78 protein-coding genes and 1 other RNA gene are annotated in these 88,179 nt (G+C 40.9%); 14 read left to right on the top strand and 65 right to left on the bottom strand.

The window, feature by feature from the left end; translation table 11 throughout:
* Window positions 1-179: 179 nt before the first annotated feature.
* The 11 genes from greA to HMPREF2607_RS01725 form a co-directional block, all read right to left on the bottom strand.
* A complete protein-coding gene (gene greA / locus HMPREF2607_RS01775; protein ID WP_002883697.1) occupies window positions 180-662 on the bottom strand; it encodes a transcription elongation factor GreA in 483 nt (160 codons plus the stop codon).
* Between the two features lie 84 nt (window positions 663-746).
* A complete protein-coding gene (gene mltG / locus HMPREF2607_RS01770; protein WP_002883612.1) occupies window positions 747-2,723 on the bottom strand; it encodes an endolytic transglycosylase MltG in 1,977 nt (658 codons plus the stop codon).
* A 96-nt stretch (window positions 2,724-2,819) separates the two neighbouring features.
* Window positions 2,820-3,314, bottom strand: a complete 495-nt coding sequence (locus tag HMPREF2607_RS01765) for a GNAT family N-acetyltransferase (protein ID WP_002883611.1) — start codon at window positions 3,312-3,314, stop codon at window positions 2,820-2,822.
* A 59-nt stretch (window positions 3,315-3,373) separates the two neighbouring features.
* The gene (gene murC, locus HMPREF2607_RS01760; protein ID WP_070475516.1) at window positions 3,374-4,702 is read right to left on the bottom strand and encodes a UDP-N-acetylmuramate--L-alanine ligase; all 1,329 of its coding nucleotides are present in this window, start codon (window positions 4,700-4,702) and stop codon (window positions 3,374-3,376) included.
* Between the two features lie 26 nt (window positions 4,703-4,728).
* Complete coding sequence (locus HMPREF2607_RS01755) at window positions 4,729-5,445, bottom strand: divisome accessory protein ZapJ (protein WP_014633860.1); 717 nt, start codon at window positions 5,443-5,445, stop codon at window positions 4,729-4,731.
* Window positions 5,446-5,600: 155 nt separating this feature from the next.
* The gene (locus HMPREF2607_RS01750) at window positions 5,601-8,696 is read right to left on the bottom strand and encodes a pilus expression-regulating Snf2 family helicase (RefSeq protein WP_064521157.1); all 3,096 of its coding nucleotides are present in this window, start codon (window positions 8,694-8,696) and stop codon (window positions 5,601-5,603) included.
* A 108-nt stretch (window positions 8,697-8,804) separates the two neighbouring features.
* A complete protein-coding gene (locus HMPREF2607_RS01745) occupies window positions 8,805-10,808 on the bottom strand; it encodes a cell division site-positioning protein MapZ family protein (protein ID WP_070475513.1) in 2,004 nt (667 codons plus the stop codon).
* Between the two features lie 2 nt (window positions 10,809-10,810).
* Window positions 10,811-11,977 carry a THUMP domain-containing class I SAM-dependent RNA methyltransferase gene (locus HMPREF2607_RS01740; protein ID WP_070475528.1) on the bottom strand — a complete coding sequence of 389 codons (1,167 nt, stop codon included), beginning with the start codon at window positions 11,975-11,977 and terminating at the stop codon, window positions 10,811-10,813.
* 149 nt (window positions 11,978-12,126) lie between these two features.
* Window positions 12,127-12,494: RNase P RNA component class B (rnpB, locus tag HMPREF2607_RS01735), an RNA gene on the bottom strand.
* 14 nt (window positions 12,495-12,508) lie between these two features.
* Entirely contained in the window at window positions 12,509-12,841 is a 333-nt protein-coding gene (gene gpsB, locus HMPREF2607_RS01730) for a cell division regulator GpsB (protein ID WP_002883687.1), read from the bottom strand.
* 108 nt (window positions 12,842-12,949) lie between these two features.
* The gene (locus tag HMPREF2607_RS01725) at window positions 12,950-13,465 is read right to left on the bottom strand and encodes an SLOG family protein (RefSeq protein WP_021143524.1); all 516 of its coding nucleotides are present in this window, start codon (window positions 13,463-13,465) and stop codon (window positions 12,950-12,952) included.
* A gap of 76 nt (window positions 13,466-13,541) precedes the next feature.
* Here HMPREF2607_RS01725 and recU point away from each other — a divergent pair, with 76 nt between their 5' ends.
* The gene (recU, locus tag HMPREF2607_RS01720; RefSeq protein WP_002886506.1) at window positions 13,542-14,138 is read left to right on the top strand and encodes a Holliday junction resolvase RecU; all 597 of its coding nucleotides are present in this window, start codon (window positions 13,542-13,544) and stop codon (window positions 14,136-14,138) included.
* Window positions 14,138-16,429, top strand: a complete 2,292-nt coding sequence (pbp1a, locus tag HMPREF2607_RS01715; RefSeq protein ID WP_070475511.1) for a penicillin-binding protein PBP1A — start codon at window positions 14,138-14,140, stop codon at window positions 16,427-16,429. Before recU ends, pbp1a begins: the two co-directional genes overlap by 1 nt.
* A gap of 104 nt (window positions 16,430-16,533) precedes the next feature.
* Here pbp1a and pepC read toward each other — a convergent pair whose 3' ends face one another.
* From pepC to leuS, 14 genes are all read right to left on the bottom strand, one after another.
* Window positions 16,534-17,871: an aminopeptidase C gene (pepC, locus tag HMPREF2607_RS01710; RefSeq protein WP_070475508.1), complete on the bottom strand. Its 1,338-nt coding sequence runs from the start codon at window positions 17,869-17,871 to the stop codon at window positions 16,534-16,536.
* Window positions 17,872-17,972: 101 nt separating this feature from the next.
* The gene (locus tag HMPREF2607_RS01705; RefSeq protein WP_060973143.1) at window positions 17,973-18,416 is read right to left on the bottom strand and encodes a DUF805 domain-containing protein; all 444 of its coding nucleotides are present in this window, start codon (window positions 18,414-18,416) and stop codon (window positions 17,973-17,975) included.
* Window positions 18,417-18,431: 15 nt separating this feature from the next.
* Complete coding sequence (nadE, locus tag HMPREF2607_RS01700; protein WP_070475506.1) at window positions 18,432-19,253, bottom strand: ammonia-dependent NAD(+) synthetase; 822 nt, start codon at window positions 19,251-19,253, stop codon at window positions 18,432-18,434.
* Between the two features lie 11 nt (window positions 19,254-19,264).
* The gene (locus HMPREF2607_RS01695) at window positions 19,265-20,719 is read right to left on the bottom strand and encodes a nicotinate phosphoribosyltransferase (RefSeq protein WP_070475504.1); all 1,455 of its coding nucleotides are present in this window, start codon (window positions 20,717-20,719) and stop codon (window positions 19,265-19,267) included.
* 184 nt (window positions 20,720-20,903) lie between these two features.
* A complete protein-coding gene (locus HMPREF2607_RS01690; protein ID WP_083278649.1) occupies window positions 20,904-22,205 on the bottom strand; it encodes an ABC transporter permease in 1,302 nt (433 codons plus the stop codon).
* Window positions 22,174-22,857, bottom strand: a complete 684-nt coding sequence (locus HMPREF2607_RS01685; RefSeq protein WP_021143517.1) for an ABC transporter ATP-binding protein — start codon at window positions 22,855-22,857, stop codon at window positions 22,174-22,176. Before HMPREF2607_RS01685 ends, HMPREF2607_RS01690 begins: the two co-directional genes overlap by 32 nt.
* A 211-nt stretch (window positions 22,858-23,068) precedes the next feature.
* The gene (locus HMPREF2607_RS01680) at window positions 23,069-23,779 is read right to left on the bottom strand and encodes a MerR family transcriptional regulator (RefSeq protein ID WP_021143516.1); all 711 of its coding nucleotides are present in this window, start codon (window positions 23,777-23,779) and stop codon (window positions 23,069-23,071) included.
* A gap of 81 nt (window positions 23,780-23,860) precedes the next feature.
* A complete protein-coding gene (locus tag HMPREF2607_RS01675; protein ID WP_037610676.1) occupies window positions 23,861-24,292 on the bottom strand; it encodes a DUF3021 family protein in 432 nt (143 codons plus the stop codon).
* A gap of 9 nt (window positions 24,293-24,301) precedes the next feature.
* Window positions 24,302-24,757, bottom strand: coding sequence for a LytTR family DNA-binding domain-containing protein (locus HMPREF2607_RS01670; protein WP_037610678.1), 456 nt, complete (start codon window positions 24,755-24,757; stop codon window positions 24,302-24,304).
* An 18-nt stretch (window positions 24,758-24,775) separates the two neighbouring features.
* Window positions 24,776-25,618, bottom strand: a complete 843-nt coding sequence (locus HMPREF2607_RS01665) for an ABC transporter permease (protein ID WP_037610680.1) — start codon at window positions 25,616-25,618, stop codon at window positions 24,776-24,778.
* Window positions 25,618-26,484, bottom strand: coding sequence for an ABC transporter ATP-binding protein (locus HMPREF2607_RS01660; RefSeq protein ID WP_037610682.1), 867 nt, complete (start codon window positions 26,482-26,484; stop codon window positions 25,618-25,620). Before HMPREF2607_RS01660 ends, HMPREF2607_RS01665 begins: the two co-directional genes overlap by 1 nt.
* A gap of 231 nt (window positions 26,485-26,715) precedes the next feature.
* A complete protein-coding gene (locus HMPREF2607_RS10440) occupies window positions 26,716-27,981 on the bottom strand; it encodes an acyl-CoA thioesterase/bile acid-CoA:amino acid N-acyltransferase family protein (RefSeq protein WP_070475502.1) in 1,266 nt (421 codons plus the stop codon).
* 56 nt (window positions 27,982-28,037) lie between these two features.
* On the bottom strand, window positions 28,038-28,493 hold the full coding sequence (locus tag HMPREF2607_RS01650; protein ID WP_070475500.1) for a MarR family winged helix-turn-helix transcriptional regulator: 456 nt from the start codon (window positions 28,491-28,493) through the stop codon (window positions 28,038-28,040).
* Window positions 28,494-28,592: 99 nt separating this feature from the next.
* The gene (gene leuS, locus HMPREF2607_RS01645; protein WP_070475499.1) at window positions 28,593-31,094 is read right to left on the bottom strand and encodes a leucine--tRNA ligase; all 2,502 of its coding nucleotides are present in this window, start codon (window positions 31,092-31,094) and stop codon (window positions 28,593-28,595) included.
* Between the two features lie 193 nt (window positions 31,095-31,287).
* On the opposite strand from leuS, the gene HMPREF2607_RS01640 reads away from it, so the two are divergent.
* Both HMPREF2607_RS01640 and HMPREF2607_RS01635 read left to right on the top strand, forming a co-directional pair.
* On the top strand, window positions 31,288-32,055 hold the full coding sequence (locus HMPREF2607_RS01640; RefSeq protein WP_070475497.1) for a DeoR/GlpR family DNA-binding transcription regulator: 768 nt from the start codon (window positions 31,288-31,290) through the stop codon (window positions 32,053-32,055).
* Window positions 32,048-32,857 (top strand): Cof-type HAD-IIB family hydrolase, encoded by an 810-nt coding sequence (locus HMPREF2607_RS01635; protein WP_070475495.1) that lies wholly within the window; start codon window positions 32,048-32,050, stop codon window positions 32,855-32,857. Before HMPREF2607_RS01640 ends, HMPREF2607_RS01635 begins: the two co-directional genes overlap by 8 nt.
* Before the next feature lie 131 nt (window positions 32,858-32,988).
* Here HMPREF2607_RS01635 and HMPREF2607_RS01630 read toward each other — a convergent pair whose 3' ends face one another.
* From HMPREF2607_RS01630 to pbp2a, 5 genes are all read right to left on the bottom strand, one after another.
* Entirely contained in the window at window positions 32,989-33,477 is a 489-nt protein-coding gene (locus HMPREF2607_RS01630) for a phosphatase PAP2 family protein (RefSeq protein ID WP_037620117.1), read from the bottom strand.
* Window positions 33,478-33,601: 124 nt separating this feature from the next.
* Window positions 33,602-34,141: a transcription termination/antitermination protein NusG gene (gene nusG / locus HMPREF2607_RS01625; RefSeq protein ID WP_002883644.1), complete on the bottom strand. Its 540-nt coding sequence runs from the start codon at window positions 34,139-34,141 to the stop codon at window positions 33,602-33,604.
* Window positions 34,142-34,341: 200 nt separating this feature from the next.
* Window positions 34,342-34,518: a preprotein translocase subunit SecE gene (gene secE, locus HMPREF2607_RS01620; protein ID WP_002883656.1), complete on the bottom strand. Its 177-nt coding sequence runs from the start codon at window positions 34,516-34,518 to the stop codon at window positions 34,342-34,344.
* Between the two features lie 8 nt (window positions 34,519-34,526).
* Window positions 34,527-34,679, bottom strand: a complete 153-nt coding sequence (rpmG, locus tag HMPREF2607_RS10060; protein ID WP_081051369.1) for a 50S ribosomal protein L33 — start codon at window positions 34,677-34,679, stop codon at window positions 34,527-34,529.
* Between the two features lie 48 nt (window positions 34,680-34,727).
* Window positions 34,728-37,055 (bottom strand): penicillin-binding protein PBP2A, encoded by a 2,328-nt coding sequence (gene pbp2a / locus HMPREF2607_RS01615; protein ID WP_070475493.1) that lies wholly within the window; start codon window positions 37,053-37,055, stop codon window positions 34,728-34,730.
* A 65-nt stretch (window positions 37,056-37,120) separates the two neighbouring features.
* Here pbp2a and HMPREF2607_RS01610 point away from each other — a divergent pair, with 65 nt between their 5' ends.
* The 4 genes from HMPREF2607_RS01610 to HMPREF2607_RS01600 all read left to right on the top strand — a co-directional run bounded on the left by HMPREF2607_RS01610 (window position 37,121) and on the right by HMPREF2607_RS01600 (window position 39,606).
* On the top strand, window positions 37,121-37,990 hold the full coding sequence (locus HMPREF2607_RS01610; RefSeq protein ID WP_070475491.1) for an RluA family pseudouridine synthase: 870 nt from the start codon (window positions 37,121-37,123) through the stop codon (window positions 37,988-37,990).
* Between the two features lie 184 nt (window positions 37,991-38,174).
* A complete protein-coding gene (locus tag HMPREF2607_RS01605) occupies window positions 38,175-38,507 on the top strand; it encodes a TM2 domain-containing protein (protein ID WP_013989998.1) in 333 nt (110 codons plus the stop codon).
* Window positions 38,507-38,812 carry a DUF2752 domain-containing protein gene (locus HMPREF2607_RS10055; RefSeq protein WP_013989997.1) on the top strand — a complete coding sequence of 102 codons (306 nt, stop codon included), beginning with the start codon at window positions 38,507-38,509 and terminating at the stop codon, window positions 38,810-38,812. Before HMPREF2607_RS01605 ends, HMPREF2607_RS10055 begins: the two co-directional genes overlap by 1 nt.
* 89 nt (window positions 38,813-38,901) lie before the next feature.
* Window positions 38,902-39,606 (top strand): superinfection immunity protein, encoded by a 705-nt coding sequence (locus tag HMPREF2607_RS01600; protein WP_070475489.1) that lies wholly within the window; start codon window positions 38,902-38,904, stop codon window positions 39,604-39,606.
* A gap of 79 nt (window positions 39,607-39,685) precedes the next feature.
* Here the strand turns inward: HMPREF2607_RS01600 and groL are convergent, their stop codons facing one another.
* From groL to mecA, 29 genes are all read right to left on the bottom strand, one after another.
* A complete protein-coding gene (gene groL / locus HMPREF2607_RS01595; RefSeq protein ID WP_014633644.1) occupies window positions 39,686-41,305 on the bottom strand; it encodes a chaperonin GroEL in 1,620 nt (539 codons plus the stop codon).
* 44 nt (window positions 41,306-41,349) lie between these two features.
* Window positions 41,350-41,637 carry a co-chaperone GroES gene (groES, locus tag HMPREF2607_RS01590; protein ID WP_060775843.1) on the bottom strand — a complete coding sequence of 96 codons (288 nt, stop codon included), beginning with the start codon at window positions 41,635-41,637 and terminating at the stop codon, window positions 41,350-41,352.
* Between the two features lie 167 nt (window positions 41,638-41,804).
* Window positions 41,805-42,608: an ABC transporter ATP-binding protein gene (locus HMPREF2607_RS01585; protein WP_002883592.1), complete on the bottom strand. Its 804-nt coding sequence runs from the start codon at window positions 42,606-42,608 to the stop codon at window positions 41,805-41,807.
* Window positions 42,608-44,548, bottom strand: coding sequence for an ABC transporter substrate binding protein (locus HMPREF2607_RS01580; protein ID WP_038675218.1), 1,941 nt, complete (start codon window positions 44,546-44,548; stop codon window positions 42,608-42,610). The genes HMPREF2607_RS01585 and HMPREF2607_RS01580 overlap by 1 nt, the downstream gene beginning before the upstream one ends.
* A 481-nt stretch (window positions 44,549-45,029) precedes the next feature.
* Window positions 45,030-46,892 (bottom strand): proline--tRNA ligase, encoded by a 1,863-nt coding sequence (locus HMPREF2607_RS01575; protein WP_148130141.1) that lies wholly within the window; start codon window positions 46,890-46,892, stop codon window positions 45,030-45,032.
* A gap of 70 nt (window positions 46,893-46,962) precedes the next feature.
* Window positions 46,963-48,225, bottom strand: a complete 1,263-nt coding sequence (locus HMPREF2607_RS01570) for a M50 family metallopeptidase (protein ID WP_014633828.1) — start codon at window positions 48,223-48,225, stop codon at window positions 46,963-46,965.
* Window positions 48,226-48,241: 16 nt separating this feature from the next.
* Window positions 48,242-49,036, bottom strand: coding sequence for a phosphatidate cytidylyltransferase (locus tag HMPREF2607_RS01565; protein WP_037610707.1), 795 nt, complete (start codon window positions 49,034-49,036; stop codon window positions 48,242-48,244).
* A gap of 12 nt (window positions 49,037-49,048) precedes the next feature.
* A complete protein-coding gene (locus HMPREF2607_RS01560) occupies window positions 49,049-49,798 on the bottom strand; it encodes an isoprenyl transferase (protein ID WP_002886457.1) in 750 nt (249 codons plus the stop codon).
* Window positions 49,799-49,926: 128 nt separating this feature from the next.
* Window positions 49,927-50,265 (bottom strand): preprotein translocase subunit YajC, encoded by a 339-nt coding sequence (locus HMPREF2607_RS01555; RefSeq protein ID WP_038675213.1) that lies wholly within the window; start codon window positions 50,263-50,265, stop codon window positions 49,927-49,929.
* Between the two features lie 125 nt (window positions 50,266-50,390).
* Window positions 50,391-51,107 carry a YebC/PmpR family DNA-binding transcriptional regulator gene (locus HMPREF2607_RS01550; protein WP_002883635.1) on the bottom strand — a complete coding sequence of 239 codons (717 nt, stop codon included), beginning with the start codon at window positions 51,105-51,107 and terminating at the stop codon, window positions 50,391-50,393.
* Window positions 51,108-51,262: 155 nt separating this feature from the next.
* Window positions 51,263-52,840 (bottom strand): ATP-binding cassette domain-containing protein, encoded by a 1,578-nt coding sequence (locus HMPREF2607_RS01545; RefSeq protein ID WP_070475487.1) that lies wholly within the window; start codon window positions 52,838-52,840, stop codon window positions 51,263-51,265.
* 153 nt (window positions 52,841-52,993) lie between these two features.
* Window positions 52,994-53,866 carry a helix-turn-helix domain-containing protein gene (locus HMPREF2607_RS01540; RefSeq protein WP_070475486.1) on the bottom strand — a complete coding sequence of 291 codons (873 nt, stop codon included), beginning with the start codon at window positions 53,864-53,866 and terminating at the stop codon, window positions 52,994-52,996.
* Between the two features lie 196 nt (window positions 53,867-54,062).
* Window positions 54,063-55,412, bottom strand: coding sequence for a glucose-6-phosphate isomerase (locus tag HMPREF2607_RS01535; RefSeq protein ID WP_002883580.1), 1,350 nt, complete (start codon window positions 55,410-55,412; stop codon window positions 54,063-54,065).
* A gap of 103 nt (window positions 55,413-55,515) precedes the next feature.
* Window positions 55,516-56,331, bottom strand: a complete 816-nt coding sequence (locus tag HMPREF2607_RS01530; RefSeq protein ID WP_070475519.1) for an endonuclease/exonuclease/phosphatase family protein — start codon at window positions 56,329-56,331, stop codon at window positions 55,516-55,518.
* Window positions 56,332-56,428: 97 nt separating this feature from the next.
* Complete coding sequence (locus HMPREF2607_RS01525; protein ID WP_070475484.1) at window positions 56,429-58,615, bottom strand: PTS transporter subunit IIBC; 2,187 nt, start codon at window positions 58,613-58,615, stop codon at window positions 56,429-56,431.
* Window positions 58,616-58,769: 154 nt separating this feature from the next.
* On the bottom strand, window positions 58,770-59,708 hold the full coding sequence (locus HMPREF2607_RS01520) for an AEC family transporter (protein ID WP_070475482.1): 939 nt from the start codon (window positions 59,706-59,708) through the stop codon (window positions 58,770-58,772).
* A gap of 162 nt (window positions 59,709-59,870) precedes the next feature.
* Window positions 59,871-60,683 (bottom strand): metal ABC transporter permease, encoded by an 813-nt coding sequence (locus tag HMPREF2607_RS01515; protein WP_037600154.1) that lies wholly within the window; start codon window positions 60,681-60,683, stop codon window positions 59,871-59,873.
* Entirely contained in the window at window positions 60,676-61,383 is a 708-nt protein-coding gene (locus HMPREF2607_RS01510; protein ID WP_013989981.1) for a metal ABC transporter ATP-binding protein, read from the bottom strand. Before HMPREF2607_RS01510 ends, HMPREF2607_RS01515 begins: the two co-directional genes overlap by 8 nt.
* Window position 61,384: 1 nt before the next feature.
* Window positions 61,385-61,828, bottom strand: coding sequence for a zinc-dependent MarR family transcriptional regulator (locus tag HMPREF2607_RS01505; protein ID WP_013989980.1), 444 nt, complete (start codon window positions 61,826-61,828; stop codon window positions 61,385-61,387).
* A gap of 162 nt (window positions 61,829-61,990) precedes the next feature.
* Complete coding sequence (dusB, locus tag HMPREF2607_RS01500; RefSeq protein ID WP_002883588.1) at window positions 61,991-62,968, bottom strand: tRNA dihydrouridine synthase DusB; 978 nt, start codon at window positions 62,966-62,968, stop codon at window positions 61,991-61,993.
* Window positions 62,961-63,827, bottom strand: a complete 867-nt coding sequence (gene hslO, locus HMPREF2607_RS01495) for an Hsp33 family molecular chaperone HslO (RefSeq protein ID WP_002883609.1) — start codon at window positions 63,825-63,827, stop codon at window positions 62,961-62,963. Before hslO ends, dusB begins: the two co-directional genes overlap by 8 nt.
* A 79-nt stretch (window positions 63,828-63,906) precedes the next feature.
* The gene (locus HMPREF2607_RS01490) at window positions 63,907-64,266 is read right to left on the bottom strand and encodes a hypothetical protein (RefSeq protein WP_070475480.1); all 360 of its coding nucleotides are present in this window, start codon (window positions 64,264-64,266) and stop codon (window positions 63,907-63,909) included.
* 174 nt (window positions 64,267-64,440) lie between these two features.
* Window positions 64,441-65,859, bottom strand: a complete 1,419-nt coding sequence (gene sufB, locus HMPREF2607_RS01485) for a Fe-S cluster assembly protein SufB (RefSeq protein ID WP_002883666.1) — start codon at window positions 65,857-65,859, stop codon at window positions 64,441-64,443.
* 76 nt (window positions 65,860-65,935) lie between these two features.
* Window positions 65,936-66,367: a Fe-S cluster assembly sulfur transfer protein SufU gene (gene sufU / locus HMPREF2607_RS01480; RefSeq protein WP_002883658.1), complete on the bottom strand. Its 432-nt coding sequence runs from the start codon at window positions 66,365-66,367 to the stop codon at window positions 65,936-65,938.
* Entirely contained in the window at window positions 66,354-67,586 is a 1,233-nt protein-coding gene (locus HMPREF2607_RS01475; protein ID WP_021143487.1) for a cysteine desulfurase, read from the bottom strand. Before HMPREF2607_RS01475 ends, sufU begins: the two co-directional genes overlap by 14 nt.
* A 53-nt stretch (window positions 67,587-67,639) precedes the next feature.
* Complete coding sequence (gene sufD / locus HMPREF2607_RS01470; protein WP_070475478.1) at window positions 67,640-68,902, bottom strand: Fe-S cluster assembly protein SufD; 1,263 nt, start codon at window positions 68,900-68,902, stop codon at window positions 67,640-67,642.
* Window positions 68,903-68,938: 36 nt separating this feature from the next.
* Window positions 68,939-69,709, bottom strand: coding sequence for a Fe-S cluster assembly ATPase SufC (sufC, locus tag HMPREF2607_RS01465; RefSeq protein WP_002883600.1), 771 nt, complete (start codon window positions 69,707-69,709; stop codon window positions 68,939-68,941).
* Between the two features lie 162 nt (window positions 69,710-69,871).
* Window positions 69,872-71,029, bottom strand: coding sequence for a glycosyltransferase family 4 protein (locus HMPREF2607_RS01460; protein WP_048673974.1), 1,158 nt, complete (start codon window positions 71,027-71,029; stop codon window positions 69,872-69,874).
* 3 nt (window positions 71,030-71,032) lie between these two features.
* Complete coding sequence (gene mecA, locus HMPREF2607_RS01455; protein WP_070475476.1) at window positions 71,033-71,782, bottom strand: adaptor protein MecA; 750 nt, start codon at window positions 71,780-71,782, stop codon at window positions 71,033-71,035.
* Window positions 71,783-71,988: 206 nt separating this feature from the next.
* Between mecA and HMPREF2607_RS01450 the strand changes: the two genes are divergently transcribed.
* Window positions 71,989-72,360 carry a DUF3021 family protein gene (locus HMPREF2607_RS01450; RefSeq protein WP_037620112.1) on the top strand — a complete coding sequence of 124 codons (372 nt, stop codon included), beginning with the start codon at window positions 71,989-71,991 and terminating at the stop codon, window positions 72,358-72,360.
* Window positions 72,361-72,419: 59 nt separating this feature from the next.
* Here HMPREF2607_RS01450 and HMPREF2607_RS01445 read toward each other — a convergent pair whose 3' ends face one another.
* Window positions 72,420-73,274: an undecaprenyl-diphosphate phosphatase gene (locus HMPREF2607_RS01445; protein ID WP_002883622.1), complete on the bottom strand. Its 855-nt coding sequence runs from the start codon at window positions 73,272-73,274 to the stop codon at window positions 72,420-72,422.
* Between the two features lie 205 nt (window positions 73,275-73,479).
* Between HMPREF2607_RS01445 and HMPREF2607_RS01440 the strand changes: the two genes are divergently transcribed.
* Together HMPREF2607_RS01440 and HMPREF2607_RS01435 are read left to right on the top strand one after the other, a co-directional pair.
* Window positions 73,480-75,027: an ABC transporter substrate-binding protein/permease gene (locus HMPREF2607_RS01440; protein ID WP_070475473.1), complete on the top strand. Its 1,548-nt coding sequence runs from the start codon at window positions 73,480-73,482 to the stop codon at window positions 75,025-75,027.
* Entirely contained in the window at window positions 75,027-75,767 is a 741-nt protein-coding gene (locus tag HMPREF2607_RS01435) for an amino acid ABC transporter ATP-binding protein (protein WP_002949253.1), read from the top strand. Before HMPREF2607_RS01440 ends, HMPREF2607_RS01435 begins: the two co-directional genes overlap by 1 nt.
* A gap of 90 nt (window positions 75,768-75,857) precedes the next feature.
* Here the strand turns inward: HMPREF2607_RS01435 and HMPREF2607_RS01430 are convergent, their stop codons facing one another.
* A complete protein-coding gene (locus HMPREF2607_RS01430; protein ID WP_070475471.1) occupies window positions 75,858-78,425 on the bottom strand; it encodes an SEC10/PgrA surface exclusion domain-containing protein in 2,568 nt (855 codons plus the stop codon).
* 298 nt (window positions 78,426-78,723) lie between these two features.
* Between HMPREF2607_RS01430 and HMPREF2607_RS01425 the strand changes: the two genes are divergently transcribed.
* A complete protein-coding gene (locus tag HMPREF2607_RS01425) occupies window positions 78,724-79,314 on the top strand; it encodes a VanZ family protein (RefSeq protein ID WP_021143480.1) in 591 nt (196 codons plus the stop codon).
* A 216-nt stretch (window positions 79,315-79,530) separates the two neighbouring features.
* On the opposite strand, the gene rpsO is transcribed toward HMPREF2607_RS01425, so the two are convergent.
* Together rpsO and HMPREF2607_RS01415 are read right to left on the bottom strand one after the other, a co-directional pair.
* Complete coding sequence (gene rpsO, locus HMPREF2607_RS01420; RefSeq protein ID WP_002883618.1) at window positions 79,531-79,800, bottom strand: 30S ribosomal protein S15; 270 nt, start codon at window positions 79,798-79,800, stop codon at window positions 79,531-79,533.
* Window positions 79,801-79,949: 149 nt separating this feature from the next.
* The gene (locus tag HMPREF2607_RS01415) at window positions 79,950-81,107 is read right to left on the bottom strand and encodes an MFS transporter (protein WP_070475469.1); all 1,158 of its coding nucleotides are present in this window, start codon (window positions 81,105-81,107) and stop codon (window positions 79,950-79,952) included.
* A 107-nt stretch (window positions 81,108-81,214) separates the two neighbouring features.
* On the opposite strand from HMPREF2607_RS01415, the gene HMPREF2607_RS01410 reads away from it, so the two are divergent.
* Together HMPREF2607_RS01410 and def are read left to right on the top strand one after the other, a co-directional pair.
* The gene (locus HMPREF2607_RS01410; RefSeq protein WP_002883647.1) at window positions 81,215-81,853 is read left to right on the top strand and encodes a Crp/Fnr family transcriptional regulator; all 639 of its coding nucleotides are present in this window, start codon (window positions 81,215-81,217) and stop codon (window positions 81,851-81,853) included.
* 93 nt (window positions 81,854-81,946) lie between these two features.
* Window positions 81,947-82,561, top strand: a complete 615-nt coding sequence (gene def / locus HMPREF2607_RS01405; protein WP_002883663.1) for a peptide deformylase — start codon at window positions 81,947-81,949, stop codon at window positions 82,559-82,561.
* Between the two features lie 125 nt (window positions 82,562-82,686).
* On the opposite strand, the gene ilvA is transcribed toward def, so the two are convergent.
* Entirely contained in the window at window positions 82,687-83,937 is a 1,251-nt protein-coding gene (gene ilvA, locus HMPREF2607_RS01400; protein ID WP_002883616.1) for a threonine ammonia-lyase IlvA, read from the bottom strand.
* A 110-nt stretch (window positions 83,938-84,047) separates the two neighbouring features.
* Entirely contained in the window at window positions 84,048-87,794 is a 3,747-nt protein-coding gene (locus HMPREF2607_RS01395) for a glycoside hydrolase family 66 protein (protein WP_070475467.1), read from the bottom strand.
* Window positions 87,795-88,179: the final 385 nt, after the last annotated feature.

The following is an 88,179-nucleotide window of genomic DNA, read 5'->3' as shown; positions in this document are numbered from 1 at the left end:
TTTACCTTGTCTACTTAAGAGGTATCATATCATTTGCCAAGAGTGCTTTTCTTATAGATTAATTCAGACTAGCCTAACTCCTACTAGCGCCGGCAACCAAAAAGGGAGTGAGACAGAACAACTTCTTTGTCTCACTCCCACTAGTTTCAAATATTAGACACTTTAACGCCAACAGTCACTTAGGCTGTTTTTTCTACACTAAGGATTTCTACAGAGTAGCTACCTGCTGGTGATTCGATAGCGACTTTGTCGCCAACTTTCTTACCAATCAAAGCTTGAGCAATTGGGCTTTCATTTGAAATCTTACCTGAGAAGATGTCAGCACCGGCTGCCCCAACGATATGATAAGTATCTTTGTCGTTTGTACCAACTTCTTGAACAACAACAGTTTTACCAATTGCAACCTCGTCATTAGCAACAGCATCACTATCAACGATTTCTGCATAACGAATTTTTGTTTCAAGAATCTGAATTTGTCCTTCAACAAAGGCTTGCTCGTCTTTGGCTGCTTCATACTCAGAGTTTTCTGAAAGGTCACCATAAGAACGTGCAATCTTAATACGTTCTACAACTTCTGGACGACGGACGAGTTTGTACTCCTCCAATTCCGCTTCAAGTTGTTCTTTCTCTGCTTGTGTCATTACATATGTTTTTTCTGCCATTTTTTTCTCTTTTCTATTTTTTGAGCCGTTGGCTGCATCATCAAAATCACTATTCGTTTGCTTGGTTTTAATGAGCCAATCAGACTATTTATCTTTTAGTTTGCTGTTAATGTAAGTTTCAACGTTATGCTGATGCTCTTCATAGCTTTCAGCAAAATAGACATTACCAGTGGTTACATCTGCCACAAAGTACATGTACTTGGTAGATGATGGATTGATAACCGCTTCAATCGCAGACAGACTAGGACTATCCACAGGACCTGGCATCAACCCCTTATGAACATAATCATTATAAGGGGAGTCAATGTTTGTGTCAATAGTTGCATCTTCTTTCAAGGTCGTTTCCTGACCAAGTTTTCCAAGAGCATAAAGAACTGCGATATTACTTTGTAGAGCCATGTCTGAGTTTAGACGATTATAGAAGACGCTAGCAATATTTTTACGGTCGTCATCTGTAGCTCCTTCTTTTTCAACAAGAGAAGCTAGGGTCAAAATCTCATTAACATTGTGTCCACTAGATGAAATCGTCGCATAGTAAGGTGATAGGTAGGTGTCCATCGTTGACAACATTTCCTCTGCCAAAGACTCCACCGTCGTATCATCATGAATGTTATAAGTCGCTGGGAACAGATAACCCTCTAGGACATACTTAGCATCCGTAGAATTCGGAAGGTTTGCCAACAAGGTTGGATACTTCGCTTTCATCTTAGTAATGAAAGCATCATCCTTCATCAATTTCAAGAAATCTTTCGCCTTAAGTCCAGTTGATGATTTTTTGCCTTTTTTAGCTGAAGAATTAACTTCAACTGCCTTGGAAATTTGATCAATGGTATATCCTTCTTTGACTAAGACCGTACCAAGAGATGGCTCCTGAGGTTTATCACTTCCTTTTTTCTGAAGTGCCTCAATAATTTCATCCATGGTCATGCTAGCCTGAAGGTTGTAATAACCACTTTTCAGATTTGAGATGTTCTTAAACTTGGTATAGTAATTAAAGACCTTACCAGACTTAATAACACCAGCTGATTCCAAGAGTTGGCCAATATAACTGCTACCTGAATTTTCGGGAATTTCAACACTAACAAACTTAGTTGAATTAACATCTTTTGCGCCAACAGCATCACTAACATAACGATAACCAAAGAATGTCGCTACTGACAAGATAAGAAGCAAGAAGATAATAATATTTCTTGCAATTTTCCCAGCACGGCGGTTATTTTTATTGCGTTTGTGATTTCGGTTAGAACGTGAAATCGGCTCTTCGTCGACAATGTCAGCCTGTTTACCATCTTTTGGTGAAGACTTTTTCTTCTTCACTTTCTTGCCTTTCTTTTTCTTAGGCTTTCCAGAGGGTTCTAGAGCAATACTCTCATCATCCTCATTACCATCAGCTACTAGCTCTGATTGAACCTTTTCTTGCGACGCTTGGTCACTTGTTTCATGATGTTCCTGCAAGAATGCTTCTTTTTGACGTTCTGAGGTCAATTTGGCCTCCAATTCTTTAGGGTCTGTATAAATAGCTTCGTTAGACTTAGCTTCAATGAGCTCCTTAGCCACATCTGCAGGAATATACTCCTCTTCAGATGCTTCGTTAAGACTAGTCTCCCAAACTGGACGTTTAAAACGGCGTTTCGACGTTTCAGTCTCCTGAGGAATATTTACCTTTGTCTCCTCCTCAATTGGCTCTTTAGGAATAGACGCTAGGTTTGAATGAGCATCAGATACTAAAGACTCCGCTTGGGAATCTGAAAACAAGCCAAGACTATCTTGTTGAGAATCTTGGGCTGTCTCAGAAGTCATAGATTTAGCAAAGGCACTGTGTGAAACAGAATGTGAACTAAAATCTTGGTTACTTACTTTATTAGACGCTGAATCACTACGAGTTGTAGCGCTCTCAGCTGACGTTGAAAGTGGTGTCTCGGGCATAGTTGCACTTTTATTATGCTCCTCCTCACGAAGAGAACGGAGCCGTGTCGCTTCTTGTAAGTCTCGGAGAATCTGATTTTTGAAGCTTAGGCTATCTTCAGAAGCTTCCGAGTGTTCATTAAACTTGTCCGTCAAGGCATACCTCCTCTATAGTAACAAACGCCATTATATCTTAAAAAGTCAGTTAATGCAAATCAATTGGTCCTTTGTCACAGTAACGTAACACTGAAATCAATGGGTTTCTGGGTTCTCCCAGACCATATTATACCAAGAGCTTCCACCATGATTTGATTCTGATTCTCCCTCATCAGTAAAACCATTCATCTCATAGTAGGCAATCAAGTAATCATGACAAGTCAAGCTAATACCTTGGCGTTTTTGAGCAATAGCCAGATCTTTAAGCGCTGCAATCAAGGCTGTTCCAATACCTTGCCCTTTAAAATCTTTGGAGATAGACAAACTAGTAACTGCAATAAAACCTCCTTGACTAGCATTAGGAGCCACCTTATGGAACAGGTCATCTGTGAGGTAACGTTCCGCAATCACAGGTCCTTCGATGTAGCCAGCTACAACGCCATCAATTTCAGCAATTAGAAAGGTATCACAAATCGTCTCTAAACGCTCCGCAATGGCCTCTGGAGTTGCAGCCTCTTCAGGCGAAAAATTTTCTTGTTCGATACGAACAACATCATCCCAATCATCCTCTCGGGCATGTCGAATAAGCATATCAAATTCCTTTCTATTAAGAGAAAGAGCTGAGCGAAATCGCTACAGCCCTTAATCTATTACATATGTGTTTGCAAGCTTGCTAGGAGCTCTTCAAACGAGCGTTCGTAAAGTTGGATGTCTCCAGCTCCCATAAAGACATAAACAGCATTGTCATGGTCAAGGAGAGGTGAGACATTTTCAACTGTAACCACTTTGGCAGATTTATTGATCTTAGCGGCAAGATCTTCAACCTTAACATCACCATGGTCAACCTCACGCGCTGAACCGTAAATTTGTGCCAAATAAACAGCATCTGCTTCGTTCAAAGCTTCAGCAAATTCATCAAGAAGGGCGATGGTACGTGTGAAGGTATGTGGTTGGAAAATAGCAACAATCTCTTTAGATGGGTACTTTTGACGTGCTGCATCAAGCGTTGCAATAATTTCAGTTGGATGGTGGGCAAAGTCATCGATGACAACAGTACCACTGATAATTTTCTCTGTGAAACGGCGTTTAACACCTGAGAAAGTTTTAAGGTGTTCCGCAACCAAGTCCATGTCAAAACCGGCTACATAGAGGTTCCCAATAACCGCAGTTGCATTCAAAATATTGTGACGACCATAGGCTGGCACATGGAATTCTCCAAGGATTTGTCCATCATGTTTCACCTTAAAATTAGACCCTGTCGTTGTACGCACAATATCTGTTGCCATAAAGTCATCATTTTCTTCAAAACCGTAGTAATAGATTGGCGCATTGGCTGTAATCTTACGAAGGTGTGGATCCTCACCGTAAACAAAGAGTCCTTTTTGCACTTGCTTAGCATAGTCATCAAAGGCAGAGAACACATCATCGATACTTGTAAAGTAATCAGGATGGTCAAAGTCAATGTTAGTGATGATTGAGTATGCTGGGTGGTATGGCATGAAATGACGTTCATATTCATCAGACTCAAAGACAAAGTATTGTGCATTAGCAGAACCTCGTCCAGTTCCGTCACCGATAAGGTATGACGTGTCGGTGATATTTTTCATAACATGTGACAAGAGACCTGTTGTAGAAGTCTTACCATGTGCACCTGCCACACCAAAGCTAGTGAATTGATCCATGAAGTGACCCAAGAACTCGTGGTAACGCTTAAAGCTGTAGCCATTTTTAATTGCATAAGCAACTTCAACGTTGTTATCTTCACGAAAGGCATTTCCAGCAATCAATTCAACATCTTCTGTGATGTTTTTTTCATCGAAAGGAAGGATAGGAATACCTGCTTGCTCAAGACCACGTTGAGTGAAGTAATATTTTTCCACATCTGAACCTTGAACCTTGTGTCCCATTTGGTGGAGCATCAAAGCCAAAGCTGACATACCAGATCCTTTAATTCCAATAAAATGATAAGTTTTTGACATAGTTTCTCCTTACAATCGCACTGCGATTAGTTTGCGTCTTCTAAATGCGTCAAATTTAATTCTTGAGCAACTCGGTGTTCACGGTAAGTTTGACGTTCTGGGTAATTATAAACCTGGCTACGTTTCAAGAAGTCATAGCTATTTTTCTTGACGTTCTTACGAGATGGGTTACTAGGCTGTTGATAGGTTGGAGCCACTTCTGCCAAGATGTAAGAATCTTGTTGCAGACGATTTGCCAAGTGATGGATCTTTGAGTGCTTCCCATTAGGCGCTAAAGTTCGCTTGATAGCACTTACAGGAGCTCCCAAGATAGAGGCTGTCACTGGTCCTTTATCCGTTGTTACAGCAGCTGGCTCAACAGTGGCCTCAAAGCTTGGTTTAGCTTCTACCTTAGGCTTAGCAGTCAGTTGGCGGCTATTAGTATGTTTGGTTTGTTGAACTTCTTGGCGGAGGAATTTTTGTCGTTTCTCACGTACATCACGCTTAGCCTTTTCACGGGCTTCCTCAGCATAAGTCATGCCAGCCTCTTGTGTCTCCACTCGTTTTGGAGCCTGCTTACGATTGCTAGGCTTAGCTGACAAGAAATCATAGTTCGGCAACAAATCATTGTAGTCCTTATCTTGGTAAGGGCCACGGATATTTGTGATTAAATCTTCATTTTCGTATAGGCGCATAGAGACCGGTTCTTGCAAGCAAGGTTCCCCGTCTGGGATCAGCGGAAATTGTCGTCTTTGGCGATGCATAAAAGACTTCCTTTCATTTTCGAGATGATGCGTATCTTAATATAAACAATCGGGAATGGGAAGATACGTCTTGCAATATTCTATTATAGCCTAATTCAAAAGATTTGCCTAGTAGCATTTTTACCTCTTAGTATTTCAATATCAAATATAACAAATTAAGATATTGCAATACCAAGAATTTCTTTAATATCCTCAACGGTCATGCTGGCACGGCTTTCATTGCCATCCAAGACGGTTGTTACCAGGTTTTTCTTGCCTTCTTGAAGCTCAAGAATTTTCTCTTCGATAGTCCCTCTTGTAATCAAACGGTAAACTTCGACATTTTGTTCCTGACCAATACGGTGAGCACGACTAATAGCCTGCATTTCTACCGCTGGATTCCACCAAAGGTCAATCAGAATAACCGTATCAGCACCAGTTAGATTCAGTCCCACTCCTCCTGCTTTCAGAGAAATCAAAAAGGCATCTCGACTTCCTTGATTGAAGGCTCTGGTCATCTCCTGACGACTATCAGATGGCGTTGACCCTGTTAGCTTATATGAGGAAATTCCTAATTCTTGTAAGAGACTCTCTGTAATATCTAACATCCCACGAAATTGTGAAAAGATAAGGACACGATGGTCTGATTCCTTAATTTGGCTAAGCAACTCTCTAAGGCTATCTAATTTTCCGCTATCTCCCGCATAGTCCATAAAGAGAGCTGGGGTATCACAGATTTGTCGTAAGCGGGTAATTCCTGACAAGATTTCCACCTTACGACGGTTGATTTCCTGATCACTTGCCGAAATTAATCCTTGTTGCATCTGTTGCAATTGTGCTAAATAGATAGCCTTTTGAGCATCTGACAATTCACTTTGGTGAGTGATTTCAATCAAATCTGGTAGATCAGGAAGGACCTCTTCTTTTTTACGTCTTAGAATAAAGGGAGAAATATACCTAGCCACTTCCTTAGGTGTTAACTTAAGGAAAGTTTTTTTAGCTGGTAAAAGTCCTGGTAGAATAATCTGGAAAATAGACCAAATCTCCAACAAATGATTTTCAATAGGCGTTCCAGATAGTGCTAAGCAATGTGGAACAGAAAAATCACGTAGATATTGGGCAATCTTTGTCTGTGTATTCTTCATGACCTGAGCCTCATCGAGAATGAGATAGTCATATTGGCCAGCCTTGTAAGCATCAAAATCCTGACGGAAGGAAGCGTAGCTTGTAATAATAATCTGGTGGTCTTCAGCAATGATGTCATCACGTTTTGGCTTGAGTCCATAAGAAACCGCTACATCTAACTGAGGGGCAAACTTTTTAAACTCATCCTGCCAATTGTAAATCAGGCTTGATGGTGACAAAACCAAAACTCGTTGTCCTTCTTCTAAATGTGCAGAGAGATAGGCAATAGTTTGCAAAGTTTTCCCCAACCCCATATCATCGGCCAAGATACCGCCAAAACCATAGTGATGCAACATCGATAGCCACTGAACACCTCTTTCCTGGTAGGGACGAAGGCCAGCTTCTACCTTATAGGTTGGCAAATCAAAGGTCTCTGGCTTACTCAAATGTTGCGTTAAGAGTTGGAAATCTTTTGAAAAACGAACAGAATCACTTTCTGAAAGAGCATCCATCAATTGATAGGCAGTTAATTGATTGAGCTCTAGGTGACCTTTTCCTGAGTAACGAGCTCTCAGAGTTTTGAGACTCTCACTAATACGATGCGTCGCTTCGTCAAAAACAATCAACTGACCACTACGATTGATAAAATAGGGCGAGCTTTCCATTAAGGCTGCTAAAGCATGATCCACATCTTCGTCGTCAAGACTCGAAAAATCAAAGGAAATATCTAATAAATTTCCCTGACGCTCTACCTGAACCTGTGGACTCTGTTCAACCCGTAAGTCACGCAACTCCTGTCCAATCAGAACCGTTCCTGCATTTTCAAAATCTGGTAGAGTATTTGTAAAGAAATCATAGAGCTCTTGACTGCTACCTAATCGTTTAGATGACTGAAAATCAGGGGTGAATCCATGTTTAGACATCAAACGAAAAACAGCCTGCTCATGACGATAGTTACTAGTAAATCCTAAATGACTCAACTCTTGGCGATCATGTACCAAGAAACCATCAAAATCAAAGGCTAATGTAAGAATAACCTCACTGTCACCTTTCAGATCAAAGCGAAATCTCGGTGTAAAATCCTTGATATTAAAAGCTTTTGGTGCCTTAACCGGTCCCATAGTCCTAAAATCAAAAAGACTAGCAGCCAAGATGACTTGTTCATCGAGATTAAAGCTGATGTGCTTATTCAAATCGCTTCCGATTGGAAGAGAGCGTAAGCCAACCAAAAGTTTTTGTTGTTTTCGATTCAGACGATAAAAAACACCTTGATAAAAGAGAATACGATTATTAAAAAAGGCCTGACTATTCTTCTCAGCGACAGTCAATTCAATCATCTTGGGCTCGACACAAATATCAAACGAGAAGAGCTGAGCATCAGCAGTCAAATCCTCGACCAAAAGTTGGCGATATTCGGCTCCTTCCCATTCAAACCTAAAGCCATCCAAATCTTGCATCCGTCTCAAACCTTCTTCAAAAAAACCGTAAGGGAGACAAAGGTGACGTGCATTATTCGGTAAAATAAAATCTAAATTAGTCTTGGCTTCATCTGGAATCATCCGTCCTAGAAAGTCTAAAAATTCTTGTGAAGCCTGGTCAAATTGAATAAGTGATAGGGGTTCATAGTAGTTCTTACCTATCTGATAATAACCCTCAGCCTCTACAAGTTTGAGAAAGGCAGGAATATCTCGAATAACATAAGAACGTTCATCTGGTAAGCGACGTAAACGTATACTCCACCAAATCTCTGAACCAAAGGTAGATTCCTCTCCCTCTACCATCAAGCTATATCTAACGGTATCATCTTCATTCAGGGAAAGACCTTCTAAAAATAAACCACCAAAAGAGTGACCTCGCTCTTGGCCTTGAGAGGACTCTTGTTCCTCTTCCAGTTCTGCCAAGAGGCGCTGGCCTTCTTTATCATTTTTTAGATAATACTCAACCGCTGCCAAATGGGGACAATAGCCTTTTTGAGCGAAATAATCACAGTCACACGTGATTTCAGAATCATTGAGTGCATAAATTAAATGATGTTGGTCAACTGTTGTATCCAACTGAGTTTCTGAGACCTGATGAATGGTAATGAGATCCTTTTCAAAAAGTTCAATACCCTCATTACGGACTCTACCCGGCATCAATTTTGCCATAGTATTCACCCCTATCTTATCCCTCTATTATAGCACAAAATCCTTATAAACTAGGCCTTCACCAAGATAAAACAAAAAACACTCCCTAGGGAGTGTCGCAGATTATTATTAATAATCAAGTTTATCTGAGTGACCTGAACCATTACCAACATAGTAACCTGTCTTACAGTTGATACTGAAGAGGTAAGTTCCATCTGGAAGGTACAAGTTGTAGTAACCATTACCATTGATGATGTTAACTGGCTCAAGGATGAAGTTATCTCCTGAGAAGTAACCACGTGAGTGTGATTCATTTATGATCTTATCAAGAACACCATCAGCCCAAGTCCAAGCTGGGTTACTTGTATCTGCTACTACATTTGCATTATAAGGCACACGTGAGCGGTCACGTTGAAGGATTGATGGGTTATAATTTGTGATTCCGCGTGTTACAACTGTTGAAGCTGCAGCTGAGCCACCAGTAGTTCCTCCAGTCGCACCAGCTGAACCTGTTGAACCTGCTGAGTTAGCTGCTCCATTTTGCGCTCCAGATGTATTTGATGCAGCCGCACCACCACCAGTAGAAGCTGCTCCAGACGTGTTATCACCTGAAGGTGCAGCAGGACTAGCAGTATTGGCGCTATCAGCAGCTGTCGCTGCAGATGTTGCGCTCGCAGCCTTAGCTTTTTCTTCAAGCTGAGTCTTACCACCCTTAATCGCTTCTTGGATAGTGCTATCAAGACTCGCATTCCCAGTTGTTGTTACGCTTTCTGGAAGATTATTAAAGTTAGCATCTGATTTAACAGCGATAGAGGCATTATAGCTACCATCTACAAGAGCATCTGACTCAAACTGACTGTTAATCTTTTGTACAGCTTCAATTTGTTTCTTCAAGTTATCATATTTTTTCTTAGCTGCATCATAATACTTGGTTTTCTCCAATTTCTTGAGCAGTTTTTCCAAATCTGATAGCTTACCAAATTGATCATTAGCGAGTTTTGTTTGCTCGTCATCTGTGAAGAAATTCTTATACATTTCTTCGAAGGCCTTATTATCAGCAGCTGCCGTGTCCTTGCTTGATGATGACGTCACTGCTGAAGAAGCTGTGCTTGTTGTTTTTGCCGATTGGCTATGTGTTCCTTTATAAAGAGCATAGCTACCACCAATAATAGCTAAAGCAAGAACTGCTAGAGCACCGATAACAACACCTTTACGACGGTAAACTGGAATGTCACCATCAAAGGCACTCTTATGCGATGGTGAAATAGACTCTGAAGAGATTCTGTCTTCTGCAGATGGGCGATTAACTGTCATAGACACTGTTGGTGTTGTCTCTTCTTCGTCAGCTTTTGCTCCAGTTACGCCTGCCACTGTTGATGCAATAGCCGCCAAATCGATAGTGTCTGAGATAGCAGCATCATCCAACAATGGTTTTGAAGCTTGCGGCTCAGTATCGTCAACATTGGCAACAACAGGATTTTGTGGTTCTGGATCATCGATGTTAGCAATCAAAGGATTGTTATCATCAATATTATCTATCAATGCATCGTTATAGGCTGGCGTTGGCTGATTAGTTGAAGTAGCTGAATCTGCAAGTGCATCACCAAGGTCAAATTTTTCTGTTTCTGACGTGATGAAACGATCAGCATTCGTTGATGTAATGATAACTTCAGAACTTTGACTTTCTGGTTCTGCAATAACCTCAGGTTCAACAGGAGCATTTGGCAACTGCTTGTCAATATGAGATTGAGTTTCATCAGCCTTGTTATCTGTAGCACCAAAACCAAATGTGACTGGTGTTACTTCTTCAGTAGCTGCTGTTGAGTTGATTGACTCATTAGCCATTGATTGACCAATCAAACCTGAATCTGCAAACTCCTGACGTTGCTTTTGAATAAAAGCATCCAAAGGTGATGTGTCGCCATCAGCTTCAATTTTCTTTGAAAATTTTTGTGAGGCAACTTCTTCGCGGTGTTGCTTGATATACTTATCCAAAATGCTATCTGTTTCTGTTACACCAGCATTAATCTCAGCTTCTTTGCGGACAGCCTCACCGACTGTCATTTCCTTGGCATCTTGGAAATCTAGCTCTTGGCTACCTTCATAGCCATTTTGTGTTTTATCTTCTGACACGTTTAATTTACCTTTCTAGCCTCAGAACGGCGAACACGCTCACCAAAATATTGATACAAATCAACACGGAGGGTCCCGTTATAAAGCTTACGTTTTTTATCGGCTTTCATACCGTATTTGCTTTCAAATTGTTCATCGCTGGTCAAGATAAACTTGCTCCAAGTTTTAAGTGGCGCAAAAGTTTGACCCATTTCATTATACAAGATATCCACAGCCTTGTCATCCAACAAACGCTCACCATAAGGAGGGTTTGAAATAATGACACCATTGATTTTATCTGTTTTCAGGTCCTGTAAACGCATTTGTTTCAATTTAATAACATCTTCAAGACCTGCCTCACGAGCATTGGCTTTTGCAATCTCAACCATACGGCCATCAATATCACAACCCATAATGTCTAATTCAACATCATAGTTTGCCTTGCTATCTGCTTCATCACGTACCGACTGTACTAAATCTTTATCTACCCAATTCCATGCTTCAAAGGCAAAATCACGATTAAATCCTGGTGCAATGTTCATACCAATCATTGCAGCCTCAATACAGAAGGTCCCTGAACCACAAGTCGGGTCAATCAACGGTTTATCTGGATACCAGTTACTAAGTTCAAGGATAGCAGCCGCCATATTTTCCTTAATAGGTGCCCCACCTTTATCAGTACGGTAGCCACGCTTAAAGAGACTAGCACCTGTGGTATCAATCAAAACCGTAGCCTTATCCTTTAAAATAGAAACTTCAATCTTAAATTCCGCTCCTGTTTCTTGAAGAGGCACTCCTTCTGGACGGTGGAAATACCTCTGCAATTTCTTAACGACAGCTTTTTTGGAAATCGCCTGAACAGATGGCTCATTATGAAGCTTTGATTTAACACATTTAGCTTTAGAAATCGGGAACTTTGCACCTAGCGGAAGATAATTTTCCCAGTCTAAGGCAAAAACTCCCTGAAAGAGTTCCTCAAAAGTACGTGCTGGAAATTCACCTACTACAATCTTGATACGGTCTGCTGCTCTCAACCAAAGGTTGGTTTCAGCAATTGCACGAACACCGCCTCGGAAACGCACCTTACCATTTTCAACCTGAGTGTCATAACCTAACTCACGCAATTCACGTCCAACCACAGCTTCAAGACCTGCTGCTGCAGTTGCTACTAATGTAAATGTTTCTTTCATTGTCATCCTTTTATCTCATTGTTACAAGTACAAACTTTCTTAACTGATGGCTTATTTTTCCACTCTTTTCTTTAGATATAGTTGTAAAAGAGAGAATTCTTGCTAAAAGAAGGCTGAGACATGTGTCCCAGCCTCACCTATATGCAATTTTCTATAAGCCATGTTTTGTTCCAGAAGTGACTAGGTACCACTTCCTTCGATAATCATCTGTCTACTGCAAAGCAGTCAGGATGGTCCGTTCGTTTCCAGCCATCCCATGCCCCTACCAAAGTTTGGGTTGCTAGCTTGAGGGGTTTACCGCGTTCCACTTTTTAGGTTTCCCTAAAAACTCCGTCACTGTGGCACTTTCAGAGCTACTAAAACCTATCCGAAGACTTAGCCAGTTCACTCGCCGTAACTTGAAAATCAAGTCCCTAGGCTTATTAATTCACCTAGCACAAACACTACTGGCATCACAGCCAGTGCTAGCATGGACTTTCCTCATGGAAGACTAGCAACCATGCGATTATCCAAAAATTGCACAAACCAGTTTTATTCGACGATTTGTTTTCCAAAGACCTCTTTTTCCAAACGACTGATACGTTTTAAGATATCATAGTTTGAAGCCGAAGCAACATTGGCATTCGCACGTGATGGCTCACTTGTCGCGCTTGCGTATGCTGGGCGACTTGCAGGAGCTGAAGAAGTTTTAGCCTTAAGTTTTGCATTTTCTTCTTGCAATTCCTTAACTAGAGCAATATAGACACCGTAATCTTTGATTACATCATCTAAAAACTCATCAACTTCTTTTTTATCGTATCCACGCATGCTTGTTTTAAATTCTTGTTCGTAGATTTTCTTGGGCGTTAAATTAATCTTAGCCATTTTTATTCTCCAATACTTGTCTTTTCTAACTTACTAATACTTTACTGTCTAATGTTTTTATGATACAGAAAAAATGATAAAAATGCAAGTTTAAAATTCAACTAAATCCTATTCTGACATAACCTCATTGAGGTCATCAAAAGTCAAACGTGATACAGGATAATCACTTGCTTCTATCATCATATCGTAAAAATATTTCAGATTTGTTTCATTTTCAGGTTCATAAAATAAATAAGCTTGATCCGTATTATCAATGAGAAACTGATTAAATTGTTTAAACTGAGCTGGAGATTGGTAAGCGGGAAAGCTATACTTGACAAAATCAACCTGCTTAAAAGCTGCTAGTTTCGTTTGATTCGCTTCATTCCAATTCTGACCGTGCGTTTCAAAAGGGAAGAGTGTCGCTAACTTCAAAGGATAGTCTTGCTGAAGTTCTTTGGCCACTTCTAGTGCCCAAAATTCAAAACCGAGGTTGCCGGTAAAAATCATCCAATCCACACCATCATCCAAGAAACGCTTAAAATCACGTTTAATTGCTTTCTTGATAATAGTTACTTTAGGGTCCTTGTCTTTAAAAATACCGAGTTCAAAGCTCTTATAACCAGTTACCAGTAGTGATGTCATTTATTGTTTTCCTCGTTCATTTTATGGTATAATAAAATAGTCTTTATGCATATCTTATAAAGAAGAAGGGAAAGAAATGGTAAACTATCCCCATCAGATATCTCGTAAGATAGCACAAGTACGTCCTAAAAAATCAAATAGAGTTGACTTTGCCAATCGGGGGATGAGCTTTGAATCTGCTATTAACGCGACTAATGATTACTATTTGTCGCGTGGTTTAGCCGTTATTCATAAAAAACCTACCCCTGTTCAAATTGTCAAAGTCGATTATCCCAAACGCTCACGGGCAAAGATTGTAGAAGCTTACTTTAGACAAGCTTCTACTACCGACTACTCCGGCGTTTACAAAGGATACTACATTGATTTTGAAGCCAAAGAGACACGACAAAAGACATCCATGCCTATGAAAAACTTTCATGCGCATCAAATTGAGCACATGTCTCAGGTCATCAGTCAAGATGGGATCTGCTTCGTGCTACTTCACTTCTCGACGCTTAAGGAAACCTACCTTCTGCCTGCCAAAGACTTAATCGCTTTTTATCAGATTGATAAAGGGACGAAATCAATGCCTCTTGATTATATCAAAAAAAGAGGCTATGCAATTGCAGAAGCAGCTTATCCTCAAGTTCCTTACTTAGAAATCATTGAAAAATTATTAGGTGGTAACACATAATGGCTAAATTTAATTTCAGCAACTTTAAAGAATCACTTAACGGTTTGACTAAACGTGCTAAAAACATCAAGGTCAAGCGTTCAGATTCTTCTCGCTATGGCAAAGGAAAACGCTCTGCCGCTTCAGACCAAAGTTTGGGCTGGCGTATTGCAAAATACGGATTTATTGGACTGCTTACTTTCTTTGTAGTCTGTGTCATCGCTGGTGGTAGCCTCTTTGCCTACTATGTTAGCAGTGTTCCTAAACTTACCGAGAACAAACTGCAATCAACAAACTCAAGTAAGATTTACGACGCTAATGGTAGTCTTGTTGCCGACTTGGGAGCTGAGAAACGTGAGAGTGCATCAACAGATGAAATTCCAACAACTCTAGTTAATGCCATCACCTCTATCGAGGATAAACGTTTCTTCACTCACCGTGGGATTGACGTCTACCGTATCATGGGGGCAGCTATCAACAACCTTCGTCGTAGCAGCACCCAAGGGGGGTCTACGCTCGACCAACAGTTGATTAAGTTGGCTTACTTCTCAACTAACACTTCTGACCAAACCCTTAAACGTAAGTCACAAGAAATCTGGTTGTCACTCCAAATGGAGCGTCAATTCACAAAACAAGAAATCTTGACCTTCTATATTAATAAGGTTTATATGGGTAATGGTTACTACGGTATGAAGACTGCAGCTAAATCTTACTTTGGTAAGGACTTGAGTGACCTCTCTGTTGCCCAAGCGGCTCTTCTTGCTGGTATTCCACAAGCACCAACACAATATGACCCTTATGCTAATCCAGATGCTGCCAAAGAACGTCGTAACACTGTTCTTGACGAAATGTATGAAGACAAGAATATTTCTAAAGAAGAGTACGAGCAAGCTAAAGCAACTGATGTATCAGATGGCCTTCTTCCACTTACGAAGAAAGCTAGCTATGAGCCATACTTAGATAACTACATCAAACAAGTTATTGAACAGGTATCTACCGATGCCAACACTGATATTTACTCAGCAGGTCTCGACGTCTACACTAACCTTAATCCAGATATTCAAAAATATATCTGGAACGTCTATAATACTAACGACTACGTATACTATCCAAACGATAGTCTCCAAGTTGCTTCTACTATTATTGATGTTACTAATGGTCGTGTCGTTGCCCAATTGGGTTCACGTCACCAAGACGAAAACGTTGCACTTGGTACCAACCAAGCTGTTCAAACAGACCGTGACTGGGGTTCTGCAATGAAACCAATCACTGACTATGCTCCTGCTATTGAAAAAGGTGTTTATACAAACACTGGTACGACTGTTTACGATAATCCTTACAATTTCCCAGGTTCTTCAACACCAGTTTACAACTGGGACCGTAAGTATTACGGAAGCATTTCATTGACTTATGCGCTTCAACAGTCACGTAACGTTACAGCCGTTAAAGCTCTCCAAGCTGCTGGTTTGGAATATGCACAATCCTTCTTGAAAGATTTGGGTATCGAGTATCCAGAAATGTACTACTCAAATGCCATCTCATCTTCAACATCATCATCAGATTCTAAGTATGGTGCATCAAGTGAGAAGATGGCCGCAGCTTATGCAGCCTTTGCAAATGGTGGTACTTACTATAAACCATCTTACATTAAATCAATCAAGTTTGAAGACGGTTCAACTAAATCATTTGATTCTAAAGGTGTCGAGGCCATGTCGCCACAAACAGCCTACATGATGTCAAGCATGTTGAAACAAGTAATGACAGGTGGTACAGCAACTGAAGCTTATGTCCCTGGTACATTCAATGCTGGTAAGACTGGTACATCTAACTATGATGACGATGAATACTACAAGGTACAAAAAGAAAGTGGCGTCTATGCTTATCTTATGGTTCCAGATGAAACTTTCGTTGGTTACAATACTAAGTATTCAATGGCGATTTGGACAGGTTACAAAAACCGTAAAACACCACTTCATGATTCAGACCTTGACATTGCTAAACAAATCTACGGTGTAACAAGTGGCTACCTTAACCAGATGTATGGTGCGGGTTCTGAAGATTTCGATATGCCTAGCGGTGTTTATAATAATGGTAGCTATGTCTTCCTTACTGGTTCTTCAACATCAAATGTTTACACAGGATCACTTGGAACATCTAGCTCATCATCAAGTTTAGACTCAAGCCAAAGCAGTGACTCATCAAGTTCACAAGATAGTCAACAGTACGGCCCTGATGCTTCAACAAATCCATCGACATCGGCCTCTAACGGTTCTGAACATTCAAATTCAAACACTGCTACAGCAGAAGAATAAGAAATAAAAGGGTTATCCGAATGGATAACTCTTTTTTTACCGATAAAATTTAAAGAAGCTATATAAAACCACTAGCATCATTTCCAGTGGTTTTATATATTGTCTTATTTTGAAGCAAGGGCTCCCATTGGGTCCCAAGGAGCAAGTACTTGTGGCTCTGCTTCATAGGCTGCTAATTCTTCAGCTGTAAGGAAGTCTTTGCGAACAACGATTTGATAAGTGTATTCATCCATCCAGGCATCGGAAGCGACAAAGTAACCTTTTTGTCCGACCTTGTCTCCCCAAGAGTTTTCAACCTTCCATTTAATAGGTTTACCATCAGCATCCAAATCAACCCCAGTCAATACCATGGCATGAGTCATGAGAGATTCATTGTAGTCTAAACGTCCTGCCTTGTCTTGAGTCAAGTTAATATCCATGCTAGCTGTAAAGTCATAAACATTAGTTGCAAGAATACCTTTTTGACGGTCTGAAACTTGACCAACATCTGAACCAAACCAAACAGTCTCTCCAGCCTTCATCTGTGCAATGGCAAGCTCTTTGAAACGATCCATTGGGAGGTTAATATAACGAACACTTGGTGCACCCACAACATTACCCAACATCTCAACAGTATAAGATTTCCCGAAAGGTTTATCAGCTGTTGGAGCGTTGATGACTGACACATAGTCGCTGAGTTTTAGACCCACATATTTTTCAAAGAAAGCTTGTGGTGTGATATTTTTCTCAGATTGATAGTTGTCATCTTTATCTCGGTAGGCAAAATCAAACTGACGTGGTGGTAAACCAAGAGTCATGGCAAGATAATTGAAAATTTCTTGAAGAAGCTCTTCCTTCTTAGCTTGAACAGCAGCTTGATCAGCACCACCAGCAATCAAATCACGCAAGATTTGAGCATCTTGACGAAGAAGCTTATTGAGGTATTGATTAAGCTCACGACTATTGCTTGAAGCTACAGATTCTGGATAAACTGATTTTGGCACAACACCATATTTTTCAAAAAGTGATACGACCATATCCCATTGTCCACCATCTTGTTGTGGGGTATCCAAAAGGAATTTAACCTTACGACTGCCAATCTCTTGATCTGCTGTAGCAATGATTTGTTCCAAGAACCAGTTCGATTTTTCATACTTGTCCCAGAAGAAGGTGTGGGCTTGAGAAAGTTCGAAACTTTCCAATTTAAAGTCTGAGATTAATTTGTGACGGAAAGTATTTAGTGCCGCAAACATCCAGCAACGTCCTGAAGCTTTCTGGTTAGACACCTCATCTTTAGTCAAATCGATTGAGAAAACATGGTCGTTTTCAACTTCTGATTGACGTGTTTCGATGGATTTGAGCAAGCCATTATGAGTTACAGCATTCTCAATAGCACTGTACTTGGCATTGGCCTCATATTCTGCAAATAGTTTATCTGTGAAATCTGTTGATAGTGAAGTCATAAGATTCCTCCTTTTAAGCCTTATTCTTCTCTATTTTATCACTAATTTCTGAAAATTCAATTTAAAAATACCCCTAGGTTAAACCTAGGGGTAGGACAATCTTATTCAACTTTATCAAACTGCGTTTCAGGTGCTGGTTTCGTTGGTTGACAAGACATGATAAGGAGGACAATGCTTCCAATCAATGAGAAGATAACCAAGATTGGTACAAGCCCTATATAACTTAGAAGTACCCAAGCCGGATGAAAGCCTGCATCTCTTAAACGACGGATTTGTAGAGACAATTGAGGGATAAGTTCAATTAAGCTAAAAAGCATTAGTGGCCAAGCATAGGTAATAATTATTTTTTGCAGTTCAGTCTGATTATTCAACAGAGCTGGGTCACTAAGGTCAACATTACTGAAGAAAGGAATAAGAACACAAAAAACAGTAAGAATAGTAATAATAATGACATTAACCAAGTAAGCCCACCAGTAGTCTGGACGAGTCGAACGTCCGCTAAAATCAAAGGCACGTTTCCAAAAATCAATATAAGCTTTGATCATAATTCATTTCTCCTCTTATTTCCAAAACTCATCAAAAATAGTGATTGGCAAGTGACGTTTGTGTTGACCTTTACGCCACCAAGACTCAATAGTTTCCTGAGCTTTGGCTGAGACTTCCTTGCCTTCAAGGTAATCATCAATTTCACGGTAGGTCACACCAAGTGCCACTTCATCAGCGATTCCTGGTTTGTCCTCTTCCAAGTCAGCTGTTGGCACTTTTTCATAAAGGGCCTTGTCCGCACCAAGTTCTGCAAGAAGGGCGGCACCTTGACGCTTGTTTAGACGAAAGAGCGGCAAAATATCCGCACCACCATCGCCAAATTTTGTGAAGAAGCCAGTAAGGTTTTCAGCGGCGTGGTCTGTCCCGATAACTGCCCCACTATTTTCTCCCGCAACCGCGTATTGGGTAATCATACGTTGACGGGCCTTGATATTCCCCTTGTTAAAGTCAGAAACGGTTACGCCTGCCTTGGCAAGTTCAGAAACCTGACCATCAACAGCTTCTTTGATGTTAACTGCAAGACTCACATCTGGCTTGATAAAAGCAAGAGCACGTTGGGCATCATCTTCATCTGCTTGGACACCGTATGGTAAACGAATGGCGATAAACTGATAGTCTTTTCCTGTCTCTGCACGGAGCTCTTCAATCGCAAGTTGTGCCAGACGACCAGCCAATGTAGAATCTTGACCTCCTGAAATTCCCAAAACATAGGTTTTTAGGAAAGGATGCTTTAGCATGTAGGCCTTCAAAAAATCAACAGATTTTCGAATCTCTTCTTTTGGATCAATGCTAGGTTTAACGCCTAGTTGAGCAATAATAGTTTCTTGCAAAGTCATAATTTCTCCTTTTACTCTGACAAGTCATGGGCTTTCTTACGGACATTATCAATCAAGGTCATCTTGTTTTCCCAGACATCTTTAGCCAAGTCAACTGGATAATCTTGAGGGTTAAGCACGCGCTTGTACTCATTCCAAAGCTCATCCAATTCCTTAGTCGCATAAGCCTTGATTTCATTAAGACTAGGCAAGTCATAGATGAGTTGCCCCTTGTCGTAGATTGGGACCAAGAGTGGCACTGCATCAAAATCACGAACAGTCTTATTAATGTAGGTGTATGTTGGGTGGAACATATTAATTTCTTCTAGAGCATTAACATCCGTGTCTGCGAAAGTGATATAGTCACCTTCTGATTTGCCCTTAGCACGACTCGTAATACGCCACACTTGCTTCTTACCTGGTGTCGAAACCTTCTCAGCATTGTTGGACAACTTGATAGTATCATGCATGACTCCTTGATCATCTTCCATTGAGACAATCTTGTAGACAGCACCCAAGGCTGGTTGATCATAGGCAGTGATAAGCTTAGTACCCACTCCCCAGACATCAATCTTGGCCTTTTGCATCTTCAAGTTGAGGATGGTATTTTCATCAAGGTCATTTGAAGCATAAATTTTGGCATCAGGGAAACCAGCTGCATCCAGTTGCTTACGGACCTGCTTCGATAGATAAGCCAAGTCACCTGAATCAAGACGAACACCCAAGAAATTAATCTTATCACCTAGCTCTTTAGCGACACGGATAGCATTCGGAACACCAATCTTAAGGGTGTCATAGGTATCTACAAGGAATACACAGTCCTTATGAGTAGATGCGTAGGCTTTAAAGGCGTCATAATCGTTGCCATAGGCTTGAACAAGAGCATGGGCATGTGTACCAGAAACTGGGATGCCAAAAATCTTGCCGGCACGTACATTTGACGTTGCATCAGCACCACCAATCACGGCTGCACGTGTTCCCCAGATTGCTGCATCCATCTCTTGTGCACGACGTGTCCCAAATTCCAACAAAGGAGCATCCTCAATGACAGAACGAATACGAGCTGCCTTGGTAGCAATAAGAATCTGGTAATTGAGGATATTTAGCAAGGCAGTCTCTACTAGCTGACACTGAGCCAAGGGACCTTCCACTTGGAAAATCGGTTCATTAGCAAATACCAAATCACCCTCAAGTGCTGAATTGATAGTCAACTCGAGTTTTAGGTTGGCTAGATAGTCCAGAAAATCCTCAGGATAACCTAAATCTTTTAGATAAGCAATATCAGTTTCTGAGAAGGTCAGATTTTCAAGATAGTTGACAATACGCTCCAGACCTGCGAATACAGCAAAGCCATTTTTAAACGGAAGTTGACGGAAATAAACTTCGAAAACGGCCTTTTTATTGTGAATACCTTGGTTAAAGTAAACCTGCATCATATTGATTTGATACAAGTCAGTGTGCAAGGTTAAACTGTCATCTTTATACATGGAATTCCTCCTATCGAATAGGTACTTCTTTTTTTGTTATTAATAGCCTGTATATGCTGACTATTATAGCATTTTTGAGCAATTGTCTCCACTTTTCAGAAAGTTAATTATTGTTTGGATTTTCCGAATTTTCTAATGCTTGTTTTGACAAAAAAGAGTAGCCCGAGGAGACTACTCTTTATTTCTATTCATATCTTAGGGACTCGACAGGGTCCATTTTACTGATTTTACGGGCTGGAAGGTAGGCTGACACATAGCCCATCAAGAGTGAGAAGCCAAACATGATGAGAATTGAGGTCAGATTTAGGTCAAACACCTTGCTGACACTTGGGTAGAGATGTGAAACAATCATGTTGGCTAAGCTTCCAATACCCTGCGATACAAGGAGGGCAAGAGCTAGTGAGGTACCCGTAATCCATAGGGCCTCATAAACAAAGATAGCTTTCACGTCACGATTAAGATAACCGACAGCCTTCATAACACCAATCTCTTTTGAGCGTTGCATAATATTAATATAGATGATAATTCCAATCATAACAGCTGAAACTAGGATAGCTTGTGACGAAAGGATAATCAAGAGGGCCTGGATCACACGGATGAATTTAATAATGACATCTAGGATGGCCTGCTGTGAAAGAACCAGATACTTCTTGTTTTTCTGCAATTTTTTAGTGACTTCCTTAGTCTTGGCTGGATCTTTGAGCTCCAAAAGCATGTAAGAGACTGTTTTGGTAAAGCCATTTTCTTTGAGCAATTCTTCCAATTGTTTAGCTGGCATATAGCTATTGCTCTCTTCAGCATCCTCGCTGTCATCAACAATACGGACAATCTTAGTCTTGATATCCGCTACTTTAGTTCCCTCAGCAGTATTTTCAACAATCTGAGCTGAAATTTCTTTACCGATAAAGTCTTTAGCCTTGAGCTTCTTCCCTGTTTCTTGGTTGTAGCGTTTGACAAAACTCATCGGAAGGGTTAAGCCATTTTCATCTTCAGATTTAAAAGGTTTCCCAGCTGAAATTTTATCCTTATCATTGCGAGATGTAGAGATTTTTGTGTTCTTGTAAAGACTGATAACCTGAGAATAGTTAGGAAGGTCCTTACTGAAATCCATGGTCTTGCCATCAAGGGTAAGACTTGCCATATTCATTCCAAAGGGACTCTCCAAATACTTAATGTCATCACTCTTAATCTGATTACGAATAAACTTCTCATCATCCGCATTTAGAACCCCTCTGGCTGCTGATTTAGCACTAAGACTGATCTGAATTTGGGATGGAATGTTGCCACCATCGGTACTGTCATTAATCATACCAACAATAGCATTTCCCAAACCAAAGGAAATTAGGACACCGATAAAACCAATGGAAGTTGCCGTCGCAATCAAAAGATTACGCCACTTACGTTCCATAAAGTTGTTCAATGACAATTTGAGCTTGTTCTTGAGGGTCAACCCCTTATTTTTCGATTGTTTCAACGACTTCACCATCCTTCATTTTAATGACAACATCCGCATAATCCGCCACTTCAGGGTTATGGGTTACGATAATCACAGTTTTACCTGCCTCGGCTAGCTCTTTAAAAATGTCGAGAACATTTTCCTGAGACTGAGAATCAAGAGAACCTGTCGGTTCATCAGCCACAATCATTTCTGGATTATTGACTAGGGCACGGGCAATGGCCACACGTTGTTTTTGCCCACCAGAAAGCTGCTTAACATTTTTCTTGATAAAGTCTCCGATTCCAAGACGGCTAAGCTCCCTTTCCGCAATCTCGGCCATCTCTTTATCAGTCATATTTTTAACGTAAAGAGGCATCTTGACATTTTCAAGGACTGATTGATGAGAGATAAGATTGAAATTTTGAAAGACAAAGCCAATGTGAGCCTTTCTAAAATAGGTCAAGTCACGCTCTGAAAAATCTCGCATGTTTTGATTTTTGAAATAAAGATTTCCTTGATACTGACTATCCAGACCACTAATAATACTAAGCAGACTGGTCTTACCACAGCCAGATGGACCGTAGATAGCAGTGATCTTTCCTGGTGCAATCTCAAGTGTAACATCGTTCAAAGCGCGCTCTTGGTTCGTACCGTCGAGATTATAGTACTTTGAGATGTGGTCGATGGTTAAAATGGACATGAGTTCCTCCGTAAATTTGGTTTAGATTAGAATTTGATTAGTTTCTATCTGATTACCTGCAAGAAATTTTCAAGCAAAATAACAAAAACCGTTAACTAATCGCCTTCTAAAACGATACATTAATTATAATCATTAAATGATTATAAAAATAGTGACATAAATGTCACTATGGCATGAAAAAAGCCAAAGTCCCTAAGACTTTGGCTTTAGTTTATTGACAATAAATACGAATAGCTTCTGCGAGAAAAGTGGCAGTCCCTGCTCCTCCAACTTTATCAATAAAACTAGAAAAGCGATTATCTGTTTGATACATCTGACCGAGACCAGCTAATACCGTTTGGTCACATGGATAAAAATGCTGACTAATATAGTCTTGTAACACCTTTACTTGCTCCTGAACACTATCATCCCCAGGATTATACTCCTTGAGCTGTCCAAAGGTAGACATGATTGCAGTCATCTCTTTTGTAACTTCAGGGAAGGATTCCTCTCCCTTAGCCGCAAAAGCTTGATAAGCTTCTGTCTGACCCCATCTAGCCTGAGCTTCTTCCTGAAAGGCTTCTACAGCTTTTTGATCAAATGCTTCAAATGACATTTCTTCTTCCTCCATTTGTAAGGCCTTGGCATGAGCTATGACGGCTTCTAAACGGGACCTTTTCAGCTCTAAGAGCTTAATCTGATCCCTAAGCGCTTGAACTTTGTCATAACCTGGTTGACCTACGATTTCCTTAATTTTTTTGAGAGGAAAGTCTAACTCACGGTAAAGCAATATTTCTTGCAAACGGACAACCGCATCGCGATTATAGTAACGGTAACCATTTTCAGCCACAACTGACGGTTTCAGCAAATCAATTTCGTCATAATAATGAAGGGTGCGTACACTGACACCTGATAGTTGGCTCACTTCTTTTACAGATTTCATTAGAACTCCTCTCTGATTAAGAGTATAGGCTATGACGTGGCGTGAGGGTCAAGAGGAAAAAGAGTATTTTTTTGAAGTTTACTATAATTTATTACTTTTCTTTTTCTGGCTTCGACGATGCAGTAAAGCTTGATTAATACGCTGTGTTCTCATATGCATTTGCCAAATGAGATAAAGCCAGATAATAATATAAACAAAAATGAAAACAATCCAGATAGCAGGGTTCGTTAAAGCCTCATACCAGCCTGATATCAGACAAGTCACTGTAAGTACAATCGCCGTCAACAAGAAATGCAAGACTACTCTTAATCTGTACGACATGCGGTCAAGCTCTTCCAAAATCCACGAGAGCATTCCCATTAAACCACTCATCATAAAGAGGGCTAAAATATTTCCTACACTAACTTTGGGATAGATAATCTGGGGAAATAATTGACCAAGTAAAAGGAGTGCAAGGTAAAAGAACGATCCCGTTCTCACGCCGGATACAAAATAAGCAATTAAACGTTTCATTGGTTCCTCCTACACCCCTAAATAATCCATCAAAGATTTGACATATTTTCGGCTGACACTAGACTTAACTCCACCTGTCATTTTAGCCATCATATTGCCAGAAAAACTATCCGATAGTGATTCCAAATGATCTATATTCATAACAGCATGACGTGATATCTGTAAAAAACTTCGACGATTGATGCGATGCTGAAAGTTTGTCAGTGTCTCTCTCATCGTATAGGTATTGTTTACGGTATAAATCGTTAACACATTCTTCTCAATCTCAGCTAGAATAATGTCATCAATTTTTACCATAACCAAATGATCATCCGTTTTAATAGGAATCACCACTTGATTTACAACTGAAAATTGTTCGAGATAATCCATTACCTCTCGTGCTTGATCAGACAATCGCTCTGCTTGGATGACCACACAGGGATCCTTTACCGAAATATCTGATTTTTCTTCAAAACGAAGTTTCATTCCTATTCCAACTCTCACTTATTTTTTCTGGCTAGTTCTTTTCACTAAAACAATCCAAAGAATACTTGCTAGAAGAATACCTCCTAACACTATAAGGTAAGTATTTTCCTTTGTCAACAAACCTTGCCACTTGAGCTGAACGCCCATTTTTTCTTGGAACTCTCGAAGAAGGTTATCTTGACCTTTAAAGGTCTCACTTAATGTTTCTTTCATGAGTACTTGCCGATAAAGTGATGCAATATAAGTTGCTGGAGTACATTTCATTAGTAGTTGTGCAAAATCAGGTAAAACGCCCAAAGGTACATAAGTTCCTACCAAAAAACCAGAAGCTGTCCCCACTATGGTCGCAAACTTCCCCAAACTGTCTACAGATTGGAAAAAATAAACAAAAATGGCATTCACTAAACTAGAAAGCAGGCTACTAAGCAGCATGATGAGGAGCACCTCAGGTAATAGAGAAAGGGTTGGAACTTCTCTAAAATAGCCACACATCAGTACATACATTAGGACTTGCATGGCAAAAGAAATGATGATTGCACTCGCTAGATACGAAAATGGTAACCGCCATTTCCCATGATTCGATAAATAAAGATCCTGATCTACTTGATGTTCACGGTCCTTTACCAACTGAGTCAGGGCAGCCAGACTCGTCGTTGTCCCTGTCACAGCCAGCGCCCCACTCATTAACCAATTATTTAACAAAGGACCACTATTGGGTAGCTGATTCCAAGCATCTGTTAGATTTTTTTGAAGAAAAATAATATAGAGAATAAAGGAAATCAAGGCTCCCAACAAGGAGAAGAAAACTCCTGAACGATTCCTGAAGTACAATAAAAAATTTCGCTTTAGTAAAGCTAGCATTAGCGAACCTCCCTTCCTGTAAGTGCAATAAAGGCGTCATCCATGGTCCCTGGACGAAACTCAAAATGGGCTATTCTATCTCTAACTTGTGCCAGGTAATCAATAGCTTCCCTTTCACTCTCGGGTTGAAAAACATACTCCATTTGACTTTGTTGCTCTACTGACATTCCCGAAGTTTTAAGACTTTCTATCTGCTCTATCTCCTTGAAACGAATCTTCAAGATGTTTTTTGCATACTGGCTCTTAATATCTAATGCCGATCCCTGAGCAATCACTTTCCCATGGTCCACAATATAAATCTGATCAGCTTCATCTGCTTCGTCAAGATAATGCGTGGTCAGTACAACGGTCATTCCCTCTTCTCTCTGCAATTGATAGAGCAAATCCCAAATAGACTTCCGAGTTTGGATATCTAAACCTGTCGTTGGCTCATCTAAGAACAGAATATCTGGTTGTGAGAGTAGAGCACGCGCAATGTCAACCCGACGCTTTTGGCCACCTGAAAGCGTCCCGTATCTCTGCTTTTGGAAAGCTGATAGACCTAGCCGACCAATGAGATCAGACACACGATTGGGTTTCAGTTCTTTATACTGTCTGGCACGAATGGCCAGATTTTCCCTAACAGTCAGCATCTCATCCAAAACACTAGTCTGGAAGACCACACCAATTTTAGTACCGGGTTCATAGATGATTTCACCTTGCGTTGGTTGTTTCAAACCAATCACCATGGAAATTGTCGTTGATTTCCCCGCCCCATTTGGTCCTAGAATCGCATTGAAAGTCCCTCTTTTAAATTGTAATTGAATATTATCAACAACAAGGTGGTTCCCATACCGTTTGCTTATGTTTTTAGCTTGTAATATCATGTTCTCTCTCCTTTTGATAGAACCAGTCTAGCAAAAAAGCCGTTTTTTAAACGGCTTTTGGGGATAAGTGGTCAAAATGAAGAGATGAGTGGCGAGATGGAAGAGATTAACAGTATTTTTCATAAAAATCAATTCCCCCAATAAAAAAAGACAAACTGACTTTCAATTTTAATTGCCGGTAAAACAGAACAAAATCTCTCACTATAAGAACCCATCAAAAGGGGGAATGAATTACTTTTTTATATCCTTTCCATAGGATTTGTAGCATCGCTTCTTCAAATGCCTATCAAAAAAATGAATCGTAGCCAACCAAGAATCCTTGCTCTCTTTCAGCAGTAAACGCCAATCTTTTCGATAGCGATGATTGGGTTGATAAGCCACTGTCAACATGTGACCTGTTTCATGGTATTTTTTAAATGTAATGTGGTGTCCTTTATAATGTGAAACAATATCATCAATTGCTGACGAGGCATCCCATATTTCATCAACAGTACTTCCGAGCAATAAAATTGGCGAATGTAATTGACTAATGTCTATCCTAGCAGAGCAATCTTTAGGGATAGGTTTTCTAAAAAGTTTACTGAACAGATAATCTCTAAGTCGAAACTTTTGATAGGGAAGTTCTTTTTGCAAATGCGTCCAAGAAGAAGTATGAGAGTTCCATTTCCCTTCTATCCCTTCATACACCACATCAGAGGGTGAATTTAGTACCAAACATTGAATGTCATTAAAAAGGCTCTCCTCAGCTAAAACCAACTCTGCCCCCTTAGACCGTCCATAGATTCCAATTTTTTCACTATCTACTTGAGGGTGCTTACGTAGATAATCCTTCGCTTCCACAAGGCACTCTAAAGGAATACGTTCCAAATGTTTTGGTAACCCCTCTAAACCAAAGTAGGCAATTGCTAGGCAAATATAACCTCTAGAAGATAAAAGTTGAGCTATATTCTGTGCCTTTTCAATCCGTCCTTCACTACCGCTCACAATAATCAATGCTGGTGTTTTTATTGCCTTTTTATCATAAAAGAGTCTCCCTTGAAAATATCTCCCGTAAATATCTTTATGACTAATTTGCGAACTCATGTAATGTCTTGTGAAAGTTCTCTCTGCAATGATAGTATTTTCTTGCATAATTTTGATATCCACAAAAAAATGATCTAATAAGGGAATTTTAGAAAGAGAGTTTGGAAGTTTCTTTTTCCTATTGGTCAAAGGTTTGGCATTAAAGAATAACCCCATTGTTGCAATATCTTCATAAGAGCCAGAACAAGATGGAGTTTGTGAAATATCAATAATACCATTCTTATCTGATACAAAAGTCGCTGCTGATTTCCATAAAACATCATGAGCTAAAAGCATGGGAGCATTGATACAATAATAATCGGATAAATACATTTCGACTCGATATATTTCTCTTGGTTTTAAGCCATCGATGACAATATTAAAAGATTCGTCTGCTAAATCAGACTCTGAGATCAGTTCAATTTTTATATTCATATCTTCCTCTTTTTGTTAATGTGATTAACAATATAGTTTTTAAATTACCGTGATTTTTACCACGGTAATTCTTGCCATACCTTTTCAACATCATCCATCAATTTCATAACCATTTGAAGGTCCTCATCACTATAGTTTTTTAAAACTGAAAAAATGGCTGTCTCAATATGTTCTTGCTGCTCTTTATGAATGTTAAAAACGTCAACCCCTTTTTGGGATAATATCAGATATTTATTTTTTTCATTATCCGGTGCAAATTCAAAAGAAACGAGGTCTTTCTTGATTAAACGTCTAACACTCTGAGTAATGGCACTCCTAGAGACTTCAAGTAACTCAGATAATTTCACTAGATTCACAGGCTGATTGCGACCTATTAGGTCAATCAAATGGACTTCATTAATAGTGATTGATTTATCAATACTGTTCCTATGCTGAGCCTTTTTCAACTGTTCAAAAGCTAAAGCAAAGCTGTTAAAACGATTATTAAACTTATGCAGTTCTTTCTTATTCATAGTGTCCCTCTTTTTGTTAATAACATTAACAAAACTACTATTTCTTGTCAAGCTGAGCCTAAAAAAATCCTCCAGAGCTAAGCTCCAAAGGATTTATTTTTATTTTACAACAATATTAACGAGTTTATTAGGTACCGCAATCACTTTCACGATTTCCTTGCCATCAATCTCTGCTTTGACTTTTTCATTAGCAAGAGCGACTTCTTGCAACTCTTCGCGTGAAAGGTCTTTCGCAACCATGAGTTTGGCACGGACTTTACCTTTGATTTGAACGACGATTTCGATTTCGTCTTCAACCAATTTGCTTTCATCCCATGTTGGCCAAGCTACATAAGAGATAGACTCACCTGTTTCTGCGACTGTTTGCCAGAGTTCTTCTGCCAAGTGAGGCGCAAATGGGGCGATCAATTGGATAAAGCCTTTGGCGTAATCCACATAGAGTTTGTCTTCCTTGTTGGCAGCATTGACAAAGACCATGAGTTGGGCAATGGCTGTGTTGAATTTCATAGACTCGATTTGCTCTGTGACAGATTTAACGGTTTCGTTATAAACCTTGTCAAGAGCGCCATTGTTTTCCGCAATGATTTCTTTACTTGTAATCAAACGGTAAACACGGTCAAGGAATTTACGGCTTCCTTCCAGACCTTCTTCAGACCAAGCGATTGAAGCATCGAGTGGTCCCATGAACATTTCATAGACACGAAGGGTATCAGCACCGTATTGTTCCACCACATCGTCTGGGTTGACAACGTTCTTGAGGGATTTAGACATCTTAGCTGGTGCTTGCTCCAACTCTTCCCCTGTTTCCACATGGAAGAAGGAACCGTCACGTTTTTCAACCTTGTCAGTCGCCACAAGTGCACCACGGTGGTCACGGTAGCTTGTTCCCAAGATCATTCCTTGGTTAAAGAGTTTTTGGAATGGCTCTTTAGTAGGTACAACGCCAAGGTCATAGAGGAATTTGTGCCAGAAACGAGCGTAAAGCAAGTGAAGCACGGCGTGTTCTGCACCACCCACATAGATATCTACTGGCAACCATTGTTTGAGGAGATCCTCGTCAGCCAATTTCTCTGTGTTGTGTGGATCGATATAGCGGAGGTAGTACCAGCTTGAACCTGCCCATTGTGGCATGGTGTTGGTCTCACGACGACCTTTGACACCATCTTCACGCGTCACTTCAAGCCAGTCTGTCAAGTTCGCCAATGGGCTTTCACCAGTACCTGAAGGGCGGATGTCCTTGGTTACTGGCAAGACAAGTGGGAGTTCACTTTCTGGCACAGCTGTCGAAGTCCCATCTTCCCAATGAATGATTGGGATTGGTTCACCCCAGTAACGTTGACGGCTAAAGAGCCAGTCGCGGAGACGGTAGGTCACCTTTTCTTGACCAAAGCCTTTTTCTTCCAACCAAGCCACGATTTTAGTAATCGCTTCTTCTTTGTTGAGACCGTTCAAGAAGTCAGAGTTGACGTGAAGGCCATCTTCTGTGTAAGCAGCCTCTTCAACGTTCCCACCTTCCAACACTTCTACGATTGGAAGGTCAAACTGTTTTGCAAATTCCCAGTCACGCTCATCGTGGGCAGGTACGGCCATAACAGCACCTGTTCCGTAGCTGGCAAGAACATAGTCCGCAATCCAGATTGGGATTTCTTTCCCATTGACAGGGTTGACGGCATAAGCACCAGTCCAAACCCCCGTTTTTTCCTTGGCAAGGTCTGTACGAGCCAAGTCTGATTTAAGGCTGGCTTGGTGTTTGTAATCAGCTACAGCCTCAGCTTGTTCAGGTGTTGTGATGGCATCTACCAAGTCATGTTCAGGCGCCAAAACAGTGAAGGTCGCACCAAAAAGAGTATCTGGACGAGTGGTAAAGACTGTGAATTCCTTGTCTGTTCCTTTTACTTTGAAAGTTACGTTAGCACCCGTTGATTTACCAATCCAGTTGCGTTGCATGTCCTTGATAGACTCTGGCCAATCAAGATCATCCAAGTCATTGAGCAAACGCTCAGCATAGGCAGTGATTTTGAGCATCCATTGGCGCATTGGTTTGCGGACAACTGGATAGCCACCACGCTCAGATGTTCCATCTGGAAGAACTTCTTCGTTGGCGATAGCTGTTCCCAATTCTTCAACCCAGTTTACTGGCACTTCAGCTTCATAAGCCAAACCTTTTTCGTAAAGCTTAGTGAAGATCCATTGCGTCCACTTGTAGTAGTTTGGATCTGTAGTATTGACTTCACGGTCCCAGTCGTAAGAGAATCCAAGCGCATTGATTTGGCGTTTGAAGTTGGCAATGTTTTCTGCTGTGAATTCTGCTGGGTCATTCCCTGTATCCATAGCGTATTGCTCTGCAGGCAAACCAAAGGCATCCCATCCCATTGGGTGAAGGACATTGTAACCTTGCGCACGTTTGAAACGGCTAAGGATATCTGTCGCTGTGTAGCCTTCTGGGTGTCCTACGTGAAGACCCGCTCCAGATGGGTAAGGGAACATGTCGAGCGCATAAAACTTAGGTTTTGAGACATCTTTTCCTGTCTTAAAAGTGTGATTGTCAGCCCAGTATTTTTGCCACTTAGGCTCGATTTCTTTATGATTGTAAAAACTCATGGTTTCTCTCCAATATTCGTAATGCTTCTATTATAGCATTTTTGAAGGATTTTTAAAGATGATAAGGGAACTTTAAGAGGCAAATTCGCCTGAATCTATTTTGCACTTTTTTCATCCTTTTTAAGTTTTTTTGCTCTTTTATGTAACAAAAAAGCAAAAAGATGCTATACTAGTATCAGAAAGAAGGTGACTCATGTATCAGGAACAACGATTAGAGAAAATATTAACACTTTTGGAGGAGCGCGGAAACCTATCTGTCAAGGAAATGGTTGACGCATTAGGTGTTTCCAAAGACACTGTCAGAAGAGATTTCGACTGCCTCAGCCAGAGGAATCTGGCTCAGCGTACCCATGGTGGCATTCTTCCAGTTAAAAATACTACTGTTCTTGGCTTCCAGGAACGTCAGAAAGGACTCACTGAAGACAAGAAAAAAATGGCAGACCTAGCGCTTAGCTTGGTCAAAGACCAGTCTCTCCTCTTCTTCGATGTCTCTACCTTGATTCTTGAAGTTTCACAAAAATTGACTAAGAAGGTCACTGTCTACTCCCACTCTTTGGACAATGCCTTGGTCCTAAGTGGCAAAGAAGGAATCGACTTTCATCTCTTGGGAGGAAGATTTTACAGCAAAAACCGCTTCTACTATTCGCTTCACGAAGCCCAGCTCTTGCAACATCTACAATTTGACTTAGCCTTCTTCGGAGCGGCTAGTCTCAGTCAAGGAGTGGTCAGCTATGAAGATGAAGAGGACGTTGCTGTCAAACAACTAGCCATGCAAGCTGCTCGAACTAAGATACTCATTGCTGAATCTGATAAATATGAAAAGCACTCCAAATATATATTGGGCAAGATTGAAGACTTTGACTACTGGATTACAGATAAAAAACCTGATCCTGATTTGGTCGAGACTCTTAAAGATAAAGTAATGATTTTATACGATGGAAAGGATAACGATTATGAGTAATATTCGTTTGATTATCAGTGACATTGATGGCACTATTCTCACTAGTAACCACCAGGTGGATGAGCAACTGATTGAGGTAATGCCAGAGCTTGAAAAGGCAAATATTCCCTTTGTTTTAGCTTCTGCCCGTTCTCCACTAGGGATGCAACCAATTGCTCATAAACTGGGACTTCATGACAATCCCATCGCTTGCTACAACGGTGCCTTAGTACTTGAGGGGGATCGTACTATCATACAACACCCTGTGGATAAAGCTGAAATCCAAGAACTTCTTAACTACTTATCCACAGATTATCCAAGTGTCTCTGTGAATATCTACTCTGGCAAGGACTGGATCACCAACGAACTAGACAAATGGTCTCAGCTAGAAGGAAGTATTACGGGTGAATCTCCTATCATTAAGGAACTGCAAGACACGGTCTCAGACTCAGAACCACCTATCCACAAGCTTTTGTTGATTGATGAGCCTGAAGTTATTCAGGACCTCCATCAAAAACTCCTAAGCATGTATTTTACACAGACAGCATTCTACTTATCCAAAGATAACTACCTTGAAGTCACAGCCAAACATGTTTCTAAGGAACACGCTCTCATCGAGGTTGCCAAATATTACGACCTTCCTCTTGAACAAGTCATGACAATCGGAGATAACTTTAACGATAGTCCTATGCTGGCTCTAGCTGGCCTGGGAATTGCTATGGGCAATGCACCTGAAGGGGTCAAGGAAACAGCAAACTTAGTAACGACTTCAAATGATGAACATGGTGTGGCTCAAGCTATTACAGAGCATGTCCTAAACTAAGCCAATATCTAATGGTGGGAACAACCTTTAATCGCCAACTCGAATTTTAGAACAAAAGGAAAGGTGCCCTAGAGGTACCTTTCCTTTTTCAACGAAAAAAGCCTTCCTCTCTCGAAGAAGACCCAAATTTTCTAAAGATAAAGAAGGAGACCTACCAGAATTCCAATGACATAGCCTGCTAAAACATCACTAGGATAGTGAACACCACCTAGCACGCGCAAAAGAGCTAGAGCACCCGCCAGAAAAAGCATAGCCCCACCTAGCCAGGGGTTAAGCGTCAGCGCCAACATAGCAATAACAGTCGCTGAGAAAACATGCCGGCTGGGAAAGGACTTGCCTAGACTGTCCTTCTTAATAAGGGGTTGGTTAGCCCAAGTCTGGTATGGACGCGGTCGATTATAGAGACTACGACCAAGAGAAAGAAGGAAAAAGCCTCCCCCCATAATAAGCACTGTCGTAGAGAGAATAAACCAGCCACCCCTTAGCAAAACCCAAATAAGAAATATAGGAAAAAGCAGGTAAAAAGTCCTAGTTATAATTTTGTTCAAGCCTTCTAAAACCTTAGCGTAAGAACGTAAAGGAGTACTAATCCTATCGTAAAATCGTTTATAATTCATCATCCGTTAGAAAAAAGGGAGTGACACAGAACTAAATTTTAAAAATCTAGCTTCTAGCCTCTCCCTCAAGTTTAATGAGATAGTCTTTCGAGGTTGAAGTCTCTTATCCCAACCTCTTTTGTCTGTCTTAAAGTTCAGCGATTTGGTAAAGTTCAAGTTCAGCAGCTGTTTCTGAACCAAACATGTTAATCATGATTTTAACCTTGTTGTTTTCAATTTCTACAACACGGCCTTCTTGACCCATAAAGGCACCATCAATGATTTGAACCACATCACCAACCTTGATATTAGTATCAAAGACATCAACTGTTTGACCCATTGAAATCAAGATTTGACGGATTTCTTCTTCCAAAAGTGGTGTTGGTTTAGAACGGTTACCGTGAGAACCAACGAAACCAGTAACGTTCGGAGTATTACGGACAACGAACCATGCTTCGTCTGTCATTACCATCTCAACAAGAACGTAACCAGGGAAGCGGTTTTCTTCCACTTCTTTAACTTTACCGTTTTTCTCAACATTGACAGTTTGAGTTGGGATTTCAACACGCAAGATATTTTCAAGCATGTTATAAGTTTGGGCACGTTGCAAAAGGTTTTCTTTAACTTTGTTTTCGTATCCTGAATACGTTTGAAGGACGAACCAGCCCTTGTCGAATGAATCTAGCATTTTAGGATTCCTTTCTTTTTTCTAAATGACATTTAAACACCTTTGGCTAGCTATCTTCTAGATGCGAGTGTTAAATGTAAATGAATGCCTATGGTTTAATTCAAAGCGTAATAAAAAAGCCTGTTGGCCCTTGTTCTCGCTTTTATCTGCATTTATTATAACAAAAAAGAGCAGGCATTCCCACTCTTTTTGTGTTTTCTTTAGAAAAAGTTAATCAGTGCTGACATAGCGCGACTCAACAATTCATCAAACGCATAGATGATGACAGTGAAGAACGCAGTATACTCAAGAACTGAAATAAAATCATGCCAGCGTTGTTTACGGTCTGGCCAAGTCGTGTCTTTCAAGACTTTGAAAATACTTCCAGTTTGTCTCACGGTGTCTCCTATCTTGTTTCCTTATGCAAGGTGTATTTTTTACAATGTTTACAAAATTTGTTAACTTCTAGTCGTGTTGGTTTGGGAGTGTTACTCACATTAATTGAGTAGTTTCGGCTCCCGCATTCAGCACACGCTAGGCTTGCTTTTTTCTGTGCCATAACGCCTCCGTTCTTTTTATCTTACCACTTTTAGGTGCAATTGACAAGCTATCTAAACAGACCTGAGAAGGAGTCTGTAATCTTATCCCATAGGCTACTTGCCTGATCTTTAACGTCATTCACAACATCTGATGCCTTATCTGTCCATGACTTGTTACTACTATTACGTGAGTCATTTGGATCTGCCGTATAGTCTAGGGTTTGACCATCAGCTGCATAGGCATTTTCAACAGTAAACTCAGTACCTGGTGTATTTGGTAAAACATCCGCAGCGATATAGCTGAAGATCGTCGAAGCTGTTCCCGAGCTAGCTCCTGTTAGGTAGTGACTTTCGTCAGTCTTATCAAAACCAATCCAGGTCGTCATGACCACATCAGGAGTATAACCAATCACCCACTGGTCACTAGTCAAATCTTTGTTGAATTCAGCCTGAACAGTACCTGTCTTACCTGCCATTGTGTAACCCGTGTAGTTGGCATTCACAGCGGAACCATTTGAGAAGGTACCAAGCATCATGCTAGTCATCTGGTTAGCTACTGACTGGCTGATAACACGTTTAGACTTCTTACTATGGGTAGCAATGATATCACCACTAGCATTTTCAATTTTAGTGATGAAATAAGCTGTATTCATCTCACCACCATTAGCAAAGGTCGCATAAGCCTGAGCCATTTGAAGAGGACTGGCTGTCACACCACCACCAAGTGAAATTCCAAGTTCTTCCGGAACATTGTCAAAGTTAAGACCAAATTTCTGACCGTAACTAATTCCCTTTTGAATACCGATTTGATTAAAAAGGTAAACTGCCGGGATATTGTAGGAGTTGGCCAAGGCTTGATACATGGGCACATCCTCTGTCTCAATACCACCGTAGTTGGTTGGGGTATAGCCGTTGTAGTCGATTGGTTTATTAGGGAGATCCTTGTTGATACTCCATCCTGAAGCCAAGGCCGGGGCATAGACCACCAAAGGTTTGATGGTCGATCCAGGACTACGCTTCCCTTGGGTTGCATAGTTAAAGTTACGGAAGGTTGTATCACTGGTACCACCGACACGACCTACTAGACCACGGACCGCTCCAGTTGATGGATCAAGTGCCACACTAGCGGACTGAGCTGTACTACCATCACTTTCTGATGTAGGGAAGAGATAAGTATTTTCGTAGGTTTGCTGCATGTTAGCTTGTGAGTTGGCATCCATCTCTGTGTAGATTTTGTAGCCATTTTTAACGATTTCATCCTCACTCAAGCCATAAGTTTTTGTAGCTTCTTCAATGACGGCATCGAAGTAAGACGGATACTTGTAGTCATCGCCAGTCCCTTGATAGGTATCATCCAGGCGACTAGCCATATCAACTCCTGCCGCACTGTCGGCGTCTGCCTGACTCAACTTCTTGTCATCAACCATGTTGGCGAGGACAGTGTTTCTACGGTTGGTCGCATTTTTGATATTATCAATTGGGTTGTAAATTTCAGGTCCCTTAAGCATACCAGCGAGGGTCGCTGCTTCATCAACGGTTAGATTGGCAGCACTTGTCCCGAAGTATTTTTGACTAGCATCTTCAACACCCCAAACCCCATTTCCGAAGTAGGCATTATTGAGGTACATGGTAAGGATTTCTTGCTTGCTATATTTCTTGGTTAATTCCAAAGAGAGGAAGAATTCCTTGGCCTTACGAGTGACTGTCTGTTCTTGTGTCAAGAAGGCATTTTTAGCCAACTGTTGGGTAATGGTCGAACCACCACCAAAGCGTCCCATAGATACAATGGCCAAGAGGAATCGCTTGACGTTAACCCCGCTATTTTCATAGAAGGTACGGTCCTCAGTTGCTATAACAGCGTTCTCTAGGCTATCACTAATGGCATCCAGCTCCACATAGGTCCCTTTTTGCCCTGACAAAGAACCAGCTTGATTGCCTTCTTTGTCATAAATAACCGTCGTAGCTTTCAAGGCATCTTGAAGATCTGAAACATTGGTCGTCTTGGCAATATAGAAAAGATAGGAACCAACTGTCAAAACCAGCATAGCTACCAAGATAAAGAGAATTTTACCAATATGATAACGACGCCAGAAACGACGAATAGGATTTCTTGGCGAAAGTGTAAACTTGCTCAAGAACGCCTGAACCTTACCTAAAGGTTTGGTCGTATCAATAGGTTTCTTTTGCTTAGAACGTTGATAACGTGACGTCTCTTGACTTTCCTGAGACATATCTAGGTCTTCAACAGCTTGTTCAACCTCATCAGGTTTCTTAGCAAAGAGTCCCTTTATCTTATTTTGTAAATTCTTCGATTTTTCAGCAGGCTGGGAATCCTTACCCTTTCCGCTATTTTCTTCTTTAAAAAGTTTGTTTTTTAGATTATCAAAAAATGTCATAACCCCATTATACCAAGTTTTTACAGATTCTGTCCTCTTTTAAACGTTCATGATATAATGAAACCATGACTTTACACGTAGAAATTATCAATCCCCATCCTGCAACAACTGTCAAAGACTTACTAGAAACTAAGCTCCTCATTCCTCGTAAGATTCGTCATTTCCTACGTACGAAAAAGCACGTCCTCATCAATGGAGAGACTATTAATTGGCAGAGTCCTGTTGAAAAAGGTGATAAGATTAGCCTGACCTTTGATACAGAGGACTACCCTGAAAAAATTATCCCTATGGGAAATGCCAGTCTGGTTGAGCCTCTTTATGAGGATCAGCATCTCATCGTGGTCAATAAGCCTGAAGGAATGAAGACGCATGGTAATGAACCCACAGAAATTGCTCTACTTAACCATGTTTCAGCCTATTGTGGGCAAACCTGTTACGTCGTTCATCGACTAGACATGGAAACTAGTGGAGCTGTACTCTTCGCAAAAAATCCGTTTATCCTGCCAATTCTCAATAGACTCTTGGAAGATAAGAAGATTCAGCGTCAATACTGGGCTTTGGCTGAAGGTAAATTTCAGACCAAGGAGACTGTGTACAAAGACAAGATTGGACGCGACCGCCATGACCGTAGAAAACGAGTGGTTGATCCTAGAAAAGGGCAGGTTGCCTATACAACCATCACGCGCCTCAAAGCCTTCAAAGGAGCTAGTCTGGTCAACTGTCAACTAAAAACCGGCCGGACCCACCAAATTCGTGTGCATCTGGCCCACCATGGGCATGCCATTCTGGGGGACCCTCTTTATAGCCACCGCCCCGCATCTCGACTCATGCTCCACGCTCACACTCTTAGTTTCACCCATCCCTTAACACTCGACAAAATCACTGTTAAGGCCAGCTCAGACAGTTTTGAACAAGGGTTAAGAAATCACAAATAATAGAAGTAGGCTCATTCTCAAGCATAGTGCGAAAGGATTATCCTAATGATCCTCTAGTTATGACACAGTGGAAGCTTGCAAATAAGTTGCTTTTATTGACTTCAAAAGCCTTAACCGCCTTGAATCTCCCTTTACAATATGTTATCCTTTACATATCATTTAAAATTTGAGGGGTATTTAATTTATGAATCCAGTCGATCAATGGATAACCATTAACGCCAAGTATTTCCCAACAGAACAAGTTCAGTACATCCGTCAACGTCTTGAAGCACTTCCTGAGCAACAACTTTCAATGCTTTACTCAATCAGCTTCCAAGATCCAACAATGTTGTTGATTATTTCACTTCTAGGTGGGACTCTTGGAATTGACCGCTTTTTGTTAGGACAAATTGGTCTCGGTGTTGGTAAACTTTTGACGTGTGGTGGCTGTGGTATCTGGTCAATTGTTGACTTATTCCTCATCATGGATGCTACTCGCCAATCAAACGCTCAAAAACTCTTTGCAGTTATTGGCTAATGAAAAACTATTTTACACGCTTGTGGGCCTACCACCAGCGTTTTTTTAGATTATATCTCTTAGTTTTAGTGGCAGTTTATGGAGTCTACCTTTTGCATCTTCCAACACCACTCAGTTTAATCCTAAGACCATTTGGCCTTAAAGCTTGGAGCACAGGCCTAACACGCGCTAGTGTTAGACTCTTACACCTAGATTGGCAAGGAGCCTGGGACTATAATCCACTGATATATCCTCTAGTGGTCTATATCCTAACCTATTTCTTTCTCTTTCCCATCTTTAGTGATAAGAAGATTATAAGGAAATAAAGTAAAGACTCCCATTGCGGTCCCCTTACACTATTGCTATAATTGTAATTATCAACATTTTTTAATCAAGATATCTGGAGGTTATACACATGAAGCAACAAGATTGGATCGATTTTTTCCAAGCAGTTAATGGTCGTAATCCAAGTATTCAAGAAATGGCTGAAGCAGCTCAGAAAGGCGAGTTTGTCCGAGAAACTCCCAAACAAACTGTCGAAGTAACAGAAACTGTCCCACAAAAAGACACTGTAGAAACTGCCGAAAATGATGTTGACAATTATGATGTTGCTGAAGAACCACTAGCTGATACCAACTTAGAGGAACTACAGGATTTACCAAATACTAGCCCCGCGTCAAGTCAGACTAATGCTACCTTCCAACATCCAAATCATAACTTTAACGAGACTTGGACGCAACACGAAAGTAAGTCTCAAACAAACCTCATCATGATAGCCATCGCTTCTATCCCAGTTATCCTCTGGGCTCTTGCAATGATACTCTTTGGAATTGCCAGTGATGAGCTTAGTGGCGGCTTGCTCACGGCTTTTCTCTCCATCATCATTTCTTTACCCTTGGTAGTACTTCAAATATTACCAGCTCTTCTAAATAAAACCGATAAAAAATGGCCAATCTTTATCCTATCCTTTCTTCTAGGATGGACATTCATCGGTTGGGTTATCTTTCTTGTTATTTCTATCAATACGAATAAGGAAGCAGAGCGCATTAGACAGCAACAAATGATGATGCAGATGTCAGGTAAACAAGGAAGTTCTGACATGTTTAACCCTTTTCACTGATTAACAATAAATAATAAAAAGAAAACCCAGAAAAAGTTTCTCGACTTTTCCTAGGTTTTTCTTTTGCTTTTTTAAACTCTTAGTAACCCATCATTCCTGGATCCATAGCTGGTGCTGCTGGAGTTTCTGGTTCAGGTTTATTGGCAACGACTGCTTCAGTTGTCAAGATAAGACTAGCTACAGAAGCAGCATTTTGGAGGGCAGAACGTGTGACCTTAACAGGGTCGATAATTCCTGCTTCAACCATATCTACCCATTCACCGTTAGCAGCGTTAAAGCCTGTACCAACTGGGCTGTTCTTCAATTTATCGATGATAACTGAACCTTCATAACCAGCGTTATAAGCAATTTGACGAACTGGTTCTTCCAAGGCACGGAGGACAATGTTACGTCCTGTAGCGTCGTCACCTTCAAGATCAAGTTCAGCAACCTTAGCAATGACGTTAACAAGGGCTGTACCACCACCTGCTACGATACCTTCTTCAACAGCGGCACGAGTAGCGTTAAGGGCATCTTCGATACGAAGTTTCATTTCTTTAAGGGCTGTTTCAGTGGCCGCACCAACCTTAACAACTGCAACCCCACCTGACAATTTAGCCAAACGTTCTTGAAGTTTTTCACGGTCAAATTCAGATGTTGTTGTTTCCAATTGAGACTTGATGAGGTTAACACGGTTAGCAATCGCTTCTGTGCTTCCTGCACCTTCAACGATAACTGTGCTATCTTTATCCACAGTTACTTTCGAAGCTTGACCAAGTGCTGCCATAGTTGCATCCTTAAGTTCAAGACCAAGATCTTCAGTAATGACAGTTGCTCCTGTCAATACGGCAATGTCTTCCAACATGGCTTTACGACGGTCACCAAAGCCAGGTGCCTTAACAGCAACGACATTGAAAGTTCCACGAATCTTGTTAAGAACAAGTGTAGGAAGAGCTTCACCATCCACATCATCAGCAATGATCAAGAGTGGACGGCTTGTCTTAAGCACTTCTTCCAAGAGTGGAAGGACATCCTGAATATTTGAAATTTTCTTGTCAGTCACAAGGATAAATGGATTTTCAAGGTCAGCGACCATTTTTTCATTATCAGTAACCATGTACTGAGAAAGATAACCACGGTCAAACTGCATACCTTCAACCACTTCGAGTTCAGTCTCCATACCACGAGACTCTTCAATAGTGATAACACCGTCATTACCAACGCGTTCCATAGCTTCTGAAATGTATTCACCAACTTTTTCAGAACGTGATGAAACCGCTGCGACTTGGGCAATGGCTTCCTTATTAGCAACTGGTTGTGCAATAGCTTTAAGCTCTTCAACCGCTGTAGCTACAGCTGCTTCAATCCCACGACGGATACCGATTGGATTAGCACCAGCCGTTACATTTTTAAGACCTTCACGGACGATAGCCTGTGTCAAAACAGTGGCTGTAGTTGTTCCGTCACCTGCAATATCGTTCGTTTTTGAAGCCACTTCGCTGACAAGCTTAGCACCCATATTTTCAAAGTGATCTTCGAGTTCAATTTCTTTAGCAATTGTCACACCATCATTAGTGATAAGAGGTGAGCCAAAAGCTTTTTCCAAAACCACGTTACGACCTTTAGGACCAAGCGTTACCTTAACTGTATCAGCCAAAGTATCAACACCACGGACCATTGCTGCGCGTGCATCTGATGAAAATTTAATATCTTTTGCCATAGTTACTCCTTCTTTATCTTACTTTATATCTGATTAGCATAGACCTAAGCTAGGACTGCTAAAATATCTGCTTCACGGATAATTGAAACGGAATCATCTCCGTCTTTAACATTGACACCTGCACCATTTTCAACAAGAACTTTATCGCCTGCTGCAACACTAAGTGCAATCAATTCACCAGTAAGAGTACGGATTCCTTCACCTACTGCCAAAACCTCAGCAGTCTTTGTAGCTTCATGACTAGCTCCTGCCAATACAAAGCCACTAGCTGTTTTTTCTTCTGTTTCTTCAAAATGGACAACGATACGATCGCCCAATGGTTTCAATGCCATACCAATTACCTCCAAATGTTATTTGTTATTAGTAACGTGTGAAACGTTATTTTTAGCACTCATAAACTATGAGTGCTAATCCATATATTTATTTTAGCACTTGGTCAAAAATAGTCAAGAAAAAACTACCCAAAATCTGAACTTTGGATAGTTTCTTTTTTTGTTTATTAACCGAGCACCAAGGCATCGTCATTGAGGACTTGTCCACTATTTTTGTGGAAGAGGTCCATAAGTTCTGCAACAGTGAGGTTTTTCTTTTCCTCACCTCGCACATCGACGACGATTTTTCCGTGATAGAGCATGACTAGACGGTTCCCATATTCGATAGCATGTTCCATATTATGGGTAATCATAAGGGTTGTCAATTCTTGTTCTTCAACGATCTTACGTGTCAAATTCATGACCATATCACTTGTCTTAGGATCTAGGGCTGCTGTATGTTCATCCAAAAGCAAGATTTTTGGACGCACCAAGGTTGCCATAGCAAGTGTCAAGGCCTGACGTTGTCCACCTGACAAGAAATTAGCATCAGTCTTCATACGATTCTCAAGACCAAGACCAAGATCTACCAAGGCTTCCTTGAAGACTTGACGTTCGCTTTCAGTGATAGACTTTTTAAAAAAGCTACGTTTCTTACCACGACGATAGGCAATCGCCATATTTTCTTCGATAGAAAGGTTTGTCGCTGTCCCCATTCGAGGATCTTGGAAAACACGACTAATGTCTTTAGAGCGCTCATCTACAGATGCTTTCTTAATAGATTGCCCCTCCAACAAGATATCCCCCTCATCAATACTAAGAACACCAGCAATTGAATTCATCAAGGTTGATTTACCAGCACCATTTCCCCCAATGACAGAGATAAAATCTCCCTGCTCAATGTCGAGATCCAAACCACGAAGGACGTGATTTTCATTGACTGTGCCTTTTTCAAAGGTTTTGTGAATCTGTTGTAAACTAAGTAAAGCCATTACTTGTCACCTCCTGGAGTCAAGGATTTATTAGGTCTGATTTTCAATTTTTGTCGTACTTCTGGCACATAAAGGATGATTGCAAGCAAGATGGCTGAAGCCAATTTCAACATTTGAGCATCAACATTCATGGCAAGGATAATAACCAAGACCAAACGGTAGAGAACAGCACCTACGACAATTGACCAGAGGCGTTTGCCAAGTGGTAGATACTTGACGATAACTTCAGCCAAGATAATTGCAGCCAAGCCATTTACGATTGTACCAGTACCCATATTCATATCCGCATAGCCATTGTTTTGAGCTAGGAGGGCACCTGATAGGGCAATCAAACCATTGGAAATCATGTAGCCAAGAATCTTCATACGGTCAACCTTGATACCATTGGCTTCACCCATGGCAAGGTTATCACCTGTCGCACGAAGGGCCAGACCAACCTGCGTATTAAGGAGGACAACCAACATAAACACTACCAGACTAACAAAAATCAGTCCTAATAGAATCACACCATTCAGCTTAGACAAACCAAGCCCCGTCACCATAGTTACTAGCGTATTATGTCCTGATAGAGAGACATTGGCACTTCCAAGAACCAAAAGGTTAACGGAATAGAGCCCCGTTAAGGTAATAATCCCTGTTAAAAGTGCTGGTATCTTCATTTTCGTATGCATAAAGCCAGACACAGCTCCAGCAAGCATACCAGCCACAAAACCACCTAAAGTCGCAAAGATTGGGTTGATTCCACGGATAATCATGATAGTTGTCGTAGCAGCACCAAGTGGGAAAGCCCCTTCAGCTGTCAAATCAGCAAGGTCCAAAATACGGAATGTAATGAAGACCCCAATAGCCATAATAGCCCAGAGAAGTCCCTGAGAAATGGCTGTTAGCACCACATTTGAAAATCCTTTTTTAGATGACTTATTAACCTTAAGCTTAATGACACCCTTATCTTTTTTAGCAATTGGTTTGTCATCTTGTGTTGATGCCTTAGATTCCTCGTCACTAATACTAGAAACATCAATGCCAAGTTCTTTAGCCATGTCATGGTTAACCACAACATTTAGGGTTTTAGGATACTCGGCATCGACATCCTTGACCTTCTCACCTCGGAGAACACGGCCTGCCAACTTACCTGTTTGACGTCCAAGCGCTTCATAGTTAGTTCCATAAGTGAACAGGACACCTTTTTCTACACTACCAGCGTCACTACCAACAACTGGAACCTTAGTCTCTTTAGAAAGATCTACCAAGGTATTAATAGCACTAACAATGGTATTGTCAGTTGGGATGAAGATGACTTCGGTCTGACTCATCAAGCTCTTGGCTGTATCTTGGATATCATTGGTTGATGAAATTCCTTTGATAACCGTTTCAATACCAGCTTCCTTGAAGTATTTCTTGGCTTCTTCAACCTGAACTTCTGAGTTACGCTCGCTGGTCGTGTACATAATCCCAACTTTTTTAGTGTTTGGAAGGACCTTTTTCAACAACTCGACTTGTTTGTTGATTGGTGACATGTCGCTTGTCCCTGTCACATTTCCTCCAACATTGTCCATAGACTTAACCAATTTAGCTGAAACTGGATCTGTAACAGCTGTAAAGAGAATTGGCTTGTCCTTTGTCAAACTACTCAAAGACTGGGCTGCTGGGGTTGCGATAGCTAACATGACATCATTATCTTCAATAAGCGACTGAGAAATCGTCTGCAAGTTAGACTGATCTCCTTGTGCATTCTGATAATCGATTTTGATGTTCTTACCGTCGACATAACCTTCCTCTTTGAGTTCTTCAATGAACCCTTTACGTGTCGCTGACAAGGAAGGATGTTCCACATATTGGAGCACACCGACGTGAACCAAATCTTTATTAGAAGCATTGGAACATGCTACCAAGAGGACAGCTGTAATAACAGCCATCATACTGACCAAGAATTTCTTCATCTTGTATACCTCTATTTTTTATTCTATCTATTTCCAATTTTCTGTCATCTTTTTTCCGAGATGATAGAGTCAAAAGAAAATTAAAAATAGACCACGGTATGAAAAAAACCAGTTAGGACAGGCCCAACTGGTTTTATGCATCTTGACTAGCACAGGCTAGCTTATGTCACCGGTTAGACCTATTCATCTAATCGGCTAATCCATCACAAAATGCTTTAGCTTCATAGATACAAACTGACTGACGCTTGTATCCTGAAACACAAACGTCCTATCTAAAGAAACTAAAGTAATAAAAAGCTTTAAGATTTCCCAAATGGGTCGCTTTGTTAAGCATGTGATGCCTCCGTAGTTATGATAGTCTTAAGTTTACACTATTTAGACAATTCTGTCAAATTGGAATTTACTCTCTTTTCTCTCAATTTATCATTGTCACTACAAAAGAAAAATCTCTTCTTGCTCCTGCAAGAAAAGATTTTTTATATTAAGCATTTTGTTCGGTTGTTAAGATAGCAAGTGTTTCAATCAAGTTATCGGCATTAACTTCAATAGTATCACCAGTTGCCTTGATTTTAACTTCGACAACACCTTCGCTGGCTTTTTTACCAACTGTCACACGAATTGGAAGTCCGATAAGGTCACTGTCAGAGAATTTAGAACCAACACGCTCATTACGATCATCTGTCAAGACATCATAGCCTTCAGCCATAAGAGCAGCTTCTAAACGTTCTGTCAAAGCATTGGCTTCCTCATCCTTAGTGTTAACTGTAATCAAGTGAACATCATACGGAGCCAATTCTTTAGGGAAGTTAATTCCCCATGCATAGCGGTACTGACCTTTTGGTGTCTTGTTAACAAAGAGACGTGCATGTTGTTCGATTACAGCTGACAAGATACGGCTAACACCGATACCGTAACATCCCATGATAATTGGAACAGCACGGCCATTTTCATCAAGAACGTTAGCACCCATACTTTCAGAGTAACGTGTCCCAAGTTTAAAGATATGACCAATCTCGATACCACGCGCAAACTGAAGGACACCTTGACCATCTGGTGAAATTTCACCCTCTTTAACTTCACGAATATCCACGTATTCTGCCTTGAAGTCGCGCTCTGGGTTAACCCCTGTCAAGTGGTAACCATCTTCATTAGCTCCAACGACCGCATTAGCCACATCTTGAACCTTACGGTCCGCAACGATACGAACATTTTCAGGAAGGTTAACTGGACCAAGAGAACCGAAGTTAGCGCCAAAGACTTGACGTGCTTCATCTTCTGTAGCTGGTTCAAGGAAATCAGCAGCAAGGTAGTTTTTCAACTTCACATCGTTAACCTGATCATTACCGACAAGAAGAGCCACCACTGGTTCATCATCAGCAATGAAAAGCAAAGTCTTGACGGTTTGTTCTTCTGGAACATTCAAGAAAGCAGCAACTTCATCAATTGACTTGCAATCTGGTGTTTCAACACGAGTCACTTCTTCTTGAGTCACAACCTTAGTCGCTGGTGTGTAGGCATTTGTTGCCATCTCAAGGTTAGCTGCATAGCTTGACTCTGTAGAGTAGGCAATTGTGTCTTCACCAGATACCAACCATGATGTCAATTCTTTCTTGATTTCTTCCATGACATCTTCTGGAATCTCATCCAATGAAGCAATTGACTTGTCAAGAACTACCCAACGGTTGAGATCTGTACGCTCAGGAGTAACCGCCATGAATTCTTGAGAATCCTTACCACCCATGGCACCACCATCACCGATGATACCCTTAAATTCAAGGCCAGCACGTGTAAAGATAGCCTCATAAGCTTTACGGTAGTCTTCATAAGTGACATCCAAATCTTCATAGTTTTGGTGGAAACTATAAGCATCCTTCATGATAAATTCACGTGTACGAAGAAGACCGTTACGAGGACGTTTTTCATCACGGTATTTTGATTGGATTTGGTAGAGATTAAGTGGCAATTGTTTGTATGATTTAACCGCATCACGAACCAAGGCTGTAAACGTTTCTTCGTGAGTTGGACCGAGGATAAAGTCAGATTTATCACGGTTTTTAAGTTTATAAAGGTCTTCACCGTAAGTTTCATAACGGCCTGACTCACGCCACAAATCTGCTGTCAAAAGCGCTGGCGCCAACATTTCAACCGCACCAATTTTTTCAAACTCCTCACGCATGATGGTTTTGAATTTCTCGATAGCACGATTTGCCAATGGCATATAAGCATAAATACCAGCAGAAACCTGACGCACGTAACCCGCACGTACCATAAGGGCATGACTGATAACTTGAGCATCACTTGGCATTTCACGAAGTGTTGGAATCAACATTTTACTTTGTTTCATCATTTACATACTAAGGAGGCTGGCCCTTGGCTCAAGTCCCTTAGACTTCCTTTCGTTTCTTTGTTTCTAATTAAAAGAAAGCACGCATAATATCATTCCAAGTAACTGCAATCATAAGAACAACCATGATAGCAACACCTGCAAGTGTAATATAGCTTTCAATTTCTTGATTAAGTGGTTTACGACGAATGGCTTCAATAATATTCATAACAATTTTTCCACCGTCAAGGGCTGGAATTGGGATAAGATTGAAAATTCCCAAGTTAATTGAGAGCATCCCCATAAGGTTAAGAATGGAAATCAAGCCATTTTCTGAAGCCTGGGCAGACATCTGGAACATAGCAACCGGTCCACCAAGTTTATTCAAACTAAAGTTGGTGATAAGCCCCTTAAGTGCTACGAGAATTTTGAAGGCCCCTTCCCAAGCCATTTGGAAACCACCAAAAATCTTATCTTTAAGACTTGTTTTTAAAGCAGGAGAAACACCCAAAAAATAGCTACCTTGGTTCTCCTGAGGTTTAACAGAGATTGTTTCTTCCTGACCGTTACTTCTCTTAACTGTCACAGAAAGGCTGTCACCTTTGGAGAATTTTTGGGTATTCTCTGTCAATGCTTCCTTCAAGCTGTCCCAATCAGTAACCTTGTCCTTATTGATAGCCTCGATAGCATCACCATTTTTCAAGCCTGCCACCTGAGCAGCGCCTCCATCGGCTACCTGAATACGGTTGGTCGATGTATCTTGAACACCACCCTGAACAAAGGCTAAGATAATAAAGACAAGCACCCCAAGAATGAAGTTATTCATAGGACCAGCAAAGTTGGTAATTAAACGTCCCCAAATGCTTGCATTTTGATATTGGACATCCTTAGGAGCGATACGAAGTTCTGTACCATCCTCCTCAACGATAGTGGCATCATGATCAACCTCATAGGTCTTGGTCTCATCTAGGACTAGACCTGTAATGGTTAACTTATCCTCCAAATCATAGGCAGTGACGTTCATAGGTAAAGCCGTCTGATCAATCTGGCGATCCGAAAGGTTGATACGTCTTACCTTACCATCTGATCCAATCGTTAGACTGGCAGGGCTACCTGTTTTAATCTCAGTTGTATCTTCACCCCAACCAGCCATACGGACATAACCACCTAAAGGGAGGATACGGATAGTATAAACGGTACCATCCTTACCAGTGTGTGCAAAAATTTTCGGTCCCATACCAATGGCAAATTCACGAACCAAAATCCCTGAGCGTTTGGCGAAAAAGAAATGACCAAACTCATGGAAGACGACAATCACACAGAAAATCAGTAAAAAGGTAATAATAGCTTTCATCTAGACACCTCCACTCTTAAAAAAGTCCTAGGAAGTGCATGATTGGGAAAACGAAGATCCAGCTATCGCAACGGTCCAAAACACCACCGTGTCCAGGAATGAGATTGCCTGAGTCTTTAACGCCAAAGTGACGTTTAATAGCTGATTCAACCAAATCACCAAATTGACCAAAGATACTAAAGAGAATCGTACAGATAAGCAACCAGAAGAAGTTATGAGGGGCATAAACGCCGTGGTTAATCAAACCAAAGATAAGAGCCACAATGATTGCGGATAAGATACCACCGACACTACCCTCAATAGTCTTATTTGGTGATACTTTTGGCAATAGCTTATTCTGACCAAATTGACGACCAAAAAGGTAAGCTCCAATATCTGTTGCCCAAATAATAAAAAGGGCAAAGAGAACTTTTTCCCAACTATCCAAACGTGCCGCAATGAGATTTTGGAAACCAAAACCAACATAAAAGGCAGATGCGATTGGATAAGCTGCATCATCAAAAGAATAATGGTCGCTATTAAGGACAGTCCCCGCTAGAATCAAAAATGAAATAACAGCGAAACCTGTCACACTAGCATTTGTTGGAAGACTGATAAAATACTGATCAATCGGCACAGCCAAGATAAAAGCTGCCACCATTGATAAAATACCCTCGATAGAGAAAATCTCCAAGTGCTTCATGCGAAGCATCTCAGACACTGCAACCATGGCCATGGCTCCAACCAAAAGTTGGAAAGGAAGACCACCGATAAAGAGCAATGGGAGGAAAATGGCTGCTGCCACACCCCCACCAATTAAACGTTCTTGCATGAGAGGTCCTTTCTAGACACCACCGAAGCGACGGTGACGTTTATTGTAGTCAGAGATGGCTTGACGTAGCCCTTGTTGGTCAAAGTCTGGCCAGAAAACATCTGTGAAGTAAAACTCACTATAGGCAGATTGCCAAGGCAAGAAATTACTAAGACGAAGCTCGCCACTCGTACGGATAATCAAATCTGGATCACGGTAGAGGTAAGGCAATTTATCTGTCATCAAATGCTTAGCAATGAGATCTTCATCAATAGCTTCAGGACTGAGTTTGCCTGCTTCAACCTCTTTAGCAATCGCTTGAACTGCAGATACAATCTCCGCACGACCACCATAGTTCAGTGCAAAGTTGAGAACCAAACCGGAATTATGTTTTGTCTGCTCAACTGCCTTTTCAAGAGCATCTAAGGTTTCCTTAGGCAGACGACTGTTATCTCCGATTGTCAAAATACGAACATTGTTTTTGTCTAATTCTGGTACATACTTGTTAAAAAATTCAACTGGTAAATTCATGATGAATTTCACTTCATCTTGTGGGCGTGACCAGTTTTCAGTTGAGAAGGCATATACTGTCAATACCTTAACTCCAAGTTGTGACGCTTCGATAGTTACCTTTTGCAAGGCGTCCATCCCAGCCTTATGCCCCATCACACGTGGTTGTAGACGTTTTTTAGCCCAACGACCATTTCCATCCATAATAATACCGATATGGTTGGGAATATTGTCTAGAACCTCTTGATGAGATTTTTTTCTAAATTTAAACATGGAATATCCTCTAAATATAGTTTACCCTTTATTTTACCACATTTTCAGGGGTTCTGAACAGATTTTAATACCGATAAGATTAGAAAACGCAAAAAGACCAGGATTTAACCTAGTCTCAAATACACATCTTACTTTTCATCAGCAGATTCAATTGCTGAATCTTCTTCGATAATTGTCTTTTCAGTTGTTTCTGCTGTTTCTGTAGTTGGTGCTGGTGTGATTACTTTCATGATTGAACGACTCAAATCAAAGGTCAAGAAGACACCTTCTGCATCCAAAACGATACGGTTATTCTCTTTGTCAATCTCATCAACAATAGCAATCAAACCACCGATTGTTTCAACCTCAGCACCCTTCGCAAGGCCTGCAAAACGATCTTCCTGTGCCTTTGCTTGGCGACGACGGCTGAAAGCTACATAAGCAACAATTGCGACCACATAAATGGCCAAAACTAGCATCATATTCATATTTCGTATTCCTCCAATAATTCACTTGGCTACTACTATATCAGATTAAGTCAGGACAAGCAAGACAAATCCTTAGACAGACCACATAAAAACACTTTCCTTATGACGGAAAGTGCTGAATGAGACTACATATCTGCTACGTTGTGATATACCTTTTGAACATCATCGTCTGCTTCAAGCGCATCAATAAGTCCTTCGAAAACTTCAAGGTCTTCACCTTCAAGAGTAACCTCAGTTTGTGGAATCATTTCAAGTTCAGTCACTTGGAACTCTTCTTGTCCGTTAGCACGGAGAGCTTCCAAAGCTTTGTGAAGATCTGTTGGCTCAGTATAAACAGTGATAGTACCATCTTCTGCTTCTACATCTTCAACTTCTACATCTGCTTCAAGCAATTGTTCAAAGATTGCGTCTGCATCTTCGCCTGCAAAAACGATAACACCTTTTTTATCAAACATGTATGAAACAGAACCTGAAGCACCCATGTTACCACCATTTTTACCAAAGGCAGTACGTACGTTAGCAGCTGTACGGTTAACGTTTGAAGTCAAAGTATCTACGATAATCATAGAACCATTTGGTCCAAAACCTTCATAACGTCCTTCAACGAAAGTTTCATCAGTGTTACCTTTAGCCTTATCAATGGCCTTATCAATAACGTGTTTTGGCACTTGCGCTTGTTTAGCACGCTCCAAAACAAATTTCAAAGCTGAGTTTGATTCTGGATCTGGTTCACCTTGTTTAGCAGCTACATAGATCTCAACACCAAACTTAGCGTAAACCTTAGAGTTTGCACCATCTTTAGCAGTTTTCTTAGCAACGATATTAGCCCATTTACGTCCCATGGGATTCACCTCTTCTAAGAGATTTGTATCTCTGATTTGTTTTTTCTTTTTTGAAAATAGCAAAGCTTGCTAAATTCACAATCCCTTACATTATAGCACTTTGACTGCCGTTAGTAAAATTGAAATAAATCCTAAGCATCTATCATATGAAACATTTACTCAGTCCCCTCTCCCAAACGAATAATCTTATCAAAATATGGTTCATTTTCCTTTATAAGATGGTGGGTAACCGTGATATAAGTGATATTAGGATCACTTAATAATAGGTGCTCAATACGAGTAGCATTATTATGGTCAAGATTTGCAGTAGCTTCATCAAAAATCACAACAGAACATCCTTTTAAAAATGCTCTTATCAGGCCTATTCTTTGTTTTTGGCCCTCCGAAAAGCTACCGTCACTTACTTGCTCATCTATACGACTTAAGAAAGATAAAAGATTAACTCTTTCAAGAACTTCCTTGATGTGCGTATCAGTAATAGCTTCATTCCAAAGGGTTAGATTGTTCCTCAAGGTATCATTATAGATATGAGTTTGACTCCCAACATAGGCACATTCAGACACGATTGAGTTCTCATCAATCTCTTTTGACTCCAATTTTCCAAACAAGATTTTTCCCTCGTAATCTTTAAGATTGCCTAGGAATATATTAAGCAGGGTTGACTTCCCACTACCTGAGCATCCAGTAATAGCATACTTGCCTCCTTTTTTAAAGGTTTGGGTGAATCCCTCAAAAATAGCCTTATCTCCAAAATGATAACTTACATTCTCAAAACGAACATCCTGAATAGTCGCTATGCAAGTCTTTGGACCCTCTGGAAAATCGTGAAATTTTTTTAAGATCGGATCGACAGACTTAATGGTCACTTGCAGCTGATTAATGGTGGATAGAGAGTTAAAAATATTACCTGATATCTGTCCTACTGATGCAATGGTTCCAACAGTAATATTTCCAAAAATGATTAACAAGCCAGTTAGAAGAAGTATCAACATCTGGGCGATAACTGAAAATAAAGCCATCAGCGTCTCAGTGCTAGTCTTTCTTTTTGTAAAAATAATTTTTTGTACAATATATTTCTCAACAATGGACCTCACTTGTCTAAGAAATATCTGTTTACGACTAGCGTAATAAACATCCGCATATCCATATAACTGATCGCTTATTCCAGAAACAAGCTCCTCATTCGCTTTGGAAAATATCTCCATTGATTTCTGCATTTTATTGGTAAATGGTTTGGGAAGATAGGTCAGACACAAAGTTAAAAAAATGGCTAGCAGAACAATCCTTACATCATAACTTAATAAGGCGATAATTGAAAATAAAGTGGTGAATACTGTTGAACAAAGAGTATAAATACTTGAAAAACCATTTGATTCAATCAATTGGATATCATTATTTAATACTGAGAGATGCTCTCCAATATCACTCTTTCTGAATTCACTAAAAGAATGGTGAATAATTTTACTAAGATAAGACTGACGAATAGACAAAGTCATTTTTTGGATTAATTTTGTTTGATGTACAGCAATAATATAATTCAAAACTAAATAAATAACGTAAAGTCCCACCTCTAGACCTAATAGAGCTAAAAACGATTGGATTCGCTTCGATACCAGCTGATTCGTCATTAAAGCTAAGGTTACCGAGGCACTCACAAAAATAGCAGAATTCAGTGCTAACAATAAGATATGAACTAAATTGTCATACTTGTATTTAAGAATATAGGTTCTCATAGATTTCCTCACAATCTAAATCACCTTGGTATATAATCAGTTGGATAAATTGAAGACATTGGAATACCATATATCCATTGAAAATTAAAAACCATAGTGATATCGTACTATGGTCTTAGTTTATTCTATTTTTTAACTCACTCTATAAAATTGTCATATAGTAGAATTTAACAACTCTTGATACTCTAATTCCTTAGTAAGCAATAACTTTTCCGCACCTAAAGTCCTAAGAGTTTCTAAACACCCCTCAATTAGATTTCTCCCTTCAGCAACTTCGCCCGACTTTATCAAGTAAGACCCCATCACAAATATCAACTCATGTCTTTCATATAAGAGGACCTCAGGAATTCCACTATCATTGACTAAATCTAAATAGTATTTCGCTGAATCTAGTTCATCACGTCGTAAAAATTCATAAGCTGCATTAATAAGAAGACTAATTCGGATTCTTTGATTTGAGTCGCTATTTCCAAAAAGTCTAGTTCTATACACAATCTCCTTGGTCAAAACATTAAGTGTCTGGGTGGAAATAAACGACATACTATTTCCTAATATGATTAACTCTCTTTTTCCCCATTGTTCAATGCTAAAAAGATAGTCTGTTAATTCCCTTACCTTATTTTCATCAACCTCTTTATTTGAAACACTTGCCAAAAAAGATTCTAGCATAATACTGTTATAGAGAAATGATTTGTCTTGTGTGAGCTCAAATTTACGACGCTCTTCTCCAGCGTACTTCTGTAACGATAAACTATCGTTTTGATAATAAGCCTTACTAGCACTTTCTAATAACTTTTCAGTATGAGTTGGATTATCTTGAGATAAAATACCATAGAACTCTTCAATACTGACATCCAATTTATCTAACAAAAGAAAAAATCTAGATAATGAGATATCAGATTCCCCACGTTCAAATTTTGATAGGAAAGATACTGATAAATAATCACTAGCAAGTTCTTTCAATGTCAAATTCTTTGATAAACGAATTTTTTTCAACAAAGCACCCATTTCCACAGGTCCAATCATGGTTCATCCTCCTATACTTGAACTAATTATAGCAACAATCATTTCTAAATTAAAGAGACACAAAACCCAACTCCAACTAGCCAGTCCAAAAAGTTTAAACTAAAAATTCGTAAATTAACCTACAAGAAATCATTAATGGGGGGTTAGCCTACAAATGTATAAAAAAAGACCAGCCAAAGCTGATCTTATCTGAGAATTACAAGCGAGCGTTAAGTTCTGCTCCAAGTTCTTCAAATCCTGGTTTACCAAGAAGGGCGAACATGTTTTTCTTGTATGCTTCTACACCTGGTTGGTCGAATGGGTTGATAGCATTCAAGTAACCTGAAAGGGCGATAGCAATTTCAAAGAAGTAAATGATGTAACCCAATGTAAAGGCATCTTGTTCAGGAAGAGTGATGAACATGTTTGGCACATCACCATCTGTGTGAGCAAGAAGAACACCGTCTGTTGCTTTTTTGTTAACAAAGTCAACATCTTTACCTTGGAGGTAACCAAGTCCATCAAGATCTTCTTCCAATTCAGGGATAATCACGTTCTTACGTGGTTTTTCCACACGAACAACTGTCTCAAAGAGGTTACGTGTACCTTCTTGGATAAATTGTCCAAGAGAGTGCAAGTCTGTTGAGAAGTTTGCTGATGTTGGGTAGATACCTCTTTGGTCTTTACCTTCAGATTCACCAGCCAATTGTTTCCACCATTCTGAGAAGTATTGAAGTGATGGTTCGTAGTTAGCCAAGATTTCAGTTGTGTAACCTTTACGGTAAAGGATGTTACGAAGTGCAGCGTATTGGTAAGCTTCGTTTTCAGAGATTTTAGATGAAGAATACTCTTTACGTGCAGCGTTAGCACCTTCCATAAGGGCTTTGATATCAGCACCTGAAGCTGCGATTGGCAAGAGACCTACAGCTGTCAATACTGAGAAACGTCCACCGATGTCATCTGGAACAACGAAAGTTTCCCAACCGTTAGCATCTGCTTCAACTTTAACTGCACCTTTTTGGCGGTCAGTTGTTGCGTAGATACGTTTGTTTGCTTCTTCTTGACCGTATTTCTTAACAAGGAGTTCCTTGAAAACACGGAAAGCGATAGCTGGTTCAGTTGTTGTACCTGATTTAGAGATAACGTTAACTGAGAAGTCTTTATCTTCAACATACTCAAGCAAGTCTGCAAGATAAGTTGATGAAATTGAGTTACCAGCGTAAACGATTTGTGGTGCTTTGCGTTCTTCTTTTGTTTGAAGGTTAGCAAAGTGATGATTCAAGAAGTCAATGGCTGCTTTGGCACCAAGGTAAGAACCACCGATACCGATAACAACCAAAACATCGCTTTCTTCTTTGATTTTTTCAGCAGCTTTTAAGATACGATCAAATTCTTCACGATCGTAGTTTTCTGGAAGGTCACGCCATCCAAGGAAGTCTGCCCCTGGGCCAGTTCCTTTGCGAATCATTTCGTCTGCTACTGTTACTTGTGCTTGAAGGTTGTCCACTTCGTGTGGTGCTACAAATTTATCCAAAACTTTTGAATAATCAAATGTAATATGAGCCATTAGTCTCTCCTTATAAAAATTCAATTATAGCTTCTAGTTTACTCTTTTATTTGTCTTTTGACAATGTTTTTTACCCTTATTAGGTCATAATAGGATACAGTTTCTACTTAAATGTTAATTCTGCTTCAAGACCGTAGTGGTCGCTTACCAAAGGTTGATTGTTGCCATCAAAAATCACGCTAAGGCGCTCTACTGTCCAATCTTGGCTAGCAAAGACATAATCGATACGTAAAGGCTCTTCATTGCCCTTCCAGCCATCGATACCTGGTCCAACTGTATAGCTACCAGTTGTTTCTTTAGCTACTTCAAAACTATCTTGAAGATTGAGCGAGCTAGCCAAGATGGCTTGATGTCCTTCGCGACCTGCTGGGTTATTAAAGTCACCTGCTAGGATGAGCGGTTTCCCAATAGCTTTGAAACGTTCCTCAATACGTGCCCACTCTTCTTGGAAACCTTTGTCCCACCATGAAAGGTGAACACTAGCAACAGCAACTTCTCGGCCATCTACAGTAGTTTCAGCAACTGCTACACGGCGTGTATGGTAGTCAGTTGGATCATCAACATCTGAAACCAAGATTTCGCTAGCTGTCAATGGCTGACGTGACAAGACGGCAACCCCCTCATTAAGGTGATCATAACCAATGTGATTATAGGTCCAAGTCCAATGGTATTGAAGCCCTTCTTCAGCTAACTTTTCCACAAGAAGACGGACAAAGTGATCTTGGTGGATTGGTGTTGCTGATGGAAGTGCATGATAGTAAGCATCCGTGTCTACAACAGAAGTCTCTATTTCTTGGTTAACTTCCTGGAAGCAAATAATATCATACTGAGCCTTTAGGATCTGTTCCTTTAAGGTTTGGAATTTTCCTTCTGCATCTTCTTCCATCCAACTGTGAGTATTTAAAGTTAGAAATTTCATAAGTTTATCCCTCTTCTGACTTGCATCTAGAAATGACATAGGGTCATTTACAAACAAAACAGCCCAAGGGCTGTCTGCTTGTTTATCGTTTAGCAAATTAAAGTTCTACTTTTGCAACTGGAGCGTTAGCAGCCAATTTACCTGTATGTTCTACTTTAACTGATTTGATTGCATCTGCATTTGTAAAGACAACAACTGTAGATGTTTCACGACCTGCTTCACGGATAGCATCAAGGTTTGCTTCAACCAAGAGGTCACCTGCAGCAACTGTTTGACCTTCAGTAACTTTAACGTCGAATGGTTTACCTTCAAGACTAACAGTGTCAAGTCCGATGTGAACCAAAACTTCAAGACCATTATCTGTTACCAAACCAAGAGCGTGTTTAGTTGGGAAGATGCTTGTCACTTTACCAGCTACTGGTGAAACGATTTTACCGTTTTCTGGTTCTACAGCGAAGCCATCACCCATCATTTTTTGTGAGAATACTGGGTCTTTAACATCTTCGATGTTGATAACTTGACCATCAGCAACTGAATGCACTTCATCAGTCACACCTTTGAAGTTAGCTTCTGCTTTTTGAACAGCAGTCATTTGACTTGGAAGTGTTTCAGGAATAACTTCACCTGAATCAAGAACGTCTTGGATATCAGATTTCAATACGTCTGCTTTAGGACCATAGATAGCTTGAACCCCTTGTCCTTTCATGACAAGACCCATAGCTCCTTCAGCTTTCCATTGTTCTTCAGTTCCGACTTTATCAGCTTCTTTAACAGTAACGCGGAGACGAGTCATACATGCGTCAACGTCGACGATGTTAGCACGTCCACCAAGAAGGTTGATGATGTTGATAACTTGTGAGCTTGCTGAGCTTGTTCCAGCACTTGCTGCTGCACCATCTCCTGCAGGGGCATCATCACCTTGCTCGTAGTTACCGTTACGTCCTGGTGTAGCGTAGTCAAATTTCTTAATCATGAAGTTTGCGATGAAGAACATGATAACACCAAAGAGTACAGTTACCCAAATGAAGTTAACGATATCCATCGCCAAACCAGCGTTAATAGCAAGTGGTGTACGTGTCAAGAACTCGATAGAACCGAATGAGTGAACACGAAGGTTAACGATATCAGCCATGGCAAAGGCACATCCTTGTACCAAAGCATAAACGATGTAAAGTGGAGTAGCCACGAACATGAACATGTACTCGATTGGCTCTGTTACCCCTGTCAAGAATGTTGCAAGTGCAGTTGCAGTCAACATCCCTTTGTATTGATGTTTTTTATCATCATCGACGTTACGGTAGATGGCTACTACGATACCCATCAAGATACCGAATGAACCGATCATTTGACCAACTTTAAAGCGGGCTGGTGTAACAGATTCAAGAAGGTGTTTGTATTGTTCTGGGTGTCCACCTTTAAGGTTTGCAAGGTCAGTAACCCAAGCAAGCCAGAGTGGGTCTTGACCCAATACTTCAGTACCTTTAGCGGCACCAGTCAATACGTGGTAAGTACCACCCAATTGAGTGTAGTTAATTGGGATAGTCAACATGTGGTGGAGACCAAATGGCAAGAGAAGACGTTCCAAAGTACCGAACAAGAACGGTGCCAAGATTGGAGCAGTTTCTTTTGAGTTGGCAATCCACATACCGAAGCCGTTGATTCCTGATTGGATAACTGGCCATACGATAGCAAGGACGATAGCTGCGATAGCTGAACGAAGAATAACTACGAATGGTACGAAGCGTTTACCATTGAAGAATGACAAAGCTTCTGGCAATTTACGGAAGTTATAGTATTTGTTGAAGGCAGTAGCTCCGATGAAACCAGAGATGATACCTACGAACACACCCATGTTGAGGGCTGGAGCTTCCATAACACTGATGAAGTAATCAGATACCTTGATTGATTGACCAAAAATGGTGTGGACTGTAGCAGCCTTATCAGCAAGAATATCTGAAGTAACACCAAAGATTGAACCAGTCAAACGGTTAATCAAGATAAAGGCAAGACCTGCCGCAAAGGCACCGCCTGCACGTTCCTTAGCCCAGCTACCACCAATGGCAAGGGCGAACAAGATGTGAAGGTTACCAATAACCCCCCAACCAATCTGCTCAAGAAATCCACCAGTAATAACGAGTGGTGCCACGTTTGGATTAATCATGGCAACTGTTTTACCGAGTGAGATCATGAGACCTGCTGCTGGCATAACTGCGATAACAACCATGAGGGCTTTACCGAATTTTTGCCAGAACTCAAAGCCAAATTTTTCTTTTAGCTTATTCATTTCATTTCCTCCTACGTTTCGATGCAAACGCTTGCATAACTTATGTATTTATTATAGCATCTTTTTATGATTTGTAAAGCGTTTTCGTAAACTTTTTTTGAATTTTTTTACAAATTTAAAAACCCCCAGAAAAACAGGGGTTACTTGATTATTTTTAAGCCATCAGAACCATCAAAATTGGGATAACAACCATGGTTGCAAGGGTAGTCTCAGTAACCATAACAGCTGCGTAATCACTATCAGCTCCATAGAGTTTGGCAACTACTGGAGCATTGGTCATGACAGGCATGGCAGACTGGATGATAAAAACTTGTTTCATCAAAGTTGGGAGAGGTGCCCAGTAAACAATGACAGCCATCAAAAGAGGGGCAACTACAAAGCGTCCCAACAAAATCAATACCTGGTCCTTTTTAAGAACCAACTGCTTGACACCTGCATTGGATACTGACAAACCGATGAAAATCATAGATAAAGGAGTCGTCAAACTACCCAAATACTGCAAGTCACTGGCTAAAAAAGTTGGTAATTTAATATGAAGGATAACAATAATAAGACCTAACATGAAGCCCATTAGAGGGGGTGAGAAGATCTTTTTCAGACTTGTTTTTAAATCAAATTCTGCCTCTCCTTCTCCATCCCGCTGAATAAGGTAAGTTCCCAAGGTCCAGAAAAAGGTCGTATTGCACATATAATAGATAAGAACATAGGGAATACTAGCATCGCCAAAGAGGGCTTGATTGATAGGGAGCCCCACAAAAATGGTGTTTGAATTAAAAAACATGGAGATAAAGAGACCACGACGCTCCTTTTTCACTGCAAAAATACTAGCCACCGCTGTCGCAATCCCAAGTAAAATCACCATGGACAGTGCAGGAAAACGCAACTCTGGCAACATCTTGAGCAGGTCTGTCGCTGTGAAACGCTGTGTGATTGTATAGAGCATATAACAAGGCAAGGCAATTTGAGTGACTAGCTTCGCTATAAGACCACGTGACTTGTCGTCAAACCAGCCTTTTTCGCCCATAACGAATCCCACTAAAATCATACCCAAGATGACTAGTATTCCCGATATACTCGTTAAAAAGATTTCCATGTTTTCTCCTTTTTTGTTACTGTTGCAAATAATAGTGGACACCAGAAAAATCTAATCATTTTTCTGCCTAGAAATCTACCATTCTTATTTCAACTTCTCTCAAAAACCACTTTAGTATATCACAAAAAGAGCTTGATTTCTCAAGCACTTTTCTTCTATTATTTATTCTGCTTTTAAGAGAGGTTCAAAGATGGATACCAGACCAAAGAAGGCGATGAAGATAAGGGTAATAGTTGCACTAGCTGGTGTTTCCCAGTAATAGGAAATAAAAATACCAGAGAGCATGCCAACCAAACCAATACCAATAGCCCAAAAAATGACAGATTTAAAGGTTTGACCTATTTTCATACCAATAGCTGCTGGAAGAATCATGATGGTAGAAACTAAAAGTGATCCTGCTGCTGGAATCATCAGAGCAATCGCTATACCTGTCACAATATTGAAGAGAAGCGACATGAGACGTACTGGCAAGCCATCTACATGAGCAGTGTCCTCGTCAAAGGTCAAAAGATACATAGGACGAATAAATAGTAGCGTCAAGACCAGTACAATAGCCGCAATCACAAAGAGGGCATGAACCTGCTCAGAGCTAATCGTGATGATAGAACCAAAAAGATAGCTATCCAGACTCATGCTACTGCTACCCGCCTTGTTACTAAGAATAAGAGCCACTGCCAATCCCATTGACATGAGGATAGCCGTTGAAATCTCCATATAATGCTTGTAACTGACCCTGAGATATTCCAAGACCAAAGCGGCAATAACCACAACCACAAGGGTCATCCAAGTGGTTGATTGTCCCAAGAAAATCCCAACAGCCACCCCAGCTAGGGACACGTGACTCAACGTATCACTCATCAAGCTCTGACGACGAAGAATTAAGAAGAGCCCCAAAATTGGCGAAAAGATACTAATAGCAATCACGGCGAGAATAGCACGTTGCATAAAATCATAGGCTAATAATTCACTAATCATGTTTGTGCTCCTCTCCATCCTTTTCATGGACGTTGAAACAACGCCAAGGCAATTTCTGGTTACGAACCAGATGAATATTACGGTCTGTGTACTCCTTGACTTCCTCTGGGTCGTGGGTAATCATCAAGACAGACTTGCCATGCTTGTGAGCCGAGTGGTGCATGAGTTCATAGAAAGTATTGGCTGTTCCTGCATCCATACCCGTCGTTGGCTCATCCAAGACAAAGATATCTGGATCCGAGGCAAAAATACGAGCAATAACGGCACGTTGCTTTTGCCCACCTGAGAGACGACCAATTTGCTTGTGACGATTTTCCCACATACCTACAGACTCAAGGGCACGTTGAACGTGCTCCAAGTCGTGCTTAGTCAAACGACGGAACCAGCCCTTACGAGGATAACGGCCAGACTTCACAAACTCGTAGACCGTGCTCGGAAAACCTGCATTAAAGCTGGCAATCTGCTGTGGAAGATAGGCCATGCGAAGCTTTTTACCATCTTTATTGGTTTCAGAGATGGTTACAGTTCCCTTCTTAGGCTTGAGAATTCCTAGGGTAGCCTTAATAAGCGTTGACTTGGCAGCTCCATTTTCCCCAGTTAGGGTCACAAACTCCCCAGAATCCAAATGATAGTGAATATTGTCCAGAACAGGCTCCGCATCATACTGGAAGCTCAGTCCTTCAACTGTAATATAGCGCATCTTATTCCTCGATTTTTTCTGCTAATTTTGTCAAGAAACGTCCAATCACCTGACGCTCTTGATTATCAAACTGATCCAATACAGACCGATAAACCCCCAAGGTCTCTTGGTGGTGTTCCTCATGCTCTTGGGCTATGGGTTGAGCTTCTTGTGTCAAGACAAAGTAGGTCACGCGCCCATCATCCTTGTCTTTCTTAGCCTCCAACATGCCCTCTTTGACCAAGGTTTTAACTGCCTTGGTAACAGCAGCTTGGCTGACATTGAGGGTCTTAGCCAACTCAGAATTGGTCTTTCGTCCCTCAGACAAAAGCATGAGAATATGCTCCTGAGTATTGGTCAACTTAACCTGACTACGGCACTGACCAATGAGGAGCTCATGCTGATTTTCAGCCTTAAGCAAAATCTGATTAATCAATTGATTTACTTGTTCTTCTAGTTCTAGCATTGCTTTCTCCATTTACTTAACCAGTTAATTATATCGAAAACACAGAGGTTTTGCAAGGGTGGACCAAAAAAAGATTAGAGATGAGCTATCATCACTATCAAGGAAGAATAAAGGTAAAATAAAAACCTAACCAAGCTGGTTAAGTTTTCATCAGATATAGATTTATCGCAAAGTTGCAAAGATTTCTTCGACCTGAGCCACAGACTCGGCACGTGAGACTTCGCCACGAACCTTAGCTGCTCCCGCTGTTCCACGAAGATAGTGTGGTGCAAGACCACGGAATTCACGGACAGCAATCTTTTCACCTTTAAGGTCTACCAAACGTTTGAGGTGGTCTTCAGCGATGTCCAATTTCTTATCAAATGGAAGCTCTGGCAACTCCTCTCCTGTTTCGAAGAAGTGGTTGATTTGCGTGAAAATGTAAGGATTGTTCATAGCTGCACGACCCACCATAACAGCATCTACACCAAGTTCTTCAATCATGAGTTTAGCATCTTGAACGCTTCGAACATCACCATTTCCGATAAATGGAATCTTGGTGATAGCCTTAGCAACACGGGCTAAAGTCTCGTGATCACAGTGGCCTGTGTACATCTGCTCACGAGTACGGCCGTGCATAGCAAGGGCAGAAACACCTGCAGACTCAGCTGCAAGAGCATTTTCTACAGCCAAATCACTGTCTGACCAACCCGTACGCATCTTTACGGTCAAAGGAATATCAAGTACGGATGTTACTTCCTTGACGATGTGGTAAATCTTGTCTGGATCCTTGAGCCACTTGGCACCCGCTTCATTTTTGACGACCTTATTGACTGGACAGCCCATGTTGATATCAACGATATCAGCCTTAGTATTAGTCTGGATAAAGTCCGCTGCACGCTTCAAGCCCTCAGCATCACCACCGAAAAGCTGGATAGACATTGGATGCTCATTCTCATCGATATGAAGCATGTGAAGGGTTTTCTCATTATTATAGAGGAGACCTTTTTCAGAAATCATCTCCATAACCACAAGACCAGCGCCAAATTCCTTGGCAATGGTACGGAAAGCCGAGTTGGTCACACCTGCCATCGGAGCTAATACTGTACGATGAGGAATCTCCACATTTCCAATCATGAAGGACGAATTAAGTTTAGTCATTGATGAGTTCCTCCAAGTCAGCTTCTGAAAATTCATACTTAGTTTGGCAGAATTGGCAGACGATTTCAGCCCCATGATCCTCGTCTTTCATGGCTTGAAGTTCATCCTTACCAAGCGTCAAGAGGGCATTTTCAAAACGTTCGCGTGAGCAATCACACTCAAAGCTAAGCTCCTCTTCAGACAAACGTTTGAAAGGTTCATCCCCATAAATGGCATTCAAGAGGGCTTCAATATGGTCATCAGACTCCAAAAGCGTTGAAATGGCTGGCATCTCTTGGATGCGTTTTTCGTAACGAGCGATTTCTTCTTCGCTAGCTCCTGGTAAAACCTGAAGCATGAAACCACCAGCAACCTTAACCTTGTCCTCTTCGTCAAGAAGTACATTAAGACCAACAGCAGATGGCGTTTGCTCAGATTCCGTCAAATAGTAGGCAAAGTCTTCACCAATTTCACCAGAAATAAGTGGTGTTGATGACGTGTAAGGATTACCAGTTCCATAATCGATGATAGAAACAAACTGCCCTTGTCCCATGAAAGGACCCACCAAAACTTCACCAGTTGCTGTTTTCTTGATGTCCACACCTGGATTTTGGATGTAGCCCTTAACATGTCCTTTGGTATCAGCTACTGAGATGATATGCCCAAAAGAGCTGTTTCCGATAACCTTAACCGTAATTTTGCTTTCACCTTTTTGGTTAGCAGCCAAGATCTGGTTAGCAATAAGGGTACGCCCCAAAGCAACTGTCGATGATGATAGAGTATTGTGTTTTTCTTGTGCGGTTCTAACAGTTTCTGTGCTATCAAGAACATAAGCACGGAAAGAACCTGATTCTGAAATTGTTTTAATTAATTTATCCATAGTGATTCTATTATAACACAAAAAAGAGGGTGGAAAAATCGTAAACGCTCGGCGTTTCGCTTCCACACTCTCTACCAAATTACCATGAAAATTCGGATAGTTTTTCCCTCAAACTTGCTATTTTTCTATCATCAAAATGGTGTTTTTGCCTTATTACAGGTGGCAAAATCTCCAAATACTCAATATAGACGCTGACAAGGAGATTATAGTCATTAGTTGTCAAACGCTTGAGTTGACTATGAATGAAGGTAGTTGCCTGATCATACTGTTCATGGATCAACAAGTCGTCAATGTAGTCATTGCCATCAATCGTGTGACCTTGCTCGTCCTCCACCTGACCTAAATCAATGTCTAAAGTCTCAAATTTAAAAGCCTTACTGACCACATTAGCTGTTCCTCGAATTTGATTGAGTAGCCAGTCACTGTTATACACTCCCATATTAGTCCCCTCCATTACTTGCTATTCAAATCTATTATATCTTTTTAAACATGAGTTGTAAACGCTTTCTACACTTTGCAATTACTCTGTTCCTAACAGTTATCTATAGCCCATCTCCTGATTTTTCAAGCAAAACAAAAAGGACCATCTGGTCCCTTTAGATTATCAGAGTTTTTACCCAACTGATCCTTCCATTTCATAACTAATCAAGCGGTTAAGCTCAACAGCATATTCCATTGGAAGTTCTTTGGTAAATGGTTCCACAAATCCCATAACAATCATCTCTGTTGCTTCTTGTTCTGAGAGTCCACGGCTCATGAGGTAGTAGAGTTGCTCTTCAGAAATCTTAGAAACTTTAGCTTCGTGTTCAAGGGCAACTTGTGAGTTGTGGATTTCGTTGAATGGGATAGTGTCTGATTTAGATAAGTCATCCATCAAGATGGTGTCACATTCGATGTGAGATACCGATTTCTTAGAATCCTTGTTGAAAGTAACTTGTCCACGGTAGTCAACCTTACCACCATTACGAGCAATTGATTTAGAGACAATAGATGATGATGTATGCGGTGCATTGTGAATCATCTTAGCTCCTGTATCTTGGTGTTGACCCGCATTGGCGAAGGCAATTGAAAGCATGGTACCACGCGCACCTTCTCCATCAAGGTAAACAGATGGGTACTTCATAGTAACTTCGGCACCAAGGTTACCATCAATCCACTCAACAGTCGCATTTTTCTTAGCGGTAGCACGTTTAGTTACCAAGTTGTAAACGCTATCTGACCAGTTTTGGATAGTTGAGTAGCGCATGTAGGCACCATCAAGCGCAAAGATTTCAACGATAGCCGCATGAAGGCTAGCCGTTGTGTATGTTGGCGCTGTACATCCTTCAACATAGTGAACGCTGGCACCTTCATCTACGATGATAAGGGTACGTTCAAACTGAGCAGTCGCTTCGTTATTGATACGGAAGTAGGTTTGAAGCGGAATATCCACCTTGACGCCTTTAGGTACATAAATAAAGGTACCACCTGACCAGAAGGCAGAGTTAAGGGCCGCAAATTTATTGTCTGTTGGCGGAACCAGTTTTGAGAAGTACTTCTTGAAGAGCTCTGGATGCTCTTTAAGAGCTGAGTCCGTATCTGTAAAGATAATACCCAACTTGTCATACTCTTCTTTCATGTTGTGGTAAACCACTTCTGATTCATACTGAGCTGAGGCTCCAGCAAGGTAGGCACGCTCTGCTTCTGGGATACCAATACGTTCAAAAGTTTCCTTGATTTTCTCAGGAACGTCTTCCCAGTCACGAGCAGGTTTGTCTGATGCTTTTTGGAAATATGTCAAGTCATCAAAGTTAATACCAGAAAGGTCTGGTCCCCACTCTTGCATGGCCATTTTGTTAAAGGTTTCCAATGATTTCAAGCGGAATTCAAGCATCCACTCAGGCTCCCCTTTTTCAGCAGACATGGCACGGACCACGTCTTCACTGATTCCTTTTCCTGTTGAAAAGACTGGTGTCACATCGTCATGGAAACCGTATTTATATTCCCCCAAATCAATGGGTTTTGGTTCTACTTTTTCATTTGTTTCAGTCATAGTATTTTCCTTTATTAAAGGTTTGATTCGTTTTCCTTTTTGCTTGGGCAAGGAGGCTAACTGCTCCCTTGACTTCCTAAAGCTCGCTTCTCTCTATGGCTTTTTTGAGCGCATTCCAAGAGAGTGTTGCACATTTGATACGTTGTGGGAATTTAGAAACCCCCGCCAAAAGCTTGGCTTCGCCTAGCTTATCTTCATCTTTATGATCTCCTTGAATCATAAGAGAGAAAATCTCCGCTAGTTCCAAAGCCTCTGCCTTGGTTTTTCCAATAACTGCATCCGTCATCATACTTGATGAAGCTGTAGAAATGGTACAACCATCACCAGCAAAGGCAATGTCTTCAATCACGTCACCATCAAATTTAACTGACAGATTGATAACATCTCCACAAGTCGGATTATTCAGTTGAAGTTGCTCCACATCAGGTAGGACACCATGATGGTGAGGGCTCTTAGAGTGATCGGCCACAACAGCCATATATAAACTATCTAGTCTAGAGAGTGCCATTGAAAAACTCCTTCGTCGCAAGAATTGCCTCTACAAGTTTGTCGCAATCCTCTTTAGTATTATAAATATAGAAGCTAGCTCGGGCAGCTGATGAGATTCCTAAATGATTAATTAAAGGCTGAGCACAGTGGTGACCCGCACGCACTGCCACTCCTTCATAGTCAAGAGCGGTCGCCACATCATGAGGGTGAAGCCCATCAATATTAAAGGCAATAACACCTGCATGCTGGCTAGAATCCTCTGGACCGTAGACTGTCAGACCATCAATCGCCTGAAGCTTAGGCAAAACATAGTCTACCAATTCTTGCTCGTAAGCATGAATATTTTCCATACCTAAAGCAGAGAGGTAGTCCACAGCAGCACCAAGAGCAATAGCCCCCGCAATGTTAGGTGTACCAGCCTCAAATTTCCAAGGCAATTCCTTCCAAGTGGCCTCCTGTTCGTAAACGAAATCAATCATCTCACCACCGAATTCAATCGGATTCATCTGGTTGAGAATCTCTTCCTTGCCATAAAGAACCCCAATCCCTGTTGGACCTAACATCTTATGTCCAGAAAGGGTGAAGAAATCACAATCCAAATCCTGAACATCAATGGCCATGTGGGGCGCCGATTGGGCACCATCCACCACCATATAGGCACCAACTTGGTGGGCAAGCTTGGCAATTTCTTTGACAGGATTGATGCAGCCTAAAACGTTAGAGACCTGAGCTAGACTGACAAATTTTGTCTTTTCGGTAATCTTGTTGCCCAAATCTTCCATATCCAATTGGCCATCTTTCAAGTAGGCATAAACAAGTTTAGCCCCCGTCTTCTTACAAGCTTCCTGCCAAGGAATGATATTCGAGTGGTGTTCCATAATTGAAATAACCACCTCATCTCCTGGCTCAAGAACCTGCTCTGCAAAACGACCAACCCAGTTAAGACCAGTTGTCGTTCCACGTGTAAAGAGGACCTCTTTGGTTGATTTAGCATTGATAAACTGACGAAGCTTTTCACGACTAGCTTCGTAAGCAGCTGTTGCACGCTCAGCCAAAGTGTGCACACCACGGTGAACATTGGCATTGTCCTCATGATAGTAGGCCATGAGAGTGTCCAAAACTACTTGAGGCTTCTGGGTCGTTGCTGCATTATCCAAGTATACCAAAGGTTCATCATTAACTACCTGATCTAAAATGGCAAAATCTTGTCGAATCTTATAGGCATCTAAAGCTGACATCTTATCTCCCTATCTAGATATATCATAGGTTAGACTATCTGTGTCGATAGTTCCTAACGTTTGTTTAGTTTTGTATCGGTTACAGAAATCATTTCATCGCGTACTTCTTTAACTGGAATTTCGGTAATAACTGCTCCCAAGAAACCGCGAATAACCAAACGTTCTGCAGTGTCTTGATCAAGTCCACGACTCATGAGGTAATACATATCCTCTGGATCCACCTGACCGATTGAAGCAGCATGCCCTGCTGTAACTTCGTTTTCGTCAATCAAGAGGATTGGGTTGGCGTCTGAACGTGCCTTGTCTGAAAGCATAAGCACACGGCTTTCTTGTTGTGCATCAGCACCTTTAGCACCTTTGACAATGTGACCAATACCATTGAATGTCAAAGTACCACGTTCCAAGATAACACCATGTTGTAGGATATGTCCCACAGAGTTGTTACCGTAGTTAGTCACACGAGTATCAATTCCTTGAACCTGACGCCCTGATGAAAGACCGATAACTTTTAGGTTGGCATGACTTCCATTGCCAATCAAGTCACTATCAAAGTCAGCAATAACATTGCCCTCGTTCATGATCCCGAGAGCCCAGTCAATGCTGGCATCACGACCGATACGACCACGACGACTAATATAAGTTGTGACGTTTTCACCCAAACGGTCAATAGCCGCAAACTTGACTTGTGCACCGTCTTGAGCAATAACTTCCACAGAAATGTTGGCACTAGCTTTTTCAGTCGCTTCACCTAGCGTTTCAAAACGCTCAAGGTAAGTCAATTTACTGTTTTTACCAGCCACGATCAAAACGTGTTTGTTAAATGGAACATTTGAAGTTCCATCTTGGTAAAAATAGCTTTCAACTGGCAAGTCAATTTCAACATTATCTGGTACATAAAGGACTGCTGCACTATTAAAATAAGCATAGTTATAAGCTGCCAATTTGTCCTCATCATAGGCTACAGCCTTACCAAAGAAGGCTTCAACGACTTCTGGGATTTCCTCAAGAGCAGTTGTAAGGTCTGTGAAGACCACACCTTGACTAATCAAGTCAGCTGGCAATTGTTCAAGTACAGTATTTGTTCCTACTTGGACCAATTTAGGGTTGTTTCCAAGCGCTGTAAAATCAGGCACATTTGCTGATGGTTCATTTTCAGTAATCGTTCCATCACCGAGATTCCAACGGTGGAATTTTACACGCTCAATTCTTGGAAGTTCCAAGCTTTCAAGCTTATCAAAGGCTGCTTGGCGAAGATCTTGCAACCAAAGTGGCTCTGCTTTTGCTTGTGAAAAAGCGATAATAGATTCTTTTGACATAGGTTACTCCTTTTCTAGTTATTTCGAGTAACAGACTTACGCTTCTTCGTGGTACTCGTAACCGAGCTCTTCAGCGATTTTCGCATAACCTTCTTGCTCAAGACGAGCAGCCAATTCAGGACCGCCTGAAAGAACCACTTTACCTTCCATCATTACATGTACGACATCTGGAGTGATGTAGTTCAAGAGACGTTGGTAGTGAGTGATAATCATAGCACCGAAGCCTTCGCCACGCATAGCGTTAACCCCTTTTGAAACCACTTTAAGGGCATCGATATCAAGACCTGAGTCAATCTCATCGAGAAGAGCAAACTTAGGTTCCAACATAAGCAATTGAAGGATTTCGTTACGCTTTTTCTCACCACCTGAGAAACCTTCATTAAGGTAACGCTCAGCCATTTCTTCACGCATACCAAGCAATTCCATCTTTTCATCCAATTTAGTGATGAAATCAAGAACAGAAATCTTTTCGTCATCTTCTTTACCAGCGTTCATAGCCGCACGGATGAACTCAGCGTTTGTGATTCCTGGGATTTCAGCTGGGTATTGCATAGCAAGGAAAAGACCTAGGCGTGCACGTTCGTCAACTTCCAAATCAAGGATGCTTTCGCCATCAAAAAGGATGTCCCCTTCTGTGATTTCATAGTTTGGGTTACCCATGATAGCAGCTGAAAGGGTAGATTTACCAGTTCCGTTAGGCCCCATGATAGCAGCAATCTCACCAGTTTTAAGAGTCAAATTAAGACCCTTCAAGATTTCTTTATCTTCAACAGAAACATGAAGATTTTTGATTTCAAGTACAGACATTGTATACTCCTTTTTTCATATATACAGCGAGCACTTGCTCGCTAATTTGCATTATTTTTTTGAAAATAGTCTTGCTATTTTCTGGAAAATAAAAAGAGAACTTCCATTTTCCTTAATTAGAATCATTATAACAAAAAAGCCATTACTTGGCTTTTCAAATGTTTAATTTTTTCGCCCTTGCTTCCATTTTAACATGGTTGCTTGGCGATAATCACTATTCCCGATAAATTTCAGGAAGTTGAAGAGAGGTGTTCGACCAACGCCCCAAATCTCAAGCCCTTCAATCAGAATTTCCATTCCCAAAAGTAAACTCAAGAGCAAGAGAATACCACCGAAACGGCTGGAAACGTTTAACAGGAGGGCAATCAATGAAAAGAGGATAGCGATGGCATAAACCACCAGAACCGCCCCTCGATGAGTGAAGCCCATGGCTAGAAGGCGATGATGCAAGTGCATCTTGTCAGCCTCCATGGCTGGACGCCCTGACAATTTCCGGCGGACAATGGCTACCACTGTGTCAACAATAGGCACTCCAAGGATAATAACAGGTGACAAAATAGCCACTGCAGTTGCATTTTTCAATCCTTGCAATGACAAGACACCAATCATAAAGCCAATAAAAAGCGCCCCCGTATCACCTAGATAGATAATCGCTGGATGATAATTGTAAGGGAAGAAGCCCATAATGGCAGCGACCAAGACAAAGATGGTCATGGTCAAGAAAATATCAGTATCATAGAGGAAGAAATAAGAAATCACCCCCATAGTCATAAGGGAAATGATAGAAACTCCTCCAACCAAGCCGTCCAATCCATCAATCAGATTAATGGCATTGGTGATGGCCGCAATCCATAACACCGTTAAAATCAAGGTCAATACTGGCCCAAAATGAATCATGGGACCACCAAATGGAATCTTAAAGCTATCAAATCGGAAGTCTGTAAAAGCCCAAACGATAACAGCTCCAATAACAATACCAAGCATCTTAGGTAGAGGCTTTAATTCCAAGATATCATCAATGAAGCCCGTCAGAGCCACGACAGATCCACCCACAACAACCGGTAAGATATACCTGATGTAGGAAACATGCCAGATATCCTTATGGATAATCATAGGCATAAAGACCAAGGTCGCTAGTACAAAGGCCAACAAAATAGCTAAACCACCAGCACTAGGCATTGGCTTTTTATTGATACGTCTTGCATTGGGATTGTCAACAGCTCCGACACGTAAGGCCAAAGAGCGTACCAAAGGGGTCGTCACGATGGCTATCAAAAAGGTCCCAATCAAAACGAATATATAATTAATGGTCCAAGGCATGTCTTAGCTCCATTTCGTTGCTTGTAGTACCGGTAAGGCGTCCTCTTCCATCAAGATTGTTGCATGCTCTTGTAGGTAGGCACGTGTTCGGTCTGCCACATTCGCATATTCAAGAAAACGCGCATACATATTGTTCGCGTAATAATCAGGCTCATCAGCCAAGTAAAGAAGGACTGTCATATAGTAGACATCCCCAAGTTTATAAAGCTCAGAACCTTCAACAGGCACATCCTTCAAACCTTGCGTAAAAGTCACCACTTGATCAAAGTCAGAGAAGGCCAAGACATAGTGGGTATAGTCTTCACGAATATTTTCTTCAGCCACTTCCTTGGTAGGCTCTGTCATAGCCTTATCAACCTCTTCCAAGGTCTTTTCAAGCTCTTCGAGCTTATGGTGTGCTTCGATGTCACCCTTGTCCATAAAGTTACCCTCAAGAGCCTTGAGGAACTCTTCTGGAGAAAGCCCTGAGTAGTCATCCATATCTGACAAATCGTTGAAATCAAAGTCTTCCTTAAGATCTGATTTAGTCACAAAGACATCCACACGATCCTTGCGTGGCGTGACACGGAAGCTCAGCATCCCACTATTTTTAAAGTTATCAGGCAAGTCCAACTCATCCATGACAGTATAGAAAAATTCCTCTGTTTTTTCCTGGGGAATCAAGAAATCCTTCAATTCCATACCATGTTCTTCAAGATCTTCCATGGTAATCATGATTTTTAGAGTTGTCTCGCTTATTTGTTTCATTTCCATATGTAAAAAACCTCGCACGAGTAGTTATTTCATTATACTAGAAAAGCCAAGAGATAGCAATTTCTGAGCAAGTTTGCGTCTTATTTAGGATAGGGTTTCTAAAAACTTCTCAATGCTAACAAAACCTTGTATTTTCCCATTAATACCTGTCATCTCCCCCAGAAAGTTGTATAATAAAAGTGAACCTATACGTGGAGGTGATGACCATGACTGCCTACAAAAAAGGGTGGCTACGAGCTAGCATTGCTGGGGGAATAACGAGTTTATTGACGCTCCTTCTCTACTTGTCGGGGCAACCTCATCAAGTAAACAAATCTACCTTTCTTACCGGGCTAATTGTCGCCATCATACTAGCAACTGCTCCCATTTACGACGATAACCGTTTATCGCTCAAACAGCAATCACTGCTCCACTTCTCTATCATGTGTGTTACCATCCTTCCAATCCTCTGTTTGTCCGGATGGTATCCCTTGCATAATGTCGTGGACTTCTTGAAAATCCTAGCTAGCTTCTTAACTTGTGGACTGGTCCTATGGTTGCTGGCTTATCTCATCTTTGGAAAACTTATCCACAAATGATTTCAAAACCAGATAAAAAGGACTCCAATTGAAGTCCTTTTCAGTTTACTTAAAAGTAATTATCCAAAAATAAGTTTAACAGCTCCATAGAGAAGCACAATAATACCAAGCACGATACGGTATTTTCCGAAAACTGTAAAATCATGTTTCTTAATGTAATTCATCAAGAAGCGAATCACGAACAAGCTGACAACAAAGGCTGTCACACTAGCTACCAAGAGAATAGCTACTTGTCCACCTGTCAAAGTATTTCCGTCAATGAAGTACTTAACTGCCTTAAGCCCACTGTAACCAAACATGGTTGGAATACCAAGGAAGAAAGTGAAGTCAGCAGCCACGCTACGACTAGTACCAACGATGATACCCCCAAGAATAGTAGCACCTGAACGGCTTGTCCCTGGAATGATACTCAAGACTTGGAAAAGACCAATATAGAAAGCTGTCTTGTAAGACATACGTGCCAAATCCGTTACCTTAGGCTCTACACGTCGATTGCGGTCCTCAATCCAAATAAAGGCAATCCCGTAGACCACCAACATAATAGCTACTACAAAGAAATTACTGAGATGAGCCTCCATCCAGTCATCTAAAAGTAGACCAAAGAAGGCTGAAGGAATACAGGCAATGACCACCTTGAGCCAAAGTTGCCAAGTCAATTGCACTTCACGTGCTGTCTTACCAGGTTGGAAGGGATTCAAACGTTTAAAGTAAATGACCATAACCGCAAGAATAGCACCAAGTTGGATAACGATATTAAACATATCGATGAAATCTTTACTTTGTCTCAAGTTCAAGAATTCATTCACCAAAATCAAGTGACCTGTAGATGAAATCGGTAGCCACTCAGTGATACCTTCGACAATCCCAAGAAAGACTGCTTTTAGTAATTCAATAATAAATTGTGCCGTTTGCATAATTATCTCCGTTTTAAAATGCTAGCCTCATCACACCAAAAATGATCAAGGCTCCAAATCGTCCTTCCCATTATATCAAATTACAACTTGTATTTGAAGACAATCTTGGTATAGAGATTGTTTTTCTAATCCCAACTTATTGTCATTAATCCTAATTTCCTGTAAAATAGTAAGGTATGACATTTTTATAGGAGACATTGTTTCAATGAAAAGAATTATTGTAGCCTGCTTTGCAGCGCTCCTCCTCGTTTTTGGCGGAGTATCAAGCGCTCAAGCAGACGAGTATCTCCGTGTCGGTATGGAGGCTGCCTATGCACCTTTCAACTGGACGCAGGACGATGACTCAAACGGAGCCGTTCCAATCGAAGGTACTAAACAGTATGCCAACGGTTATGACGTGCAAATCGCTAAAAAAATCGCTGAAGCTCAAGGGAAGAAACCCTTGGTGGTCAAAACCGCTTGGACAGGTTTGATTCCTGCCCTCACTTCCGGCAAGATCGATATGATCATCGCAGGTATGAGTCCAACAGCTGAACGTCGTCAAGAAATCGACTTTTCAGACAGCTACTACCGAAGCGAACCTGTCATGGTTGTCAGCTCAGACGGTGATTATGCCAACGCTAAGAGCCTCAAAGACTTCAAGGATGCTAAAATCACAGCTCAACAAGGGGTTTATCTCTATAATTTGATTGACCAAATCCCAGACGTCAGCAAACAAACCGCTATGGGAGACTTCGGTGCTATGCGCCAAGCCCTTGCGTCTGGTATCATCGATGGCTATGTTTCAGAGCGTCCTGAAGCCAAAACTGCCGAAGAAGCTAGCTCAAAATATAAGATGATTACGCTTAAAGATGGTGGTTTCCAGGTTTCAGATGATGACGTATCCTTGGCCGTCGGTCTTCGCAAAGGAGACAGCCAACAAATGGAGCAAGTCAATAAGGTCCTTGCTGGAATCAGCCAAGAGGAACGTGTCAAACTGATGGATCACATCATTAACATCCAACCTGCAGATAAGACTGATGAGGCTAAAAAAGGAAACTTCTTTAGTCAGATGAGCACTATCATCGCTAAGAACTGGCCACAATTCTTACGTGGTACAGGAATTACCCTTCTTATCTCAATTATCGGTACAGTTGTAGGTACTTTCATCGGTCTTATGATTGGTGTTTACCGCACAGCTCCTAAGGCTGCTAATAAATTTGTAGCCTTGCTCCAAAAACTCTTCGGTTGGGTTCTTAATGTCTATATCGAAGTTTTCCGTGGTACGCCAATGATTGTACAATCTATGGTTATCTACTACGGTACTGCCCAGGCCTTTGGTATCAATATTGACCGTACCCTAGCAGCTGTCTTCATCGTTTCTATCAACACCGGAGCCTACATGAGTGAAATCGTTCGTGGTGGTATCTTCGCTGTAGATAAAGGACAATTTGAAGCTGCAACTGCTCTTGGATTTACCCACGCTCAAACCATGCGTAAGATTGTTCTTCCACAGGTTATCCGTAACATCTTGCCAGCTACTGGTAATGAGTTCGTTATCAATATCAAGGATACCTCTGTTTTGAACGTTATCTCTGTTGTGGAACTTTACTTCGCAGGTAACACTGTCGCAAGCCAAACTTATCAATACTTCCAAACATTCTTTGTTATCGCAGCAATCTACTTTGTCCTTACCTTCACAGTGACACGCATCTTGCGTTATGTAGAACGCCGTTTGGATCAAGATACTTACACACAAGGAGGGGTTCACTAATGACTGAGACGATTTTAGAAATTAAAAACCTCAAAAAATCATACGGAAAAAATGAAGTCCTCAAAGATATCTCCCTCAGCGTCAAAAAGGGTGAGGTTATCTCAATTATTGGTTCTTCAGGTTCAGGGAAATCAACCTTCCTTCGCTCTATTAACCTACTCGAATCACCTTCAGGTGGTGAAATCCTCTATCATGGGGACAACGTCCTTGAAAAAGGTTACGACCTCACTACCTATCGTGAAAGACTCGGTATGGTTTTCCAATCCTTCAACCTCTTTGAAAACCTTAATGTCTTGGAAAATGCTATTGTAGCTCAAACAACTGTTCTCAAACGTGACCGTAAAGAAGCTGAAAGCATCGCCAAAGCTAACTTGGAGAAAGTTGGTATGGGAGAACAATACTGGAAAGCTAAACCAAAGCAACTTTCAGGGGGACAAAAACAACGTGTAGCTATTGCCCGTGCCCTCTCTGTTGATCCAGAAGCCATCCTCTTTGACGAGCCAACTTCAGCCCTTGACCCAGAAATGGTCGGGGAAGTACTCAAGACTATGCAGGAGCTATCTGGAACTGGTTTGACCATGATTATCGTTACCCATGAAATGGAGTTCGCACGTGACGTTTCAGACCGTGTCATCTTCATGGATAAAGGGGTAATCGCTGAACAAGGTAGCCCAGAACAAATCTTTGAAAATCCTAAAGAAGAACGTACCAAGGAATTCCTCAAACGTTTCTTGGGTTAAAAACAAAAAAGTTAAGGTTTCGGCCTTAACTTTTTTAGATTCTCAGACATATAAAAAAAACGGCAGTTGCCGTTTTTTTGTCTATAATGATTAGTTACGACGTGTACGTCTGTCAACAAAACCAAGGAAGGCCAATAGTGTCATAAAGAGACCTACAAGAGTGAATCCAACTGCAGCTGACTCACCTGTTTCTGGCAAGCTGTCTGATTCTTGTACAGGAGCTTGTTTCTCAGCTTTTGTTTGACCATAATTTACAGGAATTTGAGCCGCCGTTTGAGCTGCTTTTTCTTGTATTGTGAAAGCAACAACTTTACCATCTACATCGTAAACAGGTACTGGTGTAAGACCTTTAGAGATGATGTTAGCATACTCTTTAGCCAATTGTGTTTGACGCTCTTTGTCTGCCTTAGCTTTCATGTAGTTATCGAAGGCTGTTTGAACAGTCGTGTATTCGCTCGTTAATTTATCACGCTTAGCTGACAATTCAACAAGTTTCGCACGTTCAGTTGAAAGAGCTGCTTTCGCCGCAGTAAATTTGGCAAAGGCTGTTGCACGTTCTGCTTTAGCCTTAGCTAGGTTACCTGAAGCATTTGTAAGGGCTGCTAGACGGTTCTTAGCAGCAGTCAAAGCTTGGTTAGCTTGTGTCAATGCTACTTGTTTCTTAGCAGTATCTTGCTTAGCAGCGTTGTAGGCATTTGTCAAACGTTGCAAGGTTGCAGAACTTGTCGCAAGTTTATCTTTAGCTGTTTGAAGCTCTGCTTGTTTTTCATCAAGAGTTGCTTTAGCTTTGCTAAGGGCTGCTGCTTTTTCTTGTGCGTTAGCATTAAGGTTTTCAACTGCAGCGTTAGCTTTTTCCAATTCTGATTTAGCAGTTGCAAGGGCTGCTTGTTTTTCAGAAAGGTTATTCTGAGCAGCTGCCAACTTGCTTGCAGTCGCTTTAAGAGCTGCAAGTTCTGACTGAGTATTCTTAAGCTTAAGAGTTGCTGACTCAGAAGCCGCTTTCTTGCTAGCCAAATCACTTTGAGCTTGATCGTTAGCTTGCTTAGCAGCTTCATAAGCTGCTTTTGCAGCAGCAAGATTTGCATTTGAAGATGATTGAGATTGGTTACCTTCATATGGGTTAGCAATCTTAGTTGTGTCAAAGCTACTATCAGAAGCGATAGAATTTTTATTGACATTGTTTACGTGAACGTTAAAGGCACCGGCAACATCACTGATGTCTGTTCCAATGTAAGACTCACCACCATCTGCTGTAAGTCCAGAGATAGAACGAGCATGGTTCCACTCATTACCGTTAAACATGAAGTCAAGCATAGCTTCATAGACATATTTCTTAATGTCGTTAAGAGTAAATGGTCCTGTCAAACCTTGCCATGTATTAAGGTTTTCACCAATACTTACACTATTAAATGACTTACCAGCACGGTCAAGGGCGGCACTATCATGTCGTTGATGGGTAATAGCTTCCCAACCCCAGTTATCTGCTACATAACCGTCTGAAACACGGTCAGCCGCAAGAACACTACCTTTTGAAACAGATGTTTGAGTTGTACCAAAGGCTGTACGAATTTGGTTAATCAAACTTGAAGCATACAATGACAAATCTGTAATTTGAGCTTCACTAAGGTTATTCAAATCACTAATTTTAACATTTTTATCCGCTTCATTATCTTGATAACTATTGTTACCACGATCACGTTTATTAACGTTCTTCAAGACTTGTTCAGCTTGAGCTTTTTCTGCTGCGGTCGCTGTTTTAGACTCATGAATCTTAAGAGCATTGACATATTCTTGTGAAACTGAGAATTTTTGACGAACATTAGCTGTTGAAGTTGTTGAAGATTCTGCTTTTTTCTTAGCTGCTTCAGCGGCTGCAAGAGCAGCTGCCTTTTCATTAGCTACTGTTTGAGCAGTCTCATAAGCTGCTTTAGCTTGGTTTGCTGCATTTTGGTCTGCAGTCAATTGCCCTTCTTTAGCTGAAATAGCAGTAGCTTTTTCTTTATCAGCTGCCTGAGCGGCTGCCAATTCTTCTTGAGCTTTTTTCTCAGCTGCTGTTGCAGCATCAAAAGCTGATTGTGCTTTAGCTTGGTTTGAAGCTGCCTCAGAAGCGCTAGAACCATTAAAGGCTGCTTTAGCGGCATCTACTGATTTTTGAGCATTAGCAACTTCACTAGCCTTAGCATTGACATTAGCTTGATCTGTATTAACGACAGCTTGCTGTTTGTCTGCTGCATCTTTAGCAGTTTTTTCTGCTGATTGAGCTGTTTCGACTGCTGACTTAGCTTCCTTAGCTGCATTTTCAGCAGTAGTTACTTGACCTTGAGCGGCAGCAATAGTTTCTGGACTTGCTTCATCGGCTGCTGTTTGTGCCTTTTGCAAGTTAGCATCTGCTGTCGCTAGGTTTGCTTGAGCCTGGTTGGCAGCTGCTTCATGATTAGCAACTACTGACTCTTGTTGCGATACTGCTTGATTTGCAGCGCTGGCTTGTTCTCTAGCCGCTTCGACTTGGGCTTGAGTTGGGACAGCTTGTGTAGCTGTCGATGATACTGATGCTGTTGTTGAGGCTTGATCGTTTGTCGTTACCTCATCAGCTTTAGCAACTGTAGCAGAAACTGCAAGTGCTGCAATTCCGGCTGTCGCCAAAACCTTTTTATTCATAAGACGAACTCCTTTTTATGTTAAAAATTCACTACTATATAATAACATTTTAATAATCTTGAAACAAGATGCTGACTCCTAATTTTTAAAATTTAATTATTTTATAAGCTTTCATAGCCTGTTTACAAAAATCATTAAATTGTTAGTCAAAAGTAGAGTTGCTGTTTCAAAGTCCTTTTTTAGTCTTTGATTCTGCCTTATCCTTTTATTCTATCAAAACTTCGTTACAGTTTCTTAACTTTCTTTAAACGTTTTTTTGATATAATGTGTACTCATCATATGCAAATGGAGGAGCAAAGTGGCAAAAACATTAAAAACATTGAGTAACATCTTACTAGGAATCCTCTCACTGGCCTTGTCTTATTGGTTTTATAGGGGGCATCTCGAACAGTACGTTCATTACATCGCCCATTATGGCTCCTACTTTCAAGTCTTACTCAACATAGTCATTATTGTCCTACTGAGTTACTTTGTCTACGCTTTTTTGAAACTCCTTCTTACTAGAAAGCTGAAAAAACAGACACTACTCCTACTCTACTTCATTTACTTTCTTGCTCTCTTCTACCTACTTTTCTTGAAAAACATTGGTACCCAGGGTCTATCACTTAACCCCCTTTCCTTCGCTCGGGAATTATATTGGGGTAGCCACTTCGTTCCCATCATGAACCTGTTAATGTTCATCCCTCTGGGACTCCTCTTTTCTTCACGATTGAGTAATCTCCTACTCTGTCTCCTTACCCTTTTCTCCGTCGAATCCATTCAATACTTCGGACATTTAGGAGTCTTTGATTTGGGAGATATCACCTTAAATATGTTAGGTATCCTTGTCGGAACTGCTATCCATCAACTCCCTCAATTTCAAACAGTTATCAAAAAGATTTTAAGTTAAAAAACTTCCAGAATTAATTTGGGAGTTTTTTTGTTTGTTCTATAGATTAATCATCGTCAGAAATTTTTAGAGGAATGCAGAAAAACAGCCCTCTACATCTAGAGAGCTGTTTTGAACTCGGGCTAAAATCCTAGTGAATAAAAAAACTGCCCCATCATAGAGCAGTTCCATTTTCGTGTATTCAATTGAACAAGGCCTAGGCACTTGTATCTTGAATTAACGACGAAGTCCGAGTGAGCTGATCAACTCACGGTAACGGTTAACGTCTGTGCGGCGAAGGTATGCCAACAAGTTACGACGGTGACCGATTTTTTTCATCAAACCACGGTAAGTAGCGTGGTCTTTTTTGTGTTGTTTAATGTGTTCGTTAAGGTGGTTGATTTCCCAAGTAAGGACAGCAACTTGAACCTCTACTGAACCAGTGTCACCTTCGTGACGTGCGTATTGAGCAATGATTTCATTTTTTTTCTCTTTTGAGATTGCCATGTTTTTTCTCCTTTTTTTGCTCCATCCGAGTCTTAGGATTGGCTCTCCTAAAACCAAGAAAGAGTTGGTTTGTCTTTACGACCTCTCTATTTTAGCTCATCTACTAATCTTTGTCAATCGCAAGATTTCACTGATTAAGTTTTTGAAGCTTAGACTTTTTTAGTCATTCTTGAATTCATCAAGAACCCAAGGAAAAGTAGGAAACTTACTGTAGCATAGGCTAGAAAAATCCAACTAAAACTTGGAGATATGAGTGCCAATAATTTCAAAACATAAGGGGAAAGGGCTGACCCTAGGTTACACCCTAAGAGGACATAGGCCGTCGCCTTGTTCAACAGATTTCTAGCAATAGACTCAGAAAGTCGGTTAAAGATAATTGTCAAAATAATACTATAAAAGAAACCAACACCAACTGAAGATAAAATCAAAATCGGTAAGTTACTAGCCACTGACATCCCAAAGAGACAAACCGCTAACAAGAACATCACTATAAGCAAAAGACGATTTTTAAAATGTCCTATAAGCGAGGCGAAACTCAGTCCAGCTACAATTCCAATTCCCTGCTCTAAACTCAGTACTAAGGCTGATTGACCACTCTCAATAGTCTTACCAGCAACTTGAAACAGAGGCACGCGCAAACTAATCGAAGAATTGATACAGATGACAAAACCTGCTAAAAGAGCCATGCCAAGAATCATACCAAGGTCTTTTTTGTTCAGAACTTGTTTTCTTTTTGTAATCTGCTTCTTCTCCACCTGCTCCATCGATGGCACAAAAAGGAGGTACATAATCAAAATCACAAAACCAAAACCATAGATAAGAAAGGCAAAGGTCCAATGAATTTTCAGTAATTGTCCAACTAAAAGAGAACAAGAAGCTCCACCAATCAACTCCATGGAGCCACGAATACCTAACATCTGAACTCGCTCTTTACCTTGATAACGTTGACTGATGATGGCAATCGCCTTAGCATTGATAAGACCAATCCCCATTCCAAAAGCAATACGTGACAGTAAGACAAGAGGATAGGCTTGTACAAAAAAAGGAAAAATCCCAGCACTACTAAGTAAGAGCAGCCCAGTCACAATTAGCTGTCTATCACTTAGCCATTTGTCAATAAATGAATTAAGTAAGAGCATCGCGACTACGGAAAATGAAGGGACAGATACTAAAAGCTCCACTTGCGCGGCAGAAAAGGTTGGGCTATAGTAGTCCAACATAGGTGGTAACGCTGTTGAAATCGAAAAGGCCGAAATCAAGAGCAAGGATAGCCCAAGAAGGCTCATTTTTTCTAAAATTCGTGTCATAATATAGGGATAAGAACATCCTTTCCTTACTTGTCTAATAGTTATTTTTTCATTATAATCTAAGGAGACTTTAAAAAATAGGACCTAGGTCCTAAAAAAGGAGATGTATGCGTAATCATACCATAAGACCTCAACTTGACCAGGTCTTTCCACCCCCCTACCTCAACCAATTACAGAAAGTCACCTTTCAAAAGAACGATTATATTTGTACCCAAGGGCAAGCTATCACTGAGCTGACCTACATTTTATCAGGAAAGGTAAAAATTGTTCGTTCTCTCTTCAATGGTAAAGAACATATCCTAGAAACGCTCAATCAACCTCAAATATTGGGAGATGTAGAACTTATGACCAACCAACCAGCAGGATCATCAGTCATTGCTTTAGAAGAGGTTCAAGCAGTTCAGCTCCCATTAAATAATAAAGAAGAACTCCTCAAAGACCCTGTTTTTCTCTACCAAATTGGACGTAACCTGGCTATGGCACTGCATAAGCAAGGTATTACTGCTTCAACAAATGCGAGTTACTCTGTCAAAGAGCGTCTGGCCACCCATATTTTGAATAGTGAAGAAGAGAATATCTTTCAATTATCACCATCCATTTTAGCTTCCCGTTTTGGGACTAGCTATCGTCATGTACAGCGAGTTATCAAACAATTTATCGACCAGGGGATTATCGAAAAAGAGGCTTTTAAGACCTATCGTATTTTAGAGAGACAAACCTTGGAAAAACTGGCTTTTATCGATTAGAAAAAGCCTCACTTTAACCCTTGATGGTTTAATTTTCAACCCTTTTGTGCTATAGTTATAAACAAGTAAATCAAAGAAAATAGAGGTAAACAAATGGATGCTCAAACCAAAATTATCCGCGCCAGCCATATGATTGATATGAATGATATCATTCGCGAAGGAAACCCAACCTTGCGTGCTGTCGCTGAAGATGTAACCTTCCCACTATCAGACGAAGACATTATCCTAGGTGAAAAAATGATGCAGTTTCTTCGTAACTCACAAGATCCTGTTATTGCCGAAAAAATGGGGCTTCGTGGGGGAGTCGGTCTTGCAGCCCCTCAATTAGATATTTCAAAACGCATTATCGCTGTTCTCGTTCCAAACCCTGAAGACGCTGAAGGTAATCCACCAAAAGAAGCATATAGCCTTCAAGAAATCATGTACAATCCTAAAGTAGTTGCCCATTCTGTTCAGGATGCTGCTTTGGGCGATGGCGAAGGATGCCTCTCAGTTGACCGCGATGTTCCTGGTTACGTGGTTCGTCATGCTCGAGTAACTGTTGAATACTTCAACAAAGAGGGCGAAAAGCAACGTGTTAAACTCCGTGGTTACAACTCAATCGTTGTTCAACATGAAATCGACCATACTAACGGTATCATGTTCTACGACCGCATCAATAAAGACAATCCATTCGCCATCAAAGATGGACTCTTAATTATCGAATAAAGAAAACCTCAGTAGAAATACTGGGGTTTTAGTTTGAAGATAAGGCATTAGTACCACTTTATAGCTAAGTCAAAGTAGAAAAGAACCGACTTCGTCGATTCTTTTTTCATTGTCTGAACCTGTCCTCAGACAAGCATATTGTATAGTGTTTCGTTACCGTGAAGGTTGATATAACTTGGGTCAAAGGCCGAAAGACGCTCGAGAAGTCCATCATAGTCGTTCTTATCACTAAGAGCTATACCAATGAGAACCGGACCTTTTCCTTTATTAGCACGTTTGATGTACTCAAAACGAGTGATATCATCATTTGGTCCCAAGATATCATTTACAAATTCACGAAGGGCACCAGGACGTTGTGGGAAGTTAACCACAAAGTAATGCTTGATACCATCGTAGATAAGCGCACGTTCTTCCATCTCTGGCATACGGTTGATGTCATTGTTACCACCTGAAATGATGCAGACGATGGTTTTTCCTTTAATCTCATCTTTGATCACTTCCAAAGCTGCCACTGATGCCGCACCTGCGGGTTCTGCAATGGTACCAACCTTAGAGTACATATCAATTAGGGTTTCTGAAATCAATCCTTCATCAACTCCCAAGAGGCGGTCAACATATTTACGTGCGACTTCATAGGTCTTGACACCTACCTTTTGAACAGCAATCCCGTCCGCAAACTTATCAATTTCTTCGAGTTTTACAGGATAACCACGGTCAAAGGCAGCACGCATACTACGAGCACCACTAGCCTCAACACCAATAACCTCCATAGACGGTGCTACATCCTTGATATAGGTAGCTACACCAGAGATAAGGCCGCCACCACCTACTGGAACCAAGATACTATCGAAGGAAACACCTTCCTCTTGAGCCTGCTCATAAATTTCATAAGCAACAGTTCCTTGCCCCGCTTGGACATTATAATCGTCGAATGGATCAATGAAAGTCATCCCTTCAGACTTGGTATATTCCTGCGCTGCTTGGGCAGAAGCATCAAAGGTATCTCCCACCAATTTGATTGTTACAAACTTGCCACCAAAGAAACGGACTTGACCAATTTTTTGGAGAGGTGTTGTTACTGGCATAAAGATGGTTGCCGGAATCTTCATCTCGTTACAAGTGTAGGCAACCCCCTGAGCATGGTTTCCGGCTGATGCACAAACCACACCACGCGCCTTATCCTCATCACTCAATTGATGGATAGCATAGTAGGCTCCACGCAATTTGAAAGAGCGTACCTTTTGCATATTTTCTTTTTTAATATAAATGGTCGCCCCGTATTTTTCAGATAGGTAGCGATCAAAATCTAGTGGTGTGCGTTCCACCACGTTTTTTAAGACTTCATTAGCCTTTACGATATCATTTGCAGTAATCATTGGCTCTCCTTTGACACAATATTCAAACTATTTCTATTGTATCACAATTTTCAGAAAAAATAGCAGCCAGTATAAAGAAAACTCCTTGTTTACACAAAGAGTTCTACTTATTATTTATCAACTTTTTTTGACATCAAGAAGTTACGAAGAGCTGCAAGGGTTGCCGCACCTGCAAGGACAATAGCTGTAAGGATAGCTACAGCATGTTCTCCCCACTTGTGAGATTTTGCTGTTTTAGCAATTGTAGCCTTAAGATCTTCAGTTGTTCCTTTTTCACCTGCTTGCGTCGTTGTCTTACTTGCAAGGTTAAGATCTTGACTACCATTGTAAGTATTATCTGACGAAGCTGTATTGACAAGGTCTTGACGGCTACTGCGAGTATAGCTGACATTTGTTGTAATGCTATCAATCATCTCAACAATATTTCTGATTGTTGTTGCATCGTACAAGCCACCCTCAGTATCTTTCAAGATAGATACTGCTAATTTTTCAATAGAAACTTCTGAAGAAGCTGCTACCATAGAGTGAGATTCTGAGCTTGCTGTTTCTGAATATCTTGCATAGTTGCTAAAGAGTGATGCTGCTTCTGTAATCGTTTCAGAAGTACTTGGTAAGGTTTCTGAGACGCGAGGAGCTACAGAGAGTCTATTCCAACTATTGATGTTTTCTGATAGTCCATCAAGGATGACTTCCTCTGATGTGCTTACTGTTTCTGAAATCGCCGAAGTCACTTCTGAAGTGCTCACTTGACTTTCTGATTCTGTCAATGAAACAGCTGGTTCTTCAACTACTTCTGATTCTGAAACGACTGTGCTGATTGAATTCTCTGATTCAGATGCTGAAGTCTCTGAAGTTGATGTTTCTGAGATAATATCAGTTTCTGAGACCTTCGATGATACTGTTGTGCTTTCTGATACTTCTGACGGAGCAACTGAGACAATTGTGCTTGTAGTTTCTGAAACAAGGCTAGTGCTTGCCTGACTCTCTGATTCTGTCAAAGAAGCCACTGGTTCAACTACTGCATGTGATTCTGAAATTGCTGTCGTCGTTGGAATTGCTGACTCTGAAGTTGATGCTGCTGAACTATTTTCAGTTTCTGATGCTTCCGATGATACTATTGCACCTTCTGATACTTCTGATGAGACTGTTGAGGCAGCTGTGCTTGTAGCCTCTGAAGCTGGTGTAGTGATTGAATCTGATGCTACTGTACCTTGATCCGTATTAGATACTGAGTTGTCATCTTTCTTATCATGTGCGGTCTCTGACACAGCTATCGCCACTGGAACAGCTGCTGAGTTTACTAACTCGTCAACTGATGGTGCTGGTTTAGTTGTTTCATCTAGTTTAGGAGCTTCAACAGATGGTTTCGTATCAGTTGGAGCCTCTGAACCTTTATTTACTGTTGTATTTTCTGATTTAGCTGTTTCTGAGCTTGCTTCAGATGTTACGGTATTATCTACTTTCTTACCAGCTTGGTTAGTAACTGGTTCTACCGGTGTTGCTGTTGTGTCTTCCTTGATATAAAGCATGTTCCAAAGAGTTAGTTTAGGAACTGAAATGACAAGCACTGGTTGACCATTTTCATCTGTTTCAAGGCTTGCTTGTGCCTTCTTCATGCTTGAAGTTGCCCAATCATCCGGTGACGTCACATAGACTTGATCAGCAATTTTAGCTGCTTCTTGGGCTGTTTTACCTGCTAGGCTAAGACGAACTGTGAGATTTTCTTGTGCGTCCGGTGTTTTATTGTCCGCATAACCCTCTTCATTATGCCAGCCCGCATTGATGCCCATCATATTAATCATTTGAACAGTTGAGAAACCTTTTCCTGATTTAGCAAATGTCCAAACTTGATCTCCTGTCACACCAAGAGCATCTTTAGAAAGGATTTCACCAGAAGCATTCTTTGTAGATACAGCCTGAGTGCTGTTTGTCACACCCTCACCACGGAGAAGATTTTCATAAGCAGTGATGAACTGTTGGTAATTGTAAAGCTTACGAATAGTGTCCTTAGCTACACTGAGGTATTGCGTTGGGTAATAGGCACTTTGAAGAACGTTAAGGGCTGCATTAGCATTGGCAAGGGCTGCAATGGACATGTGATAGCCACCGGCTGCAGCTACTGTCGCATCTACGAGAAGTGTCGCATCAGCTTGCAATGGTTTACCAGCAAGGGCATCTTTACCCGCACCGTTAGTTGCTTTTCCGCCAGGAACAGTATAGTCAATACCTGGTTCTTCCATGTAGGCACCAACGATAAGTGATTTACCAGTTTTATTGCGTACCATATCGATACGTGCTTTCAAATCACCATAGGCAACCTGCATACGTCCTGGAATAACTGAACCACCGTTTGTCCAAAGCTCATTATACACAACATCTTGACGTGCCTTGGCTAGTTTATCATCATTACCACCATTGACATCATTGATTGTGATGTAGTACTTTTCACCGATGAGGTCTTTCATGGCATTAATAAATGACGCATATGAATCAGACATCATGTGTGAGTCAGCCTCGTCTGTACTGTTACGGTGCTCATAATCAGTCACACGGTTGTCACCAATTGTATCACCTTGCCAACCATCGAATCCCATACGATCCATAGCTGATTTCATGACACCTGCGATGTATTTTTGCCAATCTGGATTCGCCGGATCATAGTAAACTTGAGTTGGATTATCACCGATAGTGTAAGTCATCGGTTCACCCTTCTTACCAAAGCTATCGTAGAAGTTATAAGCCAAAGCAGCAAGTGGAAGGGCTGGATTCTTTGGATTTGAATCTGCTGAAATCATGTTATAAAGCATGGCAACAGCACCTGACTTATGAACTTGGTCAACCAATTCTTTAACAGCCTTAGTGTCAACCTGAGTGTGACTCCAGGTATTCCATTTTTGAACAAAGCTATCGACACCTTCTGGGAAAGGATCTGTAGCTTCATTATAAGCATCATAGAAGAAATATGAATTGATATTCATAGACTTCATGAGCTCAAGCTCTTTACGGTAGGCTTCAAGATTTTTAACAAGAATACTATTTTGATCAGTTGGCGAACCTGCTACGATACCGTAACGTGGGAAAACTGTCCAATCATCTTCAACAGACAAGCCAGCACGCTTGCTTGACAAAGTACTACCTGATTTATCGTTGACACTGATTGTCACCAAGTAACCTGTATTGTTTGTCAACCACTCTGACGCTACTGTCAAGTTTGAAACCTTAGCTGAAGCTCCTGCCGCTAGCGTAAGGTCAACGTTATCTTGACCGATAATTTCTGAAGCATGTTGAAGTGTCAAGTTGACAGTCATCGTCTTAGTTTCTGCTGTTGGATTAGATACAACAACGGAATAATTAATATCACCATCTGTCTTGCTATAAGCTGCTTTTGTTGTTTCTGGATCTGTCAAGTAAGCATCACCATTCAAGTTTTGCTCTGTCACTTCTGTAACTGGTGTTACTTGAGCAGTTGAATGGCGTCCTGCTTCAGTAGCATTATCAGATGATGATGTGATGGTTTCCACAGCAGCTGACTCAGGAGCTAGTGCTTCACTGGATACAAGCGTTTCTGAGCTAGCACTCTCTGCTGGCACAGCTTGTGAAAAGATTGTAGAAGCTGTCGCTGTTGTTGCAGTATCTGTCGCAACAGCAGCAGATGATGGACCTACTTCTGTTGTCGCTACTGGAGCAACGGCCTCAGTTGGTACCACCACCAAGTTATCTGCTTCAGTTGTAATAACTGGTTTTGTTGCTTCTGAACTGACCACGTTATCTGCCTTGGCGACCTGATTCATCCCTAGGACACCACCGGCTACAAACAAACCTGATAATAATTTAGTTGATGCTACTTTCTTTGACATATCTCTCTATCCCTCTAAAAAAGTTTAAATCACCTCGGCGTTTCAAATTATCACTATTTGTATTTGCATGCTGTAAACTCGAGTTATTTTTAGTTTCATAAAAATCGCTTGGTGTTTCTTATGAAACTAATGTTAACTTAATCTTTTTTGTAAAACAAGGGAATTTCCGGTAATCCTCGTAAACGGTAATTTTTTCATCATGAATGGTCAGGTTTTTTCAGAAATTTGAGAACAACATTTTCTAATTTCATTAAATATTCACTTGATTCAGTCTACTTAAAATGACAAAAATAAATCCCAAATAATGAAAATCCATCACCTAAATAGTTCATGTGAGAGAATAAAAAAAATCGGCTCTATAATTTCTGTAGTGGGTAAAACCACT

The organism is Streptococcus sp. HMSC078H03, assembly GCF_001808655.1.
Lineage (GTDB): Bacteria > Bacillota > Bacilli > Lactobacillales > Streptococcaceae > Streptococcus > Streptococcus salivarius_G.
Note: the sequence above shows the minus strand (reverse complement) of the source record. Positions and strands in the feature narration are given on the sequence as shown.

What these genes read in the sequence shown, in the direction of transcription:
- greA (WP_002883697.1), bottom strand. Translation starts at nt 662, where the DNA reads ATGGCAGAAAAAACATATGTAATGACACAAGCAGAGAAAGAACAACTT.
- HMPREF2607_RS01765 (WP_002883611.1), bottom strand. Translation starts at nt 3,314, where the DNA reads ATGCTTATTCGACATGCCCGAGAGGATGATTGGGATGATGTTGTTCGT.
- murC (WP_070475516.1), bottom strand. Translation starts at nt 4,702, where the DNA reads ATGTCAAAAACTTATCATTTTATTGGAATTAAAGGATCTGGTATGTCA.
- HMPREF2607_RS01755 (WP_014633860.1), bottom strand. Translation starts at nt 5,445, where the DNA reads ATGCATCGCCAAAGACGACAATTTCCGCTGATCCCAGACGGGGAACCT.
- HMPREF2607_RS01750 (WP_064521157.1), bottom strand. Translation starts at nt 8,696, where the DNA reads ATGGCAAAATTGATGCCGGGTAGAGTCCGTAATGAGGGTATTGAACTT.
- HMPREF2607_RS01740 (WP_070475528.1), bottom strand. Translation starts at nt 11,977, where the DNA reads ATGAAAGAAACATTTACATTAGTAGCAACTGCAGCAGCAGGTCTTGAA.
- gpsB (WP_002883687.1), bottom strand. Translation starts at nt 12,841, where the DNA reads ATGGCTAAGATTAATTTAACGCCCAAGAAAATCTACGAACAAGAATTT.
- HMPREF2607_RS01725 (WP_021143524.1), bottom strand. Translation starts at nt 13,465, where the DNA reads ATGACATCACTACTGGTAACTGGTTATAAGAGCTTTGAACTCGGTATT.
- recU (WP_002886506.1), top strand. Translation starts at nt 13,542, where the DNA reads ATGGTAAACTATCCCCATCAGATATCTCGTAAGATAGCACAAGTACGT.
- pbp1a (WP_070475511.1), top strand. Translation starts at nt 14,138, where the DNA reads ATGGCTAAATTTAATTTCAGCAACTTTAAAGAATCACTTAACGGTTTG.
- pepC (WP_070475508.1), bottom strand. Translation starts at nt 17,871, where the DNA reads ATGACTTCACTATCAACAGATTTCACAGATAAACTATTTGCAGAATAT.
- HMPREF2607_RS01705 (WP_060973143.1), bottom strand. Translation starts at nt 18,416, where the DNA reads ATGATCAAAGCTTATATTGATTTTTGGAAACGTGCCTTTGATTTTAGC.
- nadE (WP_070475506.1), bottom strand. Translation starts at nt 19,253, where the DNA reads ATGACTTTGCAAGAAACTATTATTGCTCAACTAGGCGTTAAACCTAGC.
- HMPREF2607_RS01695 (WP_070475504.1), bottom strand. Translation starts at nt 20,719, where the DNA reads ATGTATAAAGATGACAGTTTAACCTTGCACACTGACTTGTATCAAATC.
- HMPREF2607_RS01690 (WP_083278649.1), bottom strand. Translation starts at nt 22,205, where the DNA reads ATGGTGAAGTCGTTGAAACAATCGAAAAATAAGGGGTTGACCCTCAAG.
- HMPREF2607_RS01685 (WP_021143517.1), bottom strand. Translation starts at nt 22,857, where the DNA reads ATGTCCATTTTAACCATCGACCACATCTCAAAGTACTATAATCTCGAC.
- HMPREF2607_RS01680 (WP_021143516.1), bottom strand. Translation starts at nt 23,779, where the DNA reads ATGAAATCTGTAAAAGAAGTGAGCCAACTATCAGGTGTCAGTGTACGC.
- HMPREF2607_RS01675 (WP_037610676.1), bottom strand. Translation starts at nt 24,292, where the DNA reads ATGAAACGTTTAATTGCTTATTTTGTATCCGGCGTGAGAACGGGATCG.
- HMPREF2607_RS01670 (WP_037610678.1), bottom strand. Translation starts at nt 24,757, where the DNA reads ATGAAACTTCGTTTTGAAGAAAAATCAGATATTTCGGTAAAGGATCCC.
- HMPREF2607_RS01665 (WP_037610680.1), bottom strand. Translation starts at nt 25,618, where the DNA reads ATGCTAGCTTTACTAAAGCGAAATTTTTTATTGTACTTCAGGAATCGT.
- HMPREF2607_RS01660 (WP_037610682.1), bottom strand. Translation starts at nt 26,484, where the DNA reads ATGATATTACAAGCTAAAAACATAAGCAAACGGTATGGGAACCACCTT.
- HMPREF2607_RS10440 (WP_070475502.1), bottom strand. Translation starts at nt 27,981, where the DNA reads ATGAATATAAAAATTGAACTGATCTCAGAGTCTGATTTAGCAGACGAA.
- HMPREF2607_RS01650 (WP_070475500.1), bottom strand. Translation starts at nt 28,493, where the DNA reads ATGAATAAGAAAGAACTGCATAAGTTTAATAATCGTTTTAACAGCTTT.
- leuS (WP_070475499.1), bottom strand. Translation starts at nt 31,094, where the DNA reads ATGAGTTTTTACAATCATAAAGAAATCGAGCCTAAGTGGCAAAAATAC.
- HMPREF2607_RS01640 (WP_070475497.1), top strand. Translation starts at nt 31,288, where the DNA reads ATGTATCAGGAACAACGATTAGAGAAAATATTAACACTTTTGGAGGAG.
- HMPREF2607_RS01635 (WP_070475495.1), top strand. Translation starts at nt 32,048, where the DNA reads ATGAGTAATATTCGTTTGATTATCAGTGACATTGATGGCACTATTCTC.
- HMPREF2607_RS01630 (WP_037620117.1), bottom strand. Translation starts at nt 33,477, where the DNA reads ATGATGAATTATAAACGATTTTACGATAGGATTAGTACTCCTTTACGT.
- nusG (WP_002883644.1), bottom strand. Translation starts at nt 34,141, where the DNA reads ATGCTAGATTCATTCGACAAGGGCTGGTTCGTCCTTCAAACGTATTCA.
- rpmG (WP_081051369.1), bottom strand. Translation starts at nt 34,679, where the DNA reads ATGGCACAGAAAAAAGCAAGCCTAGCGTGTGCTGAATGCGGGAGCCGA.
- pbp2a (WP_070475493.1), bottom strand. Translation starts at nt 37,055, where the DNA reads ATGACATTTTTTGATAATCTAAAAAACAAACTTTTTAAAGAAGAAAAT.
- HMPREF2607_RS01610 (WP_070475491.1), top strand. Translation starts at nt 37,121, where the DNA reads ATGACTTTACACGTAGAAATTATCAATCCCCATCCTGCAACAACTGTC.
- HMPREF2607_RS01605 (WP_013989998.1), top strand. Translation starts at nt 38,175, where the DNA reads ATGAATCCAGTCGATCAATGGATAACCATTAACGCCAAGTATTTCCCA.
- HMPREF2607_RS10055 (WP_013989997.1), top strand. Translation starts at nt 38,507, where the DNA reads ATGAAAAACTATTTTACACGCTTGTGGGCCTACCACCAGCGTTTTTTT.
- HMPREF2607_RS01600 (WP_070475489.1), top strand. Translation starts at nt 38,902, where the DNA reads ATGAAGCAACAAGATTGGATCGATTTTTTCCAAGCAGTTAATGGTCGT.
- groL (WP_014633644.1), bottom strand. Translation starts at nt 41,305, where the DNA reads ATGGCAAAAGATATTAAATTTTCATCAGATGCACGCGCAGCAATGGTC.
- groES (WP_060775843.1), bottom strand. Translation starts at nt 41,637, where the DNA reads ATGGCATTGAAACCATTGGGCGATCGTATCGTTGTCCATTTTGAAGAA.
- HMPREF2607_RS01585 (WP_002883592.1), bottom strand. Translation starts at nt 42,608, where the DNA reads ATGGCTTTACTTAGTTTACAACAGATTCACAAAACCTTTGAAAAAGGC.
- HMPREF2607_RS01580 (WP_038675218.1), bottom strand. Translation starts at nt 44,548, where the DNA reads ATGAAGAAATTCTTGGTCAGTATGATGGCTGTTATTACAGCTGTCCTC.
- HMPREF2607_RS01575 (WP_148130141.1), bottom strand. Translation starts at nt 46,892, where the DNA reads ATGAAACAAAGTAAAATGTTGATTCCAACACTTCGTGAAATGCCAAGT.
- HMPREF2607_RS01570 (WP_014633828.1), bottom strand. Translation starts at nt 48,225, where the DNA reads ATGAAAGCTATTATTACCTTTTTACTGATTTTCTGTGTGATTGTCGTC.
- HMPREF2607_RS01565 (WP_037610707.1), bottom strand. Translation starts at nt 49,036, where the DNA reads ATGCAAGAACGTTTAATTGGTGGGGGTGTGGCAGCAGCCATTTTCCTC.
- HMPREF2607_RS01560 (WP_002886457.1), bottom strand. Translation starts at nt 49,798, where the DNA reads ATGTTTAAATTTAGAAAAAAATCTCATCAAGAGGTTCTAGACAATATT.
- HMPREF2607_RS01555 (WP_038675213.1), bottom strand. Translation starts at nt 50,265, where the DNA reads ATGAATATGATGCTAGTTTTGGCCATTTATGTGGTCGCAATTGTTGCT.
- HMPREF2607_RS01550 (WP_002883635.1), bottom strand. Translation starts at nt 51,107, where the DNA reads ATGGGACGTAAATGGGCTAATATCGTTGCTAAGAAAACTGCTAAAGAT.
- HMPREF2607_RS01545 (WP_070475487.1), bottom strand. Translation starts at nt 52,840, where the DNA reads ATGAGAACCTATATTCTTAAATACAAGTATGACAATTTAGTTCATATC.
- HMPREF2607_RS01540 (WP_070475486.1), bottom strand. Translation starts at nt 53,866, where the DNA reads ATGATTGGACCTGTGGAAATGGGTGCTTTGTTGAAAAAAATTCGTTTA.
- HMPREF2607_RS01535 (WP_002883580.1), bottom strand. Translation starts at nt 55,412, where the DNA reads ATGGCTCATATTACATTTGATTATTCAAAAGTTTTGGATAAATTTGTA.
- HMPREF2607_RS01530 (WP_070475519.1), bottom strand. Translation starts at nt 56,331, where the DNA reads ATGAAATTTCTAACTTTAAATACTCACAGTTGGATGGAAGAAGATGCA.
- HMPREF2607_RS01525 (WP_070475484.1), bottom strand. Translation starts at nt 58,615, where the DNA reads ATGAATAAGCTAAAAGAAAAATTTGGCTTTGAGTTCTGGCAAAAATTC.
- HMPREF2607_RS01520 (WP_070475482.1), bottom strand. Translation starts at nt 59,708, where the DNA reads ATGGAAATCTTTTTAACGAGTATATCGGGAATACTAGTCATCTTGGGT.
- HMPREF2607_RS01515 (WP_037600154.1), bottom strand. Translation starts at nt 60,683, where the DNA reads ATGATTAGTGAATTATTAGCCTATGATTTTATGCAACGTGCTATTCTC.
- HMPREF2607_RS01510 (WP_013989981.1), bottom strand. Translation starts at nt 61,383, where the DNA reads ATGCGCTATATTACAGTTGAAGGACTGAGCTTCCAGTATGATGCGGAG.
- HMPREF2607_RS01505 (WP_013989980.1), bottom strand. Translation starts at nt 61,828, where the DNA reads ATGCTAGAACTAGAAGAACAAGTAAATCAATTGATTAATCAGATTTTG.
- dusB (WP_002883588.1), bottom strand. Translation starts at nt 62,968, where the DNA reads ATGACTAAACTTAATTCGTCCTTCATGATTGGAAATGTGGAGATTCCT.
- hslO (WP_002883609.1), bottom strand. Translation starts at nt 63,827, where the DNA reads ATGGATAAATTAATTAAAACAATTTCAGAATCAGGTTCTTTCCGTGCT.
- HMPREF2607_RS01490 (WP_070475480.1), bottom strand. Translation starts at nt 64,266, where the DNA reads ATGGGAGTGTATAACAGTGACTGGCTACTCAATCAAATTCGAGGAACA.
- sufB (WP_002883666.1), bottom strand. Translation starts at nt 65,859, where the DNA reads ATGACTGAAACAAATGAAAAAGTAGAACCAAAACCCATTGATTTGGGG.
- sufU (WP_002883658.1), bottom strand. Translation starts at nt 66,367, where the DNA reads ATGGCACTCTCTAGACTAGATAGTTTATATATGGCTGTTGTGGCCGAT.
- HMPREF2607_RS01475 (WP_021143487.1), bottom strand. Translation starts at nt 67,586, where the DNA reads ATGTCAGCTTTAGATGCCTATAAGATTCGACAAGATTTTGCCATTTTA.
- sufD (WP_070475478.1), bottom strand. Translation starts at nt 68,902, where the DNA reads ATGTCAAAAGAATCTATTATCGCTTTTTCACAAGCAAAAGCAGAGCCA.
- sufC (WP_002883600.1), bottom strand. Translation starts at nt 69,709, where the DNA reads ATGTCTGTACTTGAAATCAAAAATCTTCATGTTTCTGTTGAAGATAAA.
- HMPREF2607_RS01460 (WP_048673974.1), bottom strand. Translation starts at nt 71,029, where the DNA reads ATGCCTTGGACCATTAATTATATATTCGTTTTGATTGGGACCTTTTTG.
- mecA (WP_070475476.1), bottom strand. Translation starts at nt 71,782, where the DNA reads ATGGAAATGAAACAAATAAGCGAGACAACTCTAAAAATCATGATTACC.
- HMPREF2607_RS01450 (WP_037620112.1), top strand. Translation starts at nt 71,989, where the DNA reads ATGACTGCCTACAAAAAAGGGTGGCTACGAGCTAGCATTGCTGGGGGA.
- HMPREF2607_RS01445 (WP_002883622.1), bottom strand. Translation starts at nt 73,274, where the DNA reads ATGCAAACGGCACAATTTATTATTGAATTACTAAAAGCAGTCTTTCTT.
- HMPREF2607_RS01440 (WP_070475473.1), top strand. Translation starts at nt 73,480, where the DNA reads ATGAAAAGAATTATTGTAGCCTGCTTTGCAGCGCTCCTCCTCGTTTTT.
- HMPREF2607_RS01435 (WP_002949253.1), top strand. Translation starts at nt 75,027, where the DNA reads ATGACTGAGACGATTTTAGAAATTAAAAACCTCAAAAAATCATACGGA.
- HMPREF2607_RS01430 (WP_070475471.1), bottom strand. Translation starts at nt 78,425, where the DNA reads ATGAATAAAAAGGTTTTGGCGACAGCCGGAATTGCAGCACTTGCAGTT.
- rpsO (WP_002883618.1), bottom strand. Translation starts at nt 79,800, where the DNA reads ATGGCAATCTCAAAAGAGAAAAAAAATGAAATCATTGCTCAATACGCA.
- HMPREF2607_RS01415 (WP_070475469.1), bottom strand. Translation starts at nt 81,107, where the DNA reads ATGACACGAATTTTAGAAAAAATGAGCCTTCTTGGGCTATCCTTGCTC.
- HMPREF2607_RS01410 (WP_002883647.1), top strand. Translation starts at nt 81,215, where the DNA reads ATGCGTAATCATACCATAAGACCTCAACTTGACCAGGTCTTTCCACCC.
- def (WP_002883663.1), top strand. Translation starts at nt 81,947, where the DNA reads ATGGATGCTCAAACCAAAATTATCCGCGCCAGCCATATGATTGATATG.
- ilvA (WP_002883616.1), bottom strand. Translation starts at nt 83,937, where the DNA reads ATGATTACTGCAAATGATATCGTAAAGGCTAATGAAGTCTTAAAAAAC.
- HMPREF2607_RS01395 (WP_070475467.1), bottom strand. Translation starts at nt 87,794, where the DNA reads ATGTCAAAGAAAGTAGCATCAACTAAATTATTATCAGGTTTGTTTGTA.